Origin of the sequence: Saccharopolyspora endophytica, assembly GCF_018070075.1 — a bacterium.
In the GTDB taxonomy this organism is placed as follows: domain Bacteria; phylum Actinomycetota; class Actinomycetes; order Mycobacteriales; family Pseudonocardiaceae; genus Saccharopolyspora; species Saccharopolyspora endophytica.
In genome coordinates this window covers 55174-167887 of the sequence record NZ_JAGPXE010000010.1, presented here as the reverse complement: position 1 = coordinate 167887, position 112714 = coordinate 55174, and the positions used below count along the sequence as shown (strand labels likewise).

At 66.5% G+C, this 112714-nt stretch carries 115 protein-coding genes and 4 pseudogenes (2 of these 119 running past the window's edge); 62 read left to right on the top strand and 57 right to left on the bottom strand.

Features of this window, described 5'->3' with window-relative positions; genetic code table 11:
- Both KBO27_RS34680 and KBO27_RS22775 read right to left on the bottom strand, forming a co-directional pair.
- On the bottom strand, positions 1–1021 hold the 5' portion of the coding sequence (locus KBO27_RS34680) for a LuxR family transcriptional regulator (protein WP_210971912.1). 1463 nt of this gene lie to the left of the window's left edge; 1021 of the gene's 2484 nt are visible here — the first part of the coding sequence; it begins with the start codon at positions 1019–1021; its stop codon lies beyond the left edge, outside the window.
- A 345-nt stretch (positions 1022–1366) separates the two neighbouring features.
- Positions 1367–2128, bottom strand: a complete 762-nt coding sequence (locus tag KBO27_RS22775) for a PIG-L deacetylase family protein (protein ID WP_210971911.1) — start codon at positions 2126–2128, stop codon at positions 1367–1369.
- Between the two features lie 122 nt (positions 2129–2250).
- Here KBO27_RS22775 and KBO27_RS22770 point away from each other — a divergent pair, with 122 nt between their 5' ends.
- Positions 2251–2859, top strand: a complete 609-nt coding sequence (locus KBO27_RS22770) for a hypothetical protein (protein WP_210971910.1) — start codon at positions 2251–2253, stop codon at positions 2857–2859.
- Between the two features lie 53 nt (positions 2860–2912).
- Here KBO27_RS22770 and KBO27_RS22765 read toward each other — a convergent pair whose 3' ends face one another.
- Together KBO27_RS22765 and KBO27_RS22760 are read right to left on the bottom strand one after the other, a co-directional pair.
- Positions 2913–3758 (bottom strand): NAD(P)H-binding protein, encoded by an 846-nt coding sequence (locus KBO27_RS22765; protein ID WP_210971909.1) that lies wholly within the window; start codon positions 3756–3758, stop codon positions 2913–2915.
- Positions 3755–4198: a nuclear transport factor 2 family protein gene (locus KBO27_RS22760; RefSeq protein WP_246537811.1), complete on the bottom strand. Its 444-nt coding sequence runs from the start codon at positions 4196–4198 to the stop codon at positions 3755–3757. Before KBO27_RS22760 ends, KBO27_RS22765 begins: the two co-directional genes overlap by 4 nt.
- 127 nt (positions 4199–4325) lie before the next feature.
- Here KBO27_RS22760 and KBO27_RS22755 point away from each other — a divergent pair, with 127 nt between their 5' ends.
- The gene (locus KBO27_RS22755) at positions 4326–5144 is read left to right on the top strand and encodes a helix-turn-helix transcriptional regulator (RefSeq protein WP_210971907.1); all 819 of its coding nucleotides are present in this window, start codon (positions 4326–4328) and stop codon (positions 5142–5144) included.
- A 131-nt stretch (positions 5145–5275) separates the two neighbouring features.
- On the opposite strand, the gene KBO27_RS22750 is transcribed toward KBO27_RS22755, so the two are convergent.
- The 8 genes from KBO27_RS22750 to KBO27_RS22715 all read right to left on the bottom strand — a co-directional run bounded on the left by KBO27_RS22750 (position 5276) and on the right by KBO27_RS22715 (position 13281).
- Complete coding sequence (locus KBO27_RS22750; protein WP_210971906.1) at positions 5276–6622, bottom strand: lipase family protein; 1347 nt, start codon at positions 6620–6622, stop codon at positions 5276–5278.
- Between the two features lie 184 nt (positions 6623–6806).
- Complete coding sequence (locus KBO27_RS22745; protein ID WP_246537810.1) at positions 6807–7661, bottom strand: M15 family metallopeptidase; 855 nt, start codon at positions 7659–7661, stop codon at positions 6807–6809.
- Between the two features lie 54 nt (positions 7662–7715).
- Positions 7716–7943 (bottom strand): DUF2795 domain-containing protein, encoded by a 228-nt coding sequence (locus KBO27_RS22740; protein WP_132673007.1) that lies wholly within the window; start codon positions 7941–7943, stop codon positions 7716–7718.
- Positions 7944–7984: 41 nt separating this feature from the next.
- Entirely contained in the window at positions 7985–9223 is a 1239-nt protein-coding gene (locus KBO27_RS22735) for an MFS transporter (RefSeq protein WP_210971905.1), read from the bottom strand.
- 45 nt (positions 9224–9268) lie between these two features.
- Positions 9269–9970 (bottom strand): N-acetylmannosamine-6-phosphate 2-epimerase, encoded by a 702-nt coding sequence (locus KBO27_RS22730; protein WP_246537809.1) that lies wholly within the window; start codon positions 9968–9970, stop codon positions 9269–9271.
- Positions 9961–10884, bottom strand: a complete 924-nt coding sequence (locus KBO27_RS22725; RefSeq protein WP_210971904.1) for an ROK family protein — start codon at positions 10882–10884, stop codon at positions 9961–9963. Before KBO27_RS22725 ends, KBO27_RS22730 begins: the two co-directional genes overlap by 10 nt.
- The gene (locus KBO27_RS22720; RefSeq protein ID WP_210971903.1) at positions 10881–11801 is read right to left on the bottom strand and encodes a dihydrodipicolinate synthase family protein; all 921 of its coding nucleotides are present in this window, start codon (positions 11799–11801) and stop codon (positions 10881–10883) included. The genes KBO27_RS22725 and KBO27_RS22720 overlap by 4 nt, the downstream gene beginning before the upstream one ends.
- Positions 11802–11838: 37 nt before the next feature.
- Entirely contained in the window at positions 11839–13281 is a 1443-nt protein-coding gene (locus KBO27_RS22715; protein ID WP_210972043.1) for an MFS transporter, read from the bottom strand.
- A 171-nt stretch (positions 13282–13452) separates the two neighbouring features.
- On the opposite strand from KBO27_RS22715, the gene KBO27_RS22710 reads away from it, so the two are divergent.
- From KBO27_RS22710 to KBO27_RS22695, 4 genes are all read left to right on the top strand, one after another.
- Positions 13453–14202, top strand: coding sequence for a FadR/GntR family transcriptional regulator (locus KBO27_RS22710; protein ID WP_210971902.1), 750 nt, complete (start codon positions 13453–13455; stop codon positions 14200–14202).
- Between the two features lie 264 nt (positions 14203–14466).
- The gene (locus tag KBO27_RS22705) at positions 14467–15147 is read left to right on the top strand and encodes an MmpS family transport accessory protein (RefSeq protein ID WP_210971901.1); all 681 of its coding nucleotides are present in this window, start codon (positions 14467–14469) and stop codon (positions 15145–15147) included.
- Positions 15148–15298: 151 nt separating this feature from the next.
- Positions 15299–15688: a helix-turn-helix domain-containing protein gene (locus tag KBO27_RS22700; RefSeq protein ID WP_246537808.1), complete on the top strand. Its 390-nt coding sequence runs from the start codon at positions 15299–15301 to the stop codon at positions 15686–15688.
- Positions 15685–16476, top strand: a complete 792-nt coding sequence (locus KBO27_RS22695; RefSeq protein WP_210971899.1) for a DUF2637 domain-containing protein — start codon at positions 15685–15687, stop codon at positions 16474–16476. Before KBO27_RS22700 ends, KBO27_RS22695 begins: the two co-directional genes overlap by 4 nt.
- A gap of 129 nt (positions 16477–16605) precedes the next feature.
- Here KBO27_RS22695 and KBO27_RS22690 read toward each other — a convergent pair.
- Positions 16606–16758, bottom strand: a pseudogene (locus KBO27_RS22690) (MerR family transcriptional regulator); the annotation flags it as partial.
- A 93-nt stretch (positions 16759–16851) separates the two neighbouring features.
- Positions 16852–17511, bottom strand: a complete 660-nt coding sequence (locus KBO27_RS22685) for an ArsR/SmtB family transcription factor (RefSeq protein ID WP_210971898.1) — start codon at positions 17509–17511, stop codon at positions 16852–16854.
- Between the two features lie 76 nt (positions 17512–17587).
- Between KBO27_RS22685 and KBO27_RS22680 the strand changes: the two genes are divergently transcribed.
- From KBO27_RS22680 to KBO27_RS22660, 5 genes are all read left to right on the top strand, one after another.
- Entirely contained in the window at positions 17588–18949 is a 1362-nt protein-coding gene (locus tag KBO27_RS22680) for an MBL fold metallo-hydrolase (RefSeq protein ID WP_210971897.1), read from the top strand.
- A complete protein-coding gene (locus KBO27_RS22675; RefSeq protein WP_210971896.1) occupies positions 18946–20205 on the top strand; it encodes an MFS transporter in 1260 nt (419 codons plus the stop codon). Before KBO27_RS22680 ends, KBO27_RS22675 begins: the two co-directional genes overlap by 4 nt.
- 544 nt (positions 20206–20749) lie before the next feature.
- The gene (locus KBO27_RS22670) at positions 20750–21226 is read left to right on the top strand and encodes a hypothetical protein (protein ID WP_246537807.1); all 477 of its coding nucleotides are present in this window, start codon (positions 20750–20752) and stop codon (positions 21224–21226) included.
- Entirely contained in the window at positions 21226–22068 is an 843-nt protein-coding gene (locus tag KBO27_RS22665) for an aminoglycoside phosphotransferase (RefSeq protein WP_210971895.1), read from the top strand. The genes KBO27_RS22670 and KBO27_RS22665 overlap by 1 nt, the downstream gene beginning before the upstream one ends.
- A 1283-nt stretch (positions 22069–23351) precedes the next feature.
- Positions 23352–23522 (top strand): hypothetical protein, encoded by a 171-nt coding sequence (locus KBO27_RS22660; RefSeq protein WP_210971894.1) that lies wholly within the window; start codon positions 23352–23354, stop codon positions 23520–23522.
- Here KBO27_RS22660 and KBO27_RS22655 read toward each other — a convergent pair.
- The 5 genes from KBO27_RS22655 to istA form a co-directional block, all read right to left on the bottom strand.
- Positions 23519–23914 (bottom strand): DUF6262 family protein, encoded by a 396-nt coding sequence (locus KBO27_RS22655; RefSeq protein ID WP_072029026.1) that lies wholly within the window; start codon positions 23912–23914, stop codon positions 23519–23521. The two genes, KBO27_RS22660 and KBO27_RS22655, sit on opposite strands and share 4 nt — an antisense overlap.
- Positions 23904–26069, bottom strand: a complete 2166-nt coding sequence (locus tag KBO27_RS34675; protein WP_210971893.1) for a tyrosine-type recombinase/integrase — start codon at positions 26067–26069, stop codon at positions 23904–23906. The genes KBO27_RS22655 and KBO27_RS34675 overlap by 11 nt, the downstream gene beginning before the upstream one ends.
- Before the next feature lie 83 nt (positions 26070–26152).
- Complete coding sequence (locus KBO27_RS22645; protein ID WP_206078107.1) at positions 26153–27235, bottom strand: site-specific integrase; 1083 nt, start codon at positions 27233–27235, stop codon at positions 26153–26155.
- Between the two features lie 123 nt (positions 27236–27358).
- Positions 27359–27985 carry an IS21-like element helper ATPase IstB gene (gene istB, locus KBO27_RS22640; protein ID WP_281420843.1) on the bottom strand — a complete coding sequence of 209 codons (627 nt, stop codon included), beginning with the start codon at positions 27983–27985 and terminating at the stop codon, positions 27359–27361.
- Between the two features lie 71 nt (positions 27986–28056).
- A complete protein-coding gene (gene istA, locus KBO27_RS22635) occupies positions 28057–29676 on the bottom strand; it encodes an IS21 family transposase (RefSeq protein ID WP_210971891.1) in 1620 nt (539 codons plus the stop codon).
- 867 nt (positions 29677–30543) lie between these two features.
- On the opposite strand from istA, the gene KBO27_RS22630 reads away from it, so the two are divergent.
- Entirely contained in the window at positions 30544–30774 is a 231-nt protein-coding gene (locus KBO27_RS22630) for a hypothetical protein (RefSeq protein ID WP_210971890.1), read from the top strand.
- A gap of 207 nt (positions 30775–30981) precedes the next feature.
- Here KBO27_RS22630 and KBO27_RS22625 read toward each other — a convergent pair whose 3' ends face one another.
- The 4 genes from KBO27_RS22625 to KBO27_RS22610 form a co-directional block, all read right to left on the bottom strand.
- The gene (locus KBO27_RS22625) at positions 30982–31290 is read right to left on the bottom strand and encodes a DF family (seleno)protein (RefSeq protein ID WP_210971889.1); all 309 of its coding nucleotides are present in this window, start codon (positions 31288–31290) and stop codon (positions 30982–30984) included.
- Between the two features lie 1075 nt (positions 31291–32365).
- Positions 32366–33505, bottom strand: a complete 1140-nt coding sequence (locus KBO27_RS22620; RefSeq protein ID WP_210971888.1) for a cobalamin-independent methionine synthase II family protein — start codon at positions 33503–33505, stop codon at positions 32366–32368.
- 13 nt (positions 33506–33518) lie between these two features.
- Entirely contained in the window at positions 33519–34856 is a 1338-nt protein-coding gene (locus KBO27_RS22615; protein ID WP_307870553.1) for an MFS transporter, read from the bottom strand.
- On the bottom strand, positions 34853–35470 hold the full coding sequence (locus KBO27_RS22610) for an HAD family hydrolase (protein ID WP_210971887.1): 618 nt from the start codon (positions 35468–35470) through the stop codon (positions 34853–34855). The genes KBO27_RS22615 and KBO27_RS22610 overlap by 4 nt, the downstream gene beginning before the upstream one ends.
- 61 nt (positions 35471–35531) lie before the next feature.
- Here KBO27_RS22610 and KBO27_RS22605 point away from each other — a divergent pair, with 61 nt between their 5' ends.
- The 5 genes from KBO27_RS22605 to KBO27_RS22585 all read left to right on the top strand — a co-directional run bounded on the left by KBO27_RS22605 (position 35532) and on the right by KBO27_RS22585 (position 41399).
- Complete coding sequence (locus tag KBO27_RS22605; protein ID WP_210971886.1) at positions 35532–37718, top strand: outer membrane protein assembly factor BamB family protein; 2187 nt, start codon at positions 35532–35534, stop codon at positions 37716–37718.
- A 12-nt stretch (positions 37719–37730) separates the two neighbouring features.
- The gene (locus KBO27_RS22600; RefSeq protein WP_210971885.1) at positions 37731–38606 is read left to right on the top strand and encodes a MurR/RpiR family transcriptional regulator; all 876 of its coding nucleotides are present in this window, start codon (positions 37731–37733) and stop codon (positions 38604–38606) included.
- A gap of 276 nt (positions 38607–38882) precedes the next feature.
- Positions 38883–39557 (top strand): class I SAM-dependent methyltransferase, encoded by a 675-nt coding sequence (locus tag KBO27_RS22595; RefSeq protein ID WP_210971884.1) that lies wholly within the window; start codon positions 38883–38885, stop codon positions 39555–39557.
- The gene (locus KBO27_RS22590) at positions 39547–40359 is read left to right on the top strand and encodes a class I SAM-dependent methyltransferase (RefSeq protein ID WP_210971883.1); all 813 of its coding nucleotides are present in this window, start codon (positions 39547–39549) and stop codon (positions 40357–40359) included. The genes KBO27_RS22595 and KBO27_RS22590 overlap by 11 nt, the downstream gene beginning before the upstream one ends.
- A 452-nt stretch (positions 40360–40811) precedes the next feature.
- The gene (locus KBO27_RS22585; RefSeq protein WP_246537806.1) at positions 40812–41399 is read left to right on the top strand and encodes an NUDIX domain-containing protein; all 588 of its coding nucleotides are present in this window, start codon (positions 40812–40814) and stop codon (positions 41397–41399) included.
- Between the two features lie 433 nt (positions 41400–41832).
- Here KBO27_RS22585 and KBO27_RS22575 read toward each other — a convergent pair whose 3' ends face one another.
- Complete coding sequence (locus KBO27_RS22575) at positions 41833–42345, bottom strand: helix-turn-helix domain-containing protein (protein ID WP_210971880.1); 513 nt, start codon at positions 42343–42345, stop codon at positions 41833–41835.
- A 376-nt stretch (positions 42346–42721) separates the two neighbouring features.
- On the opposite strand from KBO27_RS22575, the pseudogene KBO27_RS22570 reads away from it, so the two are divergent.
- Positions 42722–43061 (top strand): annotated as a pseudogene (locus tag KBO27_RS22570) (transposase); the annotation flags it as partial.
- 839 nt (positions 43062–43900) lie between these two features.
- A complete protein-coding gene (locus KBO27_RS22565; RefSeq protein ID WP_210971878.1) occupies positions 43901–44290 on the top strand; it encodes a hypothetical protein in 390 nt (129 codons plus the stop codon).
- Positions 44291–45075: 785 nt separating this feature from the next.
- On the opposite strand, the gene KBO27_RS22560 is transcribed toward KBO27_RS22565, so the two are convergent.
- From KBO27_RS22560 to KBO27_RS22510, 11 genes are all read right to left on the bottom strand, one after another.
- A complete protein-coding gene (locus KBO27_RS22560; RefSeq protein ID WP_210971877.1) occupies positions 45076–45492 on the bottom strand; it encodes an Imm1 family immunity protein in 417 nt (138 codons plus the stop codon).
- The gene (locus KBO27_RS34670; RefSeq protein WP_210971876.1) at positions 45489–46283 is read right to left on the bottom strand and encodes a DddA-like double-stranded DNA deaminase toxin; all 795 of its coding nucleotides are present in this window, start codon (positions 46281–46283) and stop codon (positions 45489–45491) included. The genes KBO27_RS22560 and KBO27_RS34670 overlap by 4 nt, the downstream gene beginning before the upstream one ends.
- Entirely contained in the window at positions 46280–46540 is a 261-nt protein-coding gene (locus KBO27_RS22550; RefSeq protein WP_210971875.1) for a hypothetical protein, read from the bottom strand. The genes KBO27_RS34670 and KBO27_RS22550 overlap by 4 nt, the downstream gene beginning before the upstream one ends.
- Positions 46541–46586: 46 nt before the next feature.
- The gene (locus KBO27_RS22545; protein WP_210971874.1) at positions 46587–46853 is read right to left on the bottom strand and encodes a hypothetical protein; all 267 of its coding nucleotides are present in this window, start codon (positions 46851–46853) and stop codon (positions 46587–46589) included.
- A gap of 261 nt (positions 46854–47114) precedes the next feature.
- Positions 47115–47978: an SAM-dependent methyltransferase gene (locus KBO27_RS22540; RefSeq protein ID WP_210971873.1), complete on the bottom strand. Its 864-nt coding sequence runs from the start codon at positions 47976–47978 to the stop codon at positions 47115–47117.
- A gap of 66 nt (positions 47979–48044) precedes the next feature.
- Complete coding sequence (locus KBO27_RS22535; RefSeq protein WP_246537841.1) at positions 48045–49238, bottom strand: acyl-CoA dehydrogenase family protein; 1194 nt, start codon at positions 49236–49238, stop codon at positions 48045–48047.
- A 91-nt stretch (positions 49239–49329) separates the two neighbouring features.
- A complete protein-coding gene (locus KBO27_RS22530; protein ID WP_246537805.1) occupies positions 49330–49947 on the bottom strand; it encodes a GAF domain-containing protein in 618 nt (205 codons plus the stop codon).
- Positions 49944–50561, bottom strand: coding sequence for a GTP-binding protein (locus KBO27_RS22525; protein ID WP_210971871.1), 618 nt, complete (start codon positions 50559–50561; stop codon positions 49944–49946). The genes KBO27_RS22530 and KBO27_RS22525 overlap by 4 nt, the downstream gene beginning before the upstream one ends.
- Positions 50542–50898, bottom strand: a complete 357-nt coding sequence (locus tag KBO27_RS22520; protein WP_210971870.1) for a DUF742 domain-containing protein — start codon at positions 50896–50898, stop codon at positions 50542–50544. Before KBO27_RS22520 ends, KBO27_RS22525 begins: the two co-directional genes overlap by 20 nt.
- Positions 50898–51344, bottom strand: coding sequence for a roadblock/LC7 domain-containing protein (locus KBO27_RS22515; RefSeq protein ID WP_210971869.1), 447 nt, complete (start codon positions 51342–51344; stop codon positions 50898–50900). Before KBO27_RS22515 ends, KBO27_RS22520 begins: the two co-directional genes overlap by 1 nt.
- A complete protein-coding gene (locus tag KBO27_RS22510; RefSeq protein ID WP_210971868.1) occupies positions 51325–52671 on the bottom strand; it encodes a hypothetical protein in 1347 nt (448 codons plus the stop codon). Before KBO27_RS22510 ends, KBO27_RS22515 begins: the two co-directional genes overlap by 20 nt.
- Before the next feature lie 328 nt (positions 52672–52999).
- On the opposite strand from KBO27_RS22510, the gene KBO27_RS22505 reads away from it, so the two are divergent.
- A complete protein-coding gene (locus tag KBO27_RS22505; protein ID WP_210971867.1) occupies positions 53000–54199 on the top strand; it encodes a helix-turn-helix transcriptional regulator in 1200 nt (399 codons plus the stop codon).
- A 1-nt stretch (position 54200) separates the two neighbouring features.
- Entirely contained in the window at positions 54201–55082 is an 882-nt protein-coding gene (ribD, locus tag KBO27_RS22500; RefSeq protein ID WP_210971866.1) for a bifunctional diaminohydroxyphosphoribosylaminopyrimidine deaminase/5-amino-6-(5-phosphoribosylamino)uracil reductase RibD, read from the top strand.
- Between the two features lie 151 nt (positions 55083–55233).
- Here ribD and KBO27_RS22495 read toward each other — a convergent pair whose 3' ends face one another.
- Positions 55234–55644, bottom strand: coding sequence for a DUF397 domain-containing protein (locus KBO27_RS22495; protein ID WP_210971865.1), 411 nt, complete (start codon positions 55642–55644; stop codon positions 55234–55236).
- A gap of 22 nt (positions 55645–55666) precedes the next feature.
- Positions 55667–56542, bottom strand: coding sequence for a helix-turn-helix domain-containing protein (locus KBO27_RS22490; protein WP_210971864.1), 876 nt, complete (start codon positions 56540–56542; stop codon positions 55667–55669).
- Between the two features lie 566 nt (positions 56543–57108).
- On the opposite strand from KBO27_RS22490, the gene KBO27_RS22485 reads away from it, so the two are divergent.
- Both KBO27_RS22485 and KBO27_RS22480 read left to right on the top strand, forming a co-directional pair.
- A complete protein-coding gene (locus KBO27_RS22485; protein WP_210971863.1) occupies positions 57109–57612 on the top strand; it encodes a hypothetical protein in 504 nt (167 codons plus the stop codon).
- A 450-nt stretch (positions 57613–58062) separates the two neighbouring features.
- On the top strand, positions 58063–58356 hold the full coding sequence (locus KBO27_RS22480; RefSeq protein ID WP_210971862.1) for a hypothetical protein: 294 nt from the start codon (positions 58063–58065) through the stop codon (positions 58354–58356).
- Positions 58357–58429: 73 nt separating this feature from the next.
- Here KBO27_RS22480 and KBO27_RS22475 read toward each other — a convergent pair whose 3' ends face one another.
- From KBO27_RS22475 to KBO27_RS22465, 3 genes are all read right to left on the bottom strand, one after another.
- Positions 58430–59161: a 5-formyltetrahydrofolate cyclo-ligase gene (locus tag KBO27_RS22475; protein WP_210971861.1), complete on the bottom strand. Its 732-nt coding sequence runs from the start codon at positions 59159–59161 to the stop codon at positions 58430–58432.
- A gap of 16 nt (positions 59162–59177) precedes the next feature.
- On the bottom strand, positions 59178–60353 hold the full coding sequence (locus KBO27_RS22470) for a helix-turn-helix domain-containing protein (RefSeq protein ID WP_210971860.1): 1176 nt from the start codon (positions 60351–60353) through the stop codon (positions 59178–59180).
- A 124-nt stretch (positions 60354–60477) separates the two neighbouring features.
- The gene (locus KBO27_RS22465) at positions 60478–60681 is read right to left on the bottom strand and encodes a hypothetical protein (RefSeq protein ID WP_246537804.1); all 204 of its coding nucleotides are present in this window, start codon (positions 60679–60681) and stop codon (positions 60478–60480) included.
- Between the two features lie 142 nt (positions 60682–60823).
- On the opposite strand from KBO27_RS22465, the gene KBO27_RS22460 reads away from it, so the two are divergent.
- The 19 genes and pseudogenes from KBO27_RS22460 (at position 60824) to KBO27_RS22375 (ending at position 75729) form a co-directional block, all read left to right on the top strand.
- Positions 60824–61087, top strand: coding sequence for a hypothetical protein (locus tag KBO27_RS22460; protein WP_210971859.1), 264 nt, complete (start codon positions 60824–60826; stop codon positions 61085–61087).
- Between the two features lie 270 nt (positions 61088–61357).
- A pseudogene (locus tag KBO27_RS22455) lies at positions 61358–61630 on the top strand (phage terminase small subunit); the annotation flags it as partial.
- A gap of 1 nt (position 61631) precedes the next feature.
- Positions 61632–62180 carry a DNA-methyltransferase gene (locus tag KBO27_RS22450; protein ID WP_210971857.1) on the top strand — a complete coding sequence of 183 codons (549 nt, stop codon included), beginning with the start codon at positions 61632–61634 and terminating at the stop codon, positions 62178–62180.
- Between the two features lie 864 nt (positions 62181–63044).
- Positions 63045–63812: a 7-cyano-7-deazaguanine synthase QueC gene (queC, locus tag KBO27_RS22445; protein WP_210971856.1), complete on the top strand. Its 768-nt coding sequence runs from the start codon at positions 63045–63047 to the stop codon at positions 63810–63812.
- Positions 63809–64792, top strand: coding sequence for a reverse transcriptase domain-containing protein (locus KBO27_RS34665; RefSeq protein WP_307870552.1), 984 nt, complete (start codon positions 63809–63811; stop codon positions 64790–64792). The genes queC and KBO27_RS34665 overlap by 4 nt, the downstream gene beginning before the upstream one ends.
- A gap of 4 nt (positions 64793–64796) precedes the next feature.
- A complete protein-coding gene (locus KBO27_RS22435) occupies positions 64797–65345 on the top strand; it encodes a formylglycine-generating enzyme family protein (protein ID WP_210971855.1) in 549 nt (182 codons plus the stop codon).
- Positions 65342–65797, top strand: a complete 456-nt coding sequence (locus tag KBO27_RS22430; protein ID WP_246537803.1) for a DUF6884 domain-containing protein — start codon at positions 65342–65344, stop codon at positions 65795–65797. Before KBO27_RS22435 ends, KBO27_RS22430 begins: the two co-directional genes overlap by 4 nt.
- Positions 65794–66807, top strand: a complete 1014-nt coding sequence (locus KBO27_RS22425; protein ID WP_210971854.1) for a glycosyltransferase family 2 protein — start codon at positions 65794–65796, stop codon at positions 66805–66807. Before KBO27_RS22430 ends, KBO27_RS22425 begins: the two co-directional genes overlap by 4 nt.
- Positions 66804–67778, top strand: coding sequence for a radical SAM protein (locus KBO27_RS22420; RefSeq protein WP_210971853.1), 975 nt, complete (start codon positions 66804–66806; stop codon positions 67776–67778). The genes KBO27_RS22425 and KBO27_RS22420 overlap by 4 nt, the downstream gene beginning before the upstream one ends.
- Positions 67775–68353, top strand: a complete 579-nt coding sequence (locus tag KBO27_RS22415; protein ID WP_210971852.1) for a phosphoribosyltransferase — start codon at positions 67775–67777, stop codon at positions 68351–68353. Before KBO27_RS22420 ends, KBO27_RS22415 begins: the two co-directional genes overlap by 4 nt.
- Complete coding sequence (locus KBO27_RS22410) at positions 68350–69471, top strand: glycosyltransferase family 4 protein (RefSeq protein ID WP_210971851.1); 1122 nt, start codon at positions 68350–68352, stop codon at positions 69469–69471. Before KBO27_RS22415 ends, KBO27_RS22410 begins: the two co-directional genes overlap by 4 nt.
- A gap of 20 nt (positions 69472–69491) precedes the next feature.
- Positions 69492–70322: a 5'-3' exonuclease gene (locus tag KBO27_RS22405; protein WP_246537802.1), complete on the top strand. Its 831-nt coding sequence runs from the start codon at positions 69492–69494 to the stop codon at positions 70320–70322.
- Entirely contained in the window at positions 70316–70954 is a 639-nt protein-coding gene (locus KBO27_RS22400) for a PIG-L deacetylase family protein (RefSeq protein WP_307870551.1), read from the top strand. The genes KBO27_RS22405 and KBO27_RS22400 overlap by 7 nt, the downstream gene beginning before the upstream one ends.
- A 30-nt stretch (positions 70955–70984) precedes the next feature.
- Positions 70985–72160, top strand: a complete 1176-nt coding sequence (locus tag KBO27_RS22395) for a DegT/DnrJ/EryC1/StrS family aminotransferase (protein ID WP_210971849.1) — start codon at positions 70985–70987, stop codon at positions 72158–72160.
- On the top strand, positions 72157–73248 hold the full coding sequence (locus tag KBO27_RS22390) for a Gfo/Idh/MocA family protein (protein ID WP_210971848.1): 1092 nt from the start codon (positions 72157–72159) through the stop codon (positions 73246–73248). The genes KBO27_RS22395 and KBO27_RS22390 overlap by 4 nt, the downstream gene beginning before the upstream one ends.
- 22 nt (positions 73249–73270) lie before the next feature.
- The gene (locus tag KBO27_RS22385) at positions 73271–73963 is read left to right on the top strand and encodes a class I SAM-dependent methyltransferase (protein ID WP_246537801.1); all 693 of its coding nucleotides are present in this window, start codon (positions 73271–73273) and stop codon (positions 73961–73963) included.
- Between the two features lie 217 nt (positions 73964–74180).
- Positions 74181–74660 (top strand): hypothetical protein, encoded by a 480-nt coding sequence (locus KBO27_RS22380; protein ID WP_210971846.1) that lies wholly within the window; start codon positions 74181–74183, stop codon positions 74658–74660.
- Between the two features lie 6 nt (positions 74661–74666).
- A pseudogene (locus KBO27_RS34820) lies at positions 74667–74900 on the top strand (6-carboxytetrahydropterin synthase); the annotation flags it as partial.
- Between the two features lie 106 nt (positions 74901–75006).
- Positions 75007–75729, top strand: coding sequence for a 7-carboxy-7-deazaguanine synthase QueE (locus KBO27_RS22375; protein ID WP_246537800.1), 723 nt, complete (start codon positions 75007–75009; stop codon positions 75727–75729).
- Between the two features lie 119 nt (positions 75730–75848).
- On the opposite strand, the gene KBO27_RS22370 is transcribed toward KBO27_RS22375, so the two are convergent.
- The 6 genes from KBO27_RS22370 to KBO27_RS22345 all read right to left on the bottom strand — a co-directional run bounded on the left by KBO27_RS22370 (position 75849) and on the right by KBO27_RS22345 (position 80556).
- Positions 75849–76367 (bottom strand): GNAT family N-acetyltransferase, encoded by a 519-nt coding sequence (locus KBO27_RS22370; protein WP_210971845.1) that lies wholly within the window; start codon positions 76365–76367, stop codon positions 75849–75851.
- Positions 76368–76448: 81 nt separating this feature from the next.
- Positions 76449–77045 carry a helix-turn-helix domain-containing protein gene (locus tag KBO27_RS22365; protein WP_210971844.1) on the bottom strand — a complete coding sequence of 199 codons (597 nt, stop codon included), beginning with the start codon at positions 77043–77045 and terminating at the stop codon, positions 76449–76451.
- Between the two features lie 186 nt (positions 77046–77231).
- Entirely contained in the window at positions 77232–78416 is a 1185-nt protein-coding gene (locus KBO27_RS22360) for an amidohydrolase family protein (protein WP_210971843.1), read from the bottom strand.
- A gap of 26 nt (positions 78417–78442) precedes the next feature.
- Positions 78443–79540, bottom strand: a complete 1098-nt coding sequence (locus KBO27_RS22355) for an MAB_1171c family putative transporter (protein WP_210971842.1) — start codon at positions 79538–79540, stop codon at positions 78443–78445.
- Positions 79537–80064, bottom strand: coding sequence for a M48 family metalloprotease (locus KBO27_RS22350; RefSeq protein WP_210971841.1), 528 nt, complete (start codon positions 80062–80064; stop codon positions 79537–79539). The genes KBO27_RS22355 and KBO27_RS22350 overlap by 4 nt, the downstream gene beginning before the upstream one ends.
- 60 nt (positions 80065–80124) lie before the next feature.
- A complete protein-coding gene (locus KBO27_RS22345) occupies positions 80125–80556 on the bottom strand; it encodes a helix-turn-helix domain-containing protein (protein WP_210971840.1) in 432 nt (143 codons plus the stop codon).
- Positions 80557–81071: 515 nt separating this feature from the next.
- Here KBO27_RS22345 and KBO27_RS22340 point away from each other — a divergent pair.
- Positions 81072–82049, top strand: a complete 978-nt coding sequence (locus tag KBO27_RS22340) for a diguanylate cyclase (protein WP_210971839.1) — start codon at positions 81072–81074, stop codon at positions 82047–82049.
- A 78-nt stretch (positions 82050–82127) separates the two neighbouring features.
- Here KBO27_RS22340 and KBO27_RS22335 read toward each other — a convergent pair whose 3' ends face one another.
- A complete protein-coding gene (locus KBO27_RS22335) occupies positions 82128–82787 on the bottom strand; it encodes a prepilin peptidase (RefSeq protein ID WP_210971838.1) in 660 nt (219 codons plus the stop codon).
- Positions 82788–82811: 24 nt separating this feature from the next.
- On the opposite strand from KBO27_RS22335, the gene KBO27_RS33885 reads away from it, so the two are divergent.
- The 18 genes from KBO27_RS33885 (at position 82812) to KBO27_RS22245 (ending at position 99912) form a co-directional block, all read left to right on the top strand.
- Positions 82812–83414 (top strand): hypothetical protein, encoded by a 603-nt coding sequence (locus tag KBO27_RS33885; protein ID WP_246537799.1) that lies wholly within the window; start codon positions 82812–82814, stop codon positions 83412–83414.
- A complete protein-coding gene (locus KBO27_RS22325) occupies positions 83408–84436 on the top strand; it encodes a hypothetical protein (protein ID WP_210971837.1) in 1029 nt (342 codons plus the stop codon). Before KBO27_RS33885 ends, KBO27_RS22325 begins: the two co-directional genes overlap by 7 nt.
- A gap of 231 nt (positions 84437–84667) precedes the next feature.
- On the top strand, positions 84668–85237 hold the full coding sequence (locus KBO27_RS22320; protein ID WP_307870550.1) for a hypothetical protein: 570 nt from the start codon (positions 84668–84670) through the stop codon (positions 85235–85237).
- Positions 85237–86007 (top strand): chromosome partitioning protein, encoded by a 771-nt coding sequence (locus tag KBO27_RS22315; RefSeq protein ID WP_210971835.1) that lies wholly within the window; start codon positions 85237–85239, stop codon positions 86005–86007. The genes KBO27_RS22320 and KBO27_RS22315 overlap by 1 nt, the downstream gene beginning before the upstream one ends.
- Positions 86007–87365 (top strand): TadA family conjugal transfer-associated ATPase, encoded by a 1359-nt coding sequence (locus tag KBO27_RS22310; protein ID WP_246537798.1) that lies wholly within the window; start codon positions 86007–86009, stop codon positions 87363–87365. The genes KBO27_RS22315 and KBO27_RS22310 overlap by 1 nt, the downstream gene beginning before the upstream one ends.
- Complete coding sequence (locus tag KBO27_RS22305; RefSeq protein WP_210971834.1) at positions 87362–88249, top strand: type II secretion system F family protein; 888 nt, start codon at positions 87362–87364, stop codon at positions 88247–88249. Before KBO27_RS22310 ends, KBO27_RS22305 begins: the two co-directional genes overlap by 4 nt.
- Positions 88246–89145: a type II secretion system F family protein gene (locus tag KBO27_RS22300; RefSeq protein ID WP_307870549.1), complete on the top strand. Its 900-nt coding sequence runs from the start codon at positions 88246–88248 to the stop codon at positions 89143–89145. Before KBO27_RS22305 ends, KBO27_RS22300 begins: the two co-directional genes overlap by 4 nt.
- Before the next feature lie 19 nt (positions 89146–89164).
- A complete protein-coding gene (locus KBO27_RS22295) occupies positions 89165–89356 on the top strand; it encodes a hypothetical protein (protein WP_210971833.1) in 192 nt (63 codons plus the stop codon).
- On the top strand, positions 89356–89787 hold the full coding sequence (locus KBO27_RS22290; protein WP_210971832.1) for a TadE/TadG family type IV pilus assembly protein: 432 nt from the start codon (positions 89356–89358) through the stop codon (positions 89785–89787). The genes KBO27_RS22295 and KBO27_RS22290 overlap by 1 nt, the downstream gene beginning before the upstream one ends.
- Positions 89784–90230: a TadE/TadG family type IV pilus assembly protein gene (locus KBO27_RS22285; RefSeq protein ID WP_210971831.1), complete on the top strand. Its 447-nt coding sequence runs from the start codon at positions 89784–89786 to the stop codon at positions 90228–90230. The genes KBO27_RS22290 and KBO27_RS22285 overlap by 4 nt, the downstream gene beginning before the upstream one ends.
- Positions 90230–90664 (top strand): pilus assembly protein TadG-related protein, encoded by a 435-nt coding sequence (locus KBO27_RS22280; protein ID WP_210971830.1) that lies wholly within the window; start codon positions 90230–90232, stop codon positions 90662–90664. Before KBO27_RS22285 ends, KBO27_RS22280 begins: the two co-directional genes overlap by 1 nt.
- A complete protein-coding gene (locus KBO27_RS22275) occupies positions 90661–93393 on the top strand; it encodes an AfsR/SARP family transcriptional regulator (RefSeq protein WP_210971829.1) in 2733 nt (910 codons plus the stop codon). Before KBO27_RS22280 ends, KBO27_RS22275 begins: the two co-directional genes overlap by 4 nt.
- A gap of 960 nt (positions 93394–94353) precedes the next feature.
- Entirely contained in the window at positions 94354–94956 is a 603-nt protein-coding gene (locus KBO27_RS22270) for a hypothetical protein (RefSeq protein WP_210972033.1), read from the top strand.
- Complete coding sequence (locus tag KBO27_RS22265) at positions 94911–95558, top strand: hypothetical protein (RefSeq protein WP_246537796.1); 648 nt, start codon at positions 94911–94913, stop codon at positions 95556–95558. Before KBO27_RS22270 ends, KBO27_RS22265 begins: the two co-directional genes overlap by 46 nt.
- Before the next feature lie 167 nt (positions 95559–95725).
- Positions 95726–95923 (top strand): hypothetical protein, encoded by a 198-nt coding sequence (locus tag KBO27_RS22260; protein ID WP_210971828.1) that lies wholly within the window; start codon positions 95726–95728, stop codon positions 95921–95923.
- Between the two features lie 809 nt (positions 95924–96732).
- On the top strand, positions 96733–97626 hold the full coding sequence (locus KBO27_RS34360) for an N-6 DNA methylase (RefSeq protein ID WP_210971827.1): 894 nt from the start codon (positions 96733–96735) through the stop codon (positions 97624–97626).
- A 208-nt stretch (positions 97627–97834) separates the two neighbouring features.
- Positions 97835–98740 carry a DUF4365 domain-containing protein gene (locus tag KBO27_RS22250; protein ID WP_210971826.1) on the top strand — a complete coding sequence of 302 codons (906 nt, stop codon included), beginning with the start codon at positions 97835–97837 and terminating at the stop codon, positions 98738–98740.
- A gap of 104 nt (positions 98741–98844) precedes the next feature.
- A complete protein-coding gene (locus tag KBO27_RS22245) occupies positions 98845–99912 on the top strand; it encodes a GIY-YIG nuclease family protein (protein ID WP_210971825.1) in 1068 nt (355 codons plus the stop codon).
- Between the two features lie 15 nt (positions 99913–99927).
- Here KBO27_RS22245 and KBO27_RS22240 read toward each other — a convergent pair whose 3' ends face one another.
- The 10 genes from KBO27_RS22240 to KBO27_RS22195 all read right to left on the bottom strand — a co-directional run bounded on the left by KBO27_RS22240 (position 99928) and on the right by KBO27_RS22195 (position 111906).
- Entirely contained in the window at positions 99928–100875 is a 948-nt protein-coding gene (locus KBO27_RS22240) for a M23 family metallopeptidase (protein ID WP_210971824.1), read from the bottom strand.
- Positions 100876–100885: 10 nt separating this feature from the next.
- Positions 100886–101923, bottom strand: coding sequence for a replication-relaxation family protein (locus KBO27_RS22235; RefSeq protein WP_307870548.1), 1038 nt, complete (start codon positions 101921–101923; stop codon positions 100886–100888).
- 81 nt (positions 101924–102004) lie between these two features.
- Positions 102005–104500: a DUF8128 domain-containing protein gene (locus tag KBO27_RS22230; protein WP_246537794.1), complete on the bottom strand. Its 2496-nt coding sequence runs from the start codon at positions 104498–104500 to the stop codon at positions 102005–102007.
- A gap of 49 nt (positions 104501–104549) precedes the next feature.
- Entirely contained in the window at positions 104550–105377 is an 828-nt protein-coding gene (locus tag KBO27_RS22225; RefSeq protein ID WP_210971823.1) for a GP88 family protein, read from the bottom strand.
- Positions 105378–105463: 86 nt separating this feature from the next.
- Positions 105464–105853, bottom strand: coding sequence for a hypothetical protein (locus tag KBO27_RS22220; RefSeq protein ID WP_210971822.1), 390 nt, complete (start codon positions 105851–105853; stop codon positions 105464–105466).
- A 22-nt stretch (positions 105854–105875) separates the two neighbouring features.
- A complete protein-coding gene (locus KBO27_RS22215) occupies positions 105876–107711 on the bottom strand; it encodes a VirB4 family type IV secretion system protein (protein ID WP_372448868.1) in 1836 nt (611 codons plus the stop codon).
- Positions 107711–108751: a PrgI family mobile element protein gene (locus KBO27_RS22210; RefSeq protein ID WP_210971820.1), complete on the bottom strand. Its 1041-nt coding sequence runs from the start codon at positions 108749–108751 to the stop codon at positions 107711–107713. Before KBO27_RS22210 ends, KBO27_RS22215 begins: the two co-directional genes overlap by 1 nt.
- Positions 108752–109680: 929 nt before the next feature.
- On the bottom strand, positions 109681–110682 hold the full coding sequence (locus KBO27_RS22205) for a TrbL/VirB6 family protein (RefSeq protein ID WP_246537792.1): 1002 nt from the start codon (positions 110680–110682) through the stop codon (positions 109681–109683).
- 4 nt (positions 110683–110686) lie between these two features.
- Complete coding sequence (locus KBO27_RS22200) at positions 110687–111055, bottom strand: pilin (RefSeq protein WP_210971819.1); 369 nt, start codon at positions 111053–111055, stop codon at positions 110687–110689.
- 56 nt (positions 111056–111111) lie between these two features.
- A complete protein-coding gene (locus KBO27_RS22195) occupies positions 111112–111906 on the bottom strand; it encodes a hypothetical protein (RefSeq protein ID WP_307870547.1) in 795 nt (264 codons plus the stop codon).
- A gap of 606 nt (positions 111907–112512) precedes the next feature.
- Here KBO27_RS22195 and KBO27_RS22190 point away from each other — a divergent pair.
- A protein-coding gene (locus tag KBO27_RS22190; protein ID WP_210971818.1) for a hypothetical protein crosses the window boundary here: on the top strand, positions 112513–112714 show its 5' end (the start). Its footprint extends 647 nt past the window's final position; only the first 202 of its 849 coding nucleotides appear in the window; the start codon lies at positions 112513–112515; its stop codon lies beyond the right edge, outside the window.

Here is a 112714-nt window from a genome sequence, read left to right as displayed (position 1 = left end):
CGCTCCACAGCAGGGCCTCGACCCACGCCACCCGCAGCTCGGGCAACCGCGGGTCGCCGGGCGGCAGCGCGGCCACCGCCCGCTCCAGCAGTCGCGCCACGGCCGGTGTGGTTCGGGAGGTCAGCTGGTGGGCGCGTTCGGCGAGCCAGTCGACGGTCCAGGGGTCCACCGGTGCGTGAGCGAGCTGGTCGGCCACGCGCTCGGCGGGTGCTCCCCGGTCGGCGAGCGCGCGAGCCACCGAGCCGCGCACACCCGCCGAGGCGGCGGCGAGGTCGTCGCGCACCAGCGGGTATCGCACCCGCACCTCGCCGCCGGACTCGTCGACCAAGCCCCGAGCGGACATCCTCCCGACGGCGGAGAGCACGTCGCTCGGCGTCGCACCGGCCACCGCGGCGAGGTCGTCGACGGAGGCGGCATCGCCCAGCAGCGCGGCGCAGCGCAGCACGTGCACGTCGGAACCGGCCAGGTCCGCGGCCCAGGAGGTCACCTGCGCGACCCTGTCCGCGTCGTCGATCCGGCTGAGCAGCCACGGGTTTCCCCCGGCCGCGGCCGCGTTCGGCGACGGCCCCTGGAGCATCGCGCTGACGGCGTCGTCGTCCAGCGGGGCCAGGTCGTGCACGATGGCGAACCGGTCGAGCGCGGCGAAGCGCTCCGGTGCGACGCCGCGGTGCCGACCCGCCACGACCAGCAGCGGGCGGCCGTAGATCTCCTCCGCGAGGCCGTGCAGAGTCAGCAGCGTGTCGTCGTCGGCGTGGTGCAGGTCGTCGATGACGATCATCGCGGGCTCGCCCCAGTGCGGTGTCCCGGCCGACAGCGACGTGCGTCCGCTCGGCCGCAGCACCGGAACCCGGTTGAGGTGCAGGCCGGAGTCCCGCATCGCCGCGAGGTGCGCTTCCAGCAGGGCGGTGACCCCGATGCCGGGGTCGGCCCGCACCACGACGAGCGACCCCTGCCCGACCTTCGCGGCCGAGGTGGCATCGGCCAGAACGCGCAACGAATCGTCCCGCCCGACGAACGTCACGCCACCTCCAGCTGTTCCACGACCTTCCAGAACCACACTACGACGAACCCCACTGCCCCACACCGCTTTCGGCAGAACACCTACCGAAACCGATCTGCTCGCAGGCGACCGCACCCACGCCGGGCCACGACGCAGTTCACAGCGCCCAAGACGCGCGTGGATGCGGCGGAGCCGCATTCTCATTCACCACCTACGCAGCCCGCACCGCCGCGGGTTCTTCAGCGGCTTCGTGGCGAGTACGCCGCGACGCCGCGTAGTGGACATGCTCAAGGAGTGGCGCACGGAGACCACGGAGCCGCTCAGGTTCCGCCACCCGCACCGCCACGCGAAGCAAGCGAACTTTCCTCACAGGTCTTCGAGGAAGTCTGGTGGGGAGTGCCGGTCCACGGCTCGGAAGAGGACGGCGTGCTCGGTGCCGAGGAGCTTTCCGTTGGCGGCGAGGATCTTCGGGATGAAGTCGGCCGGGGCGGGGTGCTCCGGGATCGCGGCCAGGTAGGCGGCGTGGGCTTCCAGCGAGGCGACGCCCAGCTGCATCGGCCTGCCGGTGACGTCCACGCCGTGCGTCGCGTCCAGCTCGCCTGCCATCCCCGGGAGGAGGAACCACCGGGTGCTCCACGTGTCGAGGCCGTCGTCGTCGATCTGCTCGGGGAAGATCCACCGGTTGCCCGCGTCGTTGATCGCGTCGATGGTGGCCAGGCCCGCGACGCGGTGGTCGGACTGGTTGAACCCCATGGGCGTCTCGATCTCGTAGGGCGTGCCGACCACGGCATCCGGTTTGAAGCGGCGGATCTCGCGGCAGATGTCGTGGCGGAGGTCCAGGCCGTAGACCAGCACGCCGTCGGGGTGCTGGAGCACGGTGAGGTGTTCGACGCCGACCGTCTCGCACGCCGTCCGCTGCTCGGCCAAGCGCAGTGCCGCGGTCTCCTCCGGCGGGTTGGGCATGCCCGCTTCACCGTGCGTGAGCAGCAGGTATCCGACGTCGATGCCCCGCGACCTCCAGCGCGCGACGGCCGCTGAGGTGCCGTACTCCATGTCGTCCGGGTGTGCGACGACGCAGAGCACGCGCCGGAAGGTCTCATCGGGCAGAGCGGGCAACAACTCGGTCATCGCAACGAGCCCCCTCGGTTGGACGTGCCCCCGATTCTGCACCCGCGCCCACCTGCCCGCCGCAGGCCGCGAAGCCGTCGAACAGCAGTTTTCGCGGTGCGCGTTCCGGTAATCTTCGCCGCGTGCGGTGGTTTCTGACGCAGGACCCGGTGAGCCCGTTGGAGACGACCTCGTGGCTCGGCAGCATCGGCTCGTTCGTGCTGGCCGTCCCGGCCACGCTGCTGTCGATCTGGGCGTTCCGGCTCAGCTACCGGCAGCAGCGCGAGCAGGAGCGGCAGGCGCGCGAAGCGTCGCGGGCCATGAAGCTCGTCGTCGACGAACTGCGGGCCATCGCCACGACGATGGAGTCCGTCAGCCTCCAGCGCGACCTCGGCCCCGACCGGTCCGGCGCCGTCGCGATCAGCGAGTTCGAGGACACCGATCCGGGGTTCACCCCGATGCCGATCATCGAGGACGAGGATCGGGCCTTCGGCGGGGCTCCCGCGTCACCGCCCGGTGTCGGCTACGACCAGGGCTACTCGCCCGCTGCCCCGCAGCCGACGCCCGGAGGTGCGGAGCCGGGCGCTCTGAACTCGATCGCCAACAGGCTCGCCCGGATGGAGTCGGACGCCGAGGTGAACTCCCTCCGGTCGATGGGCCGCCTGCGCAGGACGAACGTCCTCGCGTTGGTCTCGGCCGCCGTCGCCCTGAGCGCCTTCGGTGCCGGCCTGCTCAACGCCTTCCCGTGGTGATCCTCAGTGGACTCCGACGATCACGGAGACGCTGACGGCCGCGCTCGACGCGGTCAAGCGTCGGACCACGCCGCCGCGTGGGCGTCGGCGAACTCCTCGAAGGACCGGGGCGGGCGGCCGGTCAGGTCGAGAACCGCGGTGCTCACCTGGTCCTCCCGGCCCTCCCGGATGCCGTCCTCCACCGCCGCGATGCTCGCCGCGAACTCCTCCGAGACGCCCGAAGCCCGGTAGTGGGCGACCTGCTCGTCCTTTCCGATCTCCACCAGGCGGGCCTCGCGACCGGTGCGAGCAGTGATGATCGCCGCGGCGTCCCGGTAGCTCAGGGCCTTCGGGCCGGTCAGCAGGTAGTCGCTCTGACCTGCGCGTTCGGCGCCGGGCCGCAGCAGGGCGAACGCGGCGGCGGCGATGTCGTGCGCGTCGATCCACCCGACCCGTCCGTCCGCCGCTGCCGTGCGAATCTCCCCGTGCCGCCGGATCCGCTCGCCCACCGGGTGCGGGCTGAGGAAGTTCTGCATGAAGGCCGAGGCGCGCAGCACGACCCAGCCCGGCTCGGCCCGGACCGCGTCCGCCATGTCCAGCGCGCTGGGCGCGTTCGGCAGCACGATGGCCGAACCCAGCAGCACCACGCGAGCCACCCCGAGGCGCTTCGCCTCGGCGAGGAACGGCGCGACCAGCGGCATCGGGTCCACCGAGTTCACCGGAGCCACCAGGAAGACCGAGTCCACGCCGCGCAGCGCGGGGACGTGGGTGGCCGGGTCGTGCCAGTCGAACCGGATCGAGCTCGGGTCGCCGATCACCGGGTTGCGGCTGGCCACCCGCACTTCAACGTCGTCGGCGCGCAGGAGATCCACCAGGGCGGATCCGGTCTTCCCGGTTCCGCCGGTCACGAGAACGGTCATCGGGCGACCTCCGAGTTCAGCGATGCGGCCAGCTCGGGCAGCGTTCCGGACGCCTCGGCGTTGGCCAGCGGGTTCCAGTAGTCGCGGAAGCGGGTGATCAGCCCGTCCTGGACGGTGATCACCACGACGTAGTCCATCCGGTAGGGCTTCCCGGTGCGCAGAGACCGCCCGGTCGCGTGGTACTCGACGATCGCGGTGTCCGGCCGCTGCGTGCGGTGCGCGGTGAACGCGGGAACCTCCCGCATGTCGTACACCTGCGGGAATTCGGCGAGGTACCGGCGAACTTCCTCGCGTCCGGCCAGGCTGCGCGGCGAATCCCCTGCGGCGAACGGGAACTCGGTGATGCCGTCCTCGGCCCACAGGTCGGCCACGGCGTCGGTGTCCTTCGCCAGCATCAGGTCCAGCAGTCTGCGCATCGTTTCTTCAGGAGTGCGCGGCATCGTCCCTCCAGCGCTCATCGGGTCGTGCCACCGAGCCTGGTCGCGGCGGTGCCGCTCGGGAACTGCCGGCTGAGCCCCGGAACGCCAGTGGGTGCCTAAGCCCGCCGGGCCGTGCCATTCTGGTCGGGTGAGCAGAGCTGACCTGGCCGATTTCCTGCGCAGGCGAAGGGAGTCGCTGCACCCGGACCGGGTTCCGGCCGCCGTCGACCCGCCGGGGAAGCGGGCCCGGCGCACTCCGGGGCTGCGCCGCGAGGAGGTCGCCGCGCAGGCGGGCATCTCGGTCAACTACTACGAGCGGCTGGAACAGGCCCGCGTCTCGCACCCGTCGCCGGAGGTGCTGGGCGCGCTGAGCGCGGCGCTGCGGCTCACCGACGCCGAGCGCGAGCACATGGCGCGGCTGGCCGGGCAGATCCCGCCCGCCACCGCCGAACGTCGGCCCGTGCCCGCCGAGACCCGCCACCTGCTGGACCAGCTCGGCCCCATCCCGGCTTACCTGGTCGACGAGCGGCAGGACATCGTGGCCTGGAACGACGCGGCGGTCGCGCTGATCACCGACTTCGGCCGGATCCCCGCCGAGGACCGCAACGCGCTGAAGCTGCCGCTGCTGCTGCGCGACACGCTCTGCTCCGCCCCGCCCGGCGAGGAGGGCGAGTTCGTCCAGCACACCGCGGCCCAGCTGCGCACGGCCAGCGCCCGCTACCCGACCGACCGCGCCCTGAGCGAGCTGATCAACGAGCTCGCCTCCCGCAGCCCCGATTTCGCCGCCGCTTGGCGGGACCACGACGTGCGCCCGAGGACGACCCTCCGCAAGCGCCTGCACCACCCCCGGCTGGGCGTGCTCGACTTCGATCTCCAAACCCTGCTGCTGGCGGGCAGCAACCTCCAGCTCGTGATGTACACGGCCACCCCGAACACCCCGGCGGCCCAAGCCCTCACCCCGCGCTGAGTTCTCCAGGCGCGTTGCCCGGGGGCTCCGTCCGTGCTCAACGTCCGTTTCGCCCGGTCAGTTCGGACCACAACCCCCTCACGCGAACGGGGCCACGAGCGCGTGCTCGTGGCCCCGTCGACTCGAGTCGGTCAGGGCTGGTCCGGCAGGGTGTTGCAGTTGTTGATCGCCGCCGCCCCGGAGAGGCGGTCGGTGAGCCACGAGATCGCGTTGGTCTGATCGGCCAGCAGCGGCGTGATGTGGTTGGTCAGCAGGCCCTTGCCGAGGTCCGGGATCTGGACGGGCTGGTAGGTGACCTCACCGCCCTGGTCGCACCAGTCCACGGCGAGCTGCCGGGCCTGGTCGTGCGGCACGATGTCGTCCTGCACGCCGGTGGCGACGCGGACGGCCGTGGCCGGCTTCCGGGTGCCGATGAGCTGGTCGTCGAGGACGTTCCGCACCGCGGGCTCGGCCTCGACGACCTCGCCGAGGGTCTGGCCGGTGGTGGTCCACTCGGCGCTGCGGCGGAACGCGAAGCGCGCGATGCCGTCGCCGACGCACGACGTGGACAGGGTTTCCAGCGCGGCCTTGCCGTCCTCGTTGAGGTACTCGTCGACGACGGGCTGCAGCTCGGGGTGTGCCTGGATGAAGCCGTTGAGCGACCAGCCGAGCGCGCCGACCAGGGCGCTGCCGTCGATGCCTTCGACGACCTCGGTGAGGTTCGCGGGCGGGGCGCCGACGTAAGCACCGGCGAGCGGGACGTCCGGGGCGTAGTCGGGCTGCAGCTCGGCGGCGGAGGCCGTGGCCCCGCCGCCCTGGCTGTAGCCGTAGAGGGCGACGCGCGAGTCCGGGGTGACGGAGGTGTCGGGCAGCTGACGGGCCGCGCGCACGGCGTCGAGCACCGCGTGCCCGCCGTCGACGCGGTTCACGTAGGTGTGCAGCCGGTCGGTGGTGCCCAGTCCCACGTAGTCGGTGACGACCACGGCCGCGCCTTCGGCCAGCAGCCGGTAGATCGCGATGTCCTCGTAGCCGACCGACACCGAGTTGCCGTCGAAGTTGATCGGGCGTTCCAGACCCATCGAGGCCGAGCAGGAGTCGCCCTGACCCATCGTCCCGGGCGCGACGGCCACCATCGGGCGCGGGCCCTCGCCGCGCCACGGAGCCGACGGCTCGATGTAGGCGCCGGTCACCGCTGCGGGCTGCCCGTTGGAATCGGTCGTCTTGTACATCAGACGGGTCGCCGTGCCCGGCAGCTGCTTCCCGCCGATGCTGGGCAGGCTCAGCGCGAGCGGCAGCTCCTCGGTGCGCACCAGGGCGCCGTCGGCCGCGGGCAGTTCAGCGGGCGGGTCGTAGAACCCGGCGCTGACCATGCCGGGCGTGCTGGGCGCGTCGTCGGCGATCGCGGGCACGGCTTGCGAACCGGCGATGACCAGCGACAACGCGGTGGCTGTGACCAGCCGTCGCGCCACGGCGGGCGGGTGGTGGGCGGATCGGGGCATGCGGTCGCTCCCTGCGTCATTGGATGGTGCGAACTGCGCGAGTCGATCGGGTCCGCGGCCGATCACCGCGACCCGTGCGCGTCGTCGACCGGGTCGACTTCTGGGGTGAACAACGACGCACCACCCGGAAAGTTGCGCAGCACAACGACGCCCGCTGCCCTGGCGAGAACTGGACAATCGGCTCTCAGCGGAAGGCCGCGCTGTTGACGGGGAAGTCGAAGTACTCGTCCGGGAAGGGCTCCTGCGGCAGGTTGAAGTGCCACCACTCCCCCGTGTAGCCCTTCAGCCCGACGGCGGTGAGCGCGTCGTGCAGCTTCTCCCGGTTGGCGCGGGCCTCACCGGTCACGCGCGGGTCGTCGGTGTGCGCCCTGTCGTCGAAGCAGTCGAAGCCGGTGCCCATGTCGACGCCGTTGTCCGGGAACCGCTGCCCCACCGGCGCCGCGCACGAGGCCAGCGGCTCGCCGGGCACGTAGGCGCGCTGCGGCGGCACGGGCAGCCGCACCAGGGTCAGGTCGACCGAGCTGCCCCGGCTGTGCCCGGAGTTCTCGGCGATGTAGCCCGCCGAGTACAGCTGCGACTTGTCCAGGCCCGGGTAGAACTCGTCCTTCATGCGCTGGTCGCCGACGTCCTTCGCCCACTCGACGAACCGGTCGTCGGCCTGCTGCGGCCGGTAGCAGTCGTAGACCTTGAGCGTGTAGCCCTGCGCGACGAGCCCCTGCTGCGCCTCGCGCAGGGCCTCGGCCAGCCGGCGCGTCAGCACGCACATCGGCTCGTCGTACCCGGGCACGGGGTCGCCGGTGAAGTTGTGCGGCGTCGCGTACCGGACCTCCTCCACGATCGAGGGGTCGACGTCGCGCAGCCGCACGAACCCGTCAGGAGCCTGCTTCACCTGCGTGGCAGGCGCGGGCGGAGGTGCGGACGAGCTGGGCGCCGGGGGCGGTGCGGGCGCAGGTGGTGCTGGTGACGGCGGCGGTGCGGCCGTCCCGCACGCCGCCGTCACCAGCACGAACGCCATCACCGACATGAACCCCCGAGTCATGCCGGTCACGATAGTTATCGTCGATCGGAGTCGCCCGACGGGCGAAACTCCTGGTCAGCCGCGAGCCGTGCCGCCGGGGGCGTCCCCTTCCGGTTCCTGCGGGACGGCCTCGATGACCTCGTCCTTGTTGGCGTACCGGCGCGCGGGGATCGACCGGAGTGCGGTGAGGGTCTCGGAGTCGGCCTCGCGGTCGGTGGCGAAGTCGACGAGCTGTTCGCGGTCAGCGGGGAACTCGAGTCCTTGCAGTGCCTTGTCGACCCGCATCTCATCGCGCTTGGTCATGTCCTGTCCTTCCCGCGGCGTGTCATCGGTCCGGTTGAGGACTACCCACTCGACCCGCTCGTCTCACTCGCCCCCTCTGCACCGGGCAGGCGGCGGAGGCGGGGCGCCGCGACCGCCACGACCGCGATGAGGACGACGGCGGCCCCGAGGATCACCGCCTGCAACGAGGTGACCTCGGCGATCGGTCCCGCCAGTCCCGCGCCCAGCGGCATCAGGCCCCACGCCAGGACGCGGTGCGCGCTGGTCACGCGGCCGGTCAGCGGCCGCGGGGTGAGGCGCTGCCGGTTCGCCGCCGACAGCACGTTCCAGGCGCCCGCGCCCACTCCCATCACGAAGTACGCGACCCAGATCAGCGGCGGAACGGCCACCGCTCCCAGCAGCGCGATTCCGGCCGCGAGCACGAGGAGCGCGCTGATCATCACCGCTCCGCTCCCCCACCGCGCCGCCCACCGGGACGCGACCGGCGCGGCCAGCAGCGTCCCGATCGCGGTGCACACCAGCAGGGTCGGCACCGACGCCGCGGGCAGCCGCACCACCTCGATCGCGTAGAGGAATGCCACCGCGTTCACACCGCTGGTCAGCAGCGCCGTGACACCGACGACGCCGACGACCGTGCGCAGCGCGGGTTGCTTCACCAGGAATCGCAGTCCCGCAACGACTTCGGACCGCAGCGACGTCCTCTCGGCGACCGCCGGCTGCACGTCGCGCACGGCGAGGGCCAGCAGCGCCGCCACCGCGAGCGCCACGCCGACCGCCGCGAAGCACAGCGCGGGCTCCCACGCGAACAACGTCGCCGCCGCGAGCGGACCGGCGATCTCGACGCCCGTGGTCTCGACGCTGACCACGCGACCGTTGGCCCGCTCCAGCTCCGACGGCCCGGCCAACGACACCAGCAGCGACTGCGAGGCCGAATCGGCGAAGGTCTCCGCGCTGCCGAGCAGGAACGCACCCACCACCAGGACCGGCACCGCCGGGGCACCGGTGGCGATCACGGCTGCGAGCGACAACGTCACCGCGGACCGGAAGAGGTGGCTCACCACCAGCGTTCGCCGCACCGGCAACCGGTCGACGATCGCGCCCGCGGGCAGCGCCACCAGCAACCACGGCAGCAGCGTCGCCAGCGCCACTGCGGACATCGCCAGCGGGTCCCGCGTGATCACCGCTGTGACCAGCGGCAACGCGGCCGACAGCACGCCGTCGCCGACCGACGACAGCGCCCACGCCGCCAACAGGTGGCGAAAAGACCGACTCCCCAGCCCCGACCGCACCCCTCGCGTCATCGCGTTCCAGTGTCTCGACGCGCGCAAGGGCCTGCGATCAGCACATCACGATCCCACCGCCCGGGCGAAGGAGCGGGTGATCCAGGTGGGGTCGGTGATCGCGGTCCCCACGACGACCGCGGTCGCCCCCAGGCGCAGGGCTTCGGCGACCGACTCCGGCGAGTGGTACCGGCCCTCGGCGACGATCGGCTGGTCCGGCAGCGCGCGGCGCAGGCCCGCGACGAGTTCGAGGTCGGGGCCCGGACCGACGCGGCCCGCCGTGTCCTCGGTGTATCCGGACAGCGTGCTGGCCACCAGGTCGGCACCGGCAGCGGCGGCGAGCTCCCCGTCGGGCAGCGTCGCGACGTCGGCCATCACCAGGGCACCTTCGTCGTGCACGGCCTTGATCACCGCCGCCAGGTCGAGGCCGTCCGGTCGCGGCCTGCTGGTCCCGTCCAGCGCCACGATCTCCGCGCCGCGTCGGGCGACCGCGACGGCGTCGTCGAGCGTGGGCGTGATGAACACGCCGTCCCGGTCCTGCTTGGTCAGCCCGATCACCGGCAGTGCCACGGCTTCTCGCACGGCGGCGACGTCGTCGAGGCCACCGACCCCGCCGCAGCGGATCGCGCGCGCTCCGCCGTCCGCGGCGGCGCTGGCCATCCGCGCGATCGCGGCGGAGTCGCGCAGCGCGTGCCCTCGGCCGGCCTGGCAGGACACGATCAGACCGCCGGCGAGCTGCCGGATCAGACCGTTTCGATTCATGGACATCCTCCGGGAAGGTGGTGCGCGGCGACCAGTGCCGCACCGAGCACCGGTGCATCGGGCGTGGCGGGACGCAGAACGGGTGTGCGCCTGTCGGGCGGGCGCGACTCGGCGTCGAGCGCTTCGGACAACGGGTCCAGCAGCGGCGCGCCGAGCGCGGTCGCTCCACCCGCGACCACGACGGCGTCGAAGTCGAGCGCGGTGATCAGGCCGGACAGCGTCCTGCCGAGGAGGCGCCCGGCCCGTTCCACGACGGCCGCGGCGTGCTGCTCACCGTCGCGGAGCTGGGCGGCGACCTCGTGCAACGTGAGCGGGACGCCGTCGCTCGTGGCGGCGTACGCGGCGGCGATCGCCGGTCCCGCCGCGACGGCTTCGAGGTGGTCGTGACGTCCGCATCCGCACGGCAGGTGGCCGGGTTCGGGCGCGATCAGGTGGGCGATCTCCCCGTGGGTCCCGAACCGCCCGCGCAGCACGCGACCGTCGACGATCAGCGCCCCGCCGACCCCGGTTCCCAGCGAGACGTACAGGACCCGCCCGTGCTCGCGCACCCGCTCGTCGAGCGCGACGGCGGCCGCGGCGGCCCGGACGTCGTTGTCGACCGCGACCGGCACTCCGGCCCGCTCGGACAGCGGGCCGGCGATCTCGGTGCCCAGCCAGCCGGGCACGGTGTCGGTGCAGGAGGTCACGCGACCGGTGACCGGGTCGATCGTGCCCGGCGCACCGACCCCGACGGCCCGAACCGGCTCGGCGCTCTCCCGCAACAGGCCGGTGACCAGGCCGTTCGCCCGTTCGACGATGTCACGTCCGCCGGTGCGCGGCGTCGGGCAGCTGCGCCGGGCGCCGACCCTCTCGCCGTCGTGGACGAGCCCCGCGACGATCTCGGTGCCGCCGATGTCCACGCCGATGAGGACGTCGCTCACAGCAGTCCCGCCCGGTCGAGCAGGGTCCGGATCGTGGCGACCTCCTGCTCGCTCAGCGGGAGCTGCGGCGGCATCGTCGCCGGGCAGTCGATGATGCCGCGCAAGTGCAGAGCGGCCTTGAACGAGCCCAACCCCGCGGAGCTGGGCCCGATCCGCGCGGGATCTCCGGCCTCGACCATGCCGAAGAGGTCGGCGAGCCGGTCCTGCTCGGCGGCCGCGGCCTTGAGGTCGCCGTCGCGCACGTGCCGGGCGAGCGCGAGGTAGCCGTGCGGGTCGACGTTGCCCAGCCCAGGCACGACACCGTCGGCGCCGTTGGCCAGCGCGTTGTCGACGGTCAGCTCCGAACCGGTGAGCACGACGGGACGACGCCCGCCGCGCATCCGCAGCAGCCGTCGCAGGCCGGCGTCGTCACCGCTGGAGTCCTTGACCCCGGTGATGACGCCGTCGTCGGCCAGCCGCAGCAGGAGCTGCGCGGAGAGCTTGGTGTGCACCGACACCGGCAGGTCGTAGGCGTAGAGGGGCACGTCGACCCCGGCGGCCACGGTCCGGAAGTGGTGCTCGACCTCGGCCGGGTGGGTGCGCGTGTAGAACGGCGCGGTCGCCACCACCGCGTCGACCCCGGCGCCCGCCGCCGCGCGGGCGTGGGAGAGCACCCGCGGCGCCGTCATGTCGATCGCACCGGCGAGGACCGGCACCTGACCTGCGGCGACCGAGGTGGCGACCTCGATCACCTTCGCGCGCTGCTGGTCGGTGAGGTAGGCGGTCTCGCCGCTGGATCCGAGCACGAACAGCCCGTCCACCCCGGCCTCGACCAGGAAGGTGAGCAACCGTTCCAGCGAGGAGGTGTCGACGTCGAGTTCGGGGGTCAGCGGGGTGCACACGGGCGGGACGACGCCCGTGATCGCAGCGGTGCTCATCTGGTTCTTCCTCGTGGTTCTCGTCGTGCGGTCGGGGTCAGGTGCGGGCCGGAGCGTCGATCGCGTCGGCGGCGTCCGGCCTCAGGAGTCGTTGCAGGCGGGCGGGTGCATCGATGCCGATCAGCACCAGCACGACGGTGGTCAGGGAGAACGACAGCACGGCCAGCGCGGTGCCGAGGCTCATCGAGGCCCCGAGGGTGGCGCCGAGGGTCGGAGCGACCGCCCCGCCGAGCGCGCCCACGTTGTAGAGGAACCCGAGGGCCGCGACGCGCTGCTTGATCGAGAAGTAGCCGCCGATCCACTTCGGGAGCAGACCGGAGATGCCCTGGCCGAAGACCTGCTGCACGAACAGCAGCGCGCCCAGCACGACGAGGCTCGATCCGCCCACCGCGAAGACCGGGAAGATCACGATCTGCGAGATCAGCAGGCTGCCCCAGTAGGCGCGGCGGGTGCCGAAGCGATCACCGGTGAACCCGGCGACGATGCAGCCCACGGCGGCGCCGAGCCCGGAGAACGACAGGACCTGGCTCGCCTCGGCGGGTGAGTAGCCCAGGTCGGTCTTGAGGTAGGTCGGCAGCAGCGACTGGATCGGCCACGAGTAGAGGAAGGCGCAGAACACGATGGCCATGACGGCCAGTCCGGTGGGCCAGCGCGGGCCGGAGAACTGGACCACGTAGGACACGAAGACCGCGGCCACGAGCAGCCCGAGGACGGCGACGAGCCAGGTGGGGACACCACCGGCGGTGAAGATCACCACGAGCGCGACGGTCGCGAGCACTCCGGTGGCGATGTTCACCAGCGTGCGCGGACCCCCGAACAGGGTCTCGGTGACCGGCGGGGCGTCGGAGTCCTTGCCCTGCTGGCTCTTCCAGTCCCGCGACTCGGGCAGGCTGCGGCGCAGCCACACGGCGACGCCGATCGGCAGCAGTCCGATGATGAACAGCGCCCGCCACCCGAAGGACGGGACGATGAGGCTGTAAACGCCGGCGGCGAGCACGGTTCCGATCGAGTAGCCGGAGATCAGGAAACCGCTGGCCTTGTTGCGCATCCGGGTGGGCCAGGACTCGATCACGTAGGTCGAGCTGGCGCCGTACTCACCGGCCATGCCCAGCCCGATGACCAGCCGCGCCGCGAAGAGCACCCCGTAGCTGGGCGCGAGGCCGCAGGCCAGGGTGCCGAGCGAGAACAGGGCGATGCTGAGCACCATCCCCGCCCGCCGACCGAAGCGGTCGGAGTAGGCGCCGATCGCCAGGCCGCCGATCCAGCGCGAGATGAACGCCGCGGACACCAGCGTGGCCGCCTGCACGTCGGTGAGGCCGAAGTCCGCGCTGATCTCGGTCAGGACCAGGGTGATGAGGACGAAGTCGAAGCCGTCGAGCAGGTACCCGATCCACGCCGCGAGGAACGCCTTCCACTGACTCCGCTCGAGCTGCCGGTACCAGGGCACCGAAGAGCTCCCCTCGGCCTTCTGGCCGTCCATGTGCTGCACCTCTGCTCCCTTGCAGGCCATGCTTCACGACGTAGGATGTCTGACGTCTGGTGTTCGCAGAACCGTAGAGCCGGGAGCGGGGTGTTGTAAAGCCTGATCGGCCGGGAGATCTGATGTCCTACGTCGGGTAGGGTTCTGGCAGAGGGACTAGGAGTGGATCAGATGCGCACTGCCAATCGCCGGTCAGGCGGACGCTCCGCCGGCGTGAAGACGGGCGGGCGGGCGGCCCCTCGCCAGGAGACGACGGCCGACCGGATCAAGGACTACATCCTCGGCGAAGGCCTGCAGCCGGGAGACCTGCTGCCGACCGAGGCCGAGCTGTGCGAGCACCTGGGGGTCTCGCGCTCCAACGTCCGGGAAGCGGTCCGCCAGCTGACCACGCTGGACATCGTCGAGGTCCGGCACGGCCACGGAACGTTCGTGGGCAACATGTCGCTCGACGCGCTGGTCGAATCACTGGTCTTCCGAGGCGTTCTCGTCCCCGGCGACGACCTCCGCGCCCTCCGCGAGGTGATCGACCTGCGCCTGACGCTGGACCTCGCCATGGCAGAGCGCATCGTCGACGCCTTCCGCGGCACCACCAACCCGGAACTGCACGCCCTGGTGAAGGAGATGGTCGCCAAGGCCACCGGCGGCTCACCGTTCCCGGACGAAGACCGCGCCTTCCACACCGGCCTCCTCGCCCGCCTCGACAACTCCCTCGTCGGCCAACTGGTCGGCGCCTTCTGGGACGTCCACACAGCAGTGGTCCCCAAACTCGGCGTCTCAGTAGCGGTAGACCTCGAACGAACCGCCAGAGCCCACGGCGACATGCTCGAAGCAGCAGAAGCAGGAGACCCCGAACGCTTCCGCCTAGCAGTGACCACCCACTACGAACCCATCAAACGCTCCCTCGACGAAAGAGCGAACTGAGCCGCGGGGAGGCCCTCCCCGCCCACAGCGAAAAGCTGACGCTGCGAACACATCTCACCAGCCGGAAGCCCACCCACCAGACCCGAGCCCAGCGGCCAAGCAGCCCTGTGGAGCTGGAGCAAGGCTGGACGGTGCCTCCACGCCGCAACGCCCTGGCCAAGCGGACTTAAGTCCCTGGCGCGACCACCAGGGCCATGGGCTCAATGAACCCAGAACCGGGATGTGAACAATTCCGATTCTGTTGCCCACGGAATGGAATTAATCATGGCTTCGGCAACTCCTGCTGGTCCGGCCCCTCACGTTCCGGAACACACCGGCTACGGCGTGACCGCCCTGGTCACCGGCATCATCGGGATCGTTCTGTCCTGGATTCCGCTCATCGGGCTCATCGGATTCATCCTCGGCCTGATCGCCGTTGTTTTCGGTGCGCTCGGGTGGGCCAAGGCCCACAAGGGCGAGATCTCCAACCCGGTGGTGACCAAGGTGGGGTTCTTCCTGGGGGTGGCCGCCGTGGTGTTCTCCATCATCGCCTGGGCGAGCTTCGCCAGTCAGATGGACAAGACCCTCAACACCTCGCCGTCACCGGCTCCGGCCGGACCACCCGCCTACATCCCCCAAGGAGGGCCTCCCGCACCCGCTCCGGAAGCCGTACCCGCGCAGGCCCAAGCCGCGTACGTGGAGGCCTTCGGTGACGGGGAAGCGATGGTCTCGGTCTTCGACCAGGGGCACAGCTCCAACACCGTGGACTTGCCTCACCGGGTGGATCTCAAGGAGGGCTACGTCTCCGTCTCGGTGACCCGATCCCCCTCGGTCGAGTCGTACATGGACAGCGGCCAGGGCGATTCCGGCTCGGTCGGCTGCCGCATCATCCGCGAAGGCGAGGTGGTGGACGAGCAGACCGCCCAGGGCCAATTCGCCTCAGTTTCCTGCTCGAAGATGTACTGACACCGACACCATCAGACCGAAAACAGGCAGATGCACAGGCAAAAAGAACCAGGGCCGATGCTCGGAAGCATCGGCCCTGGTCACTGGGGTGGAGGTTGGGGGAGCTTACTCGAACACAAAGGCCCCGGTCAGCGCCCTGGAAACTCTGCGAATGAAGCTGCCGGACCTGGCTACACCGTCCCAACCGACACCGAAGCGGGCAAAGCCCGGCCGCACCCGGCGACTCCCCGACGACCAGGTGCAGCAACTGATCGAGGACTACCAGTCCGGCGCCACCGTCTACGAGCTGGGTGATCAGTTCGGCATCGAGCGCCGCACCGTCAGCACGATCCTCCACCGCCACGGTGTTCCGATGCGCCGTCGCGGCTTGTCCGAGGAACAGATCGACGAGGCGGTCCGGCTCTACAACCAGGGATGGTCGCTGGCCCGGATCGCCGCACGCATGGATGTCGCTGCGGGCACCGTGCGCCAGCGCCTGCACGAGCGTGACGTCCCGATCCGCGACACCCAGGGGCAGCCCCGGGCAGGTGACGCCCGATGACCAGTACGTCATCCACAGCCAGCCCCTCTCCCGATCGATCGTTGCACCTGCAGTGCGCGTGCACGCTGCTGGTGGCGGCGGGGGCGGCCTACGTCTCCTATCGGCACGGCTGCGCGTTCGCTCTACGATTCGGTGCCGACGAGACCACCGCCACGCTCTGGCCGCTCATCGTTGACGGCTTGTTGACGATGGCAACGATCGAGCTGTGGAAGGCCGGTCACCGTCATTGCGCCACCGGGCGGTGGAAGGCGTGGCTTTCGTTTGCCCTCGGCATCGGGCTTTCGCTGTGCGCCAACATCGCCTCCGCGCCCGAGCTGAACGCTTTCTCCATCGCCGTGGCCGCCTGCCCACCGCTGGCGCTGCTGCTGTCGGTCGAACTGCTCAACCAGGCCCTCAAGCGGCGCCGCGCGGAGACGGTACGGGAGAACGTTCATGAGTCCGCACCCCCGCAACCGTCCCCGGCGGACCCGAGCGAGGTCAGTTCGGTGCTGGAGACTCCCGAAGAGGCTGAGGAGGTGCCAGCACTGCGCACGGTGGTGAACAACGCGCCTGGTCACGGCGCCAGCAATGCCGACGCTGCCCCAGGGCCACCGCACGGTGAGGATGGTGATCCGCTATGTGAGGAGGCATACCGGCTCGACGCCGAGCACTGGAACCTGTACCAGCGTCCGATTTCAGCCGACACGCTTCGCCGGAGGCTCAGCATCGGATCGAAACGAGCCCGCGCTCTCACCCGCCACATCCGCCAGCAACGCCAACCCGGAGCGGTGCTGGCAGTGGTGGATTAGGGAGCTGGTCGGCCGGGCCACGCCCGTCGATCTAGCGCTGACTGTGCACCCGGCCTGCGGCCATACCGGACCGCAGGCCCAACGCCCTGGGTCGGGACCGTCTGGAACAAGCTGGTGAGCGCTCGCGCTTCACCTTCGAGTCGGCTTGAAGGTGTGTTTGGCGGCGCCGTTGAGCGCCAGGCGCTCAACGGCGTCCTCGCCAGCGCGGTAGTCCGCCGGGGTCCTCTCAGCCGGCAGCAGTCCGGCACTTTCGTAGAAGCGCAGCGTGGTCGCCGGGGCGCCGCAGCGCTCGGCGTGTGTTGAGCCTGGCCCAGGTCAGCGGTCATTGTGCCGCGCTTTCGGTGCTCCGCGAGGGAGGATGGTCGTCGGTCAAGGTCAGGTGGTTTCCACCGGCAGTTCGGCGAGGCGCCATTCGAGCATTCCGTCGGCGAGGCGGCGGGCAGTGCGGCCGTGTGCGGTGAGCAGCCGCACCGCGTCGTGCGCGAGCACGCAGTACGCGCCGCGGCAGTAGGCCACGATCTCCTGGTCGGCCGGGATGTCGCCGAGCTTGTCGGCCAGTTCCTCCACGGGGACGGACACTGCGCCGGGGATGTGGCCGGCCTCGTACTCCTCACGGGGCCGCACGTCGAGCACGACGACGTCGCCACTCTCGGCTCGGCGCAGGAGCTCGTCGCGGCTGACGTGCTCGGCGTCGTCGGGACCGAGGTAGGCGGTGCTGGCCGCTTCCACGTCGGGCAGGTGCGCGCTGGCCACGGTGCGTGTGAGCGCGTAGAGCGCGGCGACGTCGGTGCCGGCCAGCCGGTAGTGGACCTTGGTGCCCTCGCGGCGAGTGGTGACCAGGTTGGCCTGCTTGAGCGTCTGCAGGTGCGCCGACGCGGTGGTCAGACCCAGTTCCGCGGCTCTTGCCAGGGCGTCCACCGTGCGCTCGCCCTGCGCGAGCAGGTCGAGCAGTTCCAACCGTTTGCCGCTGCCCAGTGCCTTGCCGACACGGGCGAACTGATCGAACAGTGCAGTCTTCGCGTCTCGATCACCCATCGATCCTCCAATCTTTCATGGAATAGTGTATAACAAAGGGAGCACGTGGAGAACACGCCCGGAAGGAGCGCTCGCGATGAGCACCGTTGACCTCGTACCGCTGATCGACGAGGGCCTGGGCAATTCCGCCTACCTGGTCGATCTGGGAGACGGGCGCGCGCTCGTGGTCGATGTCAGCCTCGACTTGCGTGCCACCCAGCAGGCCGCGCGACGACGGGGGTTGACCGTGGCGTTCGCCGCGGACACCCACTTGCACGCCGACTTCGTTTCCGGCGCCCGCCAGTTGTCGGCAACCGAAGGCACACGCGTTCTGGCTTCGGCCGCTGGGCACCGGGAATTCCGCCACACCGGACTGCACGACGAAGACGAGGTCGACCTCGGCGGCCTCCGGTTGCGCGCCCTGGCCACGCCCGGACACACCCACGAGCACCTGTCGTTCCTGCTGCTCGACGGCGACCAGCCGGTCGGCGTGTTCACCGGTGGCTCGTTGCTGGTCGATTCGGCAGCGCGCACCGACCTGATCTCGCCCGAACGAACAGAACCGCTGGCCCGCCAGCAATACGCTTCACTGCGCAGGCTCGCTGGCTTGCCTGACGAGGTCACCGTCTGGCCCACCCACGGCGCCGGATCGTTCTGCTCGGCCCCGCCCGGTGCGCAGCGCACCAGCACGATCGGTGCGCAGAAGGCCACCAACCCGCTGCTGCAGGCCGAGGACGAGGACGCGTTCGTGGCAGCGCTGACCGGATCGCTGGGCAGCTTTCCCGACTACTTCCTGCGCCTGGCCGAGGTCAACCGCCGGGGCCCCGCCGTGCTCGACACCGACCCGGCACCAGCCGGACTGGATGTGGCGCGGGTGCGGGCGCTGCTGGCCGAAGGAGCGCACGTGGTCGACGTGCGACTGGTACCCGAGTTCGCCGCAGGCCACATTCCCGGGGCGCTGTCGATCCCGCTGCGTCCGGTCTTCGCCTCGTGGCTGGGCTGGCTCGCCGATCCGGAACGACCGCTGATCGTCGTGCGCGGAGATGAGCAGGACCCGGCCGAGATCGCCTGGCAGGCAACAAAGATCGGTTTCGACAACATCGTTGGGGAACTCCGAGGCGGCATGGACGCCTGGACCGCCGATGAGCAGGACATCACCGCTACACGGCTGGTGCGCGCCGAGGAGATCAACCAGCAGAACGTCCTCGACGTCCGTCAAGTCCCCGAGTTCGCCGCCGGGCACGTGCCCGGCTCCACTCACGTCGAACTCGGATCCCTCACTGATCACGCCGAATCACTGCCCCGCGCACCCACCGTCGTGATGTGCGGGCACGGCGAACGCGCGATGGGAGCGGCCAGCGTTCTCGAACGAGCCGGGCACCGCGACCTCTCCGTCCTCGAAGGTGGCCCCGACGACTGGGCCCAGGTCACCGGCCGCCCCTTGGAGCACGGGGTATGAGTGCCGCCCCGGTGCGGTGGGGCCTGCGCGCCAACCTCGCCCAGTTCAGCCTGCTCGTGCTGGTCAACGCCCTGGTCGGCGGCATGGTCGGCCAGGAGCAGACCGTCCTGCCGCTGCTGGCCGAACGGGAATTCCACCTCACCGGCTACACCGTCCTGCTGACCTACGTGCTCGTGTTCGGGCTCAGCAAGGCCGCCACGAACTACTTCGCCGGCACTTGGTCCGACCGCTTCGGCCGCAAACCCGTCCTGATCGCGGGATGGCTCATCGCGATCCCCGTACCGGTGATGCTCATCTGGGCTGATCACTGGGGCTGGATCGTGGCCGCCAACCTCCTGCTGGGCATCAACCAGGGCCTGACCTGGTCCACGACCGTGATCATGAAGGTCGATCTCGTCGGCCCCCGGCAACGCGGGCTCGCGATGGGCTTCAACGAAGCCGCCGGGTATGGCGCCGTCGCGATCACCTCGGCGTTGGCCGGCTACCTCGCCGAGCAGTACGGGCTGCGACCCGCACCATTCCTGCTCGGGGCGGCCTACGTCGTGCTCGGCCTCGCCCTGTCCACCCTGGCCGTCCGCGAGACCCGCGAACACGCCCGACTCGAAGCAAGCCAGCCGCAGCCCGGCAGCTTCACCGGCCAGCACGCCGATCTGACCAACCGGCAAGTCCTTGTCCGCACGACCTTCACCGACCCCGCGCTGTCCTCCGCCAGCCAAGCCGGGCTGATCAACAACCTCAACTTCGGCCTGTCCTGGGGCCTGTTCCCACTGCTGTTCGCCGGCGCCGGACTCGAGGTGGACCAGGTCGGGATCCTCGTCGCCCTCTACCCCGCCGTCTGGGGCATCGGGCAACTCGCCACCGGAGCCCTGTCCGACCGATGGGGACGCAAGCACCTCATCACCACCGGAATGCTCGTCCAAGCAACCGGCCTCACTCTCATCGCCCTCGTCGGCACCTTCCCGGCATGGGCGATCGCGACCGCACTGCTGGGCGCGGGCACCGCGATGGTCTACCCCACCCTGCTGGCCGCCATCGGCGACGTCGCCCACCCCGGCTGGCGTGCCCGATCGGTCGGCGTCTACCGGCTCTGGCGCGACAGCGGCTACGCCGCCGGCGCCGTACTCGGCGGCATCGTCGCCGACATCTGGGACCTGCGCGCCGCCGTCTGGGCCGCAGCCGCACTCAGCCTCGCCTCCGGAATCAGCGTCGCCCTCCGCATGTACGAAACCCACCCCCACACCGAGGACGCGGCATGACCATCCCCCAGGGACTGAGCCACGGCCCGATCTAACTGGACTACAACGCCACCACACCGTTCGACCCCTTGGGGCTGGTCAAAGGTGTCAACCAAACAATGATGATGGTGGTTGGTACCGGTTCGGGATCTGACCTGCAACTAAACTGACCCTCCGGGTGTCCTTCTAGGGACGCGTCGGTCCAGGGTCGGTGCCGTACGTTTTGCCGCCGGATCCGGTGTCTAGGACGGTGAACGTGCGCGGGCGTGCGCCCGCTGACCTTCTGTCTGGCCCGCGTATGGCCGAGTCAACGTGTCACTGCGCATCCACTTCGCTACGTGACCGAAGGCGGAGTGCGATCCTCTATGTGTGTCGAGCTGCGGACCTGCCTGTAACCCGTCATGCTGGCCGACCGGCGCCGGGTTGTGCGGACCCAATGGCGGGTACCTACCGAGCTACGACGCCTACACCTGGGAGAGTGGTGTTCGTCCGACGCGGCCTTATCAGAGGGGCCAATCGCCCCGGTTGCGCTAAGCGCGACCGGTCGCTGTTCACTGTGCCCTGCGTGGCCGAGTTCGCTGAGGAAGGGCTGACGTTCCAGGCGGTGATCTTCCTTGTCGGCGACAACGGGTCCGGCAGATTTGCTCGGCGGCCCGCGCTCCCGGAAACAAGGGGTCTTCCTGCATGCGGAGACGGCAGTTCAGAGGGCCGAGGCTGGGTGCCGGGTTGTTGGAACGATGACGCGTCGGCGATGTCGCATGGGGAAGGATTTCTGGCGCTGTTGCGGGAGATGGTCGACAAGCGCGGTTTCTACGTCATGGGTAAGTCTGAGGCGGCGCTCTCGTTGACTTCGTGCCTGCCGCTGGTCGGGCTCATGCACGAGCTTGGCTCACCGATCTTCGCAGCCACGTCCGGTGCCAATATCATCGAGGTCGTCGAGCACGGGTTCCCGCGGGTCAAATGGGTTGAACGTGATTGCCTCGACCACTGGCGTCGCTATCTTGCCCAACCCGACCGCTCCCTACGTCACATCGTCGCCTAATGGGCCACACTTCTGCTGAGATCGCCGAGGCCGACCGTCGCTTTGCCGATTGGATGCGCGGCAATCTCGGCCTGGCCGCCGAGCACTTGGCCGTTACCGTGACCGGAGATCCCGTGTTCGGATCACGGATGCGCTCCATCGGCGCGAAGGCACGCGATGATTCAGGTGGCGATCGGTGGCTTCGGGTGGTCTCGGAGTTCCCGCAGTGGGCACACGGCCAGTTCTGGACCGGCAACGCCGACGCGAACGATCTTCCCGAGACGATCTCGCGGCCGCGCGTGCTGGGCACGTTCGAGTGGGAAGACGGGAGGTGTCAGCGCGCCGAGCTGTCCACGCTGCTTCCCGGCCATCCGTGCTCGAACACCGATATCCCGGCAACCGATGAGCCCATGCCTTTCTCCTGGTGGTCGACTTTGCGGAACACTCTCGCGACTCTCGCCGCGACGTCGACCAGTCGTGTCCATACCGATCAGGACCGGGTCACCCGGCGCATCCGCGAAGACTTCGGTGAACAGGCGCCCACGCACGTGGAGCGGTGGGAGACCGTCCACGGTGATCTGCACTGGAACAACTTGCTGTGTCCTGAGTTCGGGCTCTTGAGCTGGGAAGCATGGGGCCGTGGTCCGGCGGGCACCGACGCAGCGACACTGCTGTGCTGCAGCTTGCTCGCTCCGACCACCTACCTCGCGGTCCTGTCGCAGTTCCGCGACGTGCTCGACACCTCGACGGGTCGCGTCGCCCAGCTCTACGCCGCCGCTCGACTACTGCTCCGGGCAGAGAGGGACCAGCACCACGAGGCCGCCCGAGCATTGCGCATTCACGGCCGTCTGCTCGCCGAGTAGCGGACCGCAGCTCGGGAGGCCGGCAGCGCCGGTTCTCGGGCAAACACTCTCCGCGTTCCGGGTCAGGTGGTATCCAAGGGCGCATCGTCGGTGAACAACGTCTCTCAAAGAGGGTGGGCGCGTTCCCCCAACGTCACCCGCACTCCCTTTCGCGTCCTGGCGGGCCCCACATCTCACCAGTCGTCGTTGTTCTCGCAGGCCAGAGAAAACCTACGACTTACATGATCCGGTTTGCTTGTCAGTCGCGGCAAGGAACGAAATGCCTCGATGGAGAGGACGTGTCAGGGCCGCGAGGAAGCCGCCCGGCGGCTCAGTCGGCGATCACACCCGAGGTGCGCGCTGCTGCCCCTGGCGGATCGGATCGTCGAGGTACACAGGGGGCATTCTGCACGGGGTGGGGCGGGCGACCCCGACTGTCGCCCGCCCCCATGTTCCTGGCAAGGCCTCGACGTCCCACCAGGTTGCACGCAGCATGTTACCGCAGTTCAGCGCACATGCTCGGCGCGAAATAACCCGTATCTCGAGTTAGCTACGGCAAGGTCAAATTGGAAAAACTGTGATCAGTTCCGCCGCACGACGACCGTCCGGCGGGTCTGGTCGGCTAAAGTCATCGACGCCACGATCCCCCTCCGTGGCTTGCGGTACCCGGCTTGGCCGCCCCCCATCGAGCCGGGCACCGAATAGAAGATCGCCCCCGCATCGCGGTCGACGGACCAGTGAGATGCGGGGGCGGTTTCTCATCCGCGCGGCGCTTGCCGTGGTCTCCGGTGGGCCCCTGTCGAAGCTGACCTCGGGAGCAGCTAGATGGCTGTTGCCGCCTAGCACGATGCGCGGCACAACACAGGGCGGGTACGGTTCCGCGGTGCGCAGCGCGGCATCCAGTGGCGCCGAGGATGAGCGGCACAACCAGCGACTGCCCAGGCGTCTCCGAGCGCTACACCAGCCACGCCGGGGCGGCGAGTGTGAGCAGGTAGGCCATGCAGCAGACGTGCTTATACGCCGCCACAACCTGAACTTAGTTGCCCCCTTGTTCGTTTTCATGTTCCGTGTCGGACTGCCATCGACGCGGTGGTATGTCACCTTCCGGTTCCGGCTGCTCATGCGACCAGCCGTGTCGTAGTCGGGCAAGAACCAGTTTCGCCGCGTGGGCAGGTCGTCAACGTGATTTTGAACGTGTGGAGTGGCGTCGCTTGTCGGTCGATTCTGGCGTCAGCGGGGTCGGGGTGGCGTGATCAATGTCGGTGAATCGTGACGTCAGTTGTGGATCATGCGTTGGCGTCGTCGTGTTCGACGCGAGCTCGGGTTTGGGCAAGTCGGTAGGACTCGGTGCCGGTTTCGATGATGGTTCCGCCGAAGGTGAGGCGGTCGACGATCGCTGCGGTTATCTCGACTTCGATTTCCGAATCTTGCCGTTGACCTGGTATTTCGTGTCGTGGACAGGTGTCTTTGACTAGTGATCATCGGTGTTGAGGCGGGCTGTGCGGAGTTGGCCGTGGGCGTGGGCGAGCGCGTCGCGGAGTTGCTGGTTCTCGGTGCGAAGCTGGTTGATTCGCTCGTGCGCCAGGGCCAGACGTTGACGTAGCGAGTCGTCGGTGGCCTGGGTGACGGTGTTGCGGACGAAGTCGGCGCTGGAGCGGTGCTGCTGGAGCTGCTGGATCCGGTCGAGCAGTGCGGGTTGGGTGTAGATCCACGACCGCGAGACGCCGGCCTGGTTGGCGAGCCGTGCGACGGTCACGTGTTCTCCGGCGTCGGTCAGCTCGGTAAGCGTCTGCTGGGCGCGTCGCAGAGTTTGATCGTGGCGCTGGCGGGCGTGCTCGGCGAGATGGTGCGTATGGTCAGCAGGCATCGGAACCGTCCTTTCCGTTGCAGGCGCAGGACTTTCCGCCGCCGCTGCAGCCGCCCGATGTAGTCAGGCTGTCGATGATGGTCAGCAGGTTCTTCTCGACGGTCCGGTTCATCTCGGCCAGACGCTGATGGCCGTTGGTGTCGGCTTGGCTGATCAGAGCCTGGGTCTGCTCAAGCTGACGACGATGCTGGGGCAGGAACTCAGGCGTCGTGACGAAGACCGGACAGGTCAAACAGGCGTTGGCGAACTCGCACTTCTGCTGCAGCGGCAAGGCGCAGTAACCGTTGGGTAGCGCCATCTTCGCCCTGGCGAGGTTGTTCTTCATCCAGACCGCGTCGGCCAGCGGACCGGTGTCGGTGGCCAGCCGCTCACCGGCGATGTTGACCTTGCGGGCGCGTTCCCACTGCTCCCGGATGGTCTTGTCCGACAGCCGCGCGTAATGGGAGGTCATCGCGTGCGAGTCGTGGTCGAGCAGTCGGCGGACGGTCTCCTGCGGGACCTCGTTGTTGATCAGACGGGTGCCGAAGGTGTGGCGCCACTGGTGCGGCGTCACATGGACCTCACGGCCGAGCTCGTCGCGGACATCGCAGACACGCAACCACTCCCGCAGTTCTCCCCGGAAGGTTCCGGTGCTGAATGCCACCTTGCCCTCGGGGTTGCGAGTTGGCCGCGGCAGCAGGAACGCCGGGTCTTCGAACTCGTCGAGAACGGCCTTCTGCTGGTTGGTGATGGCCTCGGCCAGATCGGTGTCGATGGGGACGAACGCATCGCGGCGCATCTTGTGGTTGGTGTAGCGCAGATAGGGCGCGCCCTGACCGTCGCGGACAACGCAGTCCAGCCGCAGGCGAGCTCCGTCACCGACGCGCAGCCCGGTGCTCATCAGGATCCGCGCCAGCAGACGACCACGGGAGTCGGCGAAGCGGACGAGGTTGTCGAGGTGCTCAAGCTGGACCATCACCGCTTCCGACAACGCCCGTGGTGGCCCCTTGACCAGGCGCGGGTAGTCCTCGGGGAACAGGTCGACCTGAGCAGACAGGCGAGATTCCCAGCCGTGCTGACGGGCCGAGCGCAGTAGACCGGCGAGGCTGCTGAGCTGACCGGTCCGGCTCTTCGGGTTGGGAAACCGTTCGACCAGGTGCGCCAGATGGACCTCGACCAGCTCCCGGGTCAACGCCTCGGGCCCACGCTGCAGAGCCGGAAACGACTGCGCGAACAGGGTGATCGCGCGGATGTCAGCGCCGACGGTCGCGACCGCGATCCCGGTCGAGAGCCGCCAGCGGGCCCACCGTTTGGTCAACTGCCGCAGCCAGATCGGCTCGATCCCGGTGAACCGGAACCGGGTGTCGCGTCCGGGGAACCCGAGCCTGCGCAGCAGCCAGACATCGCGCGGGAACTCCGCGTCCCAGCCCACACCCTCGACAAGGTCACGCAGATAGCCGATCGCGTCCAGCAGGAACCGGCGCTCGATATGGCCGCGCTCGCTGGAGAACCCGAGATAGGTGATCCAGGAATCGGGGCTGCGGTCCAGCAGCGAGGTGACGCCGCCGCCCGGCAGGGCTCGCAGCAGTCGCCGGATCGAGTGCGGCCTGGTGATCGTGCGGCGCTCGTCGACGCGGCATTGGATCGCGTAGGCGATCTCCAGCCGCATCGGCATCGGCAACCGGCGCAGATCGAACCGGTCCCGCCCGAACGTCGCGCAACCGAGCAGCCAGGACTCGATCGGCGGCCGGTGGGCGCGGATCCACCGATTCCGGTGATGGACACACAATCCCGCGTCGCCCTCGGCCTCCAGACCGCAGCCGGGGAATCGGCAGTCGGCCCCGGCCGGCAGCGGCCGGCCGCCGCCATCGGCGATCCACCGCGTCAGATCGACGCGGCCCTGCTGGTGCCAGCGATGCGCGTGGGAGTGGCAGAGGCCGTGCTCGCGGCGGCTGCGACGACATGTCGTGATCGCGCATTTCGGTGGTTGCTGTAGCCAGCGCCGGTTCGCCGGCGCCGCCTTGGCCCAGGCCTCAAGGTCGTCGGGACGGCCCTCGTCGATCCAGCGCTGATGATGCGCCGAGCACTTACCGAAGATCACCACGAGCCGCTCGCAGACCGGCACCAGGCACCGGGGTCCGCCAATCACCGGGTCATCGGGGTCGACCACGATCACCGGCTGCGCGAACTGCGGCCGCAGCCGGGCCGCCAGGTCGGTGCCGGAGTCGTTGTCGCTGTTCGGAATCGGGTGCAGCTGCCTCATGCGGTCGGCCCCGTCGCCGCTGGCTCGTCGAGGAACCCGGCCGCGGCCAGGGCGCGACGAGCGTCCTCGACGCCCAGATGGGAGTAGGTGTCGACGGTGGTGCTGATGCTGGCGTGACCGAGCAAATGCTGCACGATCTCGGCGGCGACCCCGCGACGCAGCAACCCGGTGGCGTAGCTGTGGCGGAACAGGTGGGGCGAGAACGTGATCGCGGTGCGGTCCCGCAACCGGCGCACCAGGCGGTCGACAGTGGCGTAGCTCATCGGCTCGCCGACCGGTTTTCCCCAGAGGTTGACGAACACGTAGTCGCAGTCCAACAGCCCATACTCCTCGTGCAGGTAGTCGCTGTAGAGGCGGAACAGGTCGGCGTCGGCGGGAACTTCCCGTGACCACGTCTTTGCCCGCGCTCGGTTCACGTTCGTCCGGGGCCGGACCGCGACCAACCGGCGGCGGGCGTCGAGATCCTCGTGCCGCAACCCGAGTGCCTCACCGATCCGCAATCCCGTGCCCTTCAGCAGGCTCAGCAGGAACCTGTCCCGCAACCGGTCGCAGGAGTCGATCAGCGTCGTCATCTCCGCCTGACTCAGCTCCCGTGGCGGCCGCCGCTCTGCCCGCAGCGAGATCGCCCGGTGCCGCTCCGGCCGTGCGCCCAGGTGCGCCAGGAACGGCTGCCACGACCCGCCGCGGCGGCCCGGCCGCCACCGCGTCAGCAACTCGCCGAGCGCGACACCGTGCCGCTGATGGAACTCGTAGAACGACGCCAACGCCGACAACTTCCGATTCACCGTCGCCGCGGCGAGATTCGCCTCCACCCAGGGCAGCATCGCCACCCGTCCATCGCGGGCCTCGACCGGCAACCGCAGCCACGTCACGAACCGGCCCAGATCCTCCAGCACAACTCGATCCCACTGCAGGCCACGGCAGTGCAGGAAGTCGAAGTAGTCCCGCAGATCGTGGGCATAGGCGCGGACGGTGTTCGGGGAGCGATCGATCGCGGTCAGATGCGCCAGGAACCGGTCCGCCGGAACCAGTACCAGGCCGTCGGCCAGAACGGTCGCCGACTCCGTGCCCGAAGGCATCACGACCCGCTGCACCCTCAACGCTGATCCCGTCATAGACACGGCAAGGTAATCCGTCCACAACGAACGCCAGGGAGGCGCACCAACCCCATCGTGTACATCGTGGACGCTCAACCCGAGCGGTTAGATAACGGCGCAGAGGCGTGGGTCGGTGAAGGTTTTGGTCCAGCCTCCGAAGCTTTCGTTGGAGGCGATTGCGACGGAGTTTTTCTCTTCACGTTCGGTGAGGACTTGGAACAGGAGTTCGGCGCCGCGGCGGTCGAGTTCCATGTAGCCGAGTTCGTCGATGCAGAGCAGGTCGACGCGTCCGTAACGGGCGATGGTCTTGTTGAGTTGCTTGTCGTCGGAGGCTTCGATGAGTTCGTTGACGAGTTTGGTGGCCAGGGTGTAGCGAACCCGGAATCCGGTCATCGCGGCTTCGGTTCCCAGGGCGATGAGCAGGTGGGATTTGCCGGTGCCGGAGTCCCCGATCAGGCAGAGAGGCTGACCCTTTTTGACCCATTCGCAGGTGGCCAGTGTGTGGATCACGGCCGGGTCGAGGTGGGGGTTGGCGTCGAAGTCGAAGGCGCGCAGGGACTTCTCGCGGGGGAACGCCGCGGCTTTGATGCGGCGTTCGGAGCGGCGGCGGGCGCGATCGTCGCATTCGGCCATCAATAGTTCGGCCAGGAATCCTCGATAGGTCATCTGCTCGCGTGAAGCGACGTCGGCGATGTCGTTGAACTGGGAGCGGATCGTGGGAAGACGCAGCATCCGGCATGCTTGGTCGACTGCGGTGTCGGCGGCTTGTTCGGTCAGTCCTCGAGGGCGTGGTCGGTGGGGGCTCATGGTTGTCCTTTCGCGGGGTGGTGGCGGAGGAGCTGGTCGTAGGCGGTGACGGAGGGAATCGGCCGGGTATCAGGCGGTAGGTGTGTCAGGCGCCGTTGGGTCAGCGACGTGACCGTGCCCTGTGGTGCGGTGGTTTCGGGCTCGTCGGCGTCGTCGATGGCTTCGTCGTTGTCGGCGATCTTGCGTGTTTCCAGCGCCACCGCGTCGGCGGTGAGTGCTCCGGCCCGCAGTGCGGCGGCCAGGCCTGCGACGACGTGTTCGTGTGCGTGGTGCCGGTGCAGGAGCAACACCTCGATCAGCGCCCGGGTGCCGACGGCATCACCGTGGGTCCTGTTGGCGGCTGCCCACCAGGCGTCGTGGACCGGGGTGAACTTGCCCGAAGCACGGGCCTGTTCCAGCACGGTCGAGCCCGGTAACGCGCCGGGTTTGAGGACGAGAGCTTCGAGGTAGTGGTCGAGCTCCAGGCGGGCGCCGCCCTTGGCCAGCAGACGTTCGTGTCTCGCGATTTCAGTCTGGCCGTCATAAACAATGAGATGTGAGGCATGAAGGAGAACCCGGACAGGCCGGCTGATCAGCTTCGCCGGCACCGAGTAGCGATTCGTGCGGACGCTGACCTGAGCAGAGCGGTCCACTCGCAGGCTGAACCACCGCCCGGTCTCAAAAGACTCCTCCGGCAAGGGCCTCAACAGCGGCTTTTCGACGGCGAAGTACTCGCCGATCGTGCGTGCTCTCGTGCCGATTCGACGGTCGTCGTTGTCGCGGTCCCACTGATCGATCATCGCGTTGAGCTCGTCCAGTGAGTCGATTTCCGGGACCGGGACCAGGTGGTTGCGGCGAAACCATCCGATATCGCCTTCCACTCCGCCTTTCTCGTGGGCGCCGCGGATACCGGGCTGGCAGTAGAAGGCCTCCAACCCGTAGTGGGACCGAAACGCCGTCCACCGCTCGTTTTCCACTCGCTGCCGGGAAAACCCCAGAACTTGCGCGACGGCGGCCTTGAGGTTGTCGTAGCGGACCTTGCCGCTCGGGACCCCACCCAAAACGGTGAACGCGTGGACGTGCCCTTCCAGGAAGGCTTCCTGGCCGCCTGAAAGGAACACGCGATGCACCGCTTTGCCGGAAAACGACAGCCGGAACGAGAACAACGAGCACGTCACCTGCTGACCACGCAGCCGGAGCACCACGTCACCAAAATCGACTTCCGCTTCGGCGCCGGGTTGATGGACCTGGGGCACGAACACGTTCACCGGCGCCCGCCCGGCCTGGGCGCGGATCTCGGGACGACGGTCCGCCACATAGGTGCGCACCACCTGGTAAGACACATCGACCATCGACTGCTCGTCGACCAGACGATCGAAGATCCGTTTCACCGTGTGCCGCTGCTTGCGCGGCGCATCCAGATCCGCCCGCAGGATCTGGTCGATGAACGGCTTGTAGGGATCAAGCTTCGAAGCACGCGCCGGGTACTTCTTCCGGGTCTGTGGCCACGGCGACGCCAGCGCCTTGGCCACCGTCCGGTAGCCCACACCGTGTTTGCGCTGGATCTCCCGGCCCGACAACCCAGCACGGTCGTCACGGCGGATCGCTGCGTACAGGTCGATCTTCGACTTCGGCATCGACGCTCCTCCATCCAGAGCAACGTCGATCTTCCCATCAGCCCATGCCGGTGGTGTCAAAATTCGCCGACATGGCCTAACCCCCACCAGGGGCGGTGTCGACATTCACGAACATCTGACGCCAGACAACACCGTCAAAACCAGTCAACGACATGGCCGAGATAGCCGTGAGTCCACAGCTGATAGCCGCACTGCGCCCGCTGCTGTTCCGGAGGTGGAGTGCCCCCTCATTCGTCTTCCTGCTCGACGAGTAAGCCGCGCAGCATGCATTGCATACAGGGCATGCCGTTCTTGGTGTGCCCTACGTGGTGGAACGAGACCTCAAGGCCGCACAACGTGCGGTAAGCACCGGCCACGGGTACCGCGAAGTGCACTACGCGAAATGCCTCGCCGACGATGCCTCCGCGGTATTGGACCGCGACCCAAGATGAGCTCTTCCTGGCGTCGTCGCTGCATGCGTCGCCGTGCCACGACTCTGACGTGTCATCCATTCGGTGCAGCCACCCCACATCACCACGGGGGTTACAAACCTTCCCCTGAACAGGTTTTCCGCAACCCCCTTGGTAGCGCGCACAAGTAAATCAGACCCCCAGGACCGTGCCGATCCTGGCAAGCCCCTTCACCTTTCGATCGGCATCAGCACCCTTCCTGGTCCAGTGACGCCGCTTCGCAGCAGGTCATCACAACAACCCCATGTGAAGATCCTTCGGAACCAAGCTGGAGTAGTGTCACCGCCGCCATGAGCCATCCCTCCTCGTGGCAGTGGAGACGCCCAGATTCATCCCCTACTGAGCGTCAAACAAAAGCCCCTGCGCACCACTTGGTACGCGGGGGCTTTTCCATGTCTTCTCTTCCTGGTTTCAATCGTTGGAATATTCCAAATTCTGCGTGCTCGCGGCCCGCTTCCAAGCCGACGAGATCCTCGCCGACCACGTCCGCAACACCGTCGAGAAGCTGCTGGACCGCTCCACGCTCCTCGCCGAACGGGTCGAAAGCGGACAGACCGCCGTGGTCGGCCTGTGCTACTCGCTGGCCGACGGCCGGGCGCACGTGGCCGCGGCTCACGGCGGAAACGTCCCCGTCGGCACCACGACCTGACCGCGTGGACCGTCAGGACCCACCACAATGCCTGAGGGCATCGCATCGCACGGTGTGGCCGCCGGCCCCCGGTCGACCGGGGACTCGCGGCTGATCGAGCTCGCGCAGGACCCCCGCCTAGGCGGTCTTCGAATCGGGGAGGGCCACCACGCGTGCGCCTCGGCCAAACATGGGATCGTTGCAACCTCGCGAGTGTTGCGACAATCCCTAGCGTGCGCTGGTAAGGGCGTGAGCGAGCTGGTCCACGGTGGGTGCGCCGGTGAAGCCGTTCGGTATCGCATAAACCCGGCAGGTCAGACCGTAGATCTGACCTGCGGACGGGAATTCGTCGTGGCCGTTGATGCGGATCGCAGGCGACCCAGGAAAGCACAGGGCCTGGGCCTGTTGATGCGTCTCGACAGTGCGTAGACAGATCTCGACGTCGCGGTGGCCTACGGTCTCGAGAGCCTGGCTGAGTCGTTCCTGGGCCCGGGGCCAGTTCGGACAGCCCGCGAAGTAGAGCAGTTCGACGTCCACGACTCCATGGTGGACCGAACTTCGGGTGTTTCCCGTAGCCAGAAGAGACGCCGGCTGGGGCGTCGCAGACCAGCGACTCTTCGCGACCGACTGTGGCACTTCTCGTGGATACATCACTGCTGGTCAGGCCGCCGCGCATGCGGCGGCGAACGCGCGCCGCTGGCGGCATGACAAAGCCACTCGACGTGGTTCGCTTGTTGAGTAGCTTCACTTGCTATGTGTCGCCGGTGTTGGTGCGGGAGTTCCCACTCGGCACCAGCACCGGTCTTTACCCGGCCAGAGGCAGCACCTTCGAGAAGCCCCGTTCGGGCACCACCCATTTTGCCGGAGTGCGCCTTCCGCCGCAGGTATGAACGGAGCGTGCCCCTCCCGACGTTGTGCCACATTACGGGTGTAGTTTGGTTGCGGGTCGATTGAGCGTGATCTCCCGGCATTTGATTCCCTCCGCCCAAGGGCGCCGGGGGCACCAGAGGGAATGGGCCCCGCGTCCCGCAGGCAGACGCGGGGCCCATTCTTTCGCCCTGGTCGTGTCACGGAACGAGCGGGTAGCCGGACGACTGCGCGAGTAGCGGCGGGCCAAGTGGCATGAGGCCGGCGACCCTGATCTCGAACGGGGTATGGGTATCGGGTCGGAGAGTCCCGCTGCACGGGCCCCTCGCGGCTCGGTTGGCGAAAGGCCCCCTTCTATACGAGCGTGCGCCAAGACCAGGACACCAGCACTATCCCGTTCGACGCGCTCAATCGCCACCCCGGACAGATGCGGCAACAATACGTCTAACCAGTCATGATCCCACCCGAACCAGGATCATAAACTCGGAAAGGCCCCGCCCGGGTCAACCATGTTGATCATTCAACCAGCTCCAGAGCCGAAAACCCGACACTCCCACGGAGGGCTGTGAAGCTCTGGGCGGCTGAGGACGCGTGGGACACCTTAGACACGAACTCGTCGCACTGGTCCACCGAATCCCTCGGTGCAGGCCAGTGCGATGAGTTCGTCACACGGTCCCGCTGAGATCGTCCAGTTGTTGGGGCTCTAGTGGGTTGGTCGGGTGCTTGTGGGTTGCGTGCGCTGTGTTCACCAGAGTTGTTGGGTTGCCAGTTCTGCGCCGGCGGTGAGGGTTTCGAGTTTGGCCCAGGCGATGTCGGCTGCGACGGGGTGGAAGGTGGCGAAGGTGGAGAGGCCGCAGTCGGTGCCGGCGATGACTCGTTGTTTTCCGACGAGGTTGGCGTAGCGGATAATGCGTTGGGCGACGAGTTCGGGGTGTTCGATGTAGTTCGTGCAGGTGTCGATCACGCCGGGGATGATGCTTTTGTCGTCGGGCAGCGTGGTTGTTTCGAATACGCGCCACTCGTGTGCGTGTCGGGGGTTGGCGGCTTCGAAGACGAGGGCGCCGACGTTGGCTTGCAGGACGATGTCGATGATGTCGGCCAGGGCGACGTCGTGGTGGTGCGGGCCGGCGTAGTTGCCCCAGCAGAGGTGGAGTCTGACTTGCTGCGGGTCGACGGTGCGCAGGGCGTGGTTGAGGGCTTCGACGTGGATGGCGATGCGGTTGCGGAAGCCTTCGAGGTCGAGGTGTGTGTATTGGGCGTGTCGGCCCATGGCGAGGTCGGGCGCGTCGATCTGGACGGTCAGGCCTGCGCGGGTGATGGCCTGGTATTCCTCAGCCATGGCGTCGGCCAGGGCGTAGAGGTATTCGTCGTGGGTGTTGTAGTGCTGGTTGTCGAGGAACAGGGAGATGACGCCGGGTGAGGCTGCGGGGATTACGCCGCCGGTGATGTTGGTGTTGTTGAGGGCGTCGTTGAGGTTGGTCACATCGGTTTGCAGTTCGTCGTGGCCGATGTATTTGATCGGGCCGGTGCAGGCGGGCATTCCGGTGACCAGCCCGTCGAGGGCGGTCTCGGCCAGTCCGGGGTAGTCATCGAGGTCGGCGAGTGAGAGTGCGGCGGCTTCGCCGTCGAAGCCGGAGAGGCGTTCCTTGACGTAGGTGGAGTAGCCGATCTTGCTCATTTCGCCGTCGCTGGCGATGTCCACGCCGACGTTGTGTTGGCGGGCGACGATGTCGAAGACCGCCTGTCTGACGAGGCCGGGCAGTTGAGTGGTCTCGGTGTCGTTGAGGCCCTGGGTTTCGCGGCGGCTGATGATGGCTGCGAGTTCGTCGGGCCGGGGCAAGCTACCGGTGTGGGTGGTGAGGATCCGGTCGTTGCTGCGGTGCATGGTGTTTCTCCTTCTACTGGTGGCCGGAGGCTGACGCTGTGGTTGGTGCTGAGTCTGGAGATGTGGGGTGGCTGGGTGTGGCCAGGACTGCCAGGGCTGCTGCCGCGTTGATCACGAGGAACAGGGCGAGGGTGGGCAGCGGGCTGCCGGTTGCGGTGGTCATCGCTGCTGCGGCTAGCGGGCCGAAGCTGGAGATGGTGCTGCCGAGCTGGTAGGTGGCGGAGAGGGCGGAGTAGCGGGTTTCTGCGGGGAACCGTTCGGCGAGGAAGGCGGCGAGGGTTCCGTAGACCGCTCCGTGCCCGAGGCTCATGGCGAGCACGTAAGTGCCCACGGTGACAAGCTCGTTTCCGTCGGGGAGCCAGAACAGGCCCGGGAAGATCGCGGTGGCCGCCAGTGCGTAGCCGGTGATGAGTACGCGTCGGCGTCCTATGCGATCGGAGAGGTATCCGGCGAGGGGAACGGTGCCGCATTGCAGTGCTGCGGCGATCATCAGTCCGGTGAGGACGGTGGTGTCGTCGACGCCGGTTTTGGTGGTGCTGTTGAGCAAGTAGACCGTGAAGATGGTGACGGTGATGCCGTGTCCGAGTGCGGCGACGGTTCCGGTCAGCATCACGCGTGGATTGGCGCGGATGGCCTGCAGGAGTGGGATGGATGCGGTGTTTCCGGTTGTCTTTACCTGTTGGAATGCGGGGGTTTCGGTGAGACCGAGGCGCACGATGAGTCCGACGGCGATCAGGAGGAGCGAGGCCAGGAATGGTATGCGCCAGCCCCATGTCAGGAACGCGTCCCGGGGCAGCCAGGAGGCGGCGCCGAAGGCGAGGGTTCCGGCGAGGAAGCCTGCTGGGAAGCCGGTTTGGGGCCAGCTCGTGAACCAGCCGCGGCGGTGGGCAGGTGCATTTTCGGCGGCGAGCAGGATCGCGCCGCCCCATTCTCCGCCGATCCCGATGCCTTGCAGCACTCGGAGAGTGACCAGCAAGACGGGCGCCCAGATGCCGATCTGGTCGTGGGTGGGCAGCAGGCCGATCGCGGTGGTGGCCAGGCCCATGGTCATCAGTGTGGTCACGAGCATGGCTTTGCGGCCCAGGCGGTCGCCGAAATGACCGATGATCAGGCCGCCGAGGGGGCGGGCCACGAATCCAGCTGCGTAGGTGGCGAAGGCCGCCAGAGTTTCGGCGGCCGGTGATTGGCTGGGGAAGAACAGTGGGCCGAGGACGAGTGCTGCGGCCGTCGAGTAGAGGTAGAAGTCGTACCATTCGATGGCTGTGCCCACGGCGCTGGCCCACAGCACACGACGGATGTTGCGGCGGTTTTCCTGCGGTGGCTGGCCTGGTGGTCGTGGTTCGACGCTCACGGTGTCTTCTCCCCACTCGTTGTGAGAACGTCAATGAGCTCTGTAAGTCCGTGGATCACGTGATCGGCTCCGGCACGGGCGAGAGCTGGTGCGGGGCGGTAGCCGCCCGCGAAGCCGACTGCGACGGCACCGGCGCGACGCGCTGCTTGAACGTCGTGTTCGGTGTCGCCGACGTAGAACACGCGGCGTTTTCGGCGGTGTGCGGTGAAGTGGCGCAGCACGATCGACTTGTCGCCGACACCACCGCAGACGATCTCGAGGTGTTCGGACAGCTGCAGCCGTGCCAGGTCGGACAGGACGAGCTCGGTGCTTGCCGCGCTGACGACACCGACGAGGCTCCCGTGTTGCATCAGGAAGTCCAGCAGTCCCTGCGCCCCGTGCTGCAGTGGCGCAGGTGAGGCGAGCATGAACTCGTTCCACTGGTTGGTTGCCGAGGCGACCTGTCTCTCGTTCACGCCGAGTTCGCGAAACAGCTGTTCTAACGGCAACGTGAACCGCGCGGCGAACTCACGCACGCCCGGCGCCGGCAGCCGCCTGCTGCGTAGCACCGCTGCCGCGGCGAGTGCGGCGCGTTCGATGTCGTCGACCACGGTGCCGTTCCAGTCGAACAACACGACCGGCGCCTCTCGGCCGCTAGCTGCGGAAATCCCTGTCATGGCCAGTGACGGTAGGAGCGTGTTGAAAATCCGAACCGTCTCGGAGGTGAACGACGGAGTAAATATTCTCTACAGCGGTGAAGCTCGCTATGTAACTTCTTTTCACCGTGCTTACGGTGCGGGCATGCAGGTCAGCGGATTCGTTCTCGACGCCTCCACTGAGGCCGGTCTTGCCGATGTCGTCGTCACAGACGGGCGTCAGTGGGCCAGAACCAACCAGGATGGACACTTCACCCTCCCCTCATCGCCCGCGCGACACGTCTGGGTGCGTGTGCCGCGCGGCTGGGACACCGAACAATGGTGGAGCAGCCGCGCCCCGGAACTGACATTCCGATTACACCAGGAAGAACAGCCGTCGCTGCCGATGAGCTTCGCGCACCTCACCGACACCCATGTGTCCACCTTGACCGGCGATCCGTCCGACGCCGTCGAACTCGCGGTACGCCATGGCGACGGCACCGACACCACCGCAGCTCTTGACCACGCACTTCAGCGAGCGGCAGACAGCGGCGCCGACTTCGCCGTGATCACCGGCGATCTCACCGACCACGGGACCGCAGCCGAGTTCGACCACGTCCACACCGCCATTGCCCGCGCGCCTCTACCGGTCTATGTCCTTCCCGGCAACCACGATCACTACGGGCACCGTCATGAACCGCGCGACACCGATTCACCCCTGGGCGGTGGGTTTCTGGGCGATGCCACGGTGGAGCGCTACGAAGAAGAGCTCGGGCCGCGGTGGTGGTCGCGCACCATCGCCGGCATGCACGTGATCGCGCTGGACTGGTTCAGCGCCTGGTGCGGGATCGACGATCAACTCCAGCGGGAATTCCTCGCCGCCGACCTCGCGCGCGTCGAGCCCCACACTCCGGTACTGGTGCTCACACACGACCAGCTGCCGACCTCATGGCTGCAGCACCTGCACACATCCGCCCAGCACCTGCGACTGATCGGTGTGCTGTCAGGCCACTGGCACGCACCGAAAGTCGTCATCGACGAGGGGTGCGCGCACGTCAGCACCGGACCAGCAGGGTTCGGCGGCCTGGACTGGTCACCTCCGCAGCTGCGCCTGCTCGACTGGGACGGCACCAGCCTGACCCCGCACACCCCCACCCCGGTGACCAACCAGAGCTCGAATCCTGTGGTGCCACCACCGGCCGATGGTCGGCATCAGAGCTTGGCTGTGGGAAGCGGGCAGCATCTCGGTCGCATCACCTGCGCCAAGAACCGATGGATCATGCCCAGCTATGACGACACCACACAGCGCAATTACCTGTCCGCAATCGATGTCGACGGAACCCTGCACTGGCGCCACAGCCTCGGCACCACACCGCTGACCGGCCTCACCAGCAACGACGACCAGATCATCGCGGCCAGCGTCTCCGGCCTGCTCACCTGCCTCTCCCCCGACGGTACGGTGCTGTGGACCTACCAACTCGGCAGCCACCTCCACAACCGCCTGCACAACGCACCCATCACCACCGACAACGGCGTGGTCGTGGCGGGCAACCTAGCCGACCTGGCGGCCCTGTCCATCAGCACAGGCGAACCCCTCTGGCACCGGGACAACCTCGGGCCTGTGGACACGCTGCTGACCTACGGAAACGGAACCGCCACCGACGACACCGTGATCCTGCCCTTCGGTGGCCCGTACAGGGGCATGACCTCACTCGAGATCGCCACCGGAACCGTGCGCTGGGCCGACGACAGCGGCACACCTCTCCCGCTCAGCGACGTCGTGCCGGTCGGCCCCGGCGATGCCCTGCTCGTGCGCAGTGGACCCACGATCGAGCGCCTCCACCTGGACACCGGCGAAATCCGCTGGCGCACACCGCTGCAGGGCCGGTTCTCCACCGCCGCACCTCACCACAACGGGCACACCATCACCCTCGTCTCCGGCGACGGGATCATGCACCGGCTCGATATCGACACCGGCACCATCAGCGCGCGCACGACGATCCCGGCAACGCGATCAGCGCATGGCCCCTATCGCACCACCGGAACCGGCGCACCGACTGCACCGGTGCACTGCGCTCGAGGGCTGGTCATCGTGCTCATCGACGGCTCGGTCTGGCACCTCCCAGAACACGGCCAGCCCACCATGCTCACTGACCTCAACAGCACGGTGACCACGCAGCCCGCCGTGCTCGGCGACCGCCTCGCCATCCTCGACACCCGCGGCACTGTGCACATCGTGTCCCTGTGACCTGGAGATCCCATGACCAGCCTTGCCCACGACACCGCTCCCACCCGCGGAGCGGTGACCACCCACATCCGGGCACAACTGCCTGACCTCACCCCCAGCGGACGACGCATCGCCGAGGCCGTTCTGGACAACCCCCACGGCATCGTCCACCTCACCGTCACCGATCTCGCCGACCACACCAACACCTCGGTCGCCACTGTCGTGCGGTTCTGCCAAGACATCGGGCTGCGCGGCTTCCAGGACCTCAAAATCCGCCTCGCCAGCGAATCCGCACCACCGGCCCAAGGCATCTACGACGATGTCACCGGCAACGACACTCCACCGGTCGTGCTCAACAAGGTCATCCACAGCACCGCCCGAGCCATCACCGAAGCGGCCAGCACACTCGACAGCGACGCTTTCACCCACGCCGTCGAGCGCCTCAGCACCGCGCGCCGAGTGCTCTTCGCCGCGGTCGGCACCTCCTCACCGCTGGCCCAGGACGCCGCCTACCGGTTCCGCACCATCGGCATGCACACCGAAGCCCCCACCGACACCCATGTCCAGCACGTCACCGCCGGCCTGCTCGATGCCGGCGACGTGTGCCTGACCATCAGCCACACCGGCCAAACACAGGAAACACTGGCCACCACCACCGCAGCGAAGAACGCCGGCGCCAGCGTCATCGCGATCACCAGCTTCTACCGCTCTCCCTTGACCAAACTCGCCGACCTCGCCCTTGTGGCCGGCTCACGCGAAACCAACTTCCGCATCGAAGCCACAACCAGCCGTTTGCTGCACACCACTGTGCTCGACGCACTCCACGTCGCCTACACCCTCACCAATCCCGAACGCGCAGCACACGTCCAACAGCGAAGCGCCGACATCATCACCGAACACCGCATCTGAACGCGCTACCAGCGCTGAGCAGATGACGCAAACGGCGATTTTTCAAATGGTGAACACACGGTTAATGTCACTCAACGAGAGCATTGATGAACTCTTTCTCGTGCGGCTAGAGTCGACCAAGTCGCGGTCAGCCCGGGGGCGGATCCAGTACCCGCGATCCGATTGGATCATTGCGTTCAGCTCTACTGCAAAGACGCAGTCATGTTCATGCTGATGCTGGTTCCGCGGGCCGTCGACGCTGGATGAACTCATCATCAACCCGCGAGGTGTAATTTCGTGGACGATTTAGATGAAATGCTGTCTCAGCAACAGCAGTACTACCGTGAGCGGGCGCGTGATTACGACGCATGGATCAATAACTACCTGCTTCCAGCGGAGAAGAAGTTCGAGGAACTGGTCAACTCCTCCCCACTCACCGGGGACATCCTCGAAATGGCGTGCGGGAGTGGGTACTGGACCGAGCGGATCAGCCGGGTTGCCCACCATGTGACCGCACTCGACGGATCGCAGGAAATGCTCGACATCGTCGACGGGCGACAGCTGCCCAACGTCAGCACGGCGCAGGCGGATCTGTTTAACTGGAATCCACCCACCCAGTGGGACGGGATCTTTTTCGCGAACTGGCTCGCGCATGTCCCCGACGCACGCTTCGAACAGTTCTGGAGAACCGTCTCAGCAGCTCTGCTGCCGACGGGCACGGTCGTGATCATGGATGTCGCACCCGCCGAGAAGTTTATCGAAGAAGAGGTCGTGGACGACTCCTCGTTGCCAATTGCCCGGCGACGACTCAAGGATGGACGCAGGTTCGACATCGTCAAGAAGTACTGGGAACCCGAGGAATTGCTCGACCGAATCAGCCCACTTGGGTTCACCGGCAAGGCCACGCCTGTGGGCCAGGAAGCCGGCCGCGGATTTGTTTGGTACGAACTGGAGAAGCGCAATGAGTTCTAGCCTCCGGAACTACAACCCGCAACGCACCTACGACTCGGCGGCCCGCGACTACGACCGCACCTCGGTGGATTTCTGGCGCTTCAGCGCCGACCGGACGGTCGACAAGGTCGCATTGACTGCCGGCGATCACGTCCTCGATGTCGCCTGCGGCCCGGGCCCGGTGGCCCTGGCAGCCGCCGAGCAGGTCGGACCGACAGGACACGTCGTCGGTCTCGACATCTCCGAAGAGATGCTCTCCCTTGCTCGCGCACACGCCGCAGAGGCTGATCTGACCAACATCGAGTTTCATCAGCAGAGCATGGACGACCCACTCTGCGCCGAATACTCGAAAGACGCGGCCACGTGCGTATTCGGAATCTTCTTCGCCGAAGACGTCGGGCACACCGCGAGCCTCATGTGGTCCGCCCTCAAACCAGGCGGCCGACTCGCGATCACCACACTCGGCCGGAAGTTCTTCTCCCCCATGTACGAAGCCTTCATCACCGCGGCCCTCCGCGAGAATCCCAGTCTCGAAACGGACGTCCCATGGGAAAACACCGCGGACCCCGAACGGCTGCACCAAATGCTGACCGAGGCAGGGATACCAGGTGTCCGGGTGGAGCACGAAGTCGCCCCACTGCGACTCCGGCACCCGGATGACTGGTGGCGGATCGTCATGGGAACCGGCATCAAACGCCTCACCATGGACCTCGACGGCCCCGCGCTCGCACGCGTCCACGCAGCCAACATCGAGTTCATCAAACAACAAGGAATCGACACGCTAGAGCTCGGAGTCAACTACGCAACTGCCATCAAGCAGTAGCAAATCCGCAGTGTTCATGTCGCCGAATTCTGCACCAAGGAGCAATGAGCCGACGTCTAACACACACGAGAATCGACACCAACTCCGAAGCCACCGATACCGAACTGTGAGTCTTTGCCTAGACCTCGGCCGGAAGTAACAGGTGGCAGTGGCGATCTTGGAGAAGCGTGCGAGGAGGGTCGGGATGCCCGGCCCTCCTCGCACGCAACCAGCGAAAGGGCGATGCCAGTGCCGCAGCACGCCGCGCGCTGCCGACGTTGTCCTGCCTTCCCGCCGTTGGTTGCTAAGTCCGGGAAGCTAGACCAGTTGGTAGTTCGCGTCACTTTTGCCCATCGTTGATCATCCCCAACAAGATCAGGCTGTCATGCACACTGGTGACCGCGCCGGAGCCCAGCCACCGACAGATTCTCCTCAGGCACTCCTGGAACGAGCACCAACGCCTCCCAGGGTGCATGAGCGCCTCCGGCCCAGAGGTGCGTTGCTATGGTCTTCCCGCAGTCACGCACGTGGGCACAAGACCTCTCAGTGAGCGTGGCGCGTGCCAGGATGCCTACCCTGTCGGTGTGCCACGGCTCTCGGAGTACTACCACGATCCCCATGCTCCCCTGGCCAACTCGCTCGCTCCCACTTCGTTCGCGGTCGTACGAAACGCTCAAGGCCGGGTGTTGCTGGTGCAACGCATCGACACCCGCAACTGGGAGCTACCGGGCGGGAAGGTCAACTTCGGGGAATCGGCACTGGACACCGTCGTACGCGAGGTGAACGAGGAAGCCGGCATCCTCATCACCGTGACCGGGCTCGCAGGCATCTACACCGACCCGGGACACGTCATGGCGTACTCCAATGGCGAGGTCCGCCAGCAGTTCGCCATGTGCTTCCACGCCACACCGCTGCGAGGTGATCCGCGCCCGGACCACGAAGAAACGATCAATGCCGAGTGGGTGGAACCCGGTGCTCTCGACACGCTCCCGATCCACCCGAGCATGCAACTACGCCTGTCACAGGCGATGAAACGCCCCGAGCAGGTGCACCTGATCTGAACACCGCCACGACACACACGGCGGCGCATTCACTTGGGACGGGTTACTCCGAGTTGCCGGAACGCTGCGCGACCGCGGCACCGACTCCGATCGCCGCCGCCACCGGCCACTCGATCACTGACAGCGCAGCCAACGCTCCCAGGCCACCGTAGTAGACCATCATCGTGCGGGATGGGAGATAACCCCGAACACTATCGGCGGCGCCAGCAAGATCATCCCGTGTGGGGACGTAGTGATCAGGACGATGGAACTCGGCCGTTACACCGGGCAGCTCCACCGTCGTCGCCTCAACACGGGAAGACGTCCGCCCTGCGCCCGCTGGCTTCCGCTGCTTCGTAGCCATGGCTCCTCCCCTCGGGCAAACCACGTGCCTCATGGTCAGCCATGCATGACCCCGAACTCATTCGAACCGGACAATTCGAACAGCACAATCTTACCCCTGGCCAACGAGCGCACTCCCCGCGCGAGGCCGTGGCATACGGCGCGTGGAACCTCCGTTCGCCCCCCACTCCGCTCGGCATGACGTGGGCCGACGGTCACACGCGCTGCGACACCACCGGTCGATCACGGTTCGTTTGACGCTGATGGTCTTCCCGCTTACCCGGCCTGAGGAGAAGATCTTGCCGTTGCAGATCACCAACGCCCAGCCGTCGTCTTTGGCCTGCCGGCGAGATTCGTGCAGGTCAGGGTGCTGGTCGGCGAGTACGTCGGTGACCTCGTCGAGGTAACGGTAGGCGGTCGCGCGGGAGATCCCGTGATCACGTGCGAGTCTGGCGATAGCGGTGTTGTCCCGGAACCAACGCAATCCCAGCACTGCCTGACCGAACGGGCTCAGTGCCCGGCGGCCTGTCCGGGTGCCCAGCTCGCGGCGATGGGTGGCCAGCAGTCTGGCGAGATACAGGGCGAGATCACGAGGAACATCGAGGATGGCACGATAGGTGATCACGTGGGGGCCTTACCTGGCGAAGATCATCTTTGGTCGGAGTTCTCCTACCAGAAGCCCCACGTCCCACTCCATCAGACAGGCCCTCTGCCACCTTCACCGATCACGCCACGGCGGCGACCCCGCCAGGCGCCTTACTGAGATTGATGATAGCGGGGGCTGGTGGATCAGTCTCAGATTCTCGATCTTGTACGGGCCGGCGACGCCGCGTTGTTGACGTTTCCAGCAGACCCTCCCGATGCGCAGCTTGCCGGTCCTGCGCCCGAGCAGGCCGGCGTAAAGCAACTGGTAGATCGTTTCCGGACAGGCCCTCATCGCAGGATCGGTGTGCTCGCGGGCAGCGAACCATGCCGCCCGACAGGATTGAAAGAAATTTGGCCGTGACCTGCGGCCGGTCCACACCCACCCCGACCGAGGCCGCCTCGGTAGCGCGGTTCGAGGACTCCACTCAGGCATGGGGCGTCGCGCCGTGTTTGGACTACGACGCCGAGATCAGGCAGGTGCTCTGTTCGACCAACGCCATCGAAAGCCTCAGCGCCCGCTACCGCCGGGCGGTGCGAGCCCACGGCCAAGCCGCGATCAAGTGTCTCTACCTGACCACCCGAGCGCTCGACGCCACCGGCAAGGGTTGCGCAAAATGGACCGTACGCGGGAAACGATCTCTCAATGCCTTCGCCGCCACGTTCGAAGGCCGCATCGCTCCCAGCACCACCAACTAACCACCGGAAGGCCACTTACGCCGAAACCCGACGCTCCGGTCATTGGCAGCTACCATGCGGCCATCCGGAGAGGGGCGTCAGGGAGTTGGTACGGATGAACGCACCCGGTCCAGGGCCGCCAGAAGGAGGTCCCAGGCAACTCGCAGACCTCCACGAGGCCATCGAGACCGTCTACTACGCTCGGCGGTGCTCCCTCAAGGCGGGCGATGCGACTGCGGTCGGCGCCGCCGAACAGGCGTTGCACCAGCTACTTCACGAGCTGTACTCCCGGCTCGGGTACATCCCGCCCGAGGACTCACCGAATCCGCCCCGGGCCGATTAGAACCTCCAGGGACGCGATAGGCACTCCACGACCACCGCACCGGAGCGCCAAGAGTAGTCAGCAACGAACAAGTCATGCACGCGACGTGCTTGCTCCAGGGCACCGCCGTGCCGAACCGACTTACTTGCCATCTCACCCGGCTCGATGATCCTCGTTTCAAACACGTCCTCGCCGATGGCCGAGTCCCGGCCGACCCGCGCCGTGGAGATCGCACACGTCCGGGAGCCGATATTCACCTCGGTCCGCCACATGCGCGGGATCGTAGTAGCGCCGGTTCATAGCCGACACTCAATTGCACAACGTCAACCCGCGAATTGGGGCGGGGCCGAGCCAGTAGCCGATCGGCGAGCGATCGCGCTCAGATTCGAAAGAGGGGTTCGACATCGCGAGCCTGTAACCGGATTGGGTGGACGGCAATTCGGGGTGCTGTGCCTGGTAGCAAGACAGGGGGCCGTTCGCATATGTTGCTGCACCGGCGAGTGACGTCCACGTTGGCTGATTCCCACGGAACCCCCAGATGTGGGCGGTCGACGACTCGCACGAGCTGGGCTGGCCGCCAATCCCCTCCGGTCAGTCCAGCTTCTTACTAGTCCCAGCTCAGGGCGATGCCGTTCCCGTTTCCTGCGCCTGCGGTTCCGTCACCGGTGAGCGTAAGCCGTTCGTGGAGTTCAACGCCGAGGCCGAACCCGTAGTGGAGGCAAGTACACGCAGCCCCATCCGTGGCGTGTTCGTCGCCAGTGCCATGACCTTCGGCCTGGTGATCGACCGTGAGCACGAGACCACCTTGGCCAGAGTTGATATCTTGCCGATCGCAAACACGACCGTGGAGTTCAGAACGCATGACGCAGGCCAGTGGGTTACCGCGACGTGCATGACGCTGACATGTCCGTTCGCGCGTTCGCGCTGAAAGTGGACGCAGAACAGCTACCTAATCTTCACGGCGGCCGACGGACGTCAGTCCGTGGCCAAGGTCGACCCGAAACGCACCCGGCTGCGACACTGTTCGTGACGCAGCACAGTGCGACCACCGACTCGCTACCGGAATTGCTTGGCTTCTCAGGCTGGGGCGAGCACAACCCATGGAAGTGGACAGCGTTCGGCCTGGTGTGTCTGGGTTTTGGGCTGGATCTGTTGGGGTCGTAGTCAGCGGTTGCGTTTGTCGCCGGGGCCAGAAGCCGTTGCGGTCGCGGTGGCATTGGGTGCAGATGTGGTCGCAGCGTTCGGGGCCGACGTGTTTGATCAGGTGCCATCGGCAGCGGGCAGAACAGGCCCTGCTCAGTGCAGAATCCGTTGCTGAGAGCGCGGTCTCACTCCTGAGTTTGGTGCGCGCTGCTGGGCGACGGACCTGGGTACCACTTCTGCTTCTGAGGGGGTGTCAGAGGCACATTTTTGGCTGCCGAACCGCAACCCGGCTTGCCGGAAGTCAGCAAGGCCGGCTAGGCGAGTGGAGCCCACGCCACTCGCCGTTGCGTGGTTGGGGGCATCGCGTCGGTGTTGGACGCAGCCAACACAGGGTCCTCCAGTGCCGGATCCAGATCCGTGACGAGGCGAGGATTGCCAGCAGGTCCTCGGCGGTGTCAAGGCAGTATTTGTATCGAGGCCGTAGCACCAACCTTTGAGAGCGCGTGATAGTCGATCAACCTGACGCAGGGAGGAAGCCGATCGAGCTTGGGCGGCCTCAGATCTGCCTGATCAGGTGAGAAGCTCAACCCACTCGACGCCGGCAGGTCGCTCGCCGGTCTGCACATACTCCCGGACCAGGTCGTAGACGCGACTAATCGGGAGCTCGGCGCCGGGGTCCATTGGGCAAACGTGCCCGCCCGCGAAGTAGTATTCCACGTGCTCAGTGTTCAGCCCGTCGGCCGGGACGTAGCCGGCCTGGTCTGCTCCAGCCGACCACCAGGTGACCGCCCCGCGCTCGCCGCGCACACCCACCCAGAGGCATTCGGTCCACTCGCCGGGATCTTTCTGGAGAAACCAGACAAGCCCCGCGTCTTCGCGTTGGCGTTGTTTGTCGGCCTCCCCGATGCCGTTGATGAGCGCCTCGACTTCGAAATCCGGCGTGATCTCGATTTGGACCAGGTCCAGCAACTTCGGTGCTTGGGTCATGCCTTCCCCTTGTAGGTCCTGGTGAACGGGTTTCCGTCTTGGGTTGTGCCGTGCACGGTGAGGCTGCTACCTGGTGGAAGGTACCTCTCGATGGCCTGTTCGCAGCCGATGCCCTTCCCTGGTTGCAGCTCGCACGGGATGTTGTTGATCACGAGCTCGCTGTGCTGGCGTCCTTCGCGGATCATCTTCTCTGCGGCCTTGAGTTCCACGTGGCTGGACAGGAAGCGCGCTGTACGCGGCGCGATGCCGCGTGCGACAGCGTTGCGCTGGACCTCGACTGACCACGTCTGGTCGAAGCCTGACGTGATCGGCTGGCCGACGGCGCCGCCCATGAATCCCACCGTGCGGTCCGCTCCGGTACCGCTGCGGACACGCGGCGGGAGTGCGTCGACCACGCCCGCCGCTGCGTCCGGATAGTACGAACCATCCGGCGCTTGCACGGTCGGTGGTGACCCGCCATCGTTTGCCCCGCCACCGGAGTTCCCACCATGCGACGTGGCGCCGCCAGGAACGGAGCCGGAGGACGCCCCTTCTAGATCGCGAATGTAGCTCTCGATGATCTCCACAGCCGCGACTACTCGCAGGAGCGCCGAACGCATCTCCTCGGCGGTCACCTCGTGGTGACCTAGAACCGCCTGCGCATCCGGGTCCGCCGTGCCCGTGAGCCACCACTCCAGCGTTGATCGGCGCTCGTCCCACCGGTCCAGCGCTGCCGACACGTCGACCCGTGCCGACTGCGCCTGTCTCACCGCCTGGCGCAGTGCCGACAGCAGCTCTTCGAGCGCGCTCACAGCCGCGAAGCGTAACCCTCGGTCGCCTCAAGACTCACGTTCACGGTGCCCTGAGCACCGCCCAGCGATTGGATCGCTTCGGCGAGGCCGCCAGAGGCGGCCACGACCTCGTCCTGCGTCGTACCCTCTGTGATCCGCGCTAACGTGCCCTGCGCCTCTTCCAATTTCGTGACCGCTTGCTGTATAGCGGCAATCGCCTCCCGTCCCTGTTCATTCGCGAGCGAAATACCGGCTCGGATTTCTTCAATGCCAGACATGCTCAATCACCAATCCGTTCGTTTCGACGTCTCGAAGGGGAAGCGATCACAGGGTCGACGTGTATGCCTCGATCGCTTCGGACACCCGACTCTCGTAACCGCAGAGGTCCGCAGCCTGTGCCTTCCCCTCGCTCAACTGGCGCAGCGCTTCGTTGATGTCGCCTGCCGCGTCGTAAGTGCCCTGTGTCAAGGTCGAGAGTTGGATATATAGCCGCTCGAACACGTCCTCAAGCTGTGCCGCCGGGCCAACAATTTCCTGCAGCATCTGGCTAGGTATTGAATTGAGTTCAGCCTTGAGCTGTTCAAGGTTCACGAAGTAGCACTTTCATCTTGGTGTGGACAGGATCAAATTCGCATGAGATCCGCGATTACCCGCCAAAGCAGCTCCGGGGTCGCCAGCAGGTAGCAGCTCCACTGCGGGGCCTCCGGCAGTGATTGCAACGATCGGGCGCTGCATTCGGACGGTGTGGGTCCTGGGCCGGGGCCAAGGGTCTGAGACCGAGCCCCGGCCCAGGGGTGTTCCAGACACTGATGGGCGGAGTGGTGCCTGGAACACGTCTTGATGGGCGTCTGTCTATGGAAGCGGTGGTTGGGCTGGTGAACCCGGTTTGTAGGCGAGCGCGGCGACAAACAGCTTGTCGATCGGTCGGGGTGTCCGGAGGCGAGGGCCGGTTGGCCACCAGTCCTCAACCGGCACGATGGCAGGCGCATCTGGCGCTGGACTGGAAGGCAGCAGTTCCAGTCCGGGCAGGAAGCTTTGGATCTCGTCGAGGGTGCGGAATCGGCTGGTTCCCATGGAGCTGTGTCGGAACCGGCGTTCGATCTCGTCGGCCAGGACTGCCGACGCCGAATCGCCTGCAGGGTTGTGGAAGCTGGTGAGCACGACGTACGACCCTGGTGGCAGCGCCGCGGTGTAGGTCCGCATGATCTGCGCTGGCTGGTCGTGGTCTTCGAGGTGGTGCAGGGTGCCCGCTTGAATCAATGCGAGCGGTCGCTGGAAATCCAGCGCCCCTGCGACCGTGTGGTGGTTGAGCACCGCGCTGGGATCGCGGAGATCAGCGACGGTGAAGTAGGTGTGTGGGTCGCTGGCCAGGAGGGCACGTCCGTGTGCGGCGACTGTGGGGTCGTTGTCGACGTAGACCGTGACGGCGTCCGGGTTGGCGCGGGTGGCGACTTCGTGGGTGTTGTCGGCGGTGGGGAGCCCGCAGCCCAGGTCTAGGAACTGGTCGATGCCTGCTTCGGTGGCGAGGTAGGTGATGGCGCGAGTGAGGAAGTGGCGTCCGGCGCGCGCCAGGGCGGGGGCTTCGGGTGCGATCTGCACGATCTGCTCGTAGACCTCGCGGTCGACTGTGAAGTTGTCCTTGCCGCCGAGGAAGCGGTCGTAGACGCGGGCGATGCTGGCCCTGGTGGAGTCGATGTGACCTGGTGCGCTGGGCATCGTGGGCTTTCCTGTCTGTGGTCTGGTTGTTCGGCCGACTGTTGTCTCCCGCTGTCGGCGTGGGCGTTATGGGGTGGTGGCGCGGCGAGACCAAGAGGACCTCGCCGTGTGGGTAGCGGTTTGCCAGAGCCGGTATCGCTGGACGTCTGCGGTGCCGGCCGGAGCCCAGAGGTGTTGGAGGTCCCGGGTGAGCCGTTCGATGGGTTCGCTCGCGCGTAACGCGCGGGCGCCGAAGACTTCGTGGGCGAGCCGCGCGGAGTCCAGCCCGCGCTCGATGGCGACGTGTTTGGCGTTGAACAGCTCGGCGTCGCAGTCCTCGCCCTGGTCGAGTAACCAGGCCGCGTAGTAGACGAGGTGGCGGGCGGTCATGTAGTTGGACTGAATCTGTCCGATGCGCTGTTGGACGGTTTCGTGTCGTGACAGCCGGGAGTGTTGGCCGGCGTAGTCGACGGTGACGTCCAGCAGGGTGTGGTGCAGGCCGAGGGCGACGGCGGCGATGTCGAGGCGGCCGTGGACGATGCTGGCGAGGTAGGCGGCGTCGAGGCCGTCGCCTGGTGCGCCGAGTCGGGCGGAGGCTGGTACGCGCACGTTGTCGAAGTCGAGGTCGCCGAACGAGAATCCGTGCAGGCCCAGGGTGGGTTCGTGGGGGTGCAGGGTGAGTCCGTCGGTGCGGGAGTCGACGGCGAACACGCTCAGTTCGTTCTCGCCAGTGCGGGCCACGACCGCGTGGACGTCAGCGACGTGGGAATTACCGACGAAGCATTTTCGCCCGTTAAGGAGGTAGTCCTGGTCGTCTCGGGTGGCGGTGGTGTCCATTCCGAGGACATAGCCGCCCGAGTGGGGTTCGGTCACCGCGATCGTGGCGAGTGTCCGTCCGTCCGCGAGAGCGGGAAGCCACTGCTGTCGTTGTTCAGGCGTGGCGATCCACCGGAATATCGCTACGGGGATATCGCTGGCCTGCGTGGCGGCGCCCATCGCTCCGGAGACCCGGGAGAGGTGGTCGACGATGATCACCTTGGCGCGGTGGTCCAGCCCCTGTCCGCCATAGTCGGTGGGGATGGTCGCGCCGATCCAGCCGAGCCGGGCGATCTCGCGTACCAAATCGTCGTTGACCTTGCCTGCCGTTTCCAGTTCAGGAATTCGAGGGCGAATGTGCAGGTCGGCGAATTCGGCGACGGCCACTGCGAGGGCGTGGTGGCCGGGCAGTAGGAAGTCGCGGTCGATCTGATCGTCGCGGTGATGGGTTCGTCTGGTGAACATCAGCACTCCCTCGCAAGGTCACAGCTCACGGCAGTCAACGTGGCAGGCCCGAGGAGCACGGGTACGCGCGCTCACCCGTGCTCCTCGGGTGTCAGGGGGCGTTGCCGGTGATCAGCCGGGTCGCCTGGATTGCGCGGTCCTTGATGAATTCCAGACCGGCGCGGCCGTAGGGCCGCGGGTCGCGGGCAATCACGCACGCCGTGCCCAGCGCGACGCCCGTGTCGGGGTCGAGCAACGGGGCTCCGATGTAGGAGCGGATGTCGAGATTGGCCGCTGCGGGGTTGGCGGCGAAGCGGACCATCGAAAACACGTCATCGAGTACCAGCGGCAATCCGCGGGCCACGACATGGGGGCACCACCCGGTGTCCAAGCCCATGATCCGGTCCGGCGAGGTGTGCTGCTGCCGCAACCCCGCTCCTGCTTCGCTGTTGGGGGCAGCGGTGAGGTGCATTCCGGCGAAGTACTGGTGGTCGCCGACGAAGAGGTTGACCATCGCATCCGGCACGGAGCCGCCGACCAGGTCGGCGGCGTCACGTGCGAGTGCGGCGGCGAAGGCATCGAGCCGTGGCTGTGGCTGATCGTGTGCGAGGCCGAGCTCGGCCAGGCGACGCTGCCTAGCCGCGGCGTCAGGGTCATTCCGCAGAGGATCGATCTGATCACCCAGCCGCTGATCGATCAGTGGCTGTTCGGAGGTGGGGTTGTTGCTCATCGCGGATCTCCCAGAAGCTTTATGGAGGGGAACAGGCCACGCCGGGTGGCCGCGTGGACGTGCTCGACAAGCCGGATCAACGTCGTGACCACGGATGGGCGGTCACGGGCGTCGCAGAACACCAGCGGTACCCCCGGCCGGAGTGCCAGCGCGCCACGCAGTTCGTCGCGTTCGTACGGGTGGGCATCGGCGAAGACGTTGATCGCGACCACGAACGCGATCCCGCGCTTTTCGAAGAACTCGATCGCTTCGAAGCAGTCGTCCAAGCGGCGGACATCGGCCAGCACCACAGCGCCGATCGAGCCCAGCGTCAACTCTGTCCACAAGGGCCAGAAGCGGCGTTGGCCTGGTGTTCCGAACAGATATAGCACCACGCTCTGCTGGCTGTAGTTAAAGGTCAGCCGTCCGAAGTCTGCCGCGACCGTGGTCGTGGTCTTGGTGCGGATACCGGTGAGGTCGTCGGTACCGACGCTGGCGGTGGTCAAGATCTCTTCGGTGCGTAGTGGCGCGATCTCGGAGCAGGAACCGATGAAGGTGGTCTTACCCACTCCGAAGCCGCCGGCGACAACCAGCTTCACCGGCACCGGTAACGCTTCAGAGTTTGCGGAGTCCATCGAGGACCACCTCCAGAATGTCCAGGCCCGGAGCATCAGCACGGGTGTCGGCAGGTGTGCTGCGCACGGTGAGGGCCGAAGCTGCGAGCAGATCGCTGAGTAGGACCTTGGCGATCGGCACCGGTTGCCCCAGACGGGCGGCAATTTCAGCGACCGAGGCGGGCTGGGCGCACAGCTGCAACGCCTCGGCGTGATCGGCGCGGATCTCCTCGGGCGCGATACGACCGGTGGTCCTGACCGTGGAATCGACCCGCAACCGCGGATCCACGGCGGTGCGACCACCGGTGACCAGGTAGGGGCGGATCCGCAGCGCGAACTCACCATCGCTGGGCAACATCAGCCAGCCAGTGACGTGGCACCGTGGGTGCGAGGCGCGGTTTCCCACCACTGGGCGATCCGCTTGCCCAGCATGGACAGTTCTTGCGCCAGAACCGGGCCCGTGCACCGATCATCGGCCACTGCCAGCAACAACGCACCCGCCGCCGGTTGGGTCAGCATGGTGTGGGTGCCCGGTGCCAAGCCAACCGGAGCGGTTCCGGAGTGCAGGAAGTCCAAAGGCGCGCCTTCCTGGGCCACCGCCGGGACCGCCTCGCAGGGCGGCCCCATCGCCGTGGCCCGCAGTGAACTGGCGTAGGCCGCCAACCGCTCGGCGGCATCAGTTCCCACGCCGCTGTGGTGCTTGTGCAACCCATCAGTCGAGGCGTGCACGACCGCAGTCACCCCCATGGTCCGGTTGCGCAGGTCGTCGAGAAAGAAGGTGAGGTCACGGTTGTTCGTCATCACGACTCCCCTGTGGTTCTGGCCAGAAATACGCAAACTCCGATGCCCGCGCCGTGGTAGCCGGCGAGGCCGGGCGGCCGGTGAGCGTGTCGCGGACCTGCCCGATCGCGTCGGGATCAAAGGCATTGCGTTGCACGGTCGATTCAGCAGCGGCAAGCACGGGCTCGGTGAAGCCGCTGTGACCGGGCACGCGCTGAGGCAAGGCAGGCTTCGAGTGATTCACCGGGGCTGACTGGCTATGCGGCGGTGCCGGCTCCGTGACAGCAGGAAGCCCTCGCGGCAGCGTGGACGCCGCGGCGGGTTCGAGCTGCGGGCGGGGTGCACGGTTGGGCAGGGCCGCAGCCGCGCTCTCGTCATAGAGGTGACGTGGTGCCGGCCGATATCCCTCCGTGGGCAGGATTGGTGCCGCGGCCGTGGGTTGGTCGGTGGCCAGCCATTGCGGGGGCACCACGATGACGGCGTCGGTTCCGCCGAACTTGTTGGGCTCCAGCGACACGTCAATACCTCGGTTCGCGGCGATGAGCCCCACCACCGCGAGGCCATAACGCCCGTCGGCGAGAACCTCGCTCACGTTGACCGCACCACGCAGCACGGAGTTGTGCCGCGCGTACTGCTCATCGCTGGGGCGAAGACCGTGATCGCTGATCGTGACCTTCAGCCCAGCCGGGACCGGCGCCGCCCGCACCAGGACCGGTTCCCCGTCCGGATCAGAGGCCCAGGTCGCGTTATCGATCAGTTCGGCCAGCACGTGCCGCAGGTCCCCGTGCGCAGCCGGAACGATGCGCACGTCCACAACCCTGGCGATCTCGACCTGGGTGTAGCGCGATACTTCAGCGATCGCCGCGCGAATCAGACCACGCACGGGCACGGCCTCGCGAATCCCGCGCTGCACGGGCTGAGCTCCCAGTGCGGCCAGGGTTTCCGACAGTCGCATCACCATCGCGACCAGGTGATCGACGCGGAACAGTGCATTGAGCAGGTCAGGATCTTCGACCTGGTTTTCCAACGCATCGATCTCCTGAATCTCGCGAAGCAGCAGCGACTGCATCCGGGCTGCCAGCGGCTGAAACATGCGATGATCCACATCCGCATCCGGCCGAGCATCTGGTCGCAGCTGTTCGCCGACGGACGGTGCTGCCTGCTCATTCCTCTCCAGATCAGCGACATCCTCAGCCGGTTCCGACCGATGCATTAGCCCGACCGCGAAGGCACAGAGCTCGATCGCGACAGCGACCACAACCACGGCCCACTCTGGCGCTGGGTGACCGGTGATCAGCGACGCAGCGACGGCTATCCCCAGCAGCGCCAGGACACTCGCGAGCACGATCACCGGTGTGCGCGGGCCTGGGCGTCGTGAGCCCGTTGGCGGCGCATGCGACATGAAACCCCCTGCGACAGTTGGATGAAGTGAGCGGTGACGCGCTCAGCCCGATTCGCATTCGTGTGCTGGAATCGAGTGCCGAGTACAGCCCTATAAGCGCGATGCCGCAAAATCCAGGGGGAGAAAAAGGGGAGAGATTATTCCGTCCCACCAGTCGTCACCTGGACTGATACCCCTGCCATGATCACCCGAACGGCGCACCGCACGCGCAGCACCAGCTTCAGCGGTCTCCAAGATTCGTGCCCCAGCGTCGCCTGTAGTTGGTAATACTGCATGTATGTCTGGTCGTCGAGGGGAACTCGTCGCGCGCCGGAAAGCGCGCGGGTACACCCGTGAATCCCTAGCCGCCGTGCTCGGTGTCACCGTAGACACCGTGCGTGGCTGGGAGCGCGGGCAATGGGACCCGGCGGCATCCCGGCGAGGCGATGTCGCCCGTGCACTGGGATGGACCGTCGAACAGCTGGACGAGGCGCTTCGAGCAGGCACGGAGACACCCGCCGCACCACACATCTCGTCGGAAGCGGTCGATCGGGCGGGGGCCGATCATCGTGTCTGGGCCCGCAAGGTAGACCCAGACCAGGCACTCGCCTACTTCACCGAGCAGTGGCACGCCCAGGTCAAAGCCGACAACGTCATCGGCCCCCACCACGCGCTGCAGGGAGTTCGCCAACACATACCCCTGCTGACAACGCTGATCGACCACGGGCCCGACAGCGCTCGCCGGCCAGCCGTGCGGCTGGCAGCGCAATACGCCGAATCAGCCTCGTGGCTGCACGAAGACCTCGGGGAACTCACAGCAGCTCGCCACTGGGCCGATCAAGCACTGCGCCTAGCGCGAACCGGCAACGATCGCGACCTCATCACCTGGACGCACTTCCGGCGCGCCGCGCAGTGCCTCTCCCCCGCCAGCACCCATCCGTCCCCGTACACCGCTCACCGTGTCCTGGAGCGGCTAGCCCGCGCTCACGACGAAGGCACTCCGCAACCGAGCATGCGGGCAGCCCTGGACACCCAACACGCATTGGCCCTTGCCTCACTTGGGCACGAGAGCTCTGCACACCGGCTCCTCGACCGCGCACAGGACTACGCCGACGACCGCGACAGCGGAGACGCGCGAGGGGGTCACGGCTCCTTCGCCAGCCCGGAGTGGGTCGGGCTCCAGCGTGCGTGGTGCTGGACCATCCTGGGGCGCCCCACCAAAGCAGTTCCCCTCTTCGAAATGAGCCTGAAAAAGTTGCCGGCCGTGTATCAGCGTGACCGCGCAGCGCACCTCGTCCGCTTCGCAGCCACGTTGCGCGACGCGGGGCACATCGACACCGCCGCCCAACACGCTCTCCAGGCGTGGAACCTGGCACGCGCAGTCGACTCCGGACGCTGCACTGTTCAGGTCCGCGACCTCGCAGTTTCACTCCGCACGCACCGGCGCGTCGACGACGTCGAAGAGCTGCTCACCACGACCACGGTCGGAGACCATTGACATGTCCCTCACCGAACTGGCCGCCATGCGGCAAGCGATCGCCCTGGCAGCACTGCGCGTCGGCGCCACCGCCCCCAACCCACCAGTGGGCTGTCTCATCCTCTCCCCCGATGATGGGACCGTGCTCGGAGCCGGGTACCACGCCCGCAAGCTCGAACCCCACGCCGAAGTCAACGCCCTCCAAGCCGCGGGCTCACGCGCGCGGGGGGCGACCGCGGTCGTCACCCTCGAACCGTGCTGCCACGTCGGCGCCACGCCTGCTTGCCACCAGGCACTGATCGATGCCGGGATCGCCCGGGTCGTCGTCGCGCTCGAAGACCCCACGTCACGAGGCCAGGGTGGCATCGAACTGCTCCGACAAGCCGGCCTGGACGTCGTCGTCGGTATCCGTGCCGACGAAGCTCAGCTCTTGCTCGTGCCCTGGCTGCACAGCCTCGAACGCAACCGGCCATTCCTGATCGCAGGTATCAGCAATCCCAACGACGAACGCGCGAGAACACAGCTGCGAGACTGGGTCGCTCCGGGCGTTGACCTCATCATCGACGAACATGGCCACACCAGCGAGGCCATCCCAGGTCGCCATCACCCCGATGTCTTGCAACTTCCGTCCCAAGCACTACCGCGGGACCCCGAAGATGCGGTCATGGTGCTGAGCAAGACCGGCGCCCGCCGCGCACTCATCCTCACCGACAACCCCGACCTCCGCTGCTCAGCGCTCATCGCAGGGGGATGGATCGACCAACTGATTGTCGTCACGCGCGACCCGGAAGAACCGTCCCTCGCACAGGTCAAAGACATGGCCTCAGTTGTGCCGGAAGACTGGATCCTCACGGCGATCACCCCGGTCCCCGGAGGGATCCTCACCCAATACCAGCCGTCCTGATCGGCGACCAGGAATGCACCTGCCCCTACCACCACGCGACCAGCGGGTACTGGAACGCAACTCCGAGTCGAGCCCGCGAAAACGGGAACGTGGGATGACCGAAGTTGTCGGTCATCCCACGCAGAGCTTCGACGGCCTCCAGGTGCCGCGATCAGGCCGGTACTGCGGATGCAGCCAGGACCGGGGTGATGTCGGAGTCGAACTCACCTCGGTCTACACCATCTAAGAACGCGACAACCTCAGCCTCTGTGAAGCGCAGTTCGGCCTCCAGCCTGGAAGGCTGCTGCACGGTGCTGCGGAAAACGTAGGTCCCGTCGGCTCGGCGCGTCATCTCCATGCAGAGGCCGACTGTCACTCCGGAGCGCACCCCGGCTAGGAAACTGTCGAACTCAGACTCGGTGAACAGGAGGCGGAGGTCGTCTTGTGCTCCGAAGGTCGTCTTGTCGTCGCGAAGTTCGACCCACCCGTCTCGGCGGGCAACACGCACACACTCCTGGTCCGCGTGACTGGCACTCGCCTTGCGGAAGTCACGCTCGGCGAAGGCCGGCAGTGTGCTGGTCATCAACGGTTCTCTCCTCGAAGGTTCACTTCCTGAAGTCCTGGAGGACCGACTTCAGGAAATTGCGGGTCTCCTCAAACCGTAGCGCGGCGTTGGAGACACGAGCCCATGCTGCTTCATGCGCAGCGAGGGCCTTCTTGTCGTCGAGATAGCGAATCTCTCCTTCGCCCTCCACGTACACCAGCTCCAGCGGTCCAGCCGCACCAGGCGAGGGCACATGGATCATCGTGAACGGGCTCTTGATCGGTGAGCGTTGCCCGGCTGGCTGGCCGAAGGGCATGACCTGAAGCATCACGTTCGGCCGCTTTGACAGCTTGATCAAGTAGTCGATCTGTGCCCGCATAACCTCGGCATCACCGCAGGTACGTCGCAGGCAGGACTCGGAGAGCACGAATTGCACGGCCGGTGGATCGGCCTTGTCCAAGATGTCCTGCCGCGCCAGGCGGGCCGCAATTCGGTCTTCCAGCGAGACGTCATCGCTTCCTGGCTGTTCAGCGTGCTGCGCACGGACGTAGGGCTCGGACTGCAGCAGCCCAGGAACGACCTCGACCTGCGCCGAACGGATCTGGTCGGTGTGCTTTTCCAGGTCCACCAGCAACCGGAGATCCTCTGAGTACGCGCGATTGTGGCCAGTGCGCCAGAAGCCACGCTTGTGGTTGTCCCGGCGCAACTCCAGTAGGGCCTCCTTGTACCCCTCATCCTCGAAGCCGAGCTTGCCGGCGAGCATGACCAGGTCGCCGGGCGAGATGCTGCCGCCACCATTGATCAACAGCGCGATGCGAGACTGACTCGTCTCGATGAGTTTGGCCGCCTCGCCTTGTGAGACCCCGGTTCGTTCGATCATGTGCGCAATCTCCCGCCCGAGCAGGAGTTTCTTGGCGGTACGAACCGTCGCCGGCATGGGCGTGGACCTCCAAGTCGACCCAGGTTACGAAGCGCTCCGGTTACAAAGCTCGCACTTCAAGAACATGGTAAGGCGAAGCGTCACCCAGATGGAGTCCGACTCAAAGCTTGATAACCAAGCTTTGATGCATCATGCTTTGGTCCTGCAAGGCTTCACGCAGCCGACTAGATACAGAGGCTACAGCCTATTGAGGTGCGCATGTTTGCCACTCCTGCACATCGCTCGAACAAGCCCCTGAACACGGAAGACGTCCCAGCCAGGGACGCCGTTGGGCGCCCACGGCTGGTATCGACCTACCGCCGAAGTGACCACGTCGTTCTCGTGGCCCCGCCCGGCGAAGCCGCCATCTTGCGCCCCGCTGACGCTCGGACCTTGGCCGATCGGTTGTACGAGTACGCAGACGCCATCAGCGCCGCGTCGACCGGCCGCGTCCTCCGCTTTCCCCGCCGTTGAGTCCAGCTCAAGCCGGCCTCCTCCAATCTGGCTTGGGCATATGAGGACGGGTGGCGCTGCGTCGAGTTCGCGATCCCCCGCGACTCCGCGCGCCGCCCGTTCCTCCTCCAATGAAAGGCATTCCATTGACTACGCCAGCTAAGCGGCTCTTCGTCCGTTCAACCCGATCCGCGTCTGCCGAACTCGATCTCGCTTCCGAGGCGAACTTCTTCAGCGAGCTCATGGAATGGCCCGTAAGCATCGACGTCCCGCACAAGCGACTGGTCGTCCGCACCGGCGATGTGCTCGACGCACTCCTCCTGCCGCGAGCCCTCGCCGAACCGGTGGCGCTGGAGCTGTCGTCCAGCCTGATGGCTGGACCTGTGAGCAGAGACGAGAGCAAGGGCTGGTGGACCTTCATCACCGAGCCCTGTCAACGGCCGAAACCTGAGCTTCCCGACGAACTTCGCGCCAAGCGCGTGCACGCCGTCCCGCCCCGCGGGCAACTCGTGATACCACCCGTCACCGAGTCCGCCTCGTGGTGGCAACCGCCCCAACCCGGCCGTCTGTTGCCGCCTTGGTCAGCAGTCGTGGCCATCGCGCGCCGGGTCATCGATCGGGGACATAGCTCCTGATCCACACGCGTTTCGGCACGCCCTGAAGCCCTCAGCCAGTCGTCTACCCCGACGGCTGCTCAGCCGTCCTGTCCGATCCGCTGCCGCCTCGGCAGTCCCCGAACGGATTTGGCAGGACTCCGCCACGGCGGTCCGGCGAGACCCCGAACTCGACCGGTGTCGTCGCGGCGCCCCGCCCAGCGGGCGGGCGGTCACCCCTTCCACCGCCTGCCCGCTGGGCCCCACACCAGCTCAAACCTGCTCACGGCCAGATCGGAGTTGATCCGCATTGTCAACACCTGTTAGCCGCTTTTCCGCACGTCAACCTGGTGCCGGTTCTGCCCCGTCGACCTCACCGTCAGGGCACACGTGCACAAGCTGGGGAATCGTCCCGAACACTGGCGGTTGGGCGGAGTGCCGATGCGGCCATGTCTGGCCACCGGCCAATCGGCGCCAGGAGGGCAATCGGTAATGAACACGCCCATCACCAAGCTGACTGGAGCGGCTCCTGCGACTAACCACGAGCAGCGCTCCGCGGTTGGCGCTCCGATCATTTACCTGGCCGACCCGTGGCAGGACTGGAAACGCCATTACGCCCGGTTGCGCAACAACCACGTGGTCAATCTCTGGGGTGGAGGGCGCCCGGTGGCATTGGCCATGTGCGGGCTGCTCGGACAGGCCGGCACCGATGTTCGCCACGCTGAGGACTGTGGCGGCTGTAAGCGTGCCCGCGATGCGGAGAAGTCCGTCACCGTTCAGAAGTAGCGACTGCACTTCAAGCGTGTTGCGTCTGGCCCCTTCGGGCCCACCTACGACCGTGACGAATACTTGTCGCTTCTCAACGATTCTCCTGCAGGTACTGCAGAACTGGCATTGCTGCTATCTGTTCGGCACTCAGTTCCTTCCAATCGAGCCCGCTGGGCCGGCGCTGCGGCCCGCAGGTGATGACCTCGTCGGTCGTGACGATCACGTCAACGCTGAAGTCGTGACGTGTCTCGGGAATGTCCTCGTCAATCACCTGGAGGGGATGCACGGTGGTGACGATCGTTGTTTCGGGACCGATCAGACCAGCCTGTGCAAGCAGGGCGACTTCGATATCTGAGTACCCCGCGCCTTTTCCGAGCCGTACGCCATGCCGATTGACTGCGACGCTTCCGCACACGATCAAGTCGACCGGACGCAGCTCGTCCACGCCGACATTGCGCGCGACTGACCGTGCGGTCCGGCTGGAAGCAGCTTCCTCGGCTGGGACTACCAATTCCTCAGGATCAAGCAGGTAGAACGGCTGTGGCGGCGCGAGCTTGGGGGCCGCCATGTACACCACCTTGTCTTCACGCAAGGCGCGGACGCGAGCAGGGAGTTGAGCCTTGTCCGGCACGGCCTTGATCACGCTGGCGGATTGCCACACCGGCAAGGCCGCGAGTTGATCCGCGGCACGTTCGGCACCAATGAAGTTCGGGATGCGCCCGTGCGCACTGCCGTCACCAGCGACGACACCCTGCTGGTCCAGCAGCTTCCATACCTGCTGCCGGATAGTGTCCTTGCGCCTGTCCACCTCAGTCGCGGTCACTTTGTGCGACTCCTCATCACGCTGTGGTCATCAGAGAAAACAGCCGATCATAGATGTCTTGGACGACAGGCTCGCCACGCCAACGGCGGAGCTTGCGCACGGCGTCGGAGACGATGTTCAATCCGCCGCCGCCCCGGGTGGCTTGTAGAACGTCGATCGCGTCGTGCAGGCTCGCCGCAGCCGCATCGAGGTCACGTTGGTGAAGGTGAGCGAGGCTAAGGTTCCCCAGCACGATCGCCCGGGACTTGCTCTGCCTGGTCATGGCTTGAGCCGCGGAACCGAGGATGCGTTGGGCGCGGCGATGGTCACCCAAGAACAGATAGCAGGAGCCGGCCAGCCGATCGAACTGGTTCTCGGAAAACAGATGCGATGCACCGTCGGTGGCGCGAACACCACCGAAACTGCACTCCGCGGCAGCCAACGCTGACTCGCACCTCCGTGTGTCGCCGAGCATCGCGTGGGCCTCGGCCGAGTGCAGTTGAGCCAGCCCTGTCAAGACGTTGCTGGCCGAGCGTGTGACCTCGGCAGTCTGTTCGGTCAGCCGCAGCCCTTCTACGGGATCGCGTTCCCCGTAGAGCGCGAGATAGCTGGTGCGCAGCAGTGCGTGCCCTTCGGCAGTCGGGCTGTCGATCTCGCGGGCCGCGGCGGTCGCTTGCTCGAAGTACTGCCGGGCGGTCCGGTGATCTCGACGCTGGGAGGCGTCCCACACCAGTTGCCCCATCAACGTTGCAGCCGTGGCCTCGGCTGCGAAGAGATCGCGCTGAGAGGCGCCGTCACCGCCGTTGCGAGCAAGGAAGCCGATCTGCCCGAGAGCTTGGCCGGTATCAGCCAACAGGGATGTCGAGGGCATCCGGTCATACCGCTCGTCCAGGCCACGAACTTCCTGCCACAAGCTCTCCACGGTGACCGGATCAGTGCTGCTCGGGTTGCGGAGGGCATGCCCGACCCGTTCCCTGCTCGGAGGCATCTTGGGGTCGGCTTCTGGCGTGAGGAGGTCGATCAACTGGGTGGGCGAAACACCGAGCGCGCGGGCGAGCCGGGGCTGCTTGCGCGCCGGCGGAGTGATCTCTCCAGACTCCCACCGATAGATCGTCGATCGATCGGTTCCCAAGCCAACTGCGGCGGCAAGCTTCTCTTGGGTCATCCCCATCGCGCGGCGCTGCCGCGCAAGGCGCAGCCGTTTGCCGGACATATACCCGCCCCCAATCGACTAGTGCGACTCCATGATCCTCGTCGGATTTTCGCAGGTCAAGGACATCGAGGCAGTACCACAATCCACGGTATAGAAAACGGCCCAGGTCCATGGCCGCGGGATCTCACCCCGCAGGCTCGCGATGCGGTGCTGTGCTTCGCGTAGCTGCCTTGCCGAGGACGAACGCCACCCAGCGCAGTTCTTGGATATCGGCGAAGGCGCGGAACGCGGAGCTGGTGGTGACACCATGCCCGCCATATGTCGCGACGAAATCGTAGTAGTCAGTGCTGCTCAGGCGGGTGAAGTCGACCTCCCGACTCTGCACCACGCCCAGGAGTGTTCTAGGTCGCCTGATCAGCCCGGTTGTGACGCGGGTCAGTAAGCGGGCGGCGGTGGCGAACAGTTGGCATTCATCTGAGCGTTATCGCAGTTCAGCGGCGTATGTCGCGGCGTGCGCTTAGGCTCCGTGCATGACGTGGGGAGAGACCAAGCGGGACCGCCGGTTGCGTGAGGCGGGCAAGCTCATGAACGCCGCTGCCGCGTCGCTGCGGGCCCGGACAGGCCAGGCCATCGCCGCCGGGGGCGAGACGGTGCCGCCCCCGAGCCGCTACGCGATGGCGTCGCTGCTGGAAGCGCTGTCACACGAGGCCGCCCGGGGGCGCGTGTCGGAATGGACGATCACGGAGGCGGTCAAGCTGGCCCGCTCGATCGTGGCGGAAGACCGGGGAGAGTAACTGCGCGCCCGGCTTGCATGGGCTAGCCCCGGCTCGGCTGCCAGCTGGTCCCCAGCGAAAAGGCAACGGGCTCACCGAGTCCGGGAGCTAGCTATTACTGCGCGCACGCGCTGCCTGCAAGAGCACCCACAACGCAGGCTTCCGACGGTACGTATTCACAGTGCGTGATCACAAGTAACGGTACGTGTCCATAAGCTTACGGGTGAGGGAAGGTGCCGTGATGGCCGGTCCCGGTATGGCACCGAAGGCCCGGAGGGCGGACCCGTCCGCCGACCGGAAGCGGCAGGCCGAGTTCAAGCACGTGCAGGCCGATGGCCAGTGGCGCGGCTGGGAGCTGCCGGACGACGTGCTGCCCAACGGAGAGGACTGGCACCCGCGCACGCGGCCTGGTGGCAGACCTGGCGCGAGTCGGCGCAGGCCACCACGTTCACGCCGACAGACTGGGACTTTCTGCTGGACGCCGCCCTGATGCACCACACGATGTGGCCCAAGGGCGATGAGCAGACCGTGAAGTGCCGCAAGGGAATGCGGATCGTCGGCTGAGATGACCGGGCGCGGCCCGGTGGTGATCCGGGGCGATGCGCGGACGCTTCCCCTGCCCGATGAGTCGGTGAACCTGGTGTGCACCTCGCCGCCGTACTGGGGGCTGCGGTCCTACCAGGACGCGGGCGAGCACGACGCCGGGCAGATCGGCACCGAGGCCACCGCCGCCGACTACCTGGACGCGCTGGTGGCCTGCATGCGCGAGTGCTGCCGCGTGCTGGCGCCGGACGGGTCGCTGTGGGTCAACCTCGGCGACACCTACGCGGGCACGCGGTCGCTGTGCGGCCTGCCGTGGCGGTTTGCCCTACGCTGCTGCGATGACCTCGGGTTGCTGCTGCGCGCCGAGGTGATCTGGTCCAAGACCAACGGTCTGCCGGAGTCGGTAACCGACCGAGTGCGCCGAAATCACGAGACGTGGATTCACTTCACCCGCTCCGATCGGTACTTCAACGGGGACCAGGCATTCTCCCGCCGCATACAACACCCCGGCACCGGCAAGCACGAGCAACGGGCCGCCTGGACTGCCGAGAACTCCCTGCCCAACCGATAGATCGTCGAGCGTTCAACACCAAGCGCGGCAGCGAGTTGTTCCTGGGGGCTCCCCGCAGCGTGGCGCTGGCGAGACGGTCTCGCTCACCCGGCACATGATCCCGCCATCGACTGCCTCCATACGATCTCGCCATCATATGCGCAGGTCATAGGGTATTCGCGCAGCAATCGTGCAGCATCTGTGCAGCGATTCTGCTCTGGTTCATCGCGCACCCCACCGGTTGACTACCAGCTGAGCACCCACCGAGGCGGACACCGACCGCTGGGCCAAGAGCGGTGCTCGGACCTGAATAAGGGGCTCGCTGCTTACGAGGAGACATTGTGACGCTCCCCCAGCGATTCGTGGGCGAATGCGCGCCACGATCCCGTTGCGTAGACCGTCGGCTCGCACCGCGTGTCATCCCGCACCGCCCGGTCGGTGCAAGCGCGCCGCCCTCCGCGTATCGATCGATTCGGAGGACATGGTGCTGATGAGACGACTGCTGACGACCCGTCGACGCTGGCTCGTGCGTGGCGAGAACGCACACGTGCACGACCGCATCCCCTGCCAGGATGGCCGTGGACGACGGGCACACATCACCGTCCATGAGCTGCCAGGCGGCAATGTTCGGGTCGAGTTTCCAGCGCACGGCCCCGTTGTCGTGCAACCCCTCGACGTTGGGCGTTTGCGTCGAGCACTCCGGTCAGCCGCCGTGTCGCCTGAAGCGACCACGAGCGCTCCGCGAGGCCGCTTCGGCGCATAGGTCTTCCCGAGCTTCCACACCGCCGCCGGCTTCGCAGCCGCAGCACACAAGCCGCGGTGGGGGTGAAGCGCGCCCCGACCTTCACCTTCACCGCGCACCACCGATCAAGGAATCCGGAGAGTATGAGCGCCACCATCGACACTGCTTCCTCGCACTCACACCAGATCGAAACGTTCGCGGCTCCGGGCAAGCCCGGCATCGACCGCCATCCTCGCAATGCGGTCGTGATCGTCTCGGGCGGCCTCGATTCGACCGTTCTCGCCTACTGGCTCCACGCTCGCGGAACGCAGCTGACCCTTCTGTCTTTCGATTACGGCCAACGTCATCGAGTCGAACTTCGCTACGCGGGGGCAACTGCGTCGGCCCTGGCGACGCCGCACGAGGTGGTCGACCTCTCCGCGCTGGGACGCGTGCTCCGCGGATCGGCGTTGACCGACTCTGGAGTAGGGGTTCCGGATGGCCACTACACCGACGAGTCGATGCGGGCGACCGTGGTTCCCAACCGCAACGCCATAATGCTCGACATCGCGGTGGCTCTGGCGGTCGTCACGCAGTCCGACGCGGTCGCATTCGGTGCTCACGCCGGCGATCACCCGATCTACCCGGACTGCCGGGAGCGCTTTGCCACGAGCTTCGCTCAAACGGCGAACATCGCTAACGAAGGCCATCTCCCCAAAGACTTCCAGCTGGTCGCCCCGTTTCTGGCCAGCACCAAGACCGACATCGTGCGACTGGGCGCCACCCTCGGCGTTCCGTTTGAGCAGACGTGGTCGTGCTATCGCGGCGGCGCGCACCAGTGCGGCACGTGCGGTACGTGCACGGAGCGCCGAGAAGCGTTCCACGACGCAGGCGTGACCGACCCGACGACCTACGCCGTGGGGTGCGCATGATGGCAGTCGATACCCAGCCGAACCGTGCGGACGAACCTGAGCGGGGCCGTCTTTCCCATCCCGACGCGCGTGTGCTGGGGTGCGCGTCTTCTTCAGCGGGTGGTGGGATCGTGCCCGCCACTCAGGCGAAACGGACTCTAGCGCATTCGGAGACCGCAACACCAGCAAGCAAGCCTGCGGTTCCGCAGTCGCACTCGTTGATGCCGCTGTTGGGCGAGAAGCATCTCCGTCGGGCGTTACGTCAATGCGGGCGGCGGTCATCCAGCGCTGGTGCCGACGGAATGACCTGGGCTGACCTTCGTCGGCAGGCAGGAGAAGTACTTCCGGGTCTCGCAGCGCAGCTCGTTGCCGGAACGTGGCGGCCTGGCCCGCTTCGCGAACTGGTGATTCCCACCTATACCGGGAAATCCATGCCGACCGCGATCCCCACGGTGGTAGATCGCCTCGTGCACCGAGCAGCGCGAAACGCGGTAGAGCCGGTACTTGAAGCACGGGCGTTCGCTGACTGGGTCTCGGGCTATCGCCCACGGCGGAACCGCAACACAGCACTACGCCAAGCGTCGGAGTTGCTCTCGGGCGGGTACCGATGCGTGGCCGACCTCGACGCTGCCAAGGTCTCCGAGGGAGTCGCTGTCGATGAAGCGGTGGGTTGGTTCGCCGAGTACGTCTACGACGGCACGTTCCTCCGTCTTCTCCGCACCATGCTCGGCGGGTTGCCCAGTCCAGTGGTGCCAGGTTCCGGCCTTGCACCGCTCCTGATCAACCTTCGTCTATCGCAAGTAGATAGAAGGCTCACAGGACTTCGGGTCGTTCGGTTTGCCGATAACTACTGCGCTTTCACCGAAACGGTGTCCGACGCCGAGGAAACAGCCTGGTACATCAGCGATGCCATGGCCGCAGTACGCCTGGAACCCAACGCGGCCAAGAGCCGCATTCGGCGCAAGGCCAATGCCGAAGATCTCTTCTTGATCGATGGATAGCGCGATGAGTTTCGACTGGATCGAAATCCCGGGCGGCACCTGCTTGTTCGGAGATCAAGCACGCCCCGTCACGGTGCCCACGCTGGTGTGGACACGCACGCCGATCACCCAAGAACAGCTGGGCGACGACCGGCACCAGCAACGCCCGGTCACCGATATTGACCAGGCCACGGCTTCTCACATCGCGTGCCAGCTCGGAGGAAGGCTTCCCCGATCGGTGGAGTGGGAGTGGATGGCTTCCGGCGCCAACCGACGGGTGTGGCCATGGGGCAACGCGCCCTGGAGTCCCGGATTGGCCAACCTCCAGGGCTCAGGGCATGGGGATGCAACCGATGTGACCGCCCATCCCGACGGGGCAACACCCGACGGGATGCTCGACGTGGCAGGCAACGTCTGGGAGTGGACCGCCAGCTCCACGATGGGCGACGGATTCGTGATCCGCGGTGGCTCCTACGCCTCGCCGCCCTTGTACGCGCGGTGCACGTTCCTCAACTCCGCCCCGGCCGAACTCCGTTCGTCCGGCATCGGGTTCAGGGTGGTCCGCGAACGATGACCCCACCCGTTCCCGTCGAACGCGGCTTGATCATCGCGGGCTGCTCACGGCGAAAGAAGCCGACAACGGAACCGATACCCGCCCTGGATCTCTACGAGGGCGGGTGCATACCCGGACTTCGGGATCGCCTCGGAGACGACACCCGATTCCGCCAGCGGATTCGGATCATCTCGGCGTTCTACGGCTTGCTCCACGCCGACTCACACGTCGTCAACTACGACCGCCGCCTGACCAACCTGGCCGACGCGTACGCCCTGCGCCAGCGCGTAGCTCCACAGCTCGACGATGAGTTGGCTGGCGTAACCCACGTGTTGGCACTGGTCGAACCCCTCTACCTCTTCGCCCTGGAGCCCGTGGTGCAGCGCCTCGACGCAATCCGCCTGTCCTGGATCGCTGCCCCACGGGATTTGCATGGGGCCGCAGCTGTCCTCGATACCTGGGGGTGGACATGACCTCGTCGCTCCACAAAGCCTTGCGCCACCGCGGAAACGATCACACGAGGCACACACAGGAGTTCGAACAGGCCACCGGAGTCGCCTGGCATCGCCCCGTTCCCTCCAGTTGGGTGGGCGGTCGGCGCCTGTCGGTGGTCCTTCCCGCGCGCAACGTTGCTTACTGCCTGCCGAAGGTTCTCGACGCGCTGCAGGCGCAAACGTACGGGCGTCGCTTCGAGGTGATCGTCGTTGACGACGCCTCAACCGACGCAACCGCGAAGGTCATCGCCACGCATCCGGCCGTCACCACAGGACTACGGCTTCCCACCCGTTGCGGTGCGGCTACCGCCCGCAATCTGGGCACCTACCTTGCCCAAGGCGAAACCGTGGTCTACGTCGATGCCGACATGCTCCTGCCGGCCGGGACGGTGGCCGACCTTGGGGCGCGGGCCACCGACCACGCCGTTCTCATCGGATTCCGCCACAACCTGCGGTACGGCGTTGCTCCGGACGCCGGCCCGGAGCTTGCTGCGGATCACCGGGTCACCTGGCAGCCACCGGTGAACACCCCTTTGCTCTACAGCGGCATCACGCTGCGAGAACCCATCGACGGCCGGCCGCTGGAGCACACCCGCGACTTTCGCGATTTGGGGCACGGTCGGATGTACTACGACTGGGACCTGCCCCGCATGGTCGTCACTGCTCTGCTGGCCGTGCCCCGCACCGCAGTCCTGGACGTCGGCGGCTTCGACCCAGAGTTCGGGCGCATCGGCTGGGGCATGGAGGACACCCATCTTGGCGCCAGTCTCATCGCCGCCGGGCACCTGGTGATCCCGTTGCGCCAAGCGGTCGGGTTCCATTTCGATCCGCCGGACGCCGCCGAGCAATGGCAGCACAAGCTCAGCACCTGGCACGCCACCCTGGCCCGCTATCGCGCCCTGCTTGCGGAGCCAGCGCGTTCCGGACGGAGCGCCGCGTTCACCGCCTCGATGAATTCCCTGTTGCACTCCTGCGAGGTTTTGCGATGACAACGCTTCAGCACACCATGGCCACGACGCATCGGGTCTTCGCCACCGGTGTCTGCGGCCACACCCGCTACGTCCATGACCCGTTGACCGGGCTGACACACCGCACCGAAGACTTGATCACCCTCGGGCGAGCCCGACTGCCCGGGAGTTCGGGGGCGCGCTGGCCCACTATCCACCCCGGCGAGTTGGACCGTGATGTTCCAGTCAGCGTGTGCTGGTCCCCGCTGGTTCGCTGCAACCTTGCCTGCCCTCACTGCCTGGACGACAAGACGGTCCGCGAACTCGCCCGAAAGGATCGTCAGCGGATCGCCGCCCTGCTCGGCGAGTCCGGCGTCTTGGCCGTGGATCTCTCCGGAGGGGAGCCGCTGCTGCTACGTGACCTCGGCGACCTCGCGGCAACGCTGACCAGCGCCGGGTGTGTGGTGAGCGTGACCACCAACGGCTGGCATCTGCAGCGGCGTGCCGAAGCATTGGCCGGACAGGTCGACGCCGTACGGGTCAGCCTGGACGGTCCCGAGGCAGATTCCCATGACCGCTGGCGCGGAGCGGACAGTTTTCACCGTGCTGTCGCCGGCATCCGAGCCGCTGTTGCCCACGGCATCCCCACACAGCTGCAGGTCGTCCTGATGGCCTCCACTCGCGGCAGTGCGCAACGCATGGTCGACCTCGCTGCGAGCCTGGGGGCACAAGGGGTGACCTTCCTGCAGATGCTTCCGATCGGCGAGGGCACCACGCTGGCAGGAGCCGAACAACTCACCGATGAGGAAGCCGCCGCCACCGTCGCCGACCTCGACATCCCCGACGCCGTCACTGTCCGGCTGCGAACCCGCGACGACGCAGGGGGCTTCACCGTCGTCCGAGCCGACGGGCGCGTGTGGCGCAACGACCCGACTGCCGACCGCATCACCACCCTGCGCGCCTTGACCAACCCCTCCGACTTGGCGCTGACCGGGATGGATGGTTCGGCATGAGCATGAGCACCACCTCGACCGCTCCAGATCGCGTCTTCGAGCGCCACCGCCTGTGGCAGCTGCACAACTCCGTGATGCTGCAGGCGTGCGACCTGCTGGCCACCGCAGCTGGTCAACTCACCACCAGCGCCGGGATGGACACGGTCAGCGCGGTGATCGGTATTGCGCACGGCGGGACCACTCCTGCCCACCGCATCGCCGCGCGCCTGGACGTGCAGACGCACATCATCCGCGCCAGCCACAACGCCACCGACGCGCCGTACAGCCCGGCAACCGGAACCGTGACCTGCGACCTCGACTCCTGGCAGCTCGATCGGCTCACAGGAACCGTGCTGGTGGTCGACGACATCTGCGGCACCGGCGCCACCTTCACCGCCGTCCTCGATGCCCTCCGGCCCTGGGCCGAGCCCAACACCCGTTTCCTCACCTGTGCCCTGTGCCGCAACCGCGGCGCATCGACTCCGCCCGACCTCTACTGCTGGGACGTCGCCGACTGGGTCGTATTCCCGTGGGAGGACGTTCCCGCAGGTCACTCGACCACGCCGCTCCCACTTCCGAAGCAGGTGATCACGTGACTGAAGCATACGACCCTCCGTTGACCGTGGCGTTCCTGCTTGCGTCTTACACGCCCAATGCACCGGCAGGCATGGAACGCGCCACCGCGGCCTTGGCGCAGGGTCTGCGGCAGCTCGGCCATCACGCGATGGTCCTCACCGCCGCCGAGCAGCCGGAACTCGACCCCGACGTCATCCAGCTCAACACCCTCGCCGCCTCGTTCCCATGCGACGACGACACGCTGCGCCGAGCCATTCACGGGGCAGGCGACCGGCTGCACCGAGAGATCACCGCCACGTTCGATGCGCACGGCGTCGACATCGCGGTGTACGTGGACGCCCTGTGGGGCCTGGGGCGGGTGGCTGTCCAGCATCGAGCGCGCTCGGTCCTCGCCACACACGTCATCGGGCACGACGAGGACCTAGCCGTCGCGTTAGCCAGCGTCGAGCACGTGATCGCCCCATCGAGCACGGTGCTCGACCAAGCCCGCGAGCGGGACTATGACACCGATGGCTGGTGGGTGATCCCCAACGGCCTGCTGCACGAGCATCCATGCCCGGACGAGGCTGCTCGGGAGGCGCTGCGCAGACGAGGTCCGATCCGAGTACTGGGCCGTCTCGGGGCAGAGAAGAACATCCCAGCTCTGGTCAATGAGGCGCGGTCGCTCGAACGTCCGGCTGAGGTTGTGGTCGCCGATGCCGGGTTCGAGACCGTATCCGGCGCCCAAGGCGACGAGTGGTCCCGGTGCAAGCACGCCGCAGCGCACAGCCCCTGGGTGTACCTGCGATCAGGCGGTATCAGCTGGGCGCAGGTGCCCGCCTGGCTTGCCGAGGCGGCCGTGGTGATCGTGCCCTCCCGGCGAGAGTCCTTCGGGCTCGTCGCGCTGGAAGCCATGTCGGTGGGCACCCCCGTGGTCTGCTTCGACATCGACCACCTGCCCTCCCTGATTGGTAAAGGCCCCGAAGCGGGCGGCGTGGTCGTCCCGCGGGCAGGTGGTGAACACGCGCTGTGGAAGGCTGCCGAGGACCTGCTGGGTGATCCGGTACGCTACCGGCACCTGTCCAGGGCTGCGTACTACCGGACGAGGGACTTCCAGCCCACCACAGTCGCCGAGTTGTTTGTAAAGGCGGTGCGGTGATGCCTGCTCAAGTCCCCTTGTTGCTGGTCGACGGCCACAACCTGCTCTGGAGAGCAGCCTTCGGGTTTCCCGCGGAGATCCGCTCGCGGGACAAAACCCGTGACCTCACCGCCCCCTTCGGCTTCTTCGCCCTGCTACGGGTCGCGATCCGCGACGAGCTGCCGGCGGCCCCCGAGGTGATCGTGGTCTTCGATGGTGAGCACGGCTCGGTCGAACGCCAGGACTCCGATGCCGACTACAAGGCAAACAGGGAGCTCGACGACGGTGCGCGCAAGGCCCTGGAAGCGATCCCGGTAGTCCAGCGTGGACTCCACCTCTACGGCATCCCGTGGATCGAGATCGAGACCGCCGAAGCCGACGACGTCATCGCCACCCTCATCACACACACGCGTGACCGACCCGCATGGATCTTCTCCACCGACCGCGACTACTACCAGCTGCTCAATGAGCAGGTCCGAGTGCTCAACACGGCGATGCACCCCGGCAAGAGGCACATCGGCCCCGACGACGTGGCCGCCCGCTACGGCGTCGGTCCAGCGCAATGGCCATCCTTCTGCGCGCTGAAAGGCGATCCCGCCGACAACATTCCCGGCGTCCGCGGCATCGGCGCGGCCACCGCTGCCCGTCTTCTCGACGGAGGGCTCAGCCTTGATGACCTGCCGGCCTCCGGTCGGCTCGCCGGTGCCGGTGCCAAGGGGAAGCTCGTCGAGCAGCAGTGGCAGCAGGTCTTGGCCTGGCGTGACCTCATCCGCATGCGCACCGACCTGCCTCTGCCGCTAGAACCGACCGGTGACGCCAGCGCTGAGTTGCCCAAGCCAGCCGAAGTGATCGAGAAGCTGGAGCTGTGGTGATCGACTCAAACCCCGCAACCCGCCCGGCGTCGGTGCTCACGGTCATGGCCCACCCTGACGACGCCGAGCTGTGGGCCGGCGGAACGCTCGCTCATCTCGCTCAGGCAGGCGCTGCCGTGACCATCGCGGTGCCCGAACACGCCGATGCCACGCGCAACGCGGAAGCTGCTGCAGCCGCACACGTGCTGGGGGCCGCGTACCAGCCGTACCCGACCGTCAATGCGAACACGCTGCACGACTTGCTCGACGTGACTCGTCCCGAGATCGTCATCACGCATCCGCTAGAGGACGTACATCCCGATCACCGGCACCTGGCGGCCACGCTGACCGCGGCCCTGCCCGAGATCGTGCTCGCGACCGGCTTCCCACGCAGGGTCTACACCGGCGATACCTACAACGGGCTCACCGTTGACGGTCCGGTCGCCGCGCACCGCATCATCGACGTCACCGACACCTGGGACATCAAGATGCGGGCGCTCGCCGCGCATGCCTCACAGCCCATCGCCGAGCATTTCGGCCCCATGGCCGAAACTCTGGGCCGTCTGTGGGGCAGCCGCATCGGCACACGGTATGGCGAGAACTTCGCTCCGCTGCCCGTTCTCGGCCGAATCCCAGCAGCCGCCACGCTCTGACTCACCACAGCCATTCCTGGGGACATCACTATGGATATCACCGGGCAGACGCGCGTCCTCGACGAAGCCGTCTACCAATACAGCACCTTGACCACCACCGACCAGCTGGAACGCATCACGAGGGTGGTTTCCTCCGGAACGCTCAGCGCGATCGCCGGAGACCAGGTCCGCGAGTTCGAGCAGCACGTCGCCGGGCACCTCGGCCGCCAGGGCGCGGTCGCTACCGCTTCTGCCACGGCAGCCCTCGAACTCCTCCTGGAGTGCCTTCCCCAGCGCGAACAGAATGAACGGGTCGTCATCCCCGAGGTCTGCTGGATCTCGGTCCCCACCGCCGTCCTCCGCAGCGGCCGAACACCGATCATCGCCCCCGCAACCAACGACCTCACCCCGCACTGGGAACAGATCGAACCCCTGCTCCATGAATGCACCACCGCGGTGATCCTTGCGCACGTCCGAGGCCGTCCGGCCCCGGACACCCAACGCATCGCCGATGAACTCACCCAGCGCGGCATCACGCTCATCGAGGACTGCGCCCAAGCCTGGGGCACCGCCCTCAACCAGCAGCCAGTCGGGCATCACGGTCTGGCAGCGGTGTTCTCGACCGAAACCCACAAACTCGTTGCCACCGGGGAAGGCGGGGTCATCGCCACCGACGACAGCCACCTACTGCACGCAATGCGGGCCGTCGGCGGCAACACCCGCCTCGCGCTCCCCGACACGGCCCAAGGCCGAGGCAACGTCCGAATGAGCGAGATCACCGCAGCGAGCGCCCTGCCCCAGCTCAACTACCTCGATGACCTGCTGCAAGTCCTGCGCCCACTCCAGGATGCGCTGATCGACCGGATCGAGGACGTGGCGATAACACGCAGCATTCTCCCCACCTCGGTCGAGCAGTCGCCGGACCTCGGCGCCGACGCATCGAACGGATCGCTCGTCGGCGTCTGGCTCCCCACGCCTCGCCACTCCCACCACGTCGCCGACCAGCTGTTCCGGTCGGGCATTCGCCACTGGTGGCCAGGGCCAGGTGACCCGCACCTGGCCCAGAACTGGCCGAGCACGCCGACCACGTCCATCGGTCACATCGTCGACCCGGCCTGCTACCTCGACATCCAAATCCCCGTGCTCGACGAGTCCCACCATCCGGCGTTCCTCGATCTGATCACCTCCGCCCTGCGTCTGACCGAAGACGAATGCGAGACCGCATGACCAGCCGCCATCAGCCGCCCCTGCGCTGCGCGATCATCGGATGCGGCCAGGTCGCACAGGAATACCTCTCCACGCTCCAGCACACCGCCGACCTCACGATCACCGCGTGCGCGGACATCGATCGCCGCGCCGCAGAAACGTTCGCTGAGCGGCACGGCATTCCCAACGCCGGCGACCCCAACGACATCCTCGCTACAAACACCATCGACGTCGCCGTCATCCTCACCCCGCCGGCAACCCACGTCGACCTCGCCTGCCGCGCGCTCGACGCCGGCGCCCACGTCTATGTCGAAAAGCCGCTCAGCCTCACCGCCGCCGACTCCGAGCTACTGCTTCGCACCGCATCCAATAAAGGACTGCTCGTGGACGCCGCGCCCGACACAGTGCTCGCCCCACCCGCGCGCGCAGCAAGCCAAGCGCTGGCCACCGACGTCATCGGCACTCCCCTTGCTGCCGATGCAGCACTACTGGCACCGGGACCCGAAAGGTGGCACCCGGCGCCACAACCGTTCTACGCCTCCGGCGCCGGCCCGCTTGGAGACATGGGCCCGTACTACCTGGCCATGCTGACCTACCTGCTCGGTCCCATCGACTACGTCGAAGCCACCACGACCTCGACCCGCAGCGAACGCACCATCCGAACCGGCCCCCACGCCGGCAACACCTTCCGAGCCGATGCCCCGACCCACGTAGTCACGCTCCTGCGCACCCGCAGCCAAGCCCTCATCACGCTGACCACGAGCTTCGACGTCGCGGCCACCGCACGCCCGCATTTGGAGATCTACGGCACCCACGGCTCGCTCGTGCTACCAGACCCCAACTTCCACGACGGCCCCGTGCACTACCGCCGCCGCGGAGAACAGAACTGGCAGGAACTCCCGCAGGATGACGCGGCCGGCCCCACCGGCCGCGGACTCGGCGTACTGGACCTCGTCGACTCCGTCTGCAACAACGCCTCTGACTGTCGCAGCGGCCACCGCGCCCACCACGTCGTCGAGATCATCGAAGCCATCGAGTTCGCGCGCACGAGCGGACATCCCGCCGAACTACGACTGCTACGAGAGGAGCGGGGTGCGAGCCTACGCTGACATCTCCACAGCCTGGCAACGGTTGGCCACCTACCTCGGCGCGGACTTTCGCCCCGAACTCACGCACTTCACCACGTTGCGGACGTTCCTCGACACCGAGTGGGCACGCCTCGGGGATGCCTTCTACAAACAGAGCGTGGGCTACCTCTACGACTTGACCCACTTCCACTACATGCGAGTCAAAGACCCGTTCTTCACCTTCCTACTGGAATTCGCACGCGAACACAGCATCACCGATATCGCCGACGTCGGATGCGGAATCGCACTGGACACCCAAGCCCTACTGCAAGCCGATCTCGACGTGCACGGCTACGACCTCGACAACCCAAGCCTGGACTACGCACGCTGGCGGCTGAATCGCGATCTCAACGAAGCCCACCGCATCCACGCACTTGACCAGCTCCCCGGCCGACGACATCAGCTCGCCTACGCCGTCGACGTTCTCGGACACGCTGAAGACCCGGCGGACCTGATCGAGCTGCTGTTCACCACAGCGGACTACGTCTTCCTCAACCTCGCACCCCACGACCCGGACCATCGCCACGGCAGAGCTGACCTACACCCGGTCTTGAACCACCAACGCGTCCTTGCCGACCTCAGCAAGTATGGCGACCTCATTCGCCTGGGCACACAACCGCCCAACGTCCTCACTGTGTGGCGCTCGCACTACCAGCGACAGCTACATACTCACGCCACGCCCACTCCAATCAGGTGAATCCCGTGGACGTGGCCACTGCTTCCGCGCAGGTCAGCTCAACGCGTTCCGCATTGGTGCAGCATTCGTGCAGCAATTCTGCTCTGGTTAGCAAGGTCGCGGACCGGTTGACTCCACTTGGTTGCGGCGAGGTGCACCCGGCCGGTTTCCCCCACCCCGACACCTCGCCGCAGCCAGTCCCCGTCAAAGCCAACCGCTGAACCGGTGCCGCCACGTTATGAACGCCAACCACCAGCCAGCAACTACGCCATTCGCCACAGAGGTCGATGCACTGCTCACCGCCGTCGCGCGGGATGGTTTCACCTTGCGCTACTGCAATGGACCTCGTCAGCCGACCCTGATCGTCGGCACCTATCACTGGGGGACTTTCGTTGACCTCTTCGTCATACGGGATATCGACGACGTCATCAGCGCCCGGGTACCTGCCACCGAGGTTCGCGACATCTTCGAAGCCGAGGTGATGGTCTGGCTCTACGCAGGCGACGCTGAGAAGTCACTTCGCGCACTGCTCGACCTGCCTCACCCTGACCATCCCGAAGCGCCGACAAGCCGCGCGCCTGCACCAGCCGCACTGCACGTTCCAGCCGCACGGCAGTCGCCGGTGACCATCCGCCCTCCATCTGAGTTGGCCGCCCGAGCACGACAGATACGCCTCGGGGCTTCTCTCCTCGCCAACACAACCAAAATTCCCAAGTGAACCGGGGTGAAACTTGTGAGCTACCGGATCGGTAAGAGCTTCTCCTTCGACGCTGCGCATTGCCTACCGAGCCTGCCACCCGAGCACAAGTGCTCCCGCCTCCATGGGCACACCTACACCGTGGAAGTCGTACTCTCAGCGGCGAACTTGGATCCACCGGGGTTCGTCACGGACTTCGGCGAGCTGCGTCCGCTCCGCCACTACCTCGACGCCACGCTCGATCACCAACACCTGAACAAGGTCCTCGACGTCGAACCGACCAGCGAGAACTTGGCACGCCACATCGCCGAATGGTACGCGTATACGAGAGCGCCACCAGTTGGGCCGAGTACGAGGTGCCACGGCTATGACGGCGATGAACGACGCGATCACCCGCCCGCTGCTCGTGGCAGAGCATTTCGGCCCCACGCTGCAAGGGGAAGGGTCATCTGCCGGGAAGCCAGCCCTGTTCATCAGGCTCTCACGCTGCAACCTGTCCTGCCCCGCGTGCGACACCCCGTATACCTGGGACTGGTCGCGTTTCAACCCACGCCTGGAAGCCAGGAAAATCACAGCGGACGCCCTACACCGTTGGGCTATGAGCTACAAGACCGAGTTAGTCGTCATCACCGGCGGCGAGCCGTTGCTCCAGCAGGATGCGCTCCGGCCTCTTGTTCGGTCTTTAGCAATCGCAGGGCGCCGGATTGAGATCGAGACCAACGGGACAATCGCTCCGGATCCTGACATCATCGAATATGTCAGCCAGTTCAACGTGTCGCCGAAAACCGCGACCTTCGCGGGAAGCGATGCAACGCGCGTACACCGGATCAACCCCGATGCTCTACGCAACTTCGCTTCTTCCCAAAAGGCCGTCTTCAAATTCACCGTGTCGAGCGCAGAAGATCTGGACGAAATATCGCTCCATGCCGCTGAATTCGGCCTTGAACCCGTGTGGATCATGCCCGAAGGGACGACGCCCGAAGTAGTCCTGGGCCGGATGTCCTGGCTTGCAGAAGAAGTGATCAAACGGAATTGGAACCTGTCCGGCCGACTGCACATACTCCTGTGGGGAGACCAGCGCGGCCGATGATCAGTTCCCGGGCTCAGCCCGATCGAGGGTACTCCTCCCCATCACGAGTGTGCTCCGTCGGTTGACGTGCGACAGTTGTCCGCCAGCTGATCTGCGTCACGCAAGCGGGCCGGTAATTATCACGCCGTACTGCTTACTGGCCGTCCCACGAAGACGATGTCGTGGATCGTCCCGTCCAGGTCGGCGACGCCTGGCAGCCGTCCCCATTCCTGGAAGCCGTGAGATCTGAAGAGTCGAAGGCTGGCCTCGTTGTTGGCGAAGATCGTGGTGGCGAGCGTCCGCACCCCAAGCTGTGGCGCGTAGGTGATCGCATCGCGAAGTAGGTCTCGGCCCTGTCCTCGGCCGCGGTGGGCGGGATGGAGATAGATCGCAAGATCAGAGGTCACGTCGTATCCGGGGCGCCCGTTGAGAAACGGCTCGAAGGACAGGTACCCAGTCACCGTTTCCGGGGAGTGGGGCTCGTAGCCCACCCAGATCGGATGGCGTTCCGTGGTTGCTCGGTCGAACCACTCCTGTCGGGAGTCGACTGTGACCGGTTCCAGATCGCATGTGCTCGACCTGGCCAGGACCGCCGAGTTGTAGATGTCGACGATCGCTGGAAGATCCTCGCGAGTCGCGAGGCGGTGGTGGTACTGCATGGGACTCGCTCCTGTTTTCCTCGGTACGGCACTCGGGTTGGGGATTTGAGGTCGGCGGCGGCGTCCTCGGGGGCGAGCTACTCAGGGCAGGACAATCAGAAGGGCGTAACGGACCGGGTTAGGCCCAAGGCAGCGGAAGCGGGAAGCACCCCACAACTGGACGCGCAGGCAATCGCCGACCTGGACTTCATGCGCCTTGCCGTCGACGGTGACTTCCAATGCGCCCTCCAGTACCCAGATGTGATGCTCCAGACCTGGCACGGGCGATCCTTCGTAGGAGATGTCGGCGTCCGGATGCAGGACGGCTTCGACGACTTCGCCGCGTAGGCCAGGGTGGGGCGGAGACACTGACTTACGTGCGAATCCGGCAGTCTCGTCCTGCCACACCGCTTGTCGCCCGGCGCGTACAAGCTGTGGCGCCTGTGGCTCCACTTCGGCAAGTAGCTGCGACACGGTCCGCTGATAGGCCGTGCACAGCTTGCTCAGCATCGCTGCAGTCGGGCTGATCTCTACCCGTTCCAACCGCGACAACGTCGAGCGGCTGACGCCTGTGCGCTGAGCCAACTCCTCCAGCGACCAACCTTGCTCCGTGCGGAGGTGCACAAGCCGAGACGCCAGTCGCGCATCGAGCTCCTCAGAGCTGCTGTCCTCGGTCGGCACCCTCCCGATCGTTCTCATGGTCGGGACAATATCCCAAATATGAGACACGTGGACAGCTGTTCGGCACGGTCAGCTGAGTATGTCTAGGTGTCGCAGATCAGCTGACGGACACCTGTCGCACATCACCCGACGGAGCACACTGCCCATCACGAGTCGCTGTCGGGTCACCGGGCGCGCGGGCAGGGTTCCTAACAATACCCACGGCTAGTCGACTACGAGTTGTCCACGTGCCATGACGAGTCGTGGCTTGCTCAACGACGCGAGATCTGTACGTGGGTCGCCCTCGACTGCGATGATGTCAGCGCTGTAACCGGGGGTGAGGCTGCCTACGTTGCGCAGACCGAGCGCCTCTGCAGCTGTCGTTGTGGCCATTTCGATGATCTCGTCTCGGGAGAACCCGAGGTACTCGTAGAGTCCGAGCGCTTCGGCGTAGCCGGTGAAGGTCGACCCGCGTAGGCCCGCGTCTGTGCCGGGGATCATGGGTACACCGAGGTCGCGCATCCAGCGGATGCGACTGACAATCTGTTTGGCTCGGTCTGGGCCGAGCCGGTCGAGGAAGGCGCGCCAGTGCGGTGGCCAGGCGAGGCACGCGTGGATTCCGCGTTCTGCCATGGTCTTGGCGACGTCGTCACGGGTTTCGTACCCACCGCCGCCAGTCATCCACGTGCAGTGCTCGACGGTGCTGACGCCGGCATCGACTGCCTCAGCGATGGCTTCGGTTCCGTGTGCGTGGGCGGCGACCGGCAACCCTGCGCTTCTGGCTTCCGAGACCGCGAGGTGAAGTTGTTCTCCGGTGAACTGCGAGGCCCACATCGGCGGCGATGTCGGCGTGATCTGTCCGCCCGATGCCATGATCTTGATCAGGTCTGCGCCGCGGTCGGCGGAGTCACGGATACGTGCTCGGATGTCGTCCTCGCCGTCGACCTCGCCTCCGAAGAAGTGGCAATGCCCGTTCGGTGGCGTAAGAGGGGCGCCGGCGGCGAGGATGCGGGGACCGGCGAGGGCGCCGTGTTCGATGGCGTTGCGCAGGTGGAAGACGAGACCGTTGCGGTCGCCGAGGTCGCGCAATGTCGTGACGCCGCTTCGCGCGGCTGCCTGGGCTCTGCCGGCCATGGTTAGCAGAAGGTCGGTGTCGTCGGAGTCGAGGTAGTGCTGCAGCGGCTCGCTGCTGGCGTCTAGGGCGAGGTGCACGTGACAATTGATCAACCCTGGAAGCACGGTGTGCCCAGCGTATTCGTGCAAGACGGCCTCGTTGGAGGCTTGTCGGCTGACGTCGTCGCGGTGCCCGATGGCCACGATCCGGTCGTCGTCGACGAGTACTGCACCTTTGGGCACGGTTTGACCTGCTCGTCCAGTGAGAATGGTGTCCGCAGTGATCAATCGCTGCACGTAAGAGCCTCCGTCAGGGGTCTGGTTCAGAGTGCGCGGGCCAGCGCCAGGAGTTCGTCAACCTCCCCGTCGACCTCGCTTGTGCTGGTACCGGTAGGTGCCGCCACGAGGATCGCTGACCTCGTACTCGGAGTTTCACCTGCAAGTTGACGTTGAATGGCGTACTTGACTGTCTCGGCCTGCTCGTGTGCGGGACGCTCAGTGTCGTATCCGGCGTCAGCTAGATGTGGGCTGAGCTGGACCATCCCGTCGCGAATTTCGACTACGCGGCGCCAGAAGCGACGATGCAAGCGCAGCGGAACGATTTCGTCGCGGTCGTTGCGCCTGCTCGCTTCGAGTTCGTCGTTCGGAAAGGCAGCGTGAAGGCACTGCCACAGTGGCCGGAGGGCATGGAACTGTCGGCGCCGTCGTAGCCAGAGTCGGGCGGCTGCCCAACGGGCAGCAAGCCCGACGAAGCAGACACCGAGAACGAAGGTCAGGATCCCCAAGGGAACCAGCAAGTTCACAGCGGTTTCGAGCGGAGTCGGTATGCCGCCGCCCGCCCAGCGGATCACAACGAAGATCCCTCGGATCGCCGCGGCTACGGCCAAGCACGAGAATCCCGCTGCTGCAACGCGGAATCCCCACCGGGCCCGTGGTGTTGACTCTGCTGCGTATTGGATGGCCCAGTACGCCGTTCGACTTGCGGCATATGCGAAGTAGAGCGAGCCGGCGAGGTAGAAGACGGCTACGCCGTGCGCGGTCATGTCTGCCGGTAGCCGCCCTGTCTGCGAAAAGACGGTTTCTCGTACCGGTGCAGGTGTCGCCAGCATGGCCACAGTCATCACGACCGATGTGCCTGCAAGTAGGACGGCCTCACCCCAGGCTTTGCGTACCGCCCCCTGTCCGACTGCCGAGAACAGGAAGAACAACATCAGGAAGAACCACGAGCCGTTGAGCGCGAGGTTGTAGATCAGTTTGCTCAAGCTTTCCGAGAAGATGTCGCTGAGCCCAATTAGCGTTCCGAACACGCGGAGCAAGATCCAGGCAACGACGGCGCGCAAAGCAAGGTCGCTGGGTTCTCGTAGCAGCCGGTAGGTAAACCATCCCAACGCCAGCAACAGGGCAACGGTCACGGGGCTCATAGCCAGTCCTGCCGATCGCCGAGGGAGTGCTGCGCTCGGCGTGCGCGCGGCGATCCTCCCGGACTGGTGACCGCACTGACGACCGCAGCGCGTTCGAGTAGGAGAGTCGCGACCGTTTCAGCGTCGCGTTCCTGATCGGTGTCGTAGTGCGTCCGGCGAAGTGCCCGGCGAAGGAGATCCGGCGGGACATCCGGCAGTAGTTCTGCCCACACCGCGTCGTCGCCGTCGTCGGAGCTGTGTCCTGCGAGTAGATGTCCCAGCTCGTGCGCGATGATGTGCTGCTGATGCAGCACTGTCGTTTCCCGCTGATAGAGGATGTAGTCAGCACTGCTGGTCCGCAGCCACAACCCAAAGGGGCCAGGGACTTCGAGGGGAAGAGCAAGGAGCCGGATTGTCAGGCCACGGTGGGCGCCGAGCCTCTGACACACCTCCGCCATGTCGATCGGATGGCTGATGTCCAGAGCCGATAGCTCCGCGCGTAGCTGCCGACGAAGCCTCCGTTCCCTCCTTTTCGGAGTGAACATGTCCTCACCTCCGATCGTTGGACCAACCATGACGGCAGCCAACACACGTGCGCTAGCGATTCACTCGGACGTGTGTTCCTCATCCTTGGTGCGGTGTTCTTCGAACTCCATGTACCGCAGCACGTTCCGCAAGCCCTCCGGCGTCAGGTTCTTAGCTCGGAACGCCAGTTCCCGTACGTTGCTGTCCCCCAGCTTTGCCAGGAGCTCGTACTGGGCATTGAGTTCCTCGCCTCGTGGGGTGTTGGAGAAGTAGTCCAGCGGCACACCGAAGAACTCAGCGAGCCCTTCAACAACCGCGTACCCAGGCTCGCTTTCCCCCTTGAGCAGCTGGTATAGGTACGCGCGGGAGATCTTGCGCCCCCGCTGCGTCAGCGCCTCGGCGACTTCCCGAGGCGTGTATGTGTCGCCGGATTCGGATCGAACGCTATCGAAGAGGCGACGCAATTTGATCGCAAACGTCTCCTGCCGCGATTCGCCGCCCTCGGCCTCCATGATCACACCTCCTCCGAGCAGTAGCAGGTCCACCATAACGGAACGCCGCGGTCCTTGCGCAATCGTCAGTCTGTTCTAGTTGACGACGATTCTGCCGATGTTTACATTCGAGCCAGCGAGTCCACTATAACGGACTTGAGGCGGCTCCATACCGCTGATCTGGGGAAACAAGATCCGCGATGACCCTTCTGCCCCACTCGGGCACCCCAGCGCACTTCCAATATCAATTTCCGTCGGGGGGCGACATGCGAAATGTGACCACGGGAGATACGGAACTTTCTAGTCCAGGAAAGCGTTGCTCGACATCCACTATCCGGAGCTCGCTTTCCGAGCGAAACGATCATTTGTTGACACGGATTGTCAACCTGTCAACTCTGGCCTTCCACGCCCTCCTGGTCCCACAGTGGACATACCAGCAGCGAAGAACCGGTTTTGCTCCCTATAGGAACGAAACCCGTTGGGAGTTACCCGTCTCGAACAACCAGGTGGTTCACACACGCCGTCAGGAGGACGTCATGGTCATTGAAGGTCTGAAACCCTGCCCACTGTGCCAGCATCGTGCGTTGGACAAACTCACCGGCCTGGCCGACCGGTGGGGGTGGGAGTCGAAAGCTCCGGAGCTGCTGCGAGAGGCTCGTCAGGCCGCGCTGTTGCTGATCGACCTCGACCGGTTCAAGCAGATCAACGATGTGTGGGGGCATCAAGCGGGCGACCACGCCCTGGTCAGGACGGCTCAGATCGTTCGTCACGCTGTCGACGAGGACGCGCTCGTAGGCCGGTACGGCAGCTACGGCGGTGACGAGTTCCTTGTGCTGCTACCGACCGGCAGCGATCACGCGGTACAGGTTGCGGAGACGATCCGCTCCGGGGTACGGGCCATGGTGACGGCCGTGACCTCGACGTCAGGTGAGTCTGCGACGTTGGCAGGAATGACGGTTTCGGTGGGGGTGGCAGTACGTGGCCCTACCGACGGATGGGATCTCTCTAGTCTGATCTCGTCGGCTGACGGTGCCTTGCAGCAGGCCAAGCGCGCTGGGCGAGACCGGGTGTGTGTCGCCAACCAGGCCGCGGCTGCTCCCACTAGGTCGCTTCGGGTCCCTGCGGCACGGTCGCACTCCGTCGCGCCAGAGGGGCGAGAGAAACAGCTGGTCGAGGTCTGTCGCGTGATGCGCGGGCGTTGGACGCCGGATGTGCTCATGGCGCTGTGGTCAGGACCGCACTGCTACGACGAGCTCCTCGACCGCCTTCGCAACGCCTCCACTTCGGACGGTGTGCGCGGGCGTGATCACCGCATACCGGCGAGCACCCTGGTTCGCACGCTTCGTCGCCTCGACCGCAGTGGCCTGATCCAGTGCACCGGGGCAGGGCGCGCGGCGTGCTACGAACTCAGTCCCTTGGCCCACGAGCTGGCGGCTGCCGTTGGCCCGTTGTCGAGCCAGCAGCGTGTGCACCCCTCAGAGCGTGCCGAACGCCACTTGGTACAGGCCGGCTGAACACGACCTGCTCACCACACTCCAGCAATTCCCTCAGGTCATCTCCCGAATCTTGGAGGTCTCATGCCACACCGTGGATCAGCCGGTCATGACACCGTCGTCGCCGGCGATCAGCAGTACGACAATGTTCGCCCCGATGAGGCACGGCCCCAACGGCACGGTCGAGAGCGGTCGGTTGACCGTGCGCAGTCCGAGATGGATCAGTGCCGCGGCGAGCCAGGCCACCAACAATCCGCTGAACAACGCTGGCCAGCTGAACCAGGCAAGTACGGCTGCCCACGGCGCGGCCAGTTTGACGTCCCCGCCACCGAAGCCGCTGGGGGCCAGTACGTAGATCAGCGCGAAGAACACCAGGCATCCTGCCGCACCCACGCCGGCTCGCACCAACGGCTCCAGATCAGCGGTCAGCAGTGCACCTGCCACAACAGCGCTGCCGACCAGCGCGGCCAGGATCGCGATCAGGCGGTTGGGCAACCGCTGGGTGAGGGCGTCTTCCCAAGCCAGGGGGACCGCTGCGACAGCGAAGGCCACAGCCACGGTGATGTTGACTGGGTTGTGGAGTCTCCAGACCAGCAACCAGAGCACGACGAGGGCGATCGCGAACTGACCGGTGACCCGTCCTCGGCGAATGCGCTGCTGCGTTGGCGGCATTCCGGCCAAGCTGATGAGCACACTGAAGCCTGCCCACAGCAGTGTCGCCAGCGCGGCGTCGAGCACGATGTCCCCCTCATCGACCATGGCTCTGGACGTGATCGAGCGTCGATGGTGCTGGTGTCGCCTGCAACTGCAGCAAGCTGGCGAGGCCGCCGGATACCTCGTGGGGTCGGCATTGCCTCCGTCGCCACGGTCGTTCTTCTCCCGCTGATGGTGGGTTGCGAGCAAGCAGCGGATGCACCTGCTCCTGCGACTGATGAGGTCGTGTCTCCCCCGGCCACGACCTCATCGCCCGCCGATCTCAAAGCTGCCCGAGCACGGGAGGTCTACCTGCAGATGTGGCAGGCCATGGCACGGGCCGCGGAAACCTCGGATTGGCGGTCCCCGGAGCTGGCCGAGTATGCGACGGGGGATGCGCTGACCACGCTGAGCCGCAGCTTGTATGCCGACCATGTCAACAAGCTCGTGACGCGCGGGCGGCCGGCGAATCACCCGACGGTGTCCTCAGTCGAGCCGCCCGGTGATCCGCGCACCGTGATGCTTGCCGACTGCGGAGATTCAGCGAATTGGCTCAAGTACCGGAGCGGTACTGATCAGCTGGCTGACGAGACCGGCGGTGGACGTCGATCCATCACTGCCGAGGTGGTCACGCAGCCTGATGGCAGCTGGCGGGTGTCCCGGTTTTCGGTGCAGGGGGTGGGGACATGTTAGGCAGGACCACCCTGGTCACCACGGCGGTCTCCGCCTGCCTGCTCGCGGGTGCGGGAACGGCGCTGGCCGGTGACGGATGGGGCAATGTCGAGTGTGGCCAGACCGACTACGCCGGCTGCCAGCTCGGCGCCGGCAGCGGCGGTGAACCCAGTGCCCCGTCGAAGCCGCACCTGCCTGGTTCCGGCAGCGGATCCGAGGACGACGGTGGCGAATCTTCGCAGGACTCGCCTCCGAAACCTCCGCAAGGCGACGTGATCGCTGGGGATCGGCCTCCGCTGGCCGACTGCCACTACGTTCCCAGCGATTACCAACCACCGAGCCAGGGCACGACTCCCATCTCCTTCGAGGACTCGGGCGGCGGTGCGGTCACCGTCAGGCCAGCCGTGCACCGCTCCCGCATCGCCCCGGCTTCACCACGACCGGCGCAGCAGCAGCCGCGACCGTCGGGACAGTGGTACGTGTTTCAGTGCTCCGGTGCAGGGTGGGCTGATGGGCTCTACCGGCCCCCGGTGTGGATCCCGGATGGTCAGCAGCCGGGTCCGTCCCCGGAACAGCTCGCGCAACAGGCATACAGCCAGTTGCGGTTGCCCTCTCCGCAGATCCAGGCATCTCCTGCCGAAACGCAGCTGGTTCAGTTGCCGACGTGGCTGTGGCTGGATCGCGGGCAGTGGCAGCCCCAGACCGCCATGGCCTCGGTGCCGGGTGTCTCGGTGACGGCGACCGCCTCCCCGAGCTCGGTGCGGTGGTCGATGGGTGATGGCTCGACGGTGAGCTGTCCAGGTCCGGGAACACCGTTTCCGCCGGACACCGATCCCCGCGCCACCTCGCCGGACTGTGGCCACACCTACCGGCAGAGTTCCGAAGCCCATCAGAGCCACGCGTATCCGATCGAGGCAACGGTGACGTGGACGGTCACCTGGTCCGGCCCCACCGGAGGCGGGACGCTGCCGGACCTCATGACCACGTCTACCGCGTCGTTCGAGGTGGCCGAGTCACAAGCGTTGAACCACGCACCCAATTAGCAACAGATCATCCACTATAGACAACTCAAACTTCGAAACTACGTATTTTCGCCCCGTTCTGCGGAATTGGGGTGCAGGTACCGCCTTGTTTGGAGACGCCTTATGGCTACTTCTACTGCGACGTCCTCCGAGACACAGAGCCCGTCGCGATCCTGGGCCGGACGCAGACCCGGGGAAACCTCCCGCCTGGCCCACGGCCCCCGGCGGCGTGTGCCTTACCTGGTGCTCGGTGTGTTGCTGGTCGTGATCTGTGTGGCGGGGTCGGTGATCACGGTGCTGCAGGTGGGCAAACGGGAACCGGTGCTGAGCCTGGCGCATCCGGTGCAGGTCGGCCAGGTCCTGGCTCCGTCGGACCTGCGGGAGGTCACCGTGTCCGCGGATTCTGGGGCCGATCTCGTTTTGGCGAGCCAGTCCTCCAGCGTGCTGGGTCGCCCGATGGCGTATGCGCTGCCCGCGGGCACGTTTCTGACTCGTTCTGTTCTCGGGCGCCCGCAGGTGCCTGCGGCGGGACAGGCGATTGTGGCGGTGGCGGCCAAACCCGGGCAAATACCGCCGCAGCTGTCACGCGGGACCGCAGTGTCGGTGATCGTCTCTCCTGGCTCGCAGGGCAGCGGTTCGTCCTCGCAGGGCGGGGTCTCTGGTGGTCCGTGGCCGGCGGTGGTGGTCGGTGTTGAGGGTGCGGGCAGTGATCAATCGACGGTGGTGTCGCTGCAGTTGCCCGCCGCTAGTGCGCGGCAGGTCGCCTCGGTGCCACCCGGCGAATTGTCGCTGGTCGCGGTCGCGGCAGGAGGGGGTCAGTGATGTTGATCGGACTGTGCTCGGTGAAGGGCTCGCCTGGCGTGACGACCGCGGCGTTGGCGATGGCCGCGCGGTGGCCTGTCGGCGAGGCGAGCGTGCTGGAGGCCGATCCGTCTGGCGGTGATCTCAGTGCCCGGTTCTGCCTGCCGACCTCGCCGGGGTTGGTGTCGCTGGCCGCGGCAGCCCGACGCCAGACCGCGGCCGACGTGGTAGCCGACCACGTCCAGCGGTTGACCCGGGGGCTGCCGGTCGTGGTGGGCCCGGTCTCTGCCGAACAGGCACGAGCAGCACTGTCAGCTCTGGGATCGCGTGGCCGTGAGGTGTTGCAGGCTGCCGCCGGTGCACCGGACTCGACGGTGTTGGTGGATGCGGGACGGTTGGAGCCGTCCTCGCCTGCGTTGCCGCTGGTGCGCGGCGCCGATGCGCTGATGGTCATGGCGCGACCTCTCGCCGACGAGCTCTCGCATCTGGCATCGCTGCTCAAGCCGATGGCGACCTGGGCGCGCACGCCGGGGTTGGTGCTCATCGGCGAGGGCTACAGCAACCGGGACACGGAACGAGAGCTGGGTGTTCCGGTCATGGCCAGGCTCCCCCACGACCGTTCGGGCGCGTCGATGCTGTCGGGGCACCCGCGGGGCCGCACACCGGATCGCTCCGCGCTGGGGCATGCCTGTGCCCGGCTTGCCCGCACGGTGATCGACCACATCCAGGCCCACCGCACCGGTGACGCCGAGGCCGCGGTGCGGGCCACGACCAACGGGCAGGTGTTGTGATGACCAGCGCAGAGCACGACACGGTGCACGAAACCCACCCCGCCGCTTCGGCATTGCGGGCCCGGGTGCGCAGTGCGGTCTCGGAAGGTCTGGCCGAACGCATCCGGCACGACGAACAAGCCGGGCACCCCGCACCAGACCAGCAAGCCCGGCGCAGTCTGGCCGAACAACTGGCTGCTGAGGCCGCAGACGCCTACGCCCACGAAGAGCTGACCCGCCCGAGCGGGGCCGGGCTGGTTCCCGACGAGGTCGAACGCCACGTGGTCGCCTCGGTGTTGGACGAGGTATTCGGCATGGGCGGCCTGCAGCCGCTGCTGGCCAACCCTGAGGTCGAAAACATCAACGTCAACGGCGCCGATCGCGTCTTCGTGCGCTACGCCGACGGGCGACGGGCCCAGCTGCCGCCGGTCGCCGACTCCGACGAGGAACTGATCGGCCTGGTGCGCTCGCTTGCGGCACGGTCCGGAGTGGAGGAGCGCCGGTTTGACCGCGGCTCGCCCGGGGTGAACGTGGAGCTGCCGGACGGGTCGCGGATGTTCGCGGTCATGGCCGTGACCGGCAGGCCCTCGGTGTCCATCCGCCGGCACCGGTTCCAACAGGTCACCCTCGCCCAGCTCCGCTCGCTGGGCACGATCGATGCCGGGCTGGAAGCGCTGCTGGCCGCGATGGTGCGCGCCCGGTTCAACGTGCTCGTCGTCGGCGGCACCGCGATCGGGAAAACGACGATGCTAAGGGGGTTGGCCTCGGCGATTCCGCCAGCTGAGCGGCTGATCACCATCGAGGACAACTTCGAACTCGGCCTGGACCGCGACCCGGCCCACCCGGATGTGATCGCGATGCAGGCCCGCGAAGCCAACGTCGAGGGCGAAGGCGCGATCTCGCAGGCCGAGCTGGTGCGGTGGGCACTGCGCATGTCCCCGGACCGGGTCATCGTCGGCGAGGTCCGCGGCGCCGAACTCGTGCCCATGGCCAACGCGATGTCCCAAGGCAACGACGGCTCGATGGCCACCCTGCACGCCTCCACCTCCCGCGGGGCGTTCACCAAACTGGCCACCTACGCCGCCCAAAGCCCCGAACGGCTCGGGTTGGAGGCGACCAATCTGCTGGTGGCCTCCGCGTTGCATTTCGTGGTGCACCTGGCCGAAGCCCGCGACGACAAGACCCGGGTGGTCTCCTCGATCCGCGAAGTCGTCGACGCCGACGACACACAAATCATCTCCAACGAGGTCTACCGCCCCGATCCGACCGGCCGCGCGGTCCCCGGAGTGCCGCTGCGCACCGAAACGGTGGAGCGACTCGCCGAGGCCGACTTCGACGCGAGCGTGCTGGAGCGCGGCGAAGGGTGGTGGCGGCCATGACCACCTCTGCTCTATTGGCCGCGTTGTGCGGGCTCGGCATGGCCCTCGGAGCACTGCTGCTCATCGGCGGTCTCCGCGGGCACATCCCCGCCTCGACCACCACGCCGTCGCGATGGCGAGAACGCGTTCGTCACCTCCGGGATGGGGCCTCGGCGCGACGCCCGGTGATCAGCCTGGCCGCCGGCGTGCTGAGTGTCCTTGTCACGGGCTGGGTGATCGGGGGCGTGCTCACCGCCGCGGCCGTGTGGTCGCTGCCGCAGGTGCTGGGACGGGACACCGAGCAGGCCCACCGCCTCGCCCGGATCGAAGCGATCGCGGCCTGGACCGAGATGGTGCGCGACACCCTTTCTGCGGCAGCAGGTTTGGAACAAGCGATCCAAGCCACGGTCGAGACCGCGCCGGCGGCGATCCGCGACGACGTCCGCGAGCTGGCGATGCGCATTGAGCGGGGCACGCTCCCGGACGCGCTGGAGGGACTGGCTTTCGACCTGTCGGACCCCACGGGTGATCTGGTGGTCTCCGCGTTGGTGCTGGCGTGTCAGCGCCAGGCCCGCCAGCTCGCGGATCTGCTCGGTGAGCTGGCGATCGAGGCCCGCGAACAGGTGTCCATGCGGCTGCGGGTCGAAGCCGGCCGCGCGCGCACCCGCACCAGCGTGCGCGTCATCGTGGCGACCACGCTGGTGTTTGCGGCCGGTCTCGTCCTCCTCAACCGCGGTTACCTCGCCCCCTACGACGGCGTTTTCGGGCAGACCATGCTCCTGGCCGTCGGGGCGCTGTTCGCCGTGGCGTTCGCCTGGCTGGCTCGCATCGCCCGCATGCAGGAGCCCGAACGTTTCCTCACCCGCCCCACTGCTGCTGGGGCACGCACGGAGGTTCCCTCGTGATCACCACCATCGTTGTTCTGGCCGCCGGATTCGGCCTCGGTGTGTGGGCGCTGGTGGTGTGGCTGCTGCCTCCGGCGCCGTCTCTGGCCAGCGCTTTGGCAGCCAGCCGCGCACCGCAACCGCGCAGGCCCACGATCACCGACACCGAAACGGGTGGGTGGGCTGCCCGGTGGGGTCGCCCCGCGGTGCGACCCTTGGCCGCACTGGGCCTGCCCAGCGCCCGCCAGCAGCGTGATCTGCTCGTGCTCGGACGGGCACCCGAAGCGCTCTTGGCGGAAAAGGGTGTGCTCGCTGTCTTGGGTGTGCTGCTGCCCAGTCTGCTCCCACTGCTGCTGTGGGCGATCGGCGTGACCCTGCCCTGGCAGGTTCCCGCCGTGGCAGGTCTCGCCTGTGGGATCGGCGGGTTCGTCCTTCCGGACCTGGATCTGCGCCGCCATGCCCAGCGCAAGCGCACCGCGTTTCGCCATGCTCTCGGCGCGTACCTGAACCTCGTGCGGGTGTCTCTGGCAGGGGGTGCCGGGGTCGACGGCGCGCTCACCGACGCCGCCGAGATCGGCCAAGGGTGGGCCTTCGCCCGGATCCGGCGTGCGCTGACCACAGCACGCATGACCCGGGCAACGCCGTGGGAGACGTTGCGGCAGCTCGGCGAGGAGCTGGAGGTGCGCGAACTGATCGAGCTGTCGTCCTCGGTGTCACTGGCCGGGACCGAAGGCGCGAAAGTGCGCGCCTCCCTGGCGGCCAAGGCCGCTGCCATGCGCACCCACGAACTCACCGAAGCCGAAGCTGAGGCGCAAGCCGCCACCGAGCGGATGTCGCTGCCGGTGATCTGCCTGTTCGCCGGATTCTTGCTGTTCATCGCCTACCCCGCCGTGGCCACCGTGCTCGGCTCCCTGTGAATCACGAAAGGAACCGCTGATGCTGACCTACATCGCCTGCGTCATCACCACCACCCGAGCGCGCATCGCCGACATCCGCTCCGACGAGCGCGGGTATTCCACCGAAACCGTGCTGGTGACCGCCTTGCTAGTCGCCGGGGCCATCGCCGTGCTCGCGATCATCGTCGCCGCGGTCACCCGCAAGGCCAACGAGATCGGGGGCAGCATGTGATGGCCACACACCATGCCCACCCACTACGTGCTTGGATACGGCGCTGCTGCCAGGACGAACGGGGATCGGTCACCGCCGAACTCGTCCTGGCCGTCCCGGCGTTGCTGCTGCTGATCCTGCTGATCGCGCAGTTCGCGATCTGGGCGCACGCCACCCACATCGCCCAAGCCGCCGCCTCACAAGCACTGTCAGCCGCCCGTGTGCACCGAGCCAGCAGCGCCGACGGCCACGCCGAAGCCTCCACGGTGCTCGGTCAGCTCGGTGCCGGACCGCTCAAGAACCCACACGCCGCCGTGAATCGGGGACCACAACAGTCCACTGTGGAGATCACAGGGGAGGCTGCGGCGGTGGTGCCGTTACTGGACTTGCCGGTGCGGGTGCGCGCGGCCGGGCCGAGCGAACGGTTCGTCACCCCAGGAGGCAACGAATGACACCCCTACCGCTCCGCCTGCAACGCGACGAACGAGGTTCGGTGGCCACCGAACTCACCCTGCTGGTGCCCGTCTTGATCGTCCTGCTGCTGTTCGTGGTCTTCTGCGGGCGCCTGGCCGACTCGCGGCTGCGCGTCAACGACGCCGCGCACCAAGCCGTCCGCGCGGCCACGTTGGCCCGCAGCACCAGCCAAGCCAACCGTGACGCGCACGCCACCGCTCAGGCCGCACTCAGTCAGGCCGGACTGCGCTGCCAGCACCTCGGTGTCTCCGCCCGGCTCGCCGGCATGCAGCCCGGCAGCACGGTCACCGTGACCCTGACGTGCACTATCGGGCTCTCCGACCTGGCGATGCTGGGGGTTCCGGGAACCACCACGGCGACCTCCACCGCCTCCTCGGTCGTGGACCAGTGGCGCGGAACCGATCCCGGCGGCGGTGCCTGATGCGCACGCGGTGGCGAGCCCTCGCCGGTGACGAGCACGGCCGGGTCACGGCATTCGTCGTCGTCATCACCACCGCCTGTCTGCTGTTCGCCGGTCTCGTGCTCGACGGCGGACTCGCCCTGGCTGCCAAAACTCAGGCGATCGGCCACGCCCAACAAGCCGCCCGCGCTGGAGCGCAGGAGTTGGATCTCGCCGCCTACCGCGCCGGCGGCCAGCCTCAACTCGAACCAGGGAAGGCGCAGACAGCGGCTCGCCGCTATCTCGGCGCCGTGGGCGCCACGGGCACCGTGACCGCCGATGCCACCACCGTGCGCGTGCACGTCGATGCCCAGCAACGCACCCAAATCCTCGGCCTGATCGGGCTAGGCGAGATCCCCGTGTCCGCCGAGGGCCAAGCCCGACCCGATCAAGGAACAGCGGGAGGCGCCGGATGAGGATGCTCGTCTGCCTCGCTGCGCGACTGCTGCGGGTTGTCGGCGCGCTGGCCGCATGCGCGGCACTGGTGGCGCTGCTGGCCGGTGTGCCCTGGGGGCTGGTGACGTTCCTCGGCTGGCCCCTCCCCGACCATCTACCGACCAGTGGCGAGATCGAATCCGTCCTGCTCAACCCGCTGTCGGTCACCCTGCTCCTGGACGTGCTGGCCTGTATCGCCTGGCCAGTCTGGCTGGTGTTCGCCGTCGACGTAGCACGCTGCATCCCGGACGCGGTCCGCGGTGTTCGACCGCCCGCGATCGGCCCAGTCCACGCCGTGGCCGGTCTGCTGGTCGCCACTGCCGTACTCGGACTGCTCCCACGGTCCCCGGTTGCCGCCGAACCCGCGACAGCGACGCCAGTGCAGCCCACCGCAGCCGTCACCATCCTCGACCCCACGACCACGGCTGTGTCTGCCGTCGACTCCCCCATCCCGACACATCTTGTGCAGCAGACGAATTCAGCGAGTGCACGGAGCATCGTGAGGGTGCAGTCCCCGCACGACGGGGTCTACGACAGTCTCTGGCGCATCGCCGAACGCGAACTCGGTGACGGCCACCGCTGGACCGAACTGTTCGCCCGCAACCAAGGCCGCCCACAACCCGACGGCGCCACGCTCACCGACCCGCACCTCATCCGCCCGGGCTGGATCCTGCACCTGCCCGAGACAGCTGAGGACAACACCCCACTTCCCCGGCCTACTCCGCCAGCACAACCGCCAGCGATTCCCACCCCGACCGCGCCGGCACCTCCACCAGCGGAAGAAGCGCCGGGCCGACCGGGCACCACGGAGGGCGCCGTGGCTCCCGCCTCGTCGACCGCGGTCATGCTCGGCAGCGGCGGCGTGGTCGCCTCAACGCTGGCCGCCGCGGTCTCCCTGGGACTGCTCACGCGACGACGCCGACGGATGCGCTCCTACAAGCCCGGCAGCGGCGACCGCACCCCCATGCCTGCTCCCGCACCAGCGGTGCACGCATTGCGCCTGGTCCACGACCACGCCCAACTCGGCGACGAGGCACCCGATCCTGACTCCATCACGCTCCCCACCCGCAATCCCGACATCGACCTCTCCTCCGTCGAGGCCGATTCGACTCACTCCGTGACGGACGTGGATGTGGGTGTGGGCATCCGCGAGGGCCGCGCCTACGCGCTCGATCTTGCCGCACTCCACGGGCTCGGGCTCACCGGCGCGGGCGCCGCGGCCACCGCCCGGTCCCTGCTCGTGCATCTGCTGGCCACCACCAGCGCGACCCTGCTGATCCCCGACCACGACGCCCGGGCACTACTGGGCGACGAGGCACCCGAATCACCCCGGCTGCACACCACTACCGATCTGGACGAGGCCGTCACCGCCCTCGCCGACGGCGATACCACCCGCAACACTGATCTCCCGGGCACCGAGCTCACGAGGGTGCTCGTCTCTAGCATCGACCGGCCCCACCCACGCCTCGAAGCCGTGCTCGATACAGGGTCCTCCAGCGGCGCCGCCGGGATCCTGCTCGGCCACTGGCCTGCCGGCGCGACCGTGCGCGTCCGCGCCGACGGAGTCGTCACCGCCACCAGCCCTGCGGTGGCCGAACTTCGAGGTGCGCAGCTGTTCCATCTCGGGGCAACCGACACCCGCGATCTCCTCGACCTGCTCATCGACACCACGCACGGTCCGCGCCCGGGCTACCCCGCCGCCGCTGACGAGGCCGAGCTGACCGGTGACGACCACCTCGACGAAAGCGAGCGCGACGCCGAACCTCGCGTCACCGACACCCACGAGGCACAACCCGAGTTCGATGCTGACGCAACCATCCCTGTACTGCAGCATCAGGAGAAGGCTCCGCCGTCCACTACACCCATCGACGAGCCGGAGGATGCCGGCCAACCTGATGCCAACCAGCTCGCCGACACCGAGCCGGCTCCCGAACCACCGAAACGTCTTTTGAACCTGGCCGTTTTTGGCCCGCTCACTCTCACCTGGCACAGCCCAGAGACACCCGCCCGGAATCTCACGGCAGAGCTCGCGCCCAAACACAAAGCACTGATCACCTTCCTCGCGCTGCACCCCCACGGCGCCACACGGGCCTCCGTGCGCGAAGCGCTCTGGCCCGAAGCCCGGGGACGACGCCCCTACAACGCCTTCTACGCCGCGCTCTCCCAGATCCGCAAAGCCCTCGCCGAGGCCACCGACAATCACGCCGCCGACCTCGTCGTCCAACACGACGAACACGTTGCCCTCAACACCGAGCTCGTCGAGGTCGACTACTGGCAGCTCAACCAGGCCGAGCACGACCGACACATCGCCAGCACCGACGAGCAGCGCTTCGCCGCCTGGTCCCGCATCGTCGCGCTCTACACCGGCGAGATTGCCGACGGCATGTCAGCACTCTGGCTCGACGGCCCCCGGGAAGCCGCCCACCGCACCGTCCTCGACGCACTCGCCGGCATGGCCGCCCACTACCGCGGCCACGACTCCCACAAGCAACTCCAACTGCTCGAACACGCCAGGCTGCTCAACCCAGAGAACGAAGACATCTACCGCGACATCATGCGAGTGCAAGCCGAACTCGGCCTCACCGACGCCATCAGCCGCACCCTCCACCTGCTCAACACCACCCTCGCCGAGATCGGCGAACGACCCGACCCCAGCACCCTCGCACTTGCGCGCACTCTCCAAGCGCGACAACACCGAAAAGCCAGTTGAATCGTACGCCGCCGTTGAGGCGCAGATCGCTCGAAGCTTGAATCTCGGAATTCTCCTGGATCATCTTCGGGATCCAAACCCCAATTCTTCCGTGCAGATGCAGCGAGGATCAATAAGAAAACCCTTCGTCAACCGGCCGGTATCATCGCCTGATATGATATCTGCGTTCCAGGCAGCGGCTATCCGCCGACACATTCTCAGTCAGGAACGAGAAGGCCCTTCCACCTGGAGGGGCCTTCGTTATGCTGCGCATGACGAGTTCCGCAAACCTTCATGGCACGGTTGATCACTCCGCTCCTTGTTGGATCGCAAATGGCGCGGCGCGGCAGTGACTCACGCCTGACTTCCCCACCTCCGCGAGCGATCAAGTCGCGCACCCAGCTTTCGGTTGCCACGAGCACTCTTGGATGCCACGCCCACTCATGCACCTGTTCATACGCTCGCTCATGCACCCACTCATCTGCCCGATAAACGAGAAACCCGCTCGCGCCATGTTTTTCCTAGCCAGAGCGCCGCTGCCCCTTCCTGAAACCGCCCAGCCTCGGCACCCCACGGGAACCTGTTGACGACTGGGAAGGCACGAAAAGAATGAGAAGCGTGAACTATTCACTAGTAGCGGCACTGATTCATGAGTTCCAATCATGAACGACCCCCTATTTTGACAGCCACCTCTTCTGCAAATCGTGGAACGCACCCGCAGGCTGACAAGACTCGGAAACTGCCCTCATCCCCCATGCGAACTGTCCTCATTTCGCCAACCACTCTTTGCGGCGAACCGCGAATTCCGAATTCGGCCAATATTTCCCCAAAGAATCCATCCGAAACTGTTGCAGCACTGGCAGAGCCGGCGTTACGGTAGATTCACCGGAACACAGAAAGAGTTCCGGATAGGAAGAAGTAATCGCGGGTAGGGATTCGCACCCCGTTTGCCCGCAACCGCAATCTGTGGAAGGCATGATTATGACGAGTGTGTCTGTCGAGGCGTGGTCGCACGGTGACGGGTATTTGACCGTCGATACGCAAGAGTGGATCAATGACCGCGGCGAGTACGCCGATGACCTCACCGATGACTTGCGCGGGTGGATGGAGACCAACGGCCACGCGCACCCGCACGATGACGTCATCACCGCATGGATCAGCGCGCGCACGGGCGAGACTCCGACCGGCCTGCACGGAGACGGCCAGTTGTGGGCCCACACCCTGGTCAACTTCTCTGATCACCTGCTTGATGATCTCGGGTTCGTAGTGTTGTCGGCCGTTGAGTTCGGCGACCTGATGATCATTGTGAGTGATCATGGCGGGCGCTACGTCGCGCCGACGGTTTATCGCTCCACTGTGGATGCTTTGGAAGAGTGGGCGGACTACTCGAACGCCGAGGGCGAATGCGCCAACGGGCACCGGTGGTGCACGCACAACACCGTGGATTTGCACGCCTGGGACGGCGCCGACATACGCACGTACCGCGTGCCTGACCTGGTCCGCGTGCCCTTCGACGACCGCACTCGCGGCTATGTCGCGTGCCCGTCCTGCGGCAAGGCTGTGCGGTTCATCTGCCGATTCTGAGCCCGTGCGGCCGGCCCACGCCGCATCTCCCGCGCGTGCTGCGGCCGGCTGCGCATCCTCCTCTCTTCTTTCACTCCGTTCTTTCAGCTTCTGCGAGGTGTGCTGTGTTCGTGCTGTCCGCCAACGGCGAAATGATCTCCACCGACCACGACGACACCGATTCCTCGGTGATCACGTTCGAAAACGCCGACGACACCGAATGGCGGTGCCAAGCATGCGGCGAGCCCCTAACCGAGGAAACCGACGGCTATACCGACGAGTCCGGCTCGCTGATCTGCGACGCCTACGACCCGTACGAAGACCCCGAGATTGACGATGCGGAATCCGCGCCGGACTTCCGCGAAGGTCCGCACCGACCGCAGCGGGTGGCCCTGTCTTGGGCCAACGGCGCCACGATCCACACCGATCCGGGCGAAGACTCGATCACCGTCACGATCAGCGTCGGCGACCCACGCGGCGCATTCGCCTTCACGGTGCGCCGCGTCCCGGATGACGCAATGGACAACGGCGGCCGGTTGATCATGCACACCCCGTACCCGGGTGAGCCCCTGCCGCACGTCGAGCTCACGACCGCCCACACCGGAACTTACTGGGTCAGCTGACCTTCCCGGGGCGCCCGCCCATCGACGGCGGGCACCCCGCTTCCCCAAGAACGAGGAGGAACCGAGACATGCACACCCATCGCCACCAAACGACATCGGCAAATACACCCACGAACGCGCCCGGTAGCTGCCGGTCCGCCACGCAGGACCACGCGAGTGAACACGCCATGCCTGACGACTGGTGGACAGCCGGCGGCTACGACACCGAGGACGGGCGCATTGAGTACGACTGGAACCAGCGGTATTGGCGCGCAGTCCTTCCGGACAGTTCCAGCGTCGTATTTCCCACTGAAGCACAAGCGGTCGCCTACCTGAAAGAACACGGGCCGATCGTCGTCCGCAGCTTTCTCCGCTACCGCTCTTAGCCGGATGTTGGTCGCCCCAACGCGACCAGCAGTGATCACCGGCTTCCGAACGCGCTTACCGCCGCCTGCTGATGCCTGTTCATGCACCACAGCGGTACCCAAGGCGTCCAGTCAACCGCACCTCGTTATTGCAATAGCAAATGCTCTGCGCAGCCTTCGACTCAGGACGACTCTGATCACTGTCGACAACAACACAGCGTGAGCACGCACGGAGGTTGTCCGCTGAGCTCTGTGGGCTACTCTGGCCATGCCCTCCTTCCGAGGAGGGCAGCCCTTTCACAGGGTTTGCGGTAGGCCGGCGGACCGTGCGAACACCCTTCGGGTGGGTCCGCCGGCCCCATACGTTCTGGGCCTCCGAGCCGCTCGCGCCGCGCACCGGACGCCATTTGTGCGCCCACGCAACTCGGTCTCTCGCTTCGTCTCTCCTCTCGCGTTTTCTATCTGGAGCCCAGCCATGCAAACGCACTGTGAACACCCGTATCGAGCCGTGATCTCCATGGCCGGAGCGGTTCGTCAGAGTTCCGACGACGCCACGGAGTAGCAACTACGGCGCCTTGCCGCCGACCTGGCGCGTGCGGTCTTCGACCTTGACGCGCGAATTTGTGCCGCTTGACGCGTCCGAGCGCCTGGCGTCCAACTTCCGAATACCCCCGACACGTCGGGCTAAACGAGCCCGTACCGCGACCCCCAAGGCCCTCTCGGTGCCGAGGAACCCTTGATCAATGCCAGATCTCCAAAATCCAAATCTCACCCCTTCCGCAGTCCCTGCCGAGGACGAGCACGCCTCGTTACATCAGAAGGGAATTCCCGTGACACGAAACACCAATAGGCAAGGCAATCACCCGGACCCCGACCGACATGCCGCCGACATCGCTCAGTCGGTCGAGGTGGCATGGAACAAATCCAACCACTCCGGTCGACGTGACGTCGCCCTTTCGGTCGTGTCTGCGCTAGCCCTCCTCAACCAGCGCGACGCCAATACGGCCGATCTCGCCGAACAGCTGCGCGCGCAGAGTGCCGAGGAAGTCGCTAGAACTCTGCGGGAGATCTACACCGCTGTCATCAACTCTCGCCCGGACCTAACTCATCTCGTCTTCCCCCTCATGCAGTGGGTTTTCAATGATCCCGAGCCTGCTTTGAAGCGCGCCGCGAAGCAGGTTGCCGACGCCGCGCTACACGCGAGGCAGCTGGATCTCACTGGCACCGAACGTCGTTACGACACAGATCTACTCGGCGTGGTACTCACGCTGCTCAAGTCCGACAGCGCAGGCAAGGCGAACGCGCAGATCTACACCCCGATGCCTCTCGCGGACATGATGGCGCGCATGACACCACCGGAGGAGCATTCTTCGGTGTGTGACCCTGCCGTAGGCACCGGCGGGCTGCTCCGCGCTTCCGCGCAGGCAATGCGGGAGCTCGACCGTGATCCCGCGACAGTGGCCTGGTACGGCGCCGACGTTGATGAGTTGGCGATCGCCGCGTGCGCAGTCAACAGCCTAATCTGGGGACTTGGCCCGCACATCGTCCTGTGCGTCGCCAACACGCTCTCAGAAGGAGACTGGGCACGCCGGGCCGAGGCTCAACGGGCCGAGGTCCTACAGATCTCCGAACAGGTCCGCCGCGACAAGCTAATGATCCACGCGGTTCGTACCGCTCAACAACTCACCGAACTCCCGATCGACGAGTCCCAAGTCCACGAGTAGTACGTGCTTGCCTACTCGGAGCTCTCGGTGGCCACGAGCTAGGGCCCTGCCACCGCAGACCAACGAGGACTTGGGTGCTCGGTACAACGATGAGGATCCAAGACTCCACGCTGGGGCGACCTACGAAGCCCATCCTTGTCAGGATCGTTCGCTACCCTACTCGCCACGGAGGAATCCCAAATAATCCAGCGCGGAGCGAGATCCATACATGACCAGGAGACCCGACCAACATGTAATTGGCGAGCAAGCCGCAGCCGCCGTGCGACTAATTTGGAACGAACAGGGTGCCTCTGTCGACGAGATTTGTAAGGACTACGGCGAGGACCTTCTCGTCAAGACCTGCATCCGCGGACGCGTGGACCCCCGGCCGATCTGGGTTCAAGTTAAGGGCACAAAACGGAACTGCATAGACGAGAGCCAGAAGCTCCCTAGCGTAAAGATCACACTGCGCCAGCTGATTCGATGGTCCCGCTTTGACGACATGGTCATCGTTGTACTCTGGGACGTCGCAAACAAGACTGGCTGGTACGCTATTCCAGGCGATATGGACCTCAACCCAACCGAACTCCAACAATATGGCAAGAAAAACATCTACCTCGACTTCTCGCGCGACCAACAGTTCAATGCCGAGACGGCAGATGAGCTTGCTTGGACGGCAAGACTTCATGCCGCTGGAAAGTTGATCGACTCACGGAGACATGGACTCTCACCGGATGAAGCATCCATAAAAGCGGAGAAGCAACTGCAAGATGAACTTGTCTTGCAGATTTTCGATATCATGCATGACCTGGGCTTCGTGGACGTCGACGACGCAGGCATCGCCCATTTCGATAACGAATTTCGGAAAAAACTACAGCACCGCATGACTCGAAAGGCTAGCCAAGAATCAGGCATTACGCCTGGCGCCGCATTGGACACTGGAATCCTCGTAACAATCCTTCAGCACAGTCCGACGCCAAACTCCACAATGATTCCGCTCAATGTGCTCTACTATATAGCCTTCTTGATCAAGTCGATGACATTTAAAGATCTACCCGACGCCTGGGACGGTTTCTTGACATCTGATATCAACGACCTACGCGATCACCTTTCACAAGCACCTGCTGATCCGTAAGCGCCGGGGCATCACTGCAGAAGCGTGCTCGATTCGAGACCTGACTATCAACACCGTTGTCGGCGTGTGCGATCCATACCCGGCATGAAGCGAGAGATCACCCTGTGGCCACTCCCGGCGAAGTGTATATCCTTCACAACTGCGAGAAGAAAGGTTCGCCAGTCAAGATCGGATGGACCAGCGGGAGCGCCGAGGATCGCGCAGCAAAACTCAGCGGCACCAGTGTCACCGAACCCTTCATAGTCTTGTACTCGACGCGCGTACCGGATGCTCGCCGCGTCGAGCGCCGCCTGCACGCCAGGTTCGCCGAGTACCGAATCGGTAGAAAAGAATTCTTTCGCGTATCACCCAAGCATGCCATCCAAGCCTTACTGGAGGAATCCGGCATCGTTCCGGTCGAACCCGAACGAACCCCGGAGATTTTCGACCTGACCGCCGCCGTCACCAAGCAGTACGGTTCACTCCTCAAGCACGATCTAACCCGTGCAGAACTTCACCACGATGGCACGTCGACCACTCTGGTGTGCACCTTCGGTCGAGACGACCGCGACAAGGTGATCTCGCGCCGAGACGTAGACTTTCTCGCCACCGAGAACGAAGAGCCCCTGTTTACTGCGACACGAAATTCCTGGGAAGCTGGCCGGACCTTCCTTGCCCTTCGGCCACTCGACATCGCTGAATTCACGACTCTGTTGTCAGAAGATGGCGGATGGCTGATCGGCGACCTGCACTACCGCGCAGGGCTCGATGACAACACAATCAGAACGGAACTCAACGAGACATTCCACCGGATCTCAGACGCCAATACTGGTGACGTCGAGGCAGACCTGCGCGTTCGTCATCAGATCCCGGCGACGCATCTCGACCTAGTCCGAGTTGTTGAACACGGCGACCGATTTCTTCTAACCCTCACCGAAGCAGGCGACTTCTACGGAATCTATGATGTTCGAGTTTCGGAAGACGAAGATCCTGAGCGGGCCCACTCCAAGCCTAGATCCCACGCCGTCCTGACGAGCGAGCCGATCGAAAATATCGACGGCTTCGAGTCCGTCGACATCGGCTACAGGGAAACCGACCGGTGGGGTCCAGCACACAGTGGGCCGCGCATCACTGTTGCCGCGAAAATCGCCCAAGGAATCCCCTTCGAGCAAGAATTCTTCTTTCTCCCGTGAGTCTTTCGGCAGCAGTCAGCCGCACAGCCCCGCCCGTGAGTGCTTGCGGTAGAACGCGACCGGGTCGGTTGTCCGGCCATTGATGTCGATCTGGAAGTGTAGGTGCGGTCCGGTGGATTCGCCCCGGTTGCCGACCTCAGCGATCTGCTGACCCGTGTGAACCTCCTGGCCTGCTTGGACGAGGTTCCGGCTGTTGTGCCCGTAGGTGGTGATCACGTCGTTAGCGTGCTGGATGCGGATCCAGAGCCCGTAGCCCGTGGCTGGTCCGGAGTCGATGACGGTGCCGTTTGCCGCGGCGACGATCGCGGTCCCGATGGGTGCGGCAATGTCCTGCCCTCGGTGGTACTGGCCGTTGCGAGGGCCGAAGCCCGAAGTGCAGGTGCCTTGAGCAGGAACGGTCCAGGCTCCGGTCGGTGAGCCCGTGCAGGCGGCGCCATGGACAGCCCCGGCGAGCTGGCGTGCCGCGAGCTCGTGTCGTCCGTAGGCATGGGGGAATCCGGATCGTTGGACCAATTGTGCAGCGTCGTTGACACTCATCTGCTCCCAGCCGGGCACCGCCAACAGATGCCGGTAGAACTGTGTCGTGCTGTAGGTCGGGTTCCTGATCTGTTCCGCGCTGCCCCAGCCTTGTGATGGGCGTTGTTGGAACAGTCCGAGACTGTCGCGGTCGCCGTAGTCGAGGTTGCGCAGCCCGGATTCCTGGATCGCGGTGGCCAGAGCGACAACCCAGCCTTGCTCCGGGACGCTCATTTGCTTTCCGACGGCGACTATCGTGGCGGCGTTGCTGATCTGCTCAGGCCCGTAGCCAGTCGCGCCACCAGGCCCAGAGCCGGTCGGAGTGCACGTCAGCGAGCCGCCGTTCCCGCCAGCGAACAGCGAGGCGATGGAGCCAGCCGCGGCGGCGATCACAACCACCAAGAAGGACAGGAAAATTCCGGCGGCAATGCCCATTTTTGCGAGCATGTTGAACGCATCACCTCTTCGGGTTCCAGGTCAGCTCGCTGTGGTGCCAGGGCGGCATCGGCGCTGGTGGACTCAAGCGCGGAACAGGGCTGGGACCGGTGTCGTTGGCGTCTGTGGAGCTGGTCGGTGCTTCCAGGTGGGGCCAGGCTGAGAGCAGGCTGATCAGCCGGTGGCGGCCGGCGTCGGTGTGGTTCAAGGGAAGCCACACCTCGTGGGCCGGGCTGCCCGCTGCGCAGAGGTGTTCGGCGGTAGTGGTGGCGATCGGTAACTCATTCCGCCGGTGATCAGTGCGCAGGTGCTCGGCGAGGTGTCGTCGCGCGTTCACCTCCCGGGCTGCGGTGGCAAAGACCGCGAGCAATGGGGTGACGATGTGGGTCGTGGTGGCGAGGCTGGTGTAGCCGGGCAGTTTTGCGACGAACCGGCTGAGTTGGTAGCTGCCGGTGTCCCATTCGAGGAACCATTCGATCTCCCGGTCGGCCTCGTGCCAGCGGCCGTAGCCGTCGGGGCGGACGTGGTCTCCGAAGTGCCGGCCACAGCGGGCTTCGGACCACCACTCGGTCACGGCCTGGTCCTGGGTGGTGTCGGCGAGGGCGTCGGATAGCAGGGCGGTGAAGAAGCTGTTGACGCCCATGAGGTGGGCCAGCCGCAAGCTATAGGCGATGCCGACTGAGCGTTCGGGGCGGAACTTCAGGTCCTTGGGGTCGATGCCGTCTTCGTGGGCCAGTAGGTGGGCGCCGGTGGTGTCGAGGACGTAGTACATGGGGGCTCGCCCGCGGCCGATGTAGGGCTGGAAGCGATCCAGGACCCGCCAGGTGTAGAGCTTGTGCAAGCGGTGGTTGGCCGCACGGCGAGATCGACCGAAGGCGATTGCCGCGATCTGTGGGGAGGTCAGCACCCGGTGCTCGGCCAGGACCCGGGCCAGCCAGCGGTCGCGGGCGGTGAGGTGTGCTGCGACTTGGGCTTGATGCTCGGCGGAGGCTGCGAAGCGCAGGCTCGGCCGATTCGGCATCGGGGCGCGCAGGTCGCGTTGCTGATGATGTGCGAACACGATCGTTCCTCCTCTGGTATGCCCCGGGCACAAGGAAGGGCGGTCCTCCGAGATGGGAGGACCGCCCTGGGGCTTGTGAGGTCAGGCCGTGCGGCGTGCGCGGCGCGGGTCTGTGCCGGTGGTGCCTGGCTGGTCGCCGGTGTCGTCGGCTCGGGATTCCAAGGGGCGGGTGTGGGCCGCCGCGGCTTTGCGGACGGCTTTGGACCGCCCGGGAATGGCCGGCGGCAGTGGTTGGGTCGTCACTGTGAAGGGCTGGGTCTCCTCGCCGCCCACGACCAGGCGCGCCGCGGCGTGGTAGACGCCGAGGTGCGCGAGGTCATGCTCTGAGACTCGCGGCGCGGTGTGACGGGCGAGTTCGCGAGCGTCCTCGGGGGAGGCGGTGAAGAACACCTTGCTGCGCGCGTTGGTCGAGATGCCTTCCTTGAGGTCCTTGGGAAGCTGCCCCAGGTGCTGGTGGGCCAACGTCATGCTCAGTCGGTAGCCGCGGGCTTCGGCGAGCATGTCTTCCATCGCATACGGCAGGTTCAGGAAGTTGTGCGCTTCGTCGACATACAGTCCGGCGTCGCGGCGTTCGCGCTGGGGCAGTGCGGCACGGGCGGTGGTGGCCTGCCAGACCCGCGCCACGATCAGCGATCCGAGCAGCCGGGTGGTGTCTTCCCCGAGGCTTCCTTTGGGAATGCGCACCAGGCACAGGCCACCATCCAAGGTCGCATCCAAATCCACTGTGGATGGACCTACGGCGACTGCCTTGACCACGAACGGCCGCAACAAGAAGGCGCGGAGTTTGTTCAGCAGCGGCGCGGTCGCCTGGGCACGAGCCGCATCTGAGAGCTGGTCATACCAGTCCCAGAACCCTCGCAGTGTCGGGTCGTCGGACACGCGATCGCGGTGCCGAGCCCGCGTCGCCGGGTCGGTGAGCAGTTGCGGCAGGGTCGCCAGCGTGGGCGTGTCCGTGGCAGCCCGCAGGGTCAGGCACGCGGCGCGGAGGATGTCCTCGGTGCGTGGCCCCCAGGCCGACGCGAACACCCGGGAGAACACCGACACGAGGTTGTCGACTGCGGCTTCCTTCGGCCCTTCTAGGGGGTTCAGGCACGGAGCCGGCCCGCGGGAGTCGGCGTCGAAGAGCACCACTTTGTCGGCGGCGTGTTCGGGAAGCCGCTGCAGAATGTCGGTGATCAGGTCGCCCTTGGGGTCGATGACCACTGCCCCGCGCCCGTACTCGGCGTCGGCGAGGATCATCCTCGCCAGGATCGTCGACTTTCCCGACCCCGTGGCGCCGAGGACGTGCAAGTGGTGCCGGGCGTCGGAGACCCGCAGGCCCACAGGGCGCGCGTGGCCGGTATCGGAGACTCCGACTGGGCGGATCAGCTCTCCTTCCGTGGGCGTGTTCGGCGGGGGTGGCACCGCCCGCGCTCCGGCGCGGGCCAAGCCCGGTAGCGCCTCGTCGGTCGGCAGGTGGGCGACGGCCGCAAGCTCCGGCACCGACAGCAAGTCACCCCACCGCAGCCGGCGCCGCGCCAGAGCGGTCACCGGGTTGCGCAACCGTCGACGGCGGTAATGGTTGTGCTCGGTGAACCCGGAAAAGGCACTCGCGATGGCGTGAGCGCGGCCCCTCACCTGCTCGCGCACCCGTGCTACCTGCTCGCTGGGTGTGTCGATCGGCACCGTTGTGGCAACCGCGTACCGGATCAGCGTCTCCCACTGCGCCCCGCGCTGTTTCCCGACGATCGCGCGATTCTGTGCCTGGAATTCCAGGGACGTCTGCGGATCCAGCTTCGGTTGGCTGCTCGACGGTTTCGTGCCCGAGGGGCCTGGCGTGAGTAGGTCGAGTAGCCGACCTGCCAGGTGGGTGGACCGTCCGGCGTTGAGATGGCGGGCGGCTCGCCGCGCCTGCTTGACCCGACGGCCGGTGACCGGACGGGTCAGGAGCTGCACGCACGCGGTGTCGTGCACACCGAGTCCCACGGGAGCGCCGAGCAGGGCTCGGATGGGGTCGGCGTCGAAGTCGGTGCGGATGGGCAATGCTTCCGACCGGGCCAGGCGCAGCGTGCCGCCGGTGACCAATTGCCGGCGCCCCTCGGCCGGGTCCCCGGGCATCGGCGGGTCGGCTTCGTCGGTGGAGGTGTGCGCGCCCGGCCAGGCAGCTTCGACCGCCCGTTCCACCATGCCCGGGGGCACCGCGCCCGGCACCCACAGCCGGATCTGCACACCGTCATGACCGAAGACATATTCCCAGGCCAAATAAGGTTGTCCGGTGGTCAGGCGCTGCACCATCGGCCGCACGAGCCCGACCAGGTTCGACCACACCGCCTCGGCACCATCCGGGTCGACGGTGGGAGGCGCCAGGATGGTGATCACCCGGGACCGCTCGTGCAGCGCATCCTGGCAGCGGAGGAACCACCACCGCCGCAGGAGTCCCAGTCCTGTCGCCACGAGCACGATCGCGGGGACCGCGATCAGCCCCCAGGTCTGCAGCCACGACCAAACCTCCCCCAGCACGGCCTGAATCGAGCCCCAAGGATCGGTCAGCAACCTCCCAAGTGGACTGTCTCTGACGGACGTACTTGCGAAATCCATGAGATGAATCTCCTTACTGTCAGGAGAGAAGTCATTGGACTCGTCGTGATCACGCGGCGTGCTCTGTGGACTCCGGACCAACGCGACGGCGAGCCGACGGGGCACTCGTGATCGGACGAACTGCCGTGTCTCCGCGAGTGCGGCGGTGTGCGTCGACTTCGGCCTGCCACCCCGAGAACCGACGTCCGGCCAGCTTCTTCAGGAAGTGCGGGATGTTGTTCGCGGGAACACCGACCAAATGGGGGCCGAGCACCGCGAGCAGGTCCGAGGCTTCCTGGGACGACCAGCCCGCCTCGGCGATGGCGTCTTCGTCCGGGAAGACATCGGCCACTCGATCCACCGCGGGGTCCAGCACCGCGTCTTGTGTCCCGCCGTAGCTGTAGACCCACAGGAAGTTCTCCGGAGGGTCCGGTTCCACCACCGTCTTGAACCGCCGAATTTCCTTGGTGTAGGCGTAGAAATTGGTGTCCGGACGCGCCCGCATGATGCGAAGCCAGGACTCCAGGTAGGGTGAACTGAAGAAGTCGCCTGAGTCGTGGATTCTGACCCAGTTACCGCGGAATTTCGGTGCGGCCAGCTCGGTGAGCATGGCCTGTTCCCAGCCGGCCAGGTCGTCGAGCACGAACCGCAGGTTCGACTCGTGCTTAGCCCGCACCGCGGGCCAGGTGTACGTGCCGTGGCGGGCGTAGCAAACGTGGCGGCAAATCCCCGCGCTAGGACAGGTGTTGTAGGTGCGACCATCGGGCAGTCGTCCGGCCCAGGCGGGCAGGGACCAGTTGTGCACGCCGATGGCCCGCATTTCCCGGTTCTGAGTCAGCAACCGACTCGGGCGCCCGACAGAGGAAGTCTCTGACGGGCCGTGGGCAGATGAAGACATGTGTGTCCTCCGTGGAAATAAGGACAGTTTAAGGAAGTGAATGACGATCCACAGTGGATCGTCAGATAGCAAAGGGGTATTCGCGCTTACGCTGGATCGTCGTCGAAGCGGGGCTGGGTCGTGCCGTCGGACTGGAATCGGTCGGAACGTCGGTGCTGGCGGCGTCGGCGGTAGCGGTCGAGGTTGACGACCTTGGTGTGGGCGCCGTCGACGTCGACAGTGACGAGCTGGGCGTACTCGACGTCCCGTTGGCGACGGCCGTACCGCACGCACGCGTGGACCAGTGCACGTACACCGAAGACGACCACGCCTCCGATGAGGTACCCAGCGATCACGATCACCGCGCAGGCAACCCAGATCACGGCCATCAATCCGGCCGCCAGCGCGAAGACAGGGAGGAAGTCGTGGACGAGGATGTCCAGGAACGAACCGAAGGTGTCCTGGTCGACTACTGGGATGGCAAGTAGGGAAGGCACCGGGCATTCCTCCTTGTGTGCTTCAGTCGTCGAGAAGAAGGTCTTGGGTGCCGCCGAGGTCGGCGAATTCGCTTGTCTCGTCAGTGGATTCGGATATCGATGCCAGTTCTGCGGGGTCCGTCGTGATCAAGTTGTGCTCGCCGTCGGAGGCGATGGCCTGCAGGGCGACACGTTGAGTCCCCGTCGACAAAAGGCCCTGGCCCGTACCGGCCGACAGCAGGAACTGCCGTTCGCCTTCCGACAGCGCGAAGGTGCGGACGATGTCGTCGATGGCTTGGGGTGCCTGGCGCAGCAGGATTTGGGTGGCGGCGTTGGCGATGACGGCCTTGCCGAGATCCGTGCCGAGGACATCGCCGACGTCCTGGGTCGCCACGGTGAGCCCGGCCCAGTGTTTGCGGGCGGATTTGGCCATGCGCCACAGGAATTCGGCTCCGGCCTGTTGCTGCATGAGCAGCCAGGCTTCGTCGACCACGCACAGCCGCGGCCGTCGGGTGGCGGGGTTGGACACCCGGCGCCACACCGTGTCCAGGGTCAGAAGGGTGCCGGCGGGTTTGAGTTCGTCGGGCAGGTTCCGAAGCGAGAACACCAGCAGGTGGCCTTCCGGCGGCGCCGTCGTGGGCCCGTCGAACAGCCCCCGGAAGGCGCCGTCGGTAAAGGGCTGCAACCGGGCGGCTAGTTCGCCGGCGGTGTCGCCGTCGAGGCGGGCAAGGACGGTGCGCAGGTCGGACAGCAGTGGTGCGGGTCGCGTCCAGGTGCGTGCGTCGTCGGTGATCCCGGCCTGCTGGTAGGTGGCGGTGACCGCCTGGTCCAGCACCGCCCGTTCGTCCGCGGACAACGGCTGACCGAACAGGACGGACAACAATGTGTGGACGAAAAGACTGCGGCGGGTGACCGCATCGGCGGGTGCGGAGCGGCGCCCATCCGGGCGGACATGGATCGGCAGATCCAGCGGGTTGAGGTGAATGCCCTCGGCACCCAGCGGGAAGTAGGTCCCGCCGACCGCACCGGCCAAGCGCGCGTACTCGTCCTCGGGATCGATGATGGCGATCTCGACGTCCCGGTACAGGCTGCGGAGCGCTTCGAGCTTGACCAGGTAGCTCTTGCCTGCTCCGGAGCGGCCGAGGATGACCGAGTTGTAGTTTTCGCAGGCGAACCGGTCCCAGTGCACCAGTCCCTGGGAGCCGAGGTTCCAGCCGTAGAGCACCCCGGCTGCGGTCGACGCGGAGGTGACATCCGGCGGCGGAAGATCCGGGCTGGTGAACGGAAACGCCGCGCTCAACGCCGCGGTATCGAAGGTGCGGGTCATGCCGATCTGGTCCAGCCCCATCGGCAATGCCGTGATCCATCCCTGCAGGCTGCGGTAGGTGGTGGGCTTGGCGTCCATGAGCAGCGACGCGGTCAACGCGCGCAATGCGCCGATCTCCTCGACCAACTCGTCCTCGGAGGCGGCGTGCACCGTGAGGTACAGCCCCAGGCGGAACAGACGGCCTTCGCCGCGGGCGAGCCGGTCGGAGAGGTCGTAGGCGTCCTCGGTCGCCGCCTCCACCTCCGGGTCCTGCAACCGGCCGTGGGCCGCAGAGTGCCGACGGCCGGATTCGAGCTTGCCGAGCTGCTTGCGCAACCGGTCGGCCGCGATGCGCGGGTCGATCGGGTCGATGTGCAGCGACACGTCCAACCGGCCCGGGTAGGTCAGTAACGGCTGCAGCCAGCCCGGGTGCACTTCTCGGGGGTAGCCGGTGACCGCGAACGAGGCGACCCAGTCCTGACCGATCTGCAGGTGCCGCGGGTGCACCTCGATCGCGTCCGGCGCGAAGGCACTCGCCGCCCCGGGTTGCTCGCGACGCTTCTTGGCGGTGATCACGAGTAGTCCTCCTCGGTATCGAGGTCCCAGTCCGAGCCAATGGGCGTGGTGATGACCTCGCCGGCGCCCGCCATCTCCGCCGACGGCGGGAGCAGGGTGTCCGGGTTGGTGGCCGACGAGAGCACTGCCGAGGCTTGGGCGGCGTCCAGCGGGGTCACGCTGATGCCCGCGGGCGAGAGCAGTTCGGTGGCCTCGCTCATCCGCCGCAGCAGCCGGGAGGCCGCCGCCCGGCGCGCTCCATCCGACGGCTGATCACCACCGCTGCACGGGCGACCAAAGCGGCGGCGCGGGGTCAGCGAGTCCTGGCCGCTGGTGCGCACCGGTCCGCGGGCCACCAGCAGGATCTGACGGCGTAGCAGGTCGGCCTGTGCTCCGAGCTGGGCCAGGTAGTTGGCGTGATCCAGCGCGGCGGACTCCAACGCCGGGTGCGGCAACCCGGCCGCACCGTCGCGCAGCTCCGCGATCTGGCCGGACAGGTCCAGCCGCTGGGCGCGGACGAGGATCTGCACGCTCGCGCCGAGACTGTGCAGGTACCGGCCGAACGCTGCGGTCAGCGCTTCCTGCTCGGCCGGGGTGCGCAGCGCGAAGTTCACCGTCGAACACGCGGCCACGAACGCCACGCCGTCGTCGCCGAGATCGACGATGCCGGCTTCGGCGACCCCTTGGGCGGGCAGGTCGAGCCCGCCCGCTGCGACGGCTTCGTGTCCGTGGGCCACTCCGGATAGCCACTCCGGCACTGCGGCGGGCTGCTGGCCGGATGCGACCCGGCGCCGCGGTTGGAGCCGCTGCCGCAGCGCGGCCAGCAGCAGGCGATCCAGTGTCACGCCGTCGCGGCGCACCACGACCAGCGCGGTCACGGCGACCCCGATCGGGACCGCGACGGCGACGTAGGCGATCACCGGGATCACGGCGCGGGTGGCTTGCCAGCCGCCGTAGAGCACCAGGCCCGTCACTGCCATTACCGCCACCTGCCGGGCGGTGAAGCCGGCCATAATCCGGTCCTCGCGGTCGACGTCGGCGGGAATCCGCACGCTCACGTCCGGTCATCTCCTTTCCTTCCTGTGCTGGGCCGGGGCGGGTTGAGCTTCGGCAGGTTCAGCGGCAACTCCTGCTGACGCGGCCCCGGCCGCTGCGGAGGAGGCGGCGGTGCCTGGGGCTGACTGCGGGGTGGCTTCCGCGTGCGCTGCATATTCAGCGGGAGCTGGTACTGCCCGTCCCGCCCCGCCCGGGGCTTGTTCTCCGGCCACTCGCCATCAGCGGGCAGCTTCGTCTGTCGCCCCCGCGTTGCTGGCCGGGTCGGTTTCGGCGGTTCCGGTGGTGGCGCGGGTCGCCGCACTCGCTGCACCTCGATCGGCAGCCGGTATTGCCCATCGCGGCCGACTCGTGGTTTGTTCTCCGGCCATTCCCCGTCGAGCGGGAATGGCATCTGCCGGCCACGTGGTCCCGTCGAGGACTTCCGCTCCGGGGGAGGCTCCGGAGCCGGTTTCGGCTTGGGTTGCCGCTGCACATTCAGTGGGAGCTGGTATTGCCCGTCCCGGCCGAGCCGCGGTTTGTTCTCCGGCCACTCGCCGTCCAACGGAAGCTCCAGCTGTTTACCATGCTGGGCTGGGCGCGAACGTGAGGACGATTGCGGCCTCGGTCGCTGTTGGGTCGGTTTCCGCACTCTCTTGACGTTCAGCGGCAACATGTACTGCCCGTTGGAAGTGGCCCGCGTTGTGGAATACGGGTCCGGCGACTCGGCCGATTTCTGACCGCCACGGGAGCGAGCGGCCTTTCCTCCACCACTTCCCAGTCCCCCGAGGAGACCGAAGGTCTTGTAGGCGACGAATCCCCGGACGAGATTGCCGACCAAAGAGCGTCCTCCGCCGCCGCGCAGAGATCCGAGAATCCAGAATGGGATCTTGATGAGGACGTAGCACAAGGCGAGTGCGACCAGAAACTGGATCATAGCGCTTCTCCCTTGTTGTTAGTTGAACAGCGTGATGCCGCCGGGCCAAAAGAAGAGCTTGAGTGCCGCAACCAAGGCGAGCGATTGACCAACTTGAATGGCCATCACCCCGGCGAATGCTTTCCACCACCAGAACGCGATACCTTCGGTTTGCGGAAGCGCGTGACCCATGAGCAAGATCGGAGCACCCGCGAGCAAAATGATGGTCAGCGTGATGCGGACGATGTAAGTGAGCAGAACCGCGACAAGCATGACGATGAGAGCGAGCGCGATGAAGATGACGAAAAGCCCGCCCCCGTCGAGATCATGCATCAAGGTTTCGCGCATGGCGCGCCCCGCGGTTTCCGGGCTCAACCCATCACCCAGGATTGCTCGTGAGAGCGCGTTACCGATTTCGATCACCTTGCCGCCGAAAAACAGCGACAGGTTGGACGCGAGAAACCCGACAATTACCCGGGGAAGGATTTCCTTGATGGAATGCCGGGTCTGCAATGTTTCGTGGGCCATGACGATGATGCCGGCTACCAGGATGAGCGTCGCGTAGACCGCGATGACGATCTGCTGCGTGCTACCCCATATCTGTCCCATGACCGGCAGTTGATCCAGCGGAGGAGTCACCAGCAGTGACTTCGCGAGCAGATCCAGCAGGCTGTTCAAACCGGGCGTGACCAGATCACGGAAGAACGACTCGATCGCATCCGACACGCAGGTGGGAATGTCGGTAATCCCGCACGACGACTCCTGGGCCGGAGCTTGATTGGGGTTCGATTGATTTCCGGGCGGCTGGTTGCCCGGAAGCACCGGCACGGGTTGGGGAATGCAGCTTGGTCCCTGGCACGGCGGTGGAGAGGGTGCGGGAACGGGTGCGGACGGAGCAGGTGGCGGGGCGGGCTGGGCGCTGGCGGCACCGGTGAAAGCCAGCCCCGCCGCCACGACGAGCACGAGTAGGGCGGCCACCGCGGTACACACGCGGCCCAGGCGGTAGCCCGCCCCCGAGGTGGAGTACGCGGCGGCCGACATGGGATCAGGCCCCCACGATTCCGCGCAGGATCTCCACGACAAGCGGAGCCAGCGCCGCCAAGGCGTAGCCGAACCCGGCGGACTTGAAAGACTGCTTGGCCTTCTCGACCTCACCGGGGTCGCCGTTGGCCAGAACGTAGCGGACGCCGCCGATGGTCAAGAAGACCGTGGCCAGCAGGGCGAGCAGACCCATGATCCAGTTGCGGATGTTGTTAAGAACGTCGTCGATCGTGCGGGCCAGCGCGAGAACGTGGGTGGTCTCGGCGACCGCGGGCATCGAGATCATCAGCAGGCCGACGGCGGCCAGCCCGGCGATCATCAGCAGCCGGAGACCACTGCGCCGGGACAGGCACGGGGTGAACGAGAAGCGCATCAGAGAGACCTCCAGAGAGCGCGTGCGAGGCAGCGGGAGTGCGAAGCGGGTAGGGCTCACCTGCGTCCCTGAAGTCCGAAATTCGGGGGCTGATTCGCCGGGTCGCCCCCAACTTTTTTCGCTACGTTCTGTGACTGGGTCTCGTCACCGGTCACCTCGTTGGAGGTCTGCAACGTCGTGGCCGCAGCGCCCGTGGGATCGCCCTCGTCGGGGCTGGTGTCGGACTCGGCCAGCCACGCGGCGAGTCGGTTCTCGGCCTTGCGCCGATGCTTGGCCAGCGTCTTGTAGGTCAGCCCCGGCGGGCGGGGCCAGTCGGCCAGCTCGACGCCTTCCAGCCGGGTCACGCCGATCAGCTCAGCCTCGGTCCGGGTCAGGACCCCGGCCTCGACCGCCCGCGCCAGGACCAAGTCCGGATGCCCGGACGGAGGCTTGGGCTCGCTGGAGTGGAACCCCGGCGGCTTCGGGGTCGGCCCGTCCATTCCGTCCAGCAGCGCGCGGTGCCCGGCGCGGTACGCCGCCCACCGCAGCCGGACCGTGATCCGCCCCTCGGCGAGATCGACCGTTTGCAGTGCGTCCAGGAACCCGCGCAGGACCTCGGCGTGGATGTCGCTGGGGTCGTCGGCGTAGCGCTCGGTCAGCCGGGCAGCCAAGGGGGTCAGCATGGGCAGCGCCAGCCCAACCGCGGTGATCGTCCAGGTGCTGCCTTCGATGCGGGCACGGCTGATCACGTGTGCCCAGACCTGGTCCCACACCCGGCGGGGGCAGCGCTGGTCCAGCAACAGATTCCGGAGTTCGTCGACCGGGATGATCCGGGCCGGAAGGTGGTCGAACAGGCGGCCGTCCACAGCCACCGGGTGATCCCCCGCAGTCAGCCACCCGAAGGCTTCGCGGGCGGCATCCAGCGGATTATTTGGCCACTCTTCGTGCTCGGAACGAGTGGGGAGAGCCATTACTCGACTCCTCTCGAACGGCGGTTGATGACGCCGCCGAGAGAGCCAGGCGAGGAACAGCGCAGCGCACGGTTCCGTACTAAGACGAAACTAAAATGATCTTTTTTTCGGAACAGGGAGATCATCTTCTGATCAACTTCGAGATCGCGATCTAGACGAACAGCAAGCCTGTGCGCTGCTGCGTTAGTCAGACGCTGTTCCGTTTCTGTCACCCCGGTCAGGCGGAGAGACAGAACAAGAAAAAGGATCCTGAGAGGTTTCCGGGACGATCTTGAACAAGCCCACCGCGGGCTCTACTGGCCCCGCCAACCCTAGCGGCCGTTGATCTTGCATAGGCCACCTCAAGATCAACTATCGGCCCGGCGGCGGACGCGAAGCCAGTGACGCTAGGTGTCCACTCCGGCCGAGGATTCATCAAAAAATCTTGGAGGCCGGTGGCGAATCGAGGCCGTTTTCGCGGACTTCAGGGGTGACCTTGGCAAGACCGACCGATCACCGGAGCACGCGATGTCTGCCCTCCCGCTCCCGGAGGTACCGCCTCCCGACACCCCCGACAGCCACGAACCGAGCCCCCGCCTTGGGGTGGTCCGCGAACCACACCGCGAACGCACCGGCTCGCCGGTGTCGGCGACGGTGCGGCTGTGTCTCGTCGACCCCGCCGCAGACGCCGACGAGATCGTCACCGCCGCAGTCTCGATGATCACCACGA

Bases quoted from the DNA above. Each gene is read 5' to 3' on its own strand.
- KBO27_RS22775 (WP_210971911.1), bottom strand. From the start codon at position 2,128: ATGACCGAGTTGTTGCCCGCTCTGCCCGATGAGACCTTCCGGCGCGTG.
- KBO27_RS22765 (WP_210971909.1), bottom strand. From the start codon at position 3,758: ATGACCGTTCTCGTGACCGGCGGAACCGGGAAGACCGGATCCGCCCTG.
- KBO27_RS22760 (WP_246537811.1), bottom strand. From the start codon at position 4,198: ATGCCGCGCACTCCTGAAGAAACGATGCGCAGACTGCTGGACCTGATG.
- KBO27_RS22750 (WP_210971906.1), bottom strand. From the start codon at position 6,622: ATGCCCCGATCCGCCCACCACCCGCCCGCCGTGGCGCGACGGCTGGTC.
- KBO27_RS22745 (WP_246537810.1), bottom strand. From the start codon at position 7,661: ATGACTCGGGGGTTCATGTCGGTGATGGCGTTCGTGCTGGTGACGGCG.
- KBO27_RS22740 (WP_132673007.1), bottom strand. From the start codon at position 7,943: ATGACCAAGCGCGATGAGATGCGGGTCGACAAGGCACTGCAAGGACTC.
- KBO27_RS22735 (WP_210971905.1), bottom strand. From the start codon at position 9,223: ATGACGCGAGGGGTGCGGTCGGGGCTGGGGAGTCGGTCTTTTCGCCAC.
- KBO27_RS22730 (WP_246537809.1), bottom strand. From the start codon at position 9,970: ATGTCCATGAATCGAAACGGTCTGATCCGGCAGCTCGCCGGCGGTCTG.
- KBO27_RS22720 (WP_210971903.1), bottom strand. From the start codon at position 11,801: ATGAGCACCGCTGCGATCACGGGCGTCGTCCCGCCCGTGTGCACCCCG.
- KBO27_RS22715 (WP_210972043.1), bottom strand. From the start codon at position 13,281: ATGGACGGCCAGAAGGCCGAGGGGAGCTCTTCGGTGCCCTGGTACCGG.
- KBO27_RS22710 (WP_210971902.1), top strand. From the start codon at position 13,453: ATGCGCACTGCCAATCGCCGGTCAGGCGGACGCTCCGCCGGCGTGAAG.
- KBO27_RS22705 (WP_210971901.1), top strand. From the start codon at position 14,467: ATGGCTTCGGCAACTCCTGCTGGTCCGGCCCCTCACGTTCCGGAACAC.
- KBO27_RS22700 (WP_246537808.1), top strand. From the start codon at position 15,299: ATGAAGCTGCCGGACCTGGCTACACCGTCCCAACCGACACCGAAGCGG.
- KBO27_RS22695 (WP_210971899.1), top strand. From the start codon at position 15,685: ATGACCAGTACGTCATCCACAGCCAGCCCCTCTCCCGATCGATCGTTG.
- KBO27_RS22685 (WP_210971898.1), bottom strand. From the start codon at position 17,511: ATGGGTGATCGAGACGCGAAGACTGCACTGTTCGATCAGTTCGCCCGT.
- KBO27_RS22680 (WP_210971897.1), top strand. From the start codon at position 17,588: ATGAGCACCGTTGACCTCGTACCGCTGATCGACGAGGGCCTGGGCAAT.
- KBO27_RS22675 (WP_210971896.1), top strand. From the start codon at position 18,946: ATGAGTGCCGCCCCGGTGCGGTGGGGCCTGCGCGCCAACCTCGCCCAG.
- KBO27_RS22665 (WP_210971895.1), top strand. From the start codon at position 21,226: ATGGGCCACACTTCTGCTGAGATCGCCGAGGCCGACCGTCGCTTTGCC.
- KBO27_RS22655 (WP_072029026.1), bottom strand. From the start codon at position 23,914: ATGCCTGCTGACCATACGCACCATCTCGCCGAGCACGCCCGCCAGCGC.
- KBO27_RS22645 (WP_206078107.1), bottom strand. From the start codon at position 27,235: ATGCCTTCGGGCACGGAGTCGGCGACCGTTCTGGCCGACGGCCTGGTA.
- istB (WP_281420843.1), bottom strand. From the start codon at position 27,985: ATGCTGCGTCTTCCCACGATCCGCTCCCAGTTCAACGACATCGCCGAC.
- istA (WP_210971891.1), bottom strand. From the start codon at position 29,676: ATGCCGAAGTCGAAGATCGACCTGTACGCAGCGATCCGCCGTGACGAC.
- KBO27_RS22620 (WP_210971888.1), bottom strand. From the start codon at position 33,505: ATGCACCGCAGCAACGACCGGATCCTCACCACCCACACCGGTAGCTTG.
- KBO27_RS22600 (WP_210971885.1), top strand. From the start codon at position 37,731: ATGACCAGCCTTGCCCACGACACCGCTCCCACCCGCGGAGCGGTGACC.
- KBO27_RS22590 (WP_210971883.1), top strand. From the start codon at position 39,547: ATGAGTTCTAGCCTCCGGAACTACAACCCGCAACGCACCTACGACTCG.
- KBO27_RS22585 (WP_246537806.1), top strand. From the start codon at position 40,812: ATGAGCGCCTCCGGCCCAGAGGTGCGTTGCTATGGTCTTCCCGCAGTC.
- KBO27_RS22565 (WP_210971878.1), top strand. From the start codon at position 43,901: ATGTGGGCGGTCGACGACTCGCACGAGCTGGGCTGGCCGCCAATCCCC.
- KBO27_RS22560 (WP_210971877.1), bottom strand. From the start codon at position 45,492: ATGACCCAAGCACCGAAGTTGCTGGACCTGGTCCAAATCGAGATCACG.
- KBO27_RS22550 (WP_210971875.1), bottom strand. From the start codon at position 46,540: ATGTCTGGCATTGAAGAAATCCGAGCCGGTATTTCGCTCGCGAATGAA.
- KBO27_RS22540 (WP_210971873.1), bottom strand. From the start codon at position 47,978: ATGCCCAGCGCACCAGGTCACATCGACTCCACCAGGGCCAGCATCGCC.
- KBO27_RS22535 (WP_246537841.1), bottom strand. From the start codon at position 49,238: ATGTTCACCAGACGAACCCATCACCGCGACGATCAGATCGACCGCGAC.
- KBO27_RS22530 (WP_246537805.1), bottom strand. From the start codon at position 49,947: ATGAGCAACAACCCCACCTCCGAACAGCCACTGATCGATCAGCGGCTG.
- KBO27_RS22525 (WP_210971871.1), bottom strand. From the start codon at position 50,561: ATGGACTCCGCAAACTCTGAAGCGTTACCGGTGCCGGTGAAGCTGGTT.
- KBO27_RS22520 (WP_210971870.1), bottom strand. From the start codon at position 50,898: ATGTTGCCCAGCGATGGTGAGTTCGCGCTGCGGATCCGCCCCTACCTG.
- KBO27_RS22505 (WP_210971867.1), top strand. From the start codon at position 53,000: ATGTCTGGTCGTCGAGGGGAACTCGTCGCGCGCCGGAAAGCGCGCGGG.
- ribD (WP_210971866.1), top strand. From the start codon at position 54,201: ATGTCCCTCACCGAACTGGCCGCCATGCGGCAAGCGATCGCCCTGGCA.
- KBO27_RS22495 (WP_210971865.1), bottom strand. From the start codon at position 55,644: ATGACCAGCACACTGCCGGCCTTCGCCGAGCGTGACTTCCGCAAGGCG.
- KBO27_RS22490 (WP_210971864.1), bottom strand. From the start codon at position 56,542: ATGCCGGCGACGGTTCGTACCGCCAAGAAACTCCTGCTCGGGCGGGAG.
- KBO27_RS22485 (WP_210971863.1), top strand. From the start codon at position 57,109: ATGAAAGGCATTCCATTGACTACGCCAGCTAAGCGGCTCTTCGTCCGT.
- KBO27_RS22480 (WP_210971862.1), top strand. From the start codon at position 58,063: ATGAACACGCCCATCACCAAGCTGACTGGAGCGGCTCCTGCGACTAAC.
- KBO27_RS22470 (WP_210971860.1), bottom strand. From the start codon at position 60,353: ATGTCCGGCAAACGGCTGCGCCTTGCGCGGCAGCGCCGCGCGATGGGG.
- KBO27_RS22460 (WP_210971859.1), top strand. From the start codon at position 60,824: ATGACGTGGGGAGAGACCAAGCGGGACCGCCGGTTGCGTGAGGCGGGC.
- KBO27_RS22450 (WP_210971857.1), top strand. From the start codon at position 61,632: ATGACCGGGCGCGGCCCGGTGGTGATCCGGGGCGATGCGCGGACGCTT.
- queC (WP_210971856.1), top strand. From the start codon at position 63,045: ATGAGCGCCACCATCGACACTGCTTCCTCGCACTCACACCAGATCGAA.
- KBO27_RS34665 (WP_307870552.1), top strand. From the start codon at position 63,809: ATGATGGCAGTCGATACCCAGCCGAACCGTGCGGACGAACCTGAGCGG.
- KBO27_RS22435 (WP_210971855.1), top strand. From the start codon at position 64,797: ATGAGTTTCGACTGGATCGAAATCCCGGGCGGCACCTGCTTGTTCGGA.
- KBO27_RS22430 (WP_246537803.1), top strand. From the start codon at position 65,342: ATGACCCCACCCGTTCCCGTCGAACGCGGCTTGATCATCGCGGGCTGC.
- KBO27_RS22425 (WP_210971854.1), top strand. From the start codon at position 65,794: ATGACCTCGTCGCTCCACAAAGCCTTGCGCCACCGCGGAAACGATCAC.
- KBO27_RS22420 (WP_210971853.1), top strand. From the start codon at position 66,804: ATGACAACGCTTCAGCACACCATGGCCACGACGCATCGGGTCTTCGCC.
- KBO27_RS22415 (WP_210971852.1), top strand. From the start codon at position 67,775: ATGAGCATGAGCACCACCTCGACCGCTCCAGATCGCGTCTTCGAGCGC.
- KBO27_RS22395 (WP_210971849.1), top strand. From the start codon at position 70,985: ATGGATATCACCGGGCAGACGCGCGTCCTCGACGAAGCCGTCTACCAA.
- KBO27_RS22390 (WP_210971848.1), top strand. From the start codon at position 72,157: ATGACCAGCCGCCATCAGCCGCCCCTGCGCTGCGCGATCATCGGATGC.
- KBO27_RS22380 (WP_210971846.1), top strand. From the start codon at position 74,181: ATGAACGCCAACCACCAGCCAGCAACTACGCCATTCGCCACAGAGGTC.
- KBO27_RS22375 (WP_246537800.1), top strand. From the start codon at position 75,007: ATGACGGCGATGAACGACGCGATCACCCGCCCGCTGCTCGTGGCAGAG.
- KBO27_RS22370 (WP_210971845.1), bottom strand. From the start codon at position 76,367: ATGCAGTACCACCACCGCCTCGCGACTCGCGAGGATCTTCCAGCGATC.
- KBO27_RS22365 (WP_210971844.1), bottom strand. From the start codon at position 77,045: ATGAGAACGATCGGGAGGGTGCCGACCGAGGACAGCAGCTCTGAGGAG.
- KBO27_RS22355 (WP_210971842.1), bottom strand. From the start codon at position 79,540: ATGAGCCCCGTGACCGTTGCCCTGTTGCTGGCGTTGGGATGGTTTACC.
- KBO27_RS22350 (WP_210971841.1), bottom strand. From the start codon at position 80,064: ATGTTCACTCCGAAAAGGAGGGAACGGAGGCTTCGTCGGCAGCTACGC.
- KBO27_RS22345 (WP_210971840.1), bottom strand. From the start codon at position 80,556: ATGGAGGCCGAGGGCGGCGAATCGCGGCAGGAGACGTTTGCGATCAAA.
- KBO27_RS22340 (WP_210971839.1), top strand. From the start codon at position 81,072: ATGGTCATTGAAGGTCTGAAACCCTGCCCACTGTGCCAGCATCGTGCG.
- KBO27_RS22335 (WP_210971838.1), bottom strand. From the start codon at position 82,787: ATGGTCGATGAGGGGGACATCGTGCTCGACGCCGCGCTGGCGACACTG.
- KBO27_RS33885 (WP_246537799.1), top strand. From the start codon at position 82,812: ATGGTGCTGGTGTCGCCTGCAACTGCAGCAAGCTGGCGAGGCCGCCGG.
- KBO27_RS22325 (WP_210971837.1), top strand. From the start codon at position 83,408: ATGTTAGGCAGGACCACCCTGGTCACCACGGCGGTCTCCGCCTGCCTG.
- KBO27_RS22315 (WP_210971835.1), top strand. From the start codon at position 85,237: ATGTTGATCGGACTGTGCTCGGTGAAGGGCTCGCCTGGCGTGACGACC.
- KBO27_RS22310 (WP_246537798.1), top strand. From the start codon at position 86,007: ATGACCAGCGCAGAGCACGACACGGTGCACGAAACCCACCCCGCCGCT.
- KBO27_RS22305 (WP_210971834.1), top strand. From the start codon at position 87,362: ATGACCACCTCTGCTCTATTGGCCGCGTTGTGCGGGCTCGGCATGGCC.
- KBO27_RS22295 (WP_210971833.1), top strand. From the start codon at position 89,165: ATGCTGACCTACATCGCCTGCGTCATCACCACCACCCGAGCGCGCATC.
- KBO27_RS22290 (WP_210971832.1), top strand. From the start codon at position 89,356: ATGGCCACACACCATGCCCACCCACTACGTGCTTGGATACGGCGCTGC.
- KBO27_RS22285 (WP_210971831.1), top strand. From the start codon at position 89,784: ATGACACCCCTACCGCTCCGCCTGCAACGCGACGAACGAGGTTCGGTG.
- KBO27_RS22280 (WP_210971830.1), top strand. From the start codon at position 90,230: ATGCGCACGCGGTGGCGAGCCCTCGCCGGTGACGAGCACGGCCGGGTC.
- KBO27_RS22275 (WP_210971829.1), top strand. From the start codon at position 90,661: ATGAGGATGCTCGTCTGCCTCGCTGCGCGACTGCTGCGGGTTGTCGGC.
- KBO27_RS22270 (WP_210972033.1), top strand. From the start codon at position 94,354: ATGACGAGTGTGTCTGTCGAGGCGTGGTCGCACGGTGACGGGTATTTG.
- KBO27_RS22260 (WP_210971828.1), top strand. From the start codon at position 95,726: ATGCCTGACGACTGGTGGACAGCCGGCGGCTACGACACCGAGGACGGG.
- KBO27_RS22250 (WP_210971826.1), top strand. From the start codon at position 97,835: ATGACCAGGAGACCCGACCAACATGTAATTGGCGAGCAAGCCGCAGCC.
- KBO27_RS22240 (WP_210971824.1), bottom strand. From the start codon at position 100,875: ATGCTCGCAAAAATGGGCATTGCCGCCGGAATTTTCCTGTCCTTCTTG.
- KBO27_RS22230 (WP_246537794.1), bottom strand. From the start codon at position 104,500: ATGGATTTCGCAAGTACGTCCGTCAGAGACAGTCCACTTGGGAGGTTG.
- KBO27_RS22225 (WP_210971823.1), bottom strand. From the start codon at position 105,377: ATGTCTTCATCTGCCCACGGCCCGTCAGAGACTTCCTCTGTCGGGCGC.
- KBO27_RS22205 (WP_246537792.1), bottom strand. From the start codon at position 110,682: ATGTCGGCCGCCGCGTACTCCACCTCGGGGGCGGGCTACCGCCTGGGC.
- KBO27_RS22200 (WP_210971819.1), bottom strand. From the start codon at position 111,055: ATGCGCTTCTCGTTCACCCCGTGCCTGTCCCGGCGCAGTGGTCTCCGG.